Origin of the sequence: Nocardioides sp. W7 (genome assembly GCF_022919075.1) — a bacterium.
In the GTDB taxonomy this organism is placed as follows: Bacteria; Actinomycetota; Actinomycetes; order Propionibacteriales; family Nocardioidaceae; genus Nocardioides.
The window spans coordinates 4,598,840-4,714,182 of the sequence record NZ_CP095078.1 but is presented as its reverse complement, the minus strand read 5'-3'; the positions used below and the strand labels follow the sequence as shown (position 1 = coordinate 4,714,182).

The following is a 115,343-nucleotide window of genomic DNA, read 5'->3' as shown; positions in this document are numbered from 1 at the left end:
CGCCGGCGAGCAGGGTGTCGGCGTCGGGGACCCGTACGACCAGGTCGCCGGCGGTGTGGCCCCGGCCGGGGTGGACCAGCTCGACCAGCCGGTCGCCGAGGTCGAGCGCCACCACCGAGGAGAACGTGTGGTCGGCCGGCACGATCTCGGTCGCCCGGATCTCGTCGCGGTGCGGGTCGTCGGGATCGGCGTCGTACGCCGCCTTGATCCGCTCGCCCGCCGCCACGGTGTTGGCGGCGGCCGTCTCGTGCGCGTGGATCGGTACGACGCCGTACGCCGAGCGCAGCTCCCCGTTGCCGAAGGTGTGGTCGAAGTGCTCGTGGGTGTTCACGACGCCGACGACCCGCCCGGTGCCGAGCCGGCGGATGTCCTCGACCACCTCGCGCGCGGCGAGCGCCGAGGCGTGCGTGTCGACGACGAGCAGCCCGTCGGCGCCGCCGACGAGCGTCACGTTGACGTCGAACCAGTCGTAGCGCGCGACCCAGATCCGGTCCGCGACCTCGGTGAAGGGCACCCGGGCAGGCTAGGCCACTGCGGCCATCGGGGTCCTCAGCAGATCCCGGCGTGCAGCTCGCGGCGCAGCATCTCGCCGAGCTCGGCGGTGGTCCGGGCGGCGCGGGGGAAGGTGACGTCGAGGTGCCGGGCGCCTTCGGCGTCGATCCAGCGCACCTGCACGCCGGACGGCGAGAGGTCGGCGAGGGCGACGCCGAGCAGTCGGCCCATCGGGGTCCCGGTCGTGGTCGACACCGCCCGGCGCAGCTCCTCCTGGTGGCAGCTGTTGGCGTGCTCGACCGAGTGCTGGAGGTAGCCCCGGTTGAGGTGGTGGGCGGGGGAGCGGAAGTGCGCGAGCGGGACCCGGAGCTGCTGGTCGGGCTCCCGCTCGTCACCAGCGGCGGGTGCGGCGTGCCGGGTCAGCAGCGCGAAGTTGAGCTCGAGGACGACCACGTGGCGGGTCTCCGCGCAGCAGGCGCAGTCCTCGACGCCGCGGGTCTCCACCCGGCCCGCCAGGGTGAGGGTCATGGCGCGCTCCTCGGAGCCCGGGTGGCCGAGACCGCTCTCGACCGTGATCAGGGCGCTGCGGTGGTGCGCAGCGGCCACGGCGAGCTCGCTGTCCGGCGGGCAGGAGAACGTCGGGGTTCCGTACACGTCCTGCATCCCGAGTGCGTCGTCACCGAGCACGCTCGGGTGGCCGTCGACGACCAGGCTGACGCTGCCCGGGCAGGCGAGGATGCTGCGCGCCTCGGCCGCGAGCTCGGCCGGATCGAGCAGCGGGCGGGTCGTGGGGTCCGCGGTCATGTCGCCTCCTGAGTGAGTTAGGCAAGGCTAACCTACGCGACGGTCGGACGCCCCGGAAAGCCGCTGTCCGGATCGCGAACCACGCTCGGTCCGCACCGCCTTGTAGAGTTGGCACTCCGGACATTCGAGTGCCAGGTCAGCCAGCGGAGGAGGCGAGATGCAGGAGGAGCGTCGACTCGCGGTGCTGCGCGCGATCGTCGAGGACTACGTCTCCACCGAGGAGCCCGTCGGCTCGAAGGCGCTGGTCGAGCGGCACGGTCTCGGTGTCTCGCCGGCCACCGTGCGCAACGACATGGCCGCGCTCGAGGACGAGGGCTACATCACCCAGCCGCACACCAGCGCGGGGCGGGTGCCGACCGACAAGGGCTACCGGCTCTTCGTCGACCGACTGACCACCGTCAAGCCGATGAGCGCCGCCGAGAAGCGCGCGATCTCGACCTTCCTCGACGGCGCCGTCGACCTCGACGACGTCGTGCAGCGCTCGGTGCGGATGCTCTCCCAGCTGACCCGCCAGGTGGCCGTGGTGCAGTACCCCACGCTCTCCCGCTCGACCGTGCGCCACATCGAGCTGGTCCCGCTCGCCCCGAACCGGCTGCTCGCGGTCCTCATCCTCAGCACCGGCCGCGTCGAGCAGCGCCTCGTCGAGCTCGGCGCCGACCTGGGCGACGCCGAGCTCGCCGAGCTGCGGAACCGGGTCAACCGCGCCGCCACCGGCGAGGTCATCTCCGAGGCGGCGGTCTTGCTGCGTGCGGCGGTCCCGGAGGTCGACGACGGGTCGACGGCGGCCGTGGTGGACGTCCTCGTCGACGCCATGGTCGACCACCGCTCGGACCAGCGGATCGCCGTCGGCGGCGCCGCCAACCTGGCGCGGTACGGCGACTCCTTCGACTCCGCCGTCCGTCCGCTCCTGGAGGCACTCGAGGAGCACGTGGTGCTGCTGAAGCTGCTCGGCGAGGCCAGCACCGGCGGGATGGTGACCGTCCGCATCGGGGCCGAGGGGCCGTACGAACAGTTCGCCTCGACGAGCGTCGTGGCCACCGGCTACGGCCCGCGCGACGAGGCGCTCGCGACGCTCGGCATCGTGGGCCCCACCCGCATGGACTACCCGGGGACGATGTCGGCCGTGCGCGCGGTCGCCCGCTACGTCTCGCGCATCCTTGACGAGAGCTAGCACCAGCTCAGCCCCCGCACTCGCACTCGCCGTACGACAGACGACAAGAAGGAACCATCCGTGAGTCAGGACCTGTACGAGCTTCTCGGTGTCGCCCGCGACGCGGACGCCGACGCCATCAAGAAGGCCTACCGGCGCCTCGCCCGCCAGCTGCACCCGGACGTCAACCCGGACCCGGAGACCCAGGAGAAGTTCAAGGAGGTCACCCGGGCCTACGAGGTGCTCTCCGACCCGCAGAAGCGCGCGTCGTACGACCGTGGCGGCGACCCGTTCGCCGGCGGCGCCGGCGGCTTCGGGCAGGGTGCGGGCTTCTCGTTCACCGACATCATGGACGCCTTCTTCGGCGGCCAGGGCGCGGGTGCGGCGGGCGGCGGACGTGGTCCGCGGGCGCGTACCCGACGCGGCCAGGACGCGCTGATCCGCCTGGAGGTGGAGCTGGCCGAGGCGGCCTTCGGGGTGACCCGGGAGCTGACCGTCGACACCGCCGTCCTCTGCGGCACCTGCCACGGCGAGGGCGCCGCTCCGGGCACGCACGCCGTGCCGTGCGAGACCTGTCGCGGCCAGGGCGAGGTCGCCCACGTCCAGCGCTCCTTCCTCGGCGAGATCCGCACCCTCCGCCCGTGCGCGGCCTGCCGCGGCCTCGGCACCGTCATCCCCGAGCCGTGCCGGGAGTGCTCCGGCGACGGCCGGGTGCGCTCGCGCCGGTCGCTGACGGTCAAGATCCCGGCGGGCGTCGACACCGGCACCCGGGTCCAGCTGTCGGAGCAGGGCGAGGTCGGCCCCGGCGGCGGCCCGGCCGGCGACCTGTACGTCGAGATCCACGTCGCGGCCCACGACGTCTTCACCCGCCAGGGCAACGACCTGCACTGCACCGTGACCGTGCCGATGTCGGCCGCCGCGCTGGGGACCACGCTGGTCCTGCCCACGCTGGAGGCCGACGTCGAGCAGGGTGCCGACTCGGGGGTCGAGACGAGCTTCGACCTCGAGGTGCGCCCCGGCACCCAGTCCGGCACCCAGCAGATGCTCCGGGCCCGGGGCGTCCCCGGCCTGCGCGGCGGGCGCGGCGACCTGATCGTCACCATCGCGGTCGAGACGCCGACCAAGCTCGACCCGCGCCAGGAGGAGCTGCTCCGCGAGCTCGCCGCGATCCGGGGCGAGGAGGAGCCGACCGGCCAGGTCCGGCCCGGCTCGAAGTCCGTCTTCGGGCGGCTCCGCGACGCGTTCAACACGCACTGACGACCCGCACCGAGATGTCGCTCCCGGTCCACCTCGTGCCGTCGCTCGACGGCGTCTGCGTCGGCTCGTCGGTGACGGTCGACGGCGACGAGGCGCACCACGCCGTCGCGGTACGACGGCTGCGGGTCGGCGAGGCCGTCGTACTCACCGACGGGCGCGGCACCTCGGTCGTGGCCGAGGTGGGGGCGACCGGCAAGCGGGTGTTCTCGGTGACCGTGACCTCCGTGGAGACGGCCCCGGCCCCGGCGCCGGCGATCACGGTCGTCCAGGCGCTGCCCAAGGGCGACCGGGGCGAGCTGGCGGTCGAGGTGCTGACCGAGGTCGGGGTCGCGCGCGTGGTCCCGTGGGCGGCGTCGCGAAGCGTGGCCGTCTGGAAGGGCGAGCGGGCCGAGAAGTCCCTCGCTCGCTGGCGCTCGACGGCCCGGGAGGCGGCCAAGCAGGCCCGCCGGTCCTGGTTCCCCGAGGTCGACCCGCTGGCGTCGACCGCCGACGTCGTCGCGCTCGTGGCCTCGGCCTCGCTCGCGGTCGTCCTGCACGAGGCGGCCACCGTGCCGCTGACCTCGCTGGCCGTCCCCGCCGACGGGTCGGTGCTGGTCGTGGTCGGCCCGGAGGGCGGGCTCGCCGACGACGAGGTCGCGGCCCTCGTCGCCGCCGGGGCGACGTCGGTGCGGCTCGGTGCCGAGGTGCTGCGCACCTCCACCGCGGGCGTCGTCGCCGTCGCCGCGCTGCTCGCGCGGACCCCGCGCTGGGGTTGACAAGCCCTAACGCGCCAGCAGCTCCTCGACCCGCGCCGACTCGGACGCCAGGTCGTCGCGCTCGGCCCTCGTCAGCGGGCGGAGGGACTCGACGACCTCGACGCGGCCGTCCACGACCCGCCACAGACCCTCGAGCCAGCCGTCGACGAAGAGCGCGTTCGCGGTGCCGCCGTTGACGCCCATCCAGGCGCTCCGCTTCTCGGGATCGGTGACCCGGTCGCGCCGGGCGTGCGAGAGCCAGACGTTGTCGTAGCAGCCCAGCAGGCGCACCGGCGCCGGCTCGTCCTCGTCGGCGACGACGGCCTCGGGTACGTCGTACAGGGTGCGGCCGTCCTCGTCCTCGTGACGCACCAGGTCCTCCATCGCGGCCAGGACCGGCCCGAGCCGGGTGATGGCCGACCAGGCGGTCACGTCGGCGGCCGTCGCCGGGCCGAAGGCGCGCAGGTAGCGCCGCACGATCTCGGGTAGGTCGGGGTCCGGGGCCGGGCCGCCCAGCCACGCGTCGGCGTACTGGTAGACACGCCGCCCGTCTGCTTCCAACAGCCGCGTGGAGGCACCTGGACCAGCGGCGCGGTCAGCCGTGCGACCTGCCCCAGCGCCGTCGCGGGTCGGTCCACGAAGGTCTCCGCGAGCCGTTGTCCCAGTGCCTTCTGGGTCAGCGGGCCGTCGGCCAGGGCTGACCGCAGGGCCGCGTCGAACGCCTCCCGGTCCACGTCGGTGGCGCCGCGCACGTTCTGGCTGGAGCGCAGCTCCTGCTCCATCCGCGCCTGGGTCCAGGCCCGCAGCGGCCGGGCGTCGGCCGCCGGGAGGAGGTGGATCGTCCCGCGCATCGTGAGCAGGCGCACCAGGCTCCGCTCCTCCAGGCCCCGCGTGACGTCCTCGGGATCGAAGCTCGCCAGGCGGGCGTGCAGGGAGAGGTACGGCGGGAGGTTCTCCGGCGCCTGCAGCCCGACCAGGTGACCCGCCAGCTCCGCGACCGAGGTGTCGGTGCGGGCCAGCAGGTGCTGGCGCCGGAGCAGGGTGCGGTTCAACCGTCGGCGGCTCAGCCTCATGGCGGCACGATAGGACGGATGGGCGGAAAGCGGAGCCTCCGGCGCACCACGCACGCCGGAGGCTCCGAGTCGATGTCGATGTGCAGCTACTCGACGACGATCGCCTTGCTGTCCTGGTGCGGTCCGGCACCCTCGGCGCCGCCGGACGGGTCGTCGGTGAGCGCGACGAAGGTGTACTCACCGGGGGCGAGGCCGGAGACGTCGACCTCGGTCTCCCACGGGTAGAGCTTGTCCATCCAGCCCTCCGCGGTGGCGAAGCCGTCGAGGACGACCTTGTCGCCCTGCCGGATCTCCCACGGCACGGTCGCCTCGAACGAGCTGGCGACCCCGCTGGCGGTGAAGGTGTCGGGGACGGTGGCGCCCTCCTCGGGCGAGGTGACGCTGACCAGACCGAGGACGTCGAGCGGGGGCTCGGCGCTCACCCCACCGGCGGTGTCGACGCCGAAGAGCGTGGCGGGGGAGTCGCCGACGAAGACGGTGACCGGAGCGCGGTCCTGCTGGACGCCCTGCAGCGTGTAGACCAGCTGCTGCACGGCGAGGGTGGCCTCCTCGGAGCTGTCCTGGCCGGTCGTGGTCGTCCACGCGTCGTCGGGGAGCTCGACGCGGAAGCCGCCGTCGGCGTACTCGATGCTCGCGAAGGAGCCCGAGGGGTACGCCGTGCGGTAGTCCGGGTCGAGGGCGTCACCGGCGGCCACCAGGGCGGCCGCCTCCTCGAGCGGGTTGTCGGACGCGACCTTGCGGAACTCCCGGAACAGCCGGGCGCCCTGCGGGGTGTCGCCGACGAAGTAGACCGGCACCGTCACCTCGCCGCTGGGCGGGGCCGACTCGGTCGCCGAGCCGGTCTCCGGGTCGCCGGGGGTCGCCTCGGTGCTGCTGTCGACGGGGTCGGTGGCGACGGGGTCCTCGGAGCCGTCGTCGGAGCCGCAGCCGCTCAGGACGGTGCCCAGGGCAGCGGTGAGCGCGAGGGCGGCGACGCGGGTACGGCGGGGAAGTGCGGTCATGACACCCATCCTGGTCGATCGGTCGTGAACACGTCGGACCTACCCGACGATCAGGGACCGCGTGTCGGTCCAGAGCTCGGGGGGCTGGTTCTCGGGACCGGGTCCCTCGACGGTCGCGACGAACGTGTAGCGACCGGGCTCGAAGCCGGCGACGTCGATGTCCTCGAGCGACCACGCCGAGAGCCGGTCGGCGTGGACGCCCTCGGCCACGACCGGCTGCTCCCAGACCGTCTCGCCGTCCCGCTCCAGCGACAGCACGACGTTGCCCTCCGGTGCGCTGGCGACCCCGCGGGCACTGAACGTGCCGTCGGTGACGCGGCCCTCGGTCGGGTCGCTGATGCTCACCAGGGACAGCTGGTCGAGGCCCGGAGCGGCCGTCAGCCCCGCCGCGGTCGTCTGGATCCCGAGGATCGGTGCGGGCCGGCCGCCCAGGGAGAAGGCCACGGCCGCCGGGCTGGAGGTGCTCCCCTGGAGGGTGCGGACCAGCTGCTGGACGGCCAGTTCGGCCTCCTCGGCGCTCATCCCGGCGGGCCGCTCGGTCCAGGTCGCGTCGGGGAGCGGCACCGCGAATCTGCCGTCGTCGCCGATGTCGACGTGCCACGCCCCCCAGCCGGCCGGCCAGAGGGTGCGGTAGTCGGCATCGAGCGCGTCGCCGCTGCCCACCAGGGCGGCGGCGGCCGAGGCCGGGTCGAACTCCGGGACCCGACGGAACTCGCGGAACAGGCGCGGCCCGGCCGGGCTGTCCCCGACGAAGTAGACCGGCACAGCCAGGGTTCGGACTTCCGGCTCGCCCGGCAGGGCGGACGGTGCGGCCATCAGGTCCTGCGTCGGTCGGGGAGTCGGGCCCTCCGCGTCCCCGGTCAGTACGACGACCGCGGCCACCGTCGCGGCGGTGGCGAGGACGGCGCCGCCGACGGCGTACCGCCACGATCGTCGCGGCGGCCGAGCGGTCCGGGCCCGGATCTCGCCGAGCCGGTCGGCCGGCTCGACGTCGGCGACCGCGTCGTCGAGCAGGTCCCGCAGCTGGTCGGTCATGACTGCTCCTCCTCGAGCGTCGGGTCCCCGTGCAGGGAGTCCTGGAGCATCGTGCGCAGGGCGGCCGCGCCTCGGGACGCGTGGCTCTTCACGGATCCGGGCGAGATGCCGAGGGTGTGCGCGATCTCCGCCTCGCTCAGGTCCAGGTAGTAGCGCAGCGCCAGCACCTCGCGCTGGCGCCGCGGCAGCGCGCGCAGCGCGTCGAGTACGCCGGCCCGGCGGTCCGCGTCGAGGGTTCCCTCGTCCGCGCCCGGAACCTCGGGCGGGTCGGGCGCCCGGGCGAGGTGGCGGGCCACGACGGACCGGTGCCGCAGCGCCGATCGGGACCGGTTGACGACGGACTGGCGCAGGTAGGCGAGCGCCCGGTCCGGCTCGCGCAGCCGTCCCCAGCGGGCGTGGACCGCGACGAACGCGTCCTGCACGACCTCCTCGGCGGTGCCGGTGTCGCGCACGAGCAGCACCGAGAGCCGGACCAGCTGACGCCAGTGCGCGGCGTACAGCTGCTCGAGCGCCTCGTCCGCGGTCCAGGTCGTCCGCTCGGTCACCACCGTCACGCTAGTGGGGACGCGCGAGGATGGGGTCCGGTTGTCACGAGACAGCCACCGACTTCCGTGCGAGCATTCCCGAGGGGGAGGAACACCACGTGCCTGAGACCGACTGCCTGTTCTGCAAGATCGTCGCCGGGGAGATCCCGGGTGACGTCGTGCACGTCACCGAGCGCACGGTCGCCTTCCGCGACCTCAACCCGCAGGCGCCGACGCACGTGCTGGTGGTGCCGCGCGACCACTACGCCAACGCCGCGGAGCTCGCCGCCGGCGACCCGGTCGCGAGCGCCGAGCTGGTGACCGCGGCCGCCGCGGTCGCCGCCGCCGAGGGGTACGACGACTACCGCCTCGTCTACAACACCGGTGCCGGGGTCGGGCAGTCCGTCTTCCACACCCACCTGCACCTCCTGGCCGGACGGTCGATGACCTGGCCGCCGGGATGAGAGCCCTCCGAGCCCTCCGGGCCCTCGCCGCGACGTCGGCGCTCCTGCTGGCCGTCACCGCGTGCAGCGGCGGTGGCGAGCCAAAGCCGCGGGACACCCCCGCACCCCCGGCCGACACCACCGGCGTCGCTGACGAGCCGACGACCGGCGAGTCCGCGACCACCGAGCCCGAGGATGCGCACAGCGCCCACGCCGTGGCGAAACCCGGCAGGCTGAAGCCGCTGCGCGCGGGCGAGCGGCGCCGCACGCTGACCATGCCGGCGGCGTACACGCCCTCGGCGCCGACCGGGGTCGGCACCGACGACTACCGGTGCTTCCTGCTCGACCCGCAGCTCGAGCGCGACTCCTGGCTGACCGGCACCAACGTGCTGCCCGGCAACCCCGACGTCGTGCACCACGTCATCCTGTTCCGCGTGCCGCCCGAGGACGTCGCGAAGGCCGAGGCCAAGGACGCCGAGACCCCCGACGACCAGGGCTGGACCTGCTTCGGCGGCAGCGCGCTGGACGGCGAGTTCGCCCAGCTCGACGACGCCCCGTGGCTCGGCGCCTGGGCGCCGGGCGGCGACGAGGTGATGACCCGGGACGGCTACGGCACCGAGCTGCCGAAGGGCAGCCGGATCATCATGCAGGTCCACTACAACCTGCTGGCCGGCACGGCGCCCGACGTCTCCGCCACCCAGATCCGCACCATGCCCCGCTCTGCGGACCTGACTGCCCTGCACACCTTCCTGATGCCCGCGCCGGTCGAGCTGCCCTGCCGCCCCTCGCACGGCGACGGACCGCTGTGCGACCGCGCGGCCGCGGTGGCCGACGCCAAGAGCCGCTTCGGCCAGGGCCCGGGCTCGACCGCCGACCTCCTGTACTTCCTCTGCGGTGGCCGGCCGATGGCCGGCGAGCGGACCTCGTGCGTACGCCGGGTCCAGCAGCCGGTGACGATCCTCGGCGCCGCGGGCCACATGCACCTGCTCGGTCGCCAGTTGCGCATCGAGACCGAGCCCGGCACCCCCGAGGCGAGGACGATCCTCGACATCCCGCTCTGGGACTTCGACGACCAGGGCTCCCGCCCGATCGACCCGGTCCGCCTGGAGGCCGGGGACACGGTCAGGATCGCCTGCACGCACTCCCAGGAGCTGCGCGACCGGCTGCCGGCGTTCGCGAGCCAACGTGAGGACAAGTACGTCGTGTGGGCCGACGGCACCACCGACGAGATGTGCCTCGGGATGCTGTCGGTCGCGTTCGGCTGAGGAGGACGCGCCGGCGGACCCCTCGATGGTGGTCGAGCGAGCGACCCGGTCGACTCCGAGACCAGGAGGGCGCCGGTCGGCCTGGCTGACGACTAACCCGCGAGCTCGCGCAGCAGGCGCAGCACGTAGAAGACCACCGGCATCCCGAAGACGACGAGCATCGCCCACGCGGTGAACTTGTGCAGGGGCTTGGTGGAGTCGAGCCGGCCGGCGAAGTCGAGCAGCGCACCGTCGGGGACGGTGTGGTTGAGGCCCATCCGCCGGGCGTCCTCGGGGAGGTGCTGGCCGGCGAACCACGCCGGCGGCGTGTCGTCGTCCGGGCCATGGTCCTCGTCGTCCCACGCCTCGCCGACCCGCTCCTCCGGAGGAACCATTCCTCCACCGTACGTGCTGCTGCGGGAACTCGCTCGATGCCGTCGCAGCCCTCCCGTAGCATGGAGGGCGCTCCCCGACCCTTGTAGGAAGGCCGCCCGTCCGGGCATCCATGACTGACAGCTCTCAACAGGGGGACCCCCAGGCCCCCCGCTCCACGACCCGGCACACCGTGGTCGTCCCGAACAGCATCAACATGGTGAGTCTCCTCGGTCCCGGCGACGAGCACCTCGGGATCATCGAGGGCGCCTTCGACGCCGAGATCCACGTGCGCGGCAACCGGATCTCGCTGCAGGGTGAGCCGGGCGAGGTCGCGCTGGCCGACCGCCTCGTCGACGAGCTGGTCGCGATCATCCGCACCGGCCAGGGGGTCACCTCGGAGACCGTCGAGCGGGTCATCACCATGCTCCGGGCCGAGACGACCGAGCGCCCGGCCGACGTGCTGAGCCTCAACATCCTCTCCAACCGGGGCCGCTCGATCCGTCCCAAGACGCTCAACCAGAAGCGGTACGTCGACTCGATCGACCAGCACACGATCACCTTCGGCATCGGCCCGGCCGGCACCGGCAAGACCTACCTGGCCGTGGCGAAGGCCGTCCAGGCGCTGCAGTCCAAGCAGGTCAACCGGATCATCCTGAGCCGCCCGGCCGTTGAGGCGGGGGAGCGGCTGGGCTTCCTGCCCGGCACCCTCACGGAGAAGATCGACCCCTACCTCCGGCCGCTGTACGACGCCCTGCACGACATGCTCGACCCCGAGCTGATCCCCAAGCTGATGGCTGCCGGCACGATCGAGGTCGCCCCGCTGGCCTTCCTGCGCGGCCGCTCGCTGAACGACTCCTTCATCATCCTCGACGAGGCGCAGAACACCACGCCCGAGCAGATGAAGATGTTCCTGACCCGGCTCGGGTTCGGCTCCAAGATCGTCGTCACCGGCGACGTCACCCAGACCGACCTGCCCAGCGGGCAGAAGTCCGGGCTGCGCGTGGTCGAGGGCATCCTCGACGAGGTCGGTGACATCTCGTTCAACCGGCTCACCAGCAGCGACGTCGTCCGGCACCGCCTGGTCGGCAAGATCGTCGCCGCCTACGACGATCACGAGGCCCGCACCGAGCTCGCCCAGGAGCGCCTGCAGCAGGGTGGTCGGCCGTGAGCATCGAGGTGCTGGACGAGTCCGGCCACGACCTCGACGTGCAGCACCTCGCGACGCTGAGCCGCTTCGTGATGGACCGGATGCGGGTGCACCCGCTCGCCGAGCTGTGCATCAAGGCGGTCGACGAGGCCACCATCGCCGAGCTCAACGAGCACTGGATGGAGAAGGAGGGCCCGACCGACGTGCTGGCCTTCCCGATGGACGAGCTGCGCCCCGGCCTGGTCGACGAGGATCCCGAGGAGGGCGTCCTCGGTGACCTGGTGCTCTGCCCCGCCATCGCGGTCACGCAGGGCGCGACGGCCGGACACGGCACCCTCGCCGAGATCGAGCTGCTGACCACCCACGGCATCCTGCACCTGCTCGGCTACGACCACGCCGAGCCCGAGGAGCACGCGGAGATGTTCGGCCTCCAGGACCGGCTGCTCGCCGAGTGGCGCGCCGGTTCGCCGGGAGCCGCGGAGTGACCTCCGGTGATCTCTGGCTGCTGGTCACAGCAGCCGCCCTCGTCGTACTCGCCGGCGCCTTCTCGGCCGCGGAGGCCGCGCTCGCGTCGTTCTCGCACGCCCGGGCCGAGGAGCTCGCCGCGGAGAAGCGGCCGGGCGCGAAGCGGCTGCTCGGGATCCTGGACGACACCGCCCGCTACCTCAACACCGCGCTGCTGCTCCGGCTGCTGTGCGAGATCTCGGCGACCGTCCTGGTCGCCCAGCTGGCCGACGAGGCGCTCGACGGCGAGTTCTGGGTCAGCACCCTGGTCGCCATCGGCGTGATGCTGGTCGTCTCCTTCGTCGTCATCGGGGTCGCGCCGCGCACCCTCGGCCGCCAGCACAGCGAGAGCGTGGCGCTGTTCTCGGCGGGGCCGCTGACCCTGGTGACCCGGGTGCTCGGCCCGCTGCCCCGGCTGCTGATCGTCATCGGCAACGCGCTGACCCCGGGCCGGGGCTTCAGCCAGGGCCCGTTCTCGACCGAGACCGAGCTGCGCGAGCTGGTCGACCTCGCGGAGGCCTCGGCGCTGATCGAGTCCGACGAGCGGCGGATGATCCACTCGGTCTTCGAGCTGGGCGACACGACGGTCCGCGAGGTGATGGTGCCGCGCAACGACGTGGTCTACGTCGAGCGGCACAAGAACCTGCGCCAGACCATGTCGCTGTTCCTGCGCAGCGGCTTCTCGCGGGTCCCCGTGATCGGCGAGAACCTCGACGACATCGTCGGCTTCGCCTACCTCAAGGACATCGTCCGCCGTGACTTCGAGGCCCCCGAGGCCGAGACCACCGAGCGGATCGAGTCGGTGATGCGGCGCGTGCACTGGGTGCCGGAGTCGAAGCCGGTCGACGAGCTGCTGCGCGAGATGCAGGCGCGCCGTCAGCACATCGCGGTCGTCGTCGACGAGTACGGCGGTACCGCGGGCATCATCACCATCGAGGACCTGCTCGAGGAGATCGTCGGCGAGATCACCGACGAGTACGACGAGGAGGAGATCGAGGTCGAGCAGCTGGCCGACGGCGTCGTACGCGTCTCCTCGCGCTACCCCGTCGACGACCTCGACGAGCTGTTCGGCTTCTCCGTCGAGGAGGAGGACGTCGACTCGGTCGGCGGCCTGATGGCCAAGCACCTCGGCCTGGTGCCGATCCCCGGCTCGGCGGTCCAGGCGCACGGCCTGCGATTCGTCGCCGAGGACGCCGCCGGGCGCCGCAACAAGATCGGCACGGTCCTGATCACCCGGGTCGATCCGGAGACCCACGAGACCGAGCAGCCACACCCAGTCGAGAACGAGGACGTCGATGCCTGACCCGCTGTCCGCCGAGGACCGGAAGCTCATCACCCTGGCCCGAGCCACCCGCGCCCGCACCGGCGCCGCCGAGGGGGCCGCCGTCCGCGACGCCGACGGCCGCACCTACGCCGCCGCCACCGTCGCCCTCCCGTCGCTGCAGGTCAGCGCCCTGGGCGTCTGCGTGGCCATGGCCGTCGCGTCCGGCGCGCGGGGACTCGAGGCCGCCGTCGTCCTCACCGAGGCCGGTGCGGTCGCCGATGCCGACCTCGCCGCGCTGCGGGACCTCGCCGGCCCCGGCGTCACCGTCCACCTCGGCGACCCGCGCGGAACGGTGGGCGCGACCAGCTCCACCTGAGGACGAGACCTGAGACGCAGGTGTCGCCGAAGAGGAGTAGCTTGCACGTCGTGAGTCGTGCGAGTGCCCGAGAGGCGCACGAGCGGGCCGTCCAGCGGCTGCGTGCGTCGTACACCGCGATCCCCCCGGGGTCGCCCGTCCGCCTGGCCAAGAAGACCTCGAACCTGTTCCGCGCACGTGCCGCGACCACCGCTCCCGGGCTGGACGTCACCGGCCTGACCGGCGTGCTCGAGGTGGACCCGGTGACGCGGACGGCCGAGGTGCAGGGGATGTGCACCTACGAGGACCTGGTCGACGCGACCCTCCCGCACGGCCTGATCCCGATGGTCGTCCCGCAGCTGCGCACCATCACCCTCGGCGGCGCGGTCACCGGGCTCGGCATCGAGGCGACCAGCTTCCGCAACGGCCTGCCGCACGAGTCGGTCCTCGAGATGGACGTGTTCACCGGCGCCGGCGAGATCGTGACGACCCGGCCCGGGGACGACCTGTTCGACACCTTCCCCAACAGCTACGGCTCGCTCGGCTACGCCACCCGGCTGCGGATCGAGCTCGAGCCGGTGCCGTCGTACGTCGCCCTGCGCCACGTGCGCTTCGACGACGCCGGACTGCTCGCCAAGGCGATCACGACGATCGTCGAGAGCGGCGAGTACGACGGCGTCCGGGTCGACGGGCTCGACGGGGTCGCGTTCGAGCCGGGGGAGTACTACCTCACCCTCGCCAGCTGGGGTCTCGATACGCCCTCGCTCGTCCCTCGCGAGGACTACTCGACCACCGAGACCACCGAGACCACCGGTCATCGCGAGACCAGCGACTACACCGGCCAGCAGATCTTCTACCGCTCGGTCCGGGCGCGCGAGACGGATCTGCTGACGATGTACGACTACCTGTGGCGCTGGGACACCGACTGGTTCTGGTGCTCGGGCGCCTTCGGCGTGCAGCACCCCACGGTGCGCCGGCTCTGGCCCAAGCGCTGGCGCCGATCGGACGCCTACCACCGGCTGATCGGCCTCGACAACCGCTTCGACATCGTCGACCGGCTCGACCGCCGGGCCGGCCGGCCCAAGCGCGAGCGGGTCATCCAGGACGTCGAGGTGCCGGTCGAGCGGCTCCCCGAGTTCCTGGACTGGTTCGACGAGGCGGTCGGGATGCGCCCGGTGTGGCTGTGCCCGCTGCGCCTGCGCGGCGACAAGGAGTGGTCGTCGTACCCCCTCGAGGCGGGCACCACCTACGTCAACGTCGGCTTCTGGGGGACCGTGCACGTCGGCACCCAGGCCCCGCGGGGCCCGACCAACCGCGCCGTCGAGGCGCGCGTGCACGAGCTGGGCGGGCACAAGTCCCTGTACTCCGAGGCGTTCTACGACCCCGAGACCTTCGACCGGCTCTACGACGGCGCCAACCTCGCCGTCGTCAAGCGCCGCTACGACCCCGACGACCGGCTCACGAGCCTCTACGACAAGGCGGTGAAGAAGAGATGACCCTCCTGCAGCGACCCACGATCTCGATCGGGGAGGCGGTCGCCTCCCTGCTGCGCGACGGCATGCCGGTGCGCTTCACGGCGTACGACGGCAGCAGCGCCGGGCCCGAGGACGCCGAGTTCGGTCTGAATCTGGTGTCCGAGCGCGGCCTGCGCTACCTCCTGACGGCCCCGGGGGACCTCGGCATGGCACGTGCCTACGTCGCCGGCGACCTGCACCTGACCGGCGTTCATCCGGGTGACCCGTACGACGCGATGCTGCTGCTCATGAACCACCTGCGCTTCCGCACGCCGACCCCCGCCGAGGCGCTGCACCTGGTGCGCGGGCTCGGCCTCGGCAACCTGCTCCGGCCGCCCCCGCCGCCGCCCGAGGAGCACCTGCCGCGCTGGCGGCGGGCCGTGGAGGGGCTGCGGCACTCGATGACCCGCGACGCCGAGGCCATCCACCACCACTACGACGTCTCCAACGCCTTCTACGAGATGGTGCTCGGCCCGTCGATGGCCTACACCTGCGCGGTCTTCCCCACCGAGGACGCGACGCTGGAGGAGGCCCAGGCGGAGAAGTTCGACCTGGTCTGCCGCAAGCTCGACCTGCAGCCCGGTCAGCGGCTCCTCGACGTCGGCTGCGGCTGGGGCGGCATGGTCATGCACGCAGCGAAGCACTACGGCGTGCAGGTCCTGGGCGTGACCCTCTCCCGCGAGCAGGCGGAGTGGGCCAAGCGGGCCATCGACGAGGCCGGGCTCGGCGACCTGGCCGAGGTGCGGCACCTCGACTACCGCGACGTGCTGGAGGACGACTTCGACGCCGTCAGCTCGATCGGGATGACCGAGCACGTCGGCGTGAAGCACTACCCGGCGTACTTCGAGTTCCTGCGCAGCCGGCTGCGCCCCGGCGGTCGACTGCTCAACCACTGCATCACCCGCCCGCACAACCGGGCCACGGAGACGGGTGCCTTCATCGACCGCTACGCCTTCCCCGACGGGGAGCTCAGCGGGTCCGGCACCATCGTCACCGCGGCCCAGAACGCCGGCCTCGAGGTGATGCACACGGAGAACCTCCGCGCCCACTACGCGCTGACGCTGCGCGAGTGGTGTCGCAACCTGGCGGAGAACTGGGATGCCTGCGTCGCCGAGGTGGGCGAGGGGACGGCCCGGGTGTGGGGCCTCTACATGGCCGGCTCCCGGATCGGCTTCGAGCGCAACGAGATCCAGCTCCACCACGTGCTCGCCACCCGGACCACCGACGACGGGACGAGCGGCTACCCGCTTCGTCCGCGTTTCTGAGGCTTCCGACGCTTATCGGTTCGAGCGGGTGCACCGGTAGCCTCGTCCGGTGAGCACGAGGTCCCAGCAGTACGACGCGCAGGTGCTGCGGCGGGACCGGCTCTCGCCGCACCTGCTGCGACTGGTGCTCGGCGGGCCCGGCCTGGCGGAGTTCGCCTCGACCGGGGTCAGCGACGAATGGGTCGGGCTGGTCGTCCCCGGGCAGTTCCAGAGCCGCTACTACACGGTGCGCGCCTGGGCCGACGGTGAGCTGACCCTCGACGTCGTGGTGCACGACGTCGGCCTGGTCACCGAGTGGGCGCAGCGCGACGGCGCGGTGGTCGGGGAGACCGTCACCGTGACCGAGCCCAAGGGCTCCTTCCTGCCACCCGCGGACGCCGGCTGGCTGATGCTGGTGGGCGACCTCACCGCGCTGCCGGCGATGGCCCGGATCTCCTCCGAGACCGCGCTGCCCACCCGGATCTGGGCCGAGGTGCCCGAGCGCCCCGCGGGCTACCTGCCCGAGGGCGTCGAGGTGACCTGGCTGGCCCAGCCCGGCGACGGGCAGAGTGCGCTCGCCGAGGTGGTCGAGGACCTGGTCTGGCCCGAGGGCCCGGGCTACTTCTGGATGGCCGGCGAGTCCGCGCAGATGCGGGCGATCCGCAAGCACCTGATGCGCGAGCGGCAGCTGCCGTCCACGGCGTACGACGTGATGGGCTACTGGCGGGGCGGTGCGCAGCGCCAGCCCCGCGCGGTCGACCCCGGCCCGATCTGGCGGGCCGGCAAGGCAGCAGGCAAGAGCGATGAGCAGATCTGGGCCGACTACGACGCAGCAAGGGACCACACATGAGCGAGCACAAGAGCGGATTCGCCTCGTTCGTCGGGCGACCCAACGCCGGCAAGTCGACGCTGACCAACGCGCTGGTGGGTCAGAAGGTCGTGATCACCAGCTCCAAGCCGCAGACCACCCGCACCGTCGTACGCGGCATCGTGCACCGTCCGGACGCCCAGCTGATCCTGGTCGACACCCCGGGTCTGCACCGGCCGCGCACCCTGCTCGGCGAGCGGCTCAACGACCTGGTGAAGACCACGCTGGCCGAGGTCGACGTGGTCGCGGTCTGCTTCCCGGCCAACGAGAAGATCGGCCCCGGCGACCGGTTCATCGTCAAGGAGATGGCCAAGGTCAAGCGGACCGTCAAGGTCGCCATCGCCACCAAGACCGATCTGGCGACCCCCGAGCAGATCGGGAGCCACCTGCTCGACATCCAGCGGCTCGCCGGCGAGACCGGCATCGAGTGGGCCGAGATCGTCCCGGTCTCCGCGAAGGCCGGCGACCAGGTCTCGCTGCTGGAGGACCTGCTGGTCGGCCTGCTCCCGGAGGGCCCGCAGCTCTACCCCGACGGCGAGCTCAGCGACGCGCCCGAGGAGGCGATCGTCGCCGAGCTGATCCGCGAGGCCGCGCTCGAGGGAGTGCGCGACGAGCTTCCGCACTCCATCGCCGTCGTGGTCGAGGAGATGGGCCTGCGCGAGGACCGTCCCGAGGACAAGCCGCTGCTCGACATCCACGCCAACCTCTACGTCGAGCGCGATTCCCAGAAGGGCATCATGATCGGCCACAAGGGCGCTCGGCTCCGCGAGGTCGGCACCGCCGCCCGCCAGCAGATCGAGGCCCTGCTCGGCACGCCCGTCTACCTCGACCTGCACATCAAGATCGCCAAGGACTGGCAGCGCGACCCCCGCCAGCTCCGCAAGCTCGGCTTCTGACCCCACGCCGACCCGTCACTTTCTCGCCCATTTCTGCGGTGTGTCGACGCAGGATTGACGGTTCGGTGACCGGACGCCGGCGTACTGCTCAGCGAACCGTCAATCTCGACGCGACACACCGCGAAAAGGCCCGAGAAAGTGACGGGTCGGCCTCTCAGTCGGGAGCCCAGCAGCGGCCGTAGGTCTGGCCGGCCTGCCACTGCTCGGCGGTCGGCCACTCGTAGCCCCACCGGTAGTCGAGTGGGTCGTCGGCGGCGTCGCGGCCGGCGTCCTCGCACGGTGCCTGGCCGGCCTCTCGTACGTCGGCCGCGCCGGGGTACGCCCCCGGGGGCAGGTCGACCACGGAGACCGCGCGCCACGAGTGCTCGGCCGAGCAGGCCACCCGCGCGAAGTCGGGGGCGTCGGGGGCCGCCGTACCGCACATCCCCCAGCGGTCACGGCCCTCGGCCCGGCCCAGGACGTCGGCGAGCGTGCCGGTCACGGGAGCGAGCCGCTCGGCTCCGGCGAGGGCGATCACGTCGCAGCGGTACCAGCCGGCGCCGCTGTCCGACGCCTCCACGGTCGGGGTGAACCAGACGGCGCGGAGCATGCTCAGCCGCCGGTCCTCCTCGGAGCCGCCGAGGAAGTCGCCGAGCGCCGCCGGGCATCTGCGCGCGACCTGCTCGCGGACCCGGACCGAGTCGACGGCGAGCAGGTGACCGTCGACGACGGTGTCCAGCCGGCCCACCGCGAAGGTCTGCGACAGGTGCCGTCCCGCGCAGTCGACCGGCTCGCGGTCGTTGGTGGGGGCGAGCGCCTCGGCGTACCGCAGGCGGTAGCAGGCCCCGTCCGGTGGGAGCGGGGCCTCGGTCGCGGTCGGCAGCACGGCCGGGGTGGGGGACGGGGGCGGCCCGGCCGGGGACTGGCCGTCACCGGCGCAACCGGCCAGCAGTGCCGCGGCCGCCGCCGCGATCAGCAGCGACCTCACTGGGAGGTCTTCGCCCAGCACACCGAGCGCCGGTTGCCCGCGTCCCACTCGGCCTCGCGGAACCAGGTGTAGGCGAAGTCGTACTTGACGGGGTACTTCAGCCAGGCCCCGACCGACTTCGAGCAGAAGTCACGGGTGGTGACCTCGACCAGCCGATCGCCGGGGTACGGCGCCTCCTTGCCGGCCACGGTGATCGTCGTGGCCGCACGCCAGTCGTGCTTCTCCGAGCAGGGGATCCGGGGTGCGCCGGGGACGCTCGGGCCCGCGACGCAGGCCATCCACCGGTCGTCGGGCAGTCCCTCGAGCATTCCGGCCGCGTCGGACGGCAGGTCGAGGTACGACTCGGACTGCTCGCCGCCGCCGACCAGGTCGCAGCGGTACCAGCGCGCGCCCTCGTCCCAGGCCCGCGGCGAGGGCCGGAACCAGGCCCAGCTCACGACGGTCCTCATCACGGTGCTCTCGTCGGCCTCGAGGAAGGTCATGAACGCATCGGAGCAGGCGCGGTAGGCGAACGAGCCCAGCCGCGGGTCGTCGTGCTCGACGTCGTCGAAGGTGGCGGGCAGGTCGCCGACCGCGAAGGTCTGTGCCGTGTGCGGCTCGGCGCAGTCGACGACCGGACTGGCGTTGCTGGACTCGGCGACGTCCTCGGGCTCGAGCACACGGCAGACCTGGTTCTCGGGCGCCTCGACCGCGTCGATCGGGTCCGGCCCCGAGCCGTCGTCGGCGCCACAGCCCGCGAGCATGGCGGCGGACAACACCAGCGCGACGGCCCACAGGTGGAGCGGCCGGGGCCGGGAGTCGCGCAGCACGGGCGCGATGCTACCTGCGCGCCCCAATGTCCCCGGGCCCGCGCTCAGGCCGGGTCCAGGTCGCCGAGATCGGCGTCGACGCGGCCGAGTCGGGCGCTCGGCAGCGCCCGGGTCTCCAGCACCATCCGGGCGACCTCGCGCAGCTTGACGTTGTGGTCGTTGGAGTAGCGCTGCAGGACGGTGAAGGCCGACTCGTACGACACGTCGTAGCGCACCGCGAGGACGCCCTGGGCCATCCCGATGACGTGCCGAGACTCCAGGGCGGCCTCCAGGTTGCTGACCAGGCGCGCCTTGCTGAGCGCTTCGGCGGCGTGGCTGGCGAAGATCAATGCGGTGTCGACGGTGTCCGGGTCGAACGCGCCGGACCGCTCTGCGTAGAGGTTCAGGGCGCCGAGGGTGCGGTTCTCGGCGTGCAGGCGGATCGCGAGCACGGAGTGGATGCCGCGCCGGGTGGCGGCCCGCGACCAGCGCGGCCATCGGCCGTCGCTGCGCAGGTCGTCGGCAAGGCAGCTCCCCGACTCGAAGGCCGCCTCGAGGCAGGGACCCTCGCCGAGGGAGTACTGGGCGGCGTCGACCTCGCTGACGAGGTCGTCGGTCGCCGCGACGGTCTCGCTGCGCCCACCTCGCTGACGCAGGGTGATGCCGCAGTGGTCGGCGGCGGACACGACGTCGACGGCGCGGTGGACGACCCGGGCGAAGGTGACCTCGCCCGGGTCGGCCAGCAGGTCCTCGGCGACCTGGGCGAAGTACGCCGCCCACCGCTTGTCGTCGACCATCTGTCTCAGCCGACCTCGGCGCGGATGTCGTGCAGGATCCTCGAGAGCAACCGGGAGACCTGCATCTGGGTGACGCCGAGGTCCGCGCCGATCTCCTCCTGGGTGCGATCCTCGAAGAAGCGCAGGTAGAGGATCCTGCGGTCCCGCTCGGAGAGCCGTCGGACCACGGGCGCCAGGGCGACCCGCGCGTCCGCGGCGGTCCGGTCGTCGCAGTCGTCGGGGATCAGGGTGCCGAGCGTGGTCGCGGACTCCCGGCCGACGGGGAGGTCGAGCGAGGTGGGCTGGAAGCAGCCGAAAGCCTCGAGCGCCTCGCGGTACTCCTTGACGTCGATGTCGAGGTGGGCCATCAGCTCGTCGTCACTCGGCTCCCGGCCCAGCTCCTGGCCGAGGTCCTCCAGGGCCCGGTTGACCCGCCACTGCAGCTCCTGGACCCGGCGCGGCGGCCGGACCGTCCAGCCCTGGTCGCGGAAGTAGCGCTGGAGCTCTCCGCGGATGGTGGGGACCGCGTAGGTGAGCAGGTCGTTGCGCAGCTGCGGGTCGAAGCGCATCACGGCCTTCGTGAGTCCTTCGTAGGCCACCTGGACGAGGTCGTCCTGGGAGATGCCACGGTTGCGGTAGCGCGAGGCCACCGCTTCGGCGACGCCGCGGTTGATGAGTACGACGTCCTCCAGCAGCCGCCGGCGGGTCTCCTCGTCGGCCTCCGATGCACGCGCCAGGAGCTCGGTGGTGCGCTCGGAGCGTTGTTGCCGGGTCAGTCCCCGATCGCCGTTGCGGCTGGCGGACCGGCCCGCCTCGGAGTGGCGGTGCTCGGTCGAGGCGACGTCGTACGTGACGAGTGGAGGTGTCATGGAGCGATCCCATCCCGAGATGGTGGTCCTCGCCGTCTGCTCCAGCGAGGGGTGTCGCAGGCCGTGCCGTCACCGGGCGGAAACCTGTCTGACCGTCCGCTACCCGGTCACCGGGCGGGGCAAGCCGGAGGTGGGGGAAACCACCCCTTCGGGTGGCCCGTTTCCTTACCGCACCCTGGGGTTACCTCAGGACGACCGCCCCCGAAGCGCGGCGAAAATCCGCTCGGGCAGGATGCGGTACGACGGAGGGAGACGCGTGAGCGCGGACGACGAGCTCGATGCTCAGCTCGACCACCTGCTCGGCGCGGGGACCGACCCGGAGTCGGTGCTCGGCGCCTTCGAGCAGGCGCCGTCGCTCCTGGCCGTCTGTGAGGGGCCGGATCTCGTCATCACGGCACTCAACGAGGCGGCGCGTCAGGTGTACGGCGACCGGGTCGGCGTCGAGGTGGCGACGGCGCTGCGCGGGGCCGCCGCGGAGATCGCGGCCTGGACCGAGCACACCTACCGGACGGCGGAGCCCGTGCACGGCCGGATCTGGCATCGCGCCCCCGTCGAGGACGGTGGCACCGAGGCCTGGCTGAGCTTCTCGCTCGTGCCCAGTCTCGCCCCCGACGGCTCGGTCCGCGGCGTGGTCAGCCAGGCCGTGGACGTCACCGAGCAGGTTCGGACCCGTGCTCGCGCGGAGCGCCGGTCCCAGGAGCTCCAGCACCGCCTCGACCTGGCCCGGGACAACCTGGTCAGCCTGCACGACGCGCTGCTGCCCGAGGGCCTGCCACTGGCGCCGGGTGTCCAGCTCGCCGCTCGCTACCTGCTCGCCGAGGACGGCGCGCGGGCCGGCGGCGACTGGTTCGACGCCATCGCCCTGCCCGACGGCCGGATCGTGCTGGTGGTCGGCGACGTCGTGGGTCACGGAGTCCGGGCGACGGTCGCGATGGGGGAGCTGCGGACCCTCTTCGAGGAGCGGGTCCGCGCGGGTGGCGACCTGGTCGCCGCCCTGGAGCTGCTCGAGGGCCGGACGACCCGGGTGCCGCAGGCGCGGGCCGCCACCGTCTGTGCCGCGTTGCTCGACCCCGCCGCGGGCACCTTGACCTACTGCACCGCCGGTCACCCTCCGCCGCTGGTGGTCTCGGCGGCGGGCGAGGCGACGTACCTCCCCGTCACCGGGTCCGGAGCTCTGGGCTCCGGGCTGCCCTTCGTCCTCGGCGAGCACCGGATCGCGCTCGACGACATCGTGCTGCTCTACAGCGACGGTCTCGTGGAGCGTCCCGGTCGCACGCCGGTGCAGAACACCCTCGACCTCGCCCGGGTGGCGGCGGAGACGGTGCGTCTCGATGCGCGGGCCGGTGATCGGCCGGACGAGCACCCGGTGCAGCGGCTCGCGCGCACCGCGGTGGAGCAGCTCATCGCGGCCGCGGGGTACGACGACGACATCACGCTGCTCGCAGCCGCCCGGGTGCGCCTTCCCGAGCCGCTCGAGATGACCGTGCCGGCGTTCCCCGACACGCTGCGGGCGGTCCGGCAGAACCTGGGCGACTGGCTGGCCGGGCTCGGCGTGGGACAGATCGACGAGCTGGCGCTGCAGCACGCGGTCGGTGAGCTCGTCAGCAACTCCGTCGAGCACGCCTACGAGCCCGAGCGGTCGCGGCAGGAGGCCGTGGTCTCGGTGACCGCCCGCCTGCTGCCCGGCGGTGTCGTGGAGATCGAGGTGGCCGACCGCGGCACCTGGCGCCGGCCGGGCCCGGCCGGGGGTCGCGGCCGGGGCCTGGCCATGGCCAGCGGGTTCTCCGACGACCTGAGCGTCAGCCACGACGAGCACGGCACCCGGGCGGTGCTGCGGCAGCGGCCGAGCACGCCGGTCGACCTCCTGAAGGGCTCGGCGACCGCAGCGTCCGTGCCCAGCGAGCCGATGGAGCTGCACCAGGACGGCGGGGTCGTCCAGGTGCGCGGTGCCCTCGACCACCGGTGCGCCGACGAGCTGCGGCGCCGACTCTCGCACGCCACCCGAGGCGGCACCATCGGCGTGGTCGTCGACCTCGGCGGCGTGACCCACCTCGGCAGCGCGGGCGTCCAGGTCCTCTACGACGAGATGATCCCGCGGCGCAGCAACGGCGCGGGTCTCGTCCTGGTCGCGCCGCCCGGCTCACCCGCCCAGCACGTGCTGGAGCTGGTGCGGCTCCCGTATGCCGCCGAGCACGGCGATCCCCGACCCACCTAGTCGCAATTCACCCCGGCGGGTGAGGTCTTCGGCTGTACGCGCCGGTCCAGGACGGCCTAGGGTCAGCCCTATGGAAGAAAGGCCGTTCTCGGCAACCCCCAGCCCGGGTCTGCTCACCGTCAGCGGGTCCGTGGACGAGTACGCCGTCATCGCGCTGCGCAACGTCCTGCGCGAGCAGAGCGCGGAGTACACCTCGTCGTTGGCGGTCGACCTGACCGATGCGGACTACCTGCCCAGCGTCGCGGTCAGCGTCCTGGTCGCGGCGATGCGCTCCTGCGAGCAGCACGGTGCCGAGCTCACGCTCGTGGCCACCCCCGGGACGATCGCCCAGCGGGTGCTGATGGTCTGCGCGCTGCCCTATCGCGAGACCGTCGAGGCGGAGACCACCCCGCCCGAGACCCCGGTGGTCGCCTGACCCGCACGACTCACTGCAGCAACAGAGCCGCCACGGTGCCCCCGAGCCCGTAGGCGGCTTCGTGCTGTTCCGGGCCGATGTCGCCGAGCACCTCCAAGACCTCGGCCGACTGACGCCAGCCGAGGGCCCCGGTGATCGCGAGCACCGAGCGCACGGCGCCCGTGGTGTCGTAGCGGCCGTGCACCCACAGACCGAACGGCTTGCGGGTGCGAGAAGCGGCGGCGCCCGCGGACCCGTCGTCGGCGAGGGCGCCGCCGGCCTCCAGGAAGACGGTGTCGAAGAAGTGCTTCAACGCACCGCTCATGTAGCCGAAGTTGGCCGTCGTCCCCAGCAGGTAGCCGTCCGCGGCGAGGACGTCCGCGGCGCTCGCCTCCAGAGCCGGCCGGACGACGACGTCCACCCCCACCAGGGCGTCGTCGTGTGCTCCTGCCACGACCGAGTCCGCCAGTGAGCGGACGGTCTCCGTGGGGGAGTGATGGACGATCAGTAACCGGGGCACGAGCCCGAGGCTATGCCCCGGTCACCGGGAGTCAGGCGGGCCGCGTCAGCGGGCGGCGTCGACCATGTCCGGTCGGTCGGCGCTGAGGTCCTCGCGCATCTGACCGAGGATCCGGTTCAGGAGGCGGGACACCTGCATCTGGGTCACGCCCAGCTCCTCGCCGATCTGCTGCTGGGTGCAGTCCTCGGCGAAGCGCAGGTGCAGGATGCGGCGGTCGCGCTCGGACAGCTGGCGCATCACCGGCTGAAGCATCACGCGGGCCTCCAGGGCCTCGCGGTCGGCCTCGTCGTCGAGGGTGAGGAGGTCGCCGACCGTGACGTCGCCCTGCTCGCGCACGGGGTGGTCGAGGGAGGCGGGCTGGAAGCAGCCGCGCGCCTCGAGCGCCTCGAGCACGTCGGCGACGGGGACGTCGAGCTCCGCTGCGATGTCGGCGGCCGGCATCGGCGAGCCGTCGTGGCTGCCGGTGCGGCGCAGGTGGTGGACCTTCGCGTGGATCTCCTGGATCCGGCGCGGCGGCCGCACGGTCCAGCCGTGGTCGCGGAAGTAGCGCTTCAGCTCGCCCGACATCGTCGGCACGGCGTAGCTCAGGAAGTCGCGCTCCTGCGCGACGTCGAACTTGCGGGCGGCGCGCACCAGCGCGCACGCGGCCACCTGCTCGAGGTCCTCGAGGGCGACCCCGCGGTTGCGGAAACGTCGCGCCACCGCGTGCGCGACCTGCAGGTTCAGCACCACCACCTCGTCCAGCAGGTGGGTGCGTTGTTCGGGTGGACACGTCGCCGCCTCGGCCAGGAGGGAAGCGGTCTTCTCGCGCCGGACGTCGTCCGGCGTCTCGCGGTGGAGCGCTCCAGAGGTCATGAAGTCCTCCTGCCCCGCCCTCCGCCCGGTTGAAACTCCAACCAGCGAATCTCACCCCGATAGGTGAACGGCGGCGGGGATGGACACGGCGACCGCGAGCCGCGGCGTCCGGTACGTTCATCGGCCATGAGCGCGGTGCCGACTATCGTCATCGTCGACGACGCGGCCGACGTACGCCGTCTGCTCCGCACCCGGATCAGCCTCAGCCGGCGCCTGGAGGTCCTCGGCGAGGGGGCGAACGGGGTCGAGGCGATCGAGCTCGTCACCCGCCACCGGCCCGCGATGCTGCTCCTGGACGTCTCGATGCCCGGCGTCGACGGGCTTCAGGCCCTCCCGGCGGTGCGGGAGGCCTCTCCCGAGACGGTCGTGGTGATGTACAGCGGGTTCGAGGAACAGGGACTCGCCGAGCGGGCCCGGGAGCTCGGGGCGGCGGCGTACCTGAAGAAGTCCGGGTCGCTCGCCTCCATGGTCGACGACCTGCTCGCCATCCTGGCCGGGCACCAGCCCGCGGCGACGGCTGCCGGGCCGGCCGAAGCGGGCGACCCCGTCCTGGTGGAGCACCTCGAACGGTTCCGCGAGGTGTTCGAGGACGCGGCGATCGGCATGGCGACGCTGACCCTGGCGGGCCGGGTGGTGCGCGCCAACCGCAGCCTGGCGCTCCTGACCGGTCGCTCCCTCGACGAGCTCGTCGGACGCGAGTACGCCGACCTGATGGGGGCTCACGGGCACGCGCTGCTGTCCGTCCTGGAGCAGGTCGTGGACGGCGGTGAGGACGCGGTCCAGGTCGAGCACCCGGTGACCGACCGGCCCGAGGTCTACCTGCGGGCGACGGTCACCCCGGTGCGCGACGCCGCCCGGGCGCCGCTCTACCTGTTCCTCCAGGCCCAGGACGTCAGCATCCAGCGGGTCGCCGCGCATCAGCTGCGCCAGAGCGAGCAGCGGTTCCGACTGCTGGTGGACGCGGTGCAGGACTACGCGATCTTCATGCTGGACCCCGAGGGCCACATCGCGAGCTGGAACGCCGGTGCGCAACGGAGCAAGGGCTACCGCGCCGACGAGATCGTGGGCCGGCACTTCCGGGTCTTCTACCCGCCCGAGCTGCAGGAGTCGAAGCACCCCGAGCACGAGCTGGTGCTGGCGCTGCGCGACAACCACTACGAGGAGGAGGGCTGGCGGGTCCGCAAGGACGGCAGCCGGTTCTGGGCGCACGTCACCATCACGACGGTCCGCGACGAGAGCGGGCGCCACGTCGGCTTCGCCAAGGTCACCCGCGACGTCACGGAACGGCTCCGCGCGGCCGAGGCGCTGGAGGCCGCGAACGTCCAGCTGCAGCGGGCGGCCGACGAGCAGGCGCAGTTCCTCGCCGTCACGGCGCACGAGCTGCGCGGGCCCGTCGGCGTGCTGGCGATGTCGGCCGAGACGCTCCACCGGCACTGGTCGGAGCTGGCCGAGGACGAGCGCGACGAGTTCCTGCTCAGCATGACGGCCAGCGCCGTCCAGCTGAACCGGCTGCTCTCGGACCTGCTGACGACCTCACGCCTGCAGGCGCGCTCCCTCGACCTGCGGCCGGAGCCGATCGCTGTCCATCAGCACCTGTCGGTGCTTGCGGCGACGCTCCAGAAGGCGCATCCTCAGGCGGTGGTGCTCATCGAGGGAGACGAGGACGCCACGATCTTCGCTGACCCCGGAAGGCTGACGCAGGCCATGGACAACCTGCTGACGAACGCGTTGCGCCACGGCCGCTCGCCGGTGCGCGTGCACGCGCGGACCCGTGGTGCGGTCGTCGACCTCGTGGTGCGCGACGGCGGCGACGGTGTCGCGCCCGAGATGCAGCCGCGCTTGTTCGACCGGTTCGCCACCGGCAGCCGCGGCGGCACCGGGCTCGGGCTGCACATCGTGCGCGAGCTCGCCCGCGCCCAGGGCGGCGACGCGTCGTACGACGCCGCCGAGCGCGCCTTCGTCCTGACCCTTCCCGCCGCCTCCCACCAGGCATGAGTGCACCCGTGACGGAGGGCGGCGAGCCCCAGGTCCCGATCCGGGTGCTGCTCGTGGACGATGCCCTGGACGTGCGCCGCCTGGTGCGCACCGCGCTGCGCTTCCGGGGCGGGTTCGAGGTCAGCGGGGAGGCCTCGACCGGCACCGAGGCCGTCGAGCTGGCGACCACCCTGCAGCCCGACGTCGTCGTGCTCGACCTGGGCCTGCCCGACCTGGCCGGCCGCGACGTGCTGGCCCGGGTCCGCGAGGCCGCCCCGGCGACCAAGGTGGTGGTCTTCTCGGGTGCCGACCCCGACGACCGCTCGTGGTACGAGGAGCAGGCCGCCGGCTACGTGCTGAAGAACGAGAACCTCGACTACCTCGTCGACCTGCTCGTCTCGGTGGTGCGCCCGCTGCGGGCCATGGCCGTGGCCGATCTGCCGCAGGAGCTCGGCAGCGTGCGCGAGGCGAGGTCGCTGGTACGCCGCACCCTGGCCGACTGGGACCTCTCCCACCTGGAGGACGAGGCGATCCTGGTGGTGAGCGAGCTGGCCGCGAACGCGCTCAACCACGCGCAGTCGTCGTACCAGGTGCGGGTCTACCACAACCCGAGCACCGTCCGGATCGAGGTGCACGACGGCGGCGACGGCACCCCGGAGCCGCAGCCGACCAGCGACACCCGCGAAGGCGGTCGCGGCCTGCTGCTGGTCTCGGCCATGTCGGTGTCGTGGGGTCTGGAGCAGACCGACGACGGCAAGGTCGTGTGGGCCGAACTCGCCCACGGACTCGGCTCGACGGCGTAGTCTGCCGCCGTGAAGACCAGGCTGAGCTGCCCCTGCGGGACCTCCATCGTCGGCAAGGACGAGGACGAGCTCGTCACGCTGACCCAGGAGCACCTCGGCGCCGAGCATCCCGGCCTCGAGTACGACCGCGACGCGATCCTGTTCATCGCCACCTGATCCGGCGACCGTCACCCGAGCGGGTGAATCCCGTCTGAGGTGAGTTTGCCCGCCGACGACCGGGTAACTTGAGGACCAGAAGAACGGTTCGCCCTCGTCGCCGACTCACGCAGTTCCGGGACGGGGGCGAGTCCGTGTCCGGGGGCGCCGACCGTCACCGGGACGTGAGTCCGCAGACCGCCGGACCTTCGAGGACCTCCCCGTCCGGCCCGAACCGGGACCCGTGCAGGGGGCAGTCCCAGCTCTTCTCGGCGTCGTTCCAGCGCACGATCCCGCCCAGGTGGGTGCAGACGCCGGAGACCCGACGCTCGACGCCGTCGACCCGCGAGGTCGCGGTGGGGGTCCGGAGGGCGTCGTACCGGACGGTGCCCACGCCCTCGGTCGGGGCCGACCCGGCCCCGGGGTGCAGGGCCGGGCGCAGCCAGCCGCCGGCCATCTCGAGCCCGACCTCGCCGTTGATGCGAGCCGCGTCGAGCAGGCCGCGGAGCTCGGTGCCGTGCCAGGGCCGGAACGCCTCGGCCCAGTCCATTCGACCGCCGAGCACGCGGGCGGACAGGGCGAGCGCGGCCGCGACCCCGTTGGTCATGCCCCACTTGGAGTACCCGCCGGCGACGAGCACCTCGTCGCGCCCCGGGAGGAGCGGGCCGGCGAACGGGAGCGCGTGGTGGGGCAGGTAGTCCTGCGCGGACCAGGCGTGGGTCTCCTCGGAGTCCGGGAACCAGCGGGCGGTCCACGCGCGCAGCTCGTCGATCCGGCCCTGCTCGGAGACCGGACCGCCGACCTTGTGGCCGTTGCCCCCGACGAGCAGCAGGGTGCCGTCGCCGTCGGGGGCGTCCCGCAGCGACCGGGACGGAGTGTCGGCGGAGAGGTACATGCCGTCGACGAGCGCGCTCGGCGTACGGAAGGCCAGTCCGTAGGAGCGCGACGGTGACATCCGCGCGAAGAAGCCCCCGCGGTCCAGCACCGGCATGTTCGTGGCCACCACGACTCGGGTCGCGGCGAGCTCGCCGGAGGCCGTGAGCACCCGCACGGGGTCCCGGCCGCTGACGCCGGTCACCCGGGCGCCCTCCACGATCCGGACACCGTGCGCCGCCGCCTGGAGCGAGAGCGCGTCGAGGAGCTCGCACGGGTCGAGCTGGACCTGGTCGTCGAGCCGGACCGCGCCGCGGGTCGGGTAGGGGAGCGGCACCTCGTCCTGCCAGTCGACGGCCAGCCCGGCGGTGCGGGCGGCGTCCAGCTCGGCTCGGATCGCTCGCTCGCCGGAGGCGCCGTTGGCATAGGTGTACGCCGGGCGCCGCTGGTAGTCGACCTCGTGCTCGTCACAGAAGCGGACGACCCAGGCCTGGGCCTCGCGGTTCGCCTCGGCGTACTGGCGCAGCACGGGCTCGGGGTGCCGGCGGGCGATGCGGGAGTACTGGGTCCCCTGCAGCAGGCTCACCTTGGCGGTGCTGCGGCCGGTGGTCCCGACGCCGACGTGGTCGGCCTCCAGCACCGTGACCGACTGCCCGCTGCGCGCGAGGAGCAGCGCGGTGGTCAGGCCGGTGATGCCGGCGCCCACGACGACGGTGTCGACCTCGCCCGAGAGCTCACCCACCTCGCCGGGCGTGCGGGGGTGGCGGTCCTGCCAGAGCGAGACGAGCGTCATGCGGTCCCTCCGTCGTCGGTCTTGCCGTGGTGGCGGCGGATGGCGCGGCCGCGGCGGACGTCCTCGGCCTCCTTGTCGCGGGCCTTGTCGATCTTGCGGGTGTCGCGGGGCGGCAGCTGGATCGTCTCCTCGGCCGCGATGCCGGACTGCAGCTCGCGCCCGCGCTCCAGCTCGGCGTCCAGCTCGGCCCCGAAGAGCAGGGCCAGGTTGGTGATCCACAGCCACAGCAGGAAGGCGATCACACCGCCCAGCGCGCCGTAGGTCTTGTCGTAGGAGGAGAAGTTGGCGACGTAGAAGCCGAAGGCGGCCGAGAGCAGCAGCCAGGTGAGGATCGCCAGCGTGGCCCCCACGCTGACCCAGCGGAACTTCGGCTGCTTGACGTTGGGCGTCGCGTAGTAGAGCAGGGCGACCATCAGCACGACGACCGCGAGCAGCACCGGCCACTTCGCGATCTGCCAGGCGAGTACGGCGGTGGAGCCCAGCCCGACCGCGTCGCCGACGGACTCGGCGACCGGTCCGGTCAGCACCAGGGCGAGCAGCACCGCTGCGGCGAGCAGCACCAGCACGATGGTGAGCAGCAGCATCGCCGGCCGCAGCTTCCAGATCGGCCGGCCCTCGTCGATCTCGTAGACCCGGTTCATCGCGCGGCCGAAGGCGCCGACGTACCCGCTCGCGGACCACAGGGCACCCGCCAGACCGAGGATCAGCGCGAGGCCCGCGCCCTGGGAGGAGCTGATGTCGCGCAGGGTCGGCCCGATGCTGTCGGCCACGCCACCGGCGCCGAGGTCCTCGAGGATGCTCAGCACCTCGTCGACCGCCTTGGTGCCCTGGCCCACGAGACCGAGGAGCGAGGTCAGCGCGATCGCGGCGGGGAACAGGGCGAGCACGGCGTAGTAGGTCAGGGCAGCGGCGAGGTCGGTGCACTGGTCGTCGCTGAACTCGCGGACCGTCTTGCGGACGACGTACAACCAGGATCGCTTGTCGAGGTCGCTGGGGGAGGCCACCTTTCCCTCGTCCGGGTCGCGGTCGGCATCCGGTCGGGCATCCTTGGTCTCGCTCATGCCCGCTCGGTTCCCCCGCCGCGCCGGGATGATGCAGTCCACGCGGATGGCTCACCCTTTCGGTCCGCGTGTGGCGGATGGGACGCGGGTACTTCCCGGTCATGAGTACGACGACGACCGCGCCGCCGCAGCTCGGCGGCAGCCGCCCCGGTTTCGAGGACTGCCGTGGCCCGTGGCTGGAGTCGGCGCAGGCCGAGGACGACGCGTGCTGACCCCGAAGGCCCGTGGCCCGCTGAGTGCCGCGGTCCTGGAGGCGCTCGCCACGGCTCCCGACCGGATCGCCACGCCCTCGCCCGAGTCGGCGGAGGACGCCGCGATCGCGCTCTGGGCGCTCTACGAGCTCCACTACCGGGGCTTCGACGGGGTCGACGACGCGCTGGAGTGGCACCCCGGTCTGCTGGGGGTACGCCGAGAGCTGGAGATCGACCTCGAGGACCGGCTGCGTAGTCGATACGTCCCGCACGCCTGGGAGGGCGACCTGGCGGAGGCGCTGTTCGGCTACGTGGCCGAGCACGACGGTGCCTCGCTCGCGCGACACGTGCAGAGCACGGCCACGGAGGAGCAGGTGCTCGACCTGTTCCGGGTGCGCTCGATCTACCACCTCAAGGAGGCCGACCCCACGTCGTGGGTGATTCCCCGGCTGCCGACGGGGCCGAAGGCCGCGCTGGTCGAGCTGCAGTTCGACGAGTACGGCGGCGGCGACCCCAACCGGCTGCACAGCCACCTGTGGGCCCTGGGCATGGACGCGCTCGGCCTGCGTGCCGACTACGGGGCGTACGTCGACGACGCGCCGCTGGAGATCCTCGAGCAGAACAACGTGATGTCGCTCTTCGGCCTGCACCGCCGGCTGCGCGGCGCCGCGCTCGGGCACCTGGCCGCGTTCGAGATGACCAGCTCGCTGCCGTCGAGGCGGATGGCCCAGGGCCTCGAACGGCTCGGCATGGCGCCCGCGATGATCGAGTACTACACCGAGCACGTCGAGGCCGACGCGGTGCACGAGCAGCTCGCCGCCCGGACGATCTGCGGTGCCCTGGTCGGAGCCGAGCCGGCACTGGCCGACGACGTCTTCCTCGGCGCGTTCTCCTGCCTCGACCTCGAGGACCGCTTCGCCCGCCGGCAGCTGGCCGAATGGGGTGCGGCATGAGCGAAGCGGAGAGCTACGACCACCCGGACGTCATCCTGTGCCCGGGTGGCCCGATGCTGCTGCGGGGCGACCACGTGGTGCAGGACGCCGAGGGCGTTGCGCACCGCACCAGCCGCCCGGTCTCGGCGGTGTGCCGGTGCGGGAAGTCCGCCAGCAAGCCCTGGTGCGACGGCACCCACCAGGTGCTGCCGGCGAAGCTCCGGCCCTCCTGACCCTGCCGTCGGCTACGGCCGGGCGAGTCGGGCGACGACCCCGCCGTCGTGCTCACGCACCTCGGCGAGTCGCAGGTCGTACGACGCGAGGCCGGCACCCACCCGCTGGGCCTGCTCGACGGTGCCCAGCTGGAGGAGGGCCGACCCGCCGTCCACGAGGTGCGCGGATGCGGCGCCCACGCAGAGCCACGCGACGTCGAGCCCGTCGTCGCCGCCGTCGATGGCCAGCAGCGGGTCCTCGGGGAAGCGGTCGGTCTCGGCGCGGCGCACCCACGGGGGATCGGCCAGCACCAGCGCGAACCGGTCCTGCGGCTGCAGCATCTCGTCGATGGCGCCCTCCCGGACCTCCACGAGCTCCGCCACCCCGGCCGCGGTCGCGTTGTGCCGGGTGAAGTCGCAGGCGACCGGGTTCAGGTCGACGCACACCAGCGGGCGGGCCTCCCGCGCGATCGTGAGCAGGCCGATCTGACCCGCACCGCAGCACAGCTCCAGCACCGTTCCCGCGGGGCCGGTGCGCAGCAGCTCGGCGCCCCACTCCGACTGGGCGGCGGTCCATGGCCGCGGCCGCAGCACGCGGTCGTCGTACCTGATCCGGAGGCTTCCGAACTCGACGGTGCCCGCGGTCACGGACGCCGCTCCGCCACGTAGGCGAGCCGCCGCAGCGTCTCGACGTTGCGCCACGCGAGGGGTACGTCGCGCAACGGCTTCGGCACCAGCCGGGCGGGGCCGGCGACGGCGTCCTCCTCGATGACGACCTCGGTCTCGGTGCCGGAGGCCTCCAGGCGCAGGACCACCTCGGCCTCGCCGCCGGGCCAGGCGCGCGCCCGCAGCCTCAGCATCGAGCCGGGGACACACTCCAGGACCTCGGTGTTGTCGTCCACCAGTAGCGGCCAGCTGCCGACGGAGTGGTGCAGCAACGCCCCGACCTCGGGCCAGTGGTCGTCGACCTCGCGCATCCGCGAGGCGCCGACCACCCACAGCGGGTAGAGCCAGCCGTCGGCCAGGACGTCCCAGACCTCGTCGGGAGTGGCGTGCAGGAGACGGGTGTTGCGGCTCATCGGAGGACTCCCAGGGTGTCGGCGGGCTGCTGGTCGACGTAGTCGGTGTCGTCACCCTCGAGGGTGGCGATCAGGATCAGCACGAGGCCGATGGCGACGAAGACGGCGATGGCCCAAGCCGCCATCACCCGGTTGGAGAGCTTCATACCGACCGAGTACCCGCACCGCGGACCGGCACGCCGCCCGTCGGGGTGGCCAGTGAGAGTGGCCAGTGGGAGTGGATCAGTGGGGGTGGATCAGGGGGAGTAGCCCTGGCGGTGCGCCCAGGCGACGGCCTGGGTACGCCGGGCGACTCCGGTCTTGGCGTAGATCTGCCGGATGTAGGTCTTGACCGAGTTGACGCTGACGTACAGCTCGGTGGCGATCTCCAGGTTGCTCAGGCCGCGACAGATCAGGTGCAGCACGTCCGACTCCCGCTGGCTCAGCAGCGGGAACACCTCGACCGTCTCGTGGGGCACGCCGTCGACGGTCTCGCCCCGGTGTGCGGCCTCGACGGCCGCGAGCAGCTCGCGAGTCGTCGACGACTTCGGCACGATGCCGAGGGCGCCGGCCTCGATGACCTCGCTGAGGCCCGGGGCCCGGGTGTTCCAGGTGTAGACGAGGACCCGGGCGGTGCCGAGACCGGCGACCTGCTCGACGTGGTCGCGGGCGCCCCGGTCGCGCAGCAGCGGGTCGCAGAGGACGACGTCGAGGCCGTCGGTCGAGGTCGTGGAGTCGTCCAGGAGGGCCAGCTCGACGCGGTCGCTGTGCGGACCGAGCATGCCGGCGAGGCCGGTGGCGACGAGCTCTGGCTCGTCCAGCACGCCGAGGCGGACCGGGCCGAGCGTGGCCCGCCCGGGGGTGGTCGACGTCATGGCCACGAACCTAATGTGGACGGGCTTCGCGACCGGTCCGAGACGCCTCACCCTTAGGGATGATTCTTCACCGAACCGCCCTGACCTGCTCGTTCGTAGAGCCCGGAGGCGGTACGCCGTGGGGGTGGGCTACCCTGGAGAGGTCATGACGCGACTGCTCCTCCTTCGCTGCCGCAGCGAGGTCTGAACGCCGGACCCCCTCGCTGCGGGTGAGTGCTGCGCGACCGGCTCCCAGCAACCAGGCATCGAGGACCCCATGACCATTCCGAAGCAGCAGAGCGGCCGCATGCCGCACCAGCGGTACCAGCCCTTCCCGCCCATCGACCTGCCCGACCGGACCTGGCCGTCGCAGACGATCACCGAGGCGCCGCGCTGGCTCTCGACCGACCTGCGCGACGGCAACCAGGCCCTCATCGACCCGATGAGCCCGGCGCGCAAGATGAAGATGTTCGAGCTGCTCGTGCGGATGGGCTACAAGGAGATCGAGGTCGGCTTCCCGTCGGCCTCGGAGACCGACTTCTCCTTCGTGCGCCAGCTGATCGAGGGCGAGCACATCCCCGACGACGTCACGATCTCCGTGCTGACCCAGGCCCGTGAGGACCTGATCGAGCGCAGCGTGCAGTCGCTGGTCGGGGTGCCGCGCGCGAACATCCACCTCTACAACGCGGTGGCCCCGCTGTTTCGCCGCGTCGTGTTCCGCGCGAGCAAGGACGAGATCAAGGACATCGCGGTCCGCGGCACCGAGCTGGTCATGAAGCACGTCGAGAACCACCTCGACACCACGGTGATCGGCTACGAGTACAGCCCCGAGATCTTCACCTCCACCGAGCTGCCGTTCTCGCTGGAGGTCTGCGAGGCCGTCTCCGACATCTGGCAGCCCGAGGACGGCCGCGAGATCATCCTCAACCTGCCGGCGACCATCGAGTCCGCGACGCCGAACGTCTACGCCGACCAGATCGAGTGGTTCTCCCGTCAGCTGACCCGGCGCGAGAACACCGTGATCTCGCTGCACCCCCACAACGACCGGGGTACGGCGGTCGCCGCGACCGAGCTCGCGATGATGGCCGGCGCCGACCGCGTCGAGGGCTGCCTGTTCGGCCACGGCGAGCGCACCGGCAACGTCTGCCTGGTCACCCTCGGCATGAATCTGTTCAGCCAGGGCATCGACCCGATGATCAGCTTCAGCGACATCGACGAGATCCGCCGTACCGTCGAGTACTGCACGCAGTTGCCGGTCCACCCGCGCCACCCCTACGCGGGCGACCTGGTCTACACGGCGTTCTCGGGCTCGCACCAGGACGCGATCAAGAAGGGCCTGGAGGACCTCGAGATCCGGGCCGCCGAGCTGGGCATCCCGGTCGGCGAGATCGCCTGGGAGGCGCCGTACCTCCCGATCGACCCGAAGGACGTCGGCCGCACCTACGAGGCCGTGATCCGGGTCAACAGCCAGTCCGGCAAGGGCGGCGTCGCCTACGTGCTGAAGGCCGAGCACAAGCTCGACCTGCCGCGCCGGGCCCAGATCGAGTTCAGCCGGGTCATCCAGCAGCACACCGACGCCGAGGGCGGCGAGGTCACGCCGGAGGACATCTGGGGGATCTTCCGGGCCGAGTACCTCGACCGCGAGGTGCCGCTGAAGCTCAACTCGGTGCACACCTCCTCGGCCGCGGGGGAGAAGGACGCTCTCACCGTCAACGTCTACCTCGACGGGGTGATCCGCACCCTGGAGGGCTCGGGCAACGGCCCGATCGCCGCGTTCGTCAACGCGATCAACGAGCTCCCGAACCAGTTCGACGTGCGGGTCCTCGACTACGCCGAGCACGCCCTCTCCTCGGGCGGCGACGCGCTGGCCGCGGCGTACGTCGAGTGCGCCGTCGGCGACGAGATCCTCTGGGGTGTCGGCGTCGACGCCAACATCGTCACCGCGTCCCTGAAGGCGGTCATCAGCGCCGTCAACCGCCGCGCCTGACCACCTCCTCCCCGCCGAGTCAGCAGAAGTAGTGGGCCGAGTCAGCACCAGTAGTGCTGACTCGGCCCATCTCAGGGGGCGAGGGGGATGCGGACGGTGAAGGTGGTGCCGGCGAGGTGGGCGGACTCGACCGAGATCTGTCCCCGGTGGCCGGAGACGATGGCGGCGACGATCGACAGACCCAGCCCGGTGCCCTGGATGGCGCGCTCCTGAGCGGTGGAGCTGCGGAAGAACTTCTGGAACAGCCCGTCCTGCTCCTCCACGGGGATGCCGATGCCGGTGTCGCAGACCGTGACGACCGCGTCGGTGCCGTCGACGGCCAGGCGGCACCGCACGATGCCGCCGTCGTCGGTGAACTTCACCGCGTTGCTCAGCAGGTTGAGCAGCACCCGCTCGAGCTGTGAGCGGTCGCCGAGCACCGGCACCGCACCGGCGGGCGGCTGGAAGGTGACGCTCAGGTCGCGACCGGCCACCAGCGGCCGGATCGCCTCCTCGACCGGGGCCAGCGTCTCGGCCAGGTCGACCGGCTCGCGCTTCCACTTGAGGTTGTCGGCGCCGAGCCCGGAGAGCAGCAGCAGGTCGTTGCAGATGACGATCAGCCGCTGGCCGTTGCGGGCGATCGTCTCCAGCAGCGGCACCTGGGCCGGGTCGGGGCGCACCAGGGTGCCGTCGGAGAGCATCTCGGTGTAGCCGACGATGCTCGTCACGGGCGTGCGCAGCTCGTGGGAGACGGTCGAGACGAACTCGTCCTTCGCCTCGTCGAGGTAGCGCAGCCGCTCGACCGCGGTCCGCTCCTTCTCCAGCGCGGCGACCAGCATCTCCTGGCCCTGTCGCTGGTCGGTGACGTCGCGGCCCACGCAGAGGAAGCCGACCTGGGAGGCGAACGGGTCCTCGGCGACGCTGAGCGTCATCGACACGGTCTGGTGGTGTCCGGAGCGGGTCACCCAGGTCCAGTCGCGCGGGCGGGTCTCGCCGTCCACGCCGACCTGGGCGATGAGCTGGTCGAAGGCCTCCGCGACCGTTCCGGCGCCCGTGCGGGCGAGGAGTTCGTCGGGGTCGAGGATGCGGGTGAAGGGCTGACCGACGATGTCGTCGGGCCCGTAGCCGAGCATGTGCTGGGCGCCGGAGTTGACGACGGTGACCCGGCCCGCGGTGTCGATCCCGACCAGCGCGGTCGTGAACGAGGCCCGCATCAGGTGGTCGACCATCCCGGTCGACGCGCGCTCGGCCGTGACGTCGATGCCGGTCAGCACGGCGTACGTCGGCGAGCCGGACTCGTCGCGGACGACGTTGTTGCTCCAGACGACCCGGAGGGTCTCGCCGCCCTTGGAGACCAGGTCCCCCTCGCGGGTCGGCGGGACGCCGGAGCGGTCCGGCCAGCTGAACATCGCCTCGAGGTCGCCGGCGTCGGCAGGCTCGAACGCGGTGTCCCGGACCCGCCGGCCGACCAGCTCGGAGGCGGCGTACCCGGTGAGGTCGGTCGTGGCGGCGTTGGCCCGGACGATCCGGCCCTCGCGGTCGGTGACCAGGATGATGCAGGCGGTGGTGTCGAGGGTGGCGCTGGTGAGCTTCTCGGCGGCCTCGAGCCGGTGGCGGGCGTCGTTCTCGGCGCTCACGTCGAGCAGCTGCGCCGACCAGATCCGGGTCGGCGCCTGCTTGGTGAGCAGTGAGACGGCGACCTCGACCCGGCTGCCGGGCCGCGCCGCCACCTCCGCGTGGTCGCGCCAGCCGTGCGGGTTGTCGGGGTGGACCCGGGAGAACGACGTCGGCACCCGACCCTCCACGACCAGCAGCGACTCCAGGGTCCGGCCGACGATGGCGTCCCGCTCACCGCCCAGGATCCGGGCCGCGGTCTCGTTGGTGTCGACGATCACGAGCTCCTCCCCGCGCTGATGCATCAGCACCATGCCGATCAGGGACTCGGTGAAGTTGCGCCGGAACAGCTGCTCGTCCGCGGTGACGCGCCGCAGCAGCTTCAGGCGCTGGTGTACGGCGATCGCCAGCGGCAGCGTGAGCACGGCGGCGCAGACGAGGTAGGCCTGGCGCATGCCGGTGGCGCCGTTGCCGTCCACGAGACCGGCGTCGATGGCGCCACCGAACGGCCCGTAGCCGCGCGCGGTGAGGAAGGTGACGAGACCGCTGAAGAGCAGTACCTCGAATGCCACCGTGCGGATGTCGAAGCGCAGCGCACCCCAGACCAGCAGCGGGAGCGGCAGGAAGACCAGCGGCAGATGCTGGCCGGGGGTGAAGACCGCCACGGTCACGATCGCGACGGCGCTCGCCTGGAACACCAGCTCCCCGAGCCGGCCGCTCGGCCCGGGGCCGGTCAGCGTCAGCGCGGCCGGGAGGGTGACCAGGACCGCTGCGGAGTGGGCGCCGTACGTCAACCCGAACGCCGTCGGCAGCGAGGCGCCCTCCGTCAGGACGGCGACGCCGAGGGTGATCAGCCCGGCTGCGACGGCACCGCCGAGGACTGCGGCGACGAGCAGCCGCAGGAAGTCCTCCTGCGTGGTCAGCCCGGGCCGCGCGTCGCCCCGGCGCGCGGTGAGGAGCACGGCGCTGAGGAGCGCGCCGGCCGTGCAGGCCAGTGCGAAGGCGAGGCTGAGGGCGACGCCCTGACCGTCGAGCAGGTGCGTGCCGCCCGCTGCGGCCGCGATCGCGAGGGCGACGACCGACCAGCGGTGCCGCGGCGCGAGGACCAGGGTCGCGGCGGCGAACCCGGCCACCGGCCAGCGGTAGGTGATCGGTTCGCCGGGATCGGCCACGACGGTCGTCACCCCGGCCACGAGGGTCATGGTCAGCAGGAGGAGGGTGACCGGCCAGCCGACATACCGGTGACCCCCTGGTGGCATGGCGGACATCCTCCCATCGCGGAGCCTCCGCCGTGCAGGCGGACTAGATTGCGGTCCATGTTGGTCTCGGAGCGGATCGGGCAGCTCTTCGTGGAGAGCGAGGCGGGGCGCGACCGCCTCGAGTACACCGAGTACGGCGCGGGCGACGCGTGGGTCGTCCTGCTGCACGGCCAGCTGATGCCGCGTCGGATGCACCAGCCCCTGGCCCGTGCCCTGGCGGCCCAGGGACTGCACGTCGTGACCCTCGACCTGCTGGGCCACGGCCGCTCGGACCGGCCGGCCGACCCGCACGCGTACTCGATGCACGCCTGGGCCGAGCAGGTCCTGGCCCTGCTCGACCACCTGGGCGCGGCCCAGGCCGTGGTCGGCGGCACCTCGCTGGGGGCCAACGTCTCCCTGGAGGTGGCGGTGCTGGCCCCGGAGCGGGTGCGGGGGCTGATCGCCGAGATGCCGGTGCTCAACAACGCCCTCGAGGCGGGGATCGTCGCGTTCGGGTCGCTGCTGCTCGCTGCCCGGTTCCTGCCGTTCACCGTCGACGGCGTCCGGCTGCTGACCCGGCCGGTGCCCCGCGGGATCGTGCCGTTCTGGGCGGGCATCGCGCTCGACACCCTCGACCAGCGGGCCGACTCCGTCGCCGCGGTCGTGCACGGCCTCTTCTTCGGCCGGGTGGCGCCGTCCTCGCGCCAGCGCCGGGCGATCACGGCTCCTGCCCTGGTGGTCGGGCACCCGGCCGATCCGATCCACCCCGCCGCCGATGCGGCGATGCTGGCCGAGGAGCTGCCCAACGCCACCTTCCTGCGGGCGCGCAGCATCCTGGAGTGGCGGCTCCGGCCCGAACGGCTCGACCGGGCCGCCGCGGGCTTCGCGCTCGGCTGCTGGCACACACCGGCCGTGGCGCGTCGTACGACCGGGCGTCCTTCGGGGCGTCGCCGCCGCAGCGACGGCTGAGCGACGCACAATGGGGGCGTGCCTCTCTACCGCGACGAGGCGATCGTGCTGCGCACCCACAAGCTGGGGGAGGCCGACCGCATCATCACCCTGCTGACCCGCCACCGCGGTCGGGTCCGTGCCGTCGCGAAGGGGGTACGCCGGACGACGTCCCGCTTCGGCTCCCGCCTCGAGCCGTTCACGCACGTCGACCTCCAGCTCGCGGAGGGGCGCAACCTCGACACGATCACCCAGGCGGAGACGCTGAGCCTCTTCCACGCCGGGCTCGGACTCGACTACGACCGCTACACCGCCGGCACGGTGATGCTCGAGACCGCCGAGCGGCTGGTCTCGGAGGAGAAGGAGCCGGCGCTGCAGCAGTTTCTGCTCCTCGTCGGCGGGCTGCGGGTGCTGGCCTCGGGGGAGCGTGGCCCGAGCCAGGTGCTCGACTCCTACCTGCTCCGTTCGCTCGCGGTCGCCGGCTACGCCCCGACGTTCCACCACTGCGCCCGGTGCGGCCTGGAGGGCGAGCATCGCTGGTTCAACCACTCGATGGGCGGGGTGCTGTGCGCGACCTGCCGGGTGCCGGGCTCGGCGAGCCCCGCTGGGGAGACGCTGCTGCTGATGGGCGCGCTGCTCGCCGGTGACTGGCCGACGGTGGAGCTCGCCGAGCCACGGCATCTGAAGGAGGCGAGCGGCGTCGTGGCGGCGTACCTCGCCTGGCACCTGGAGCGGAGCCTGCGCTCGCTGGCCTACGTCGAGCGCTGAGGTGGGCCCGGCACCGCGCCACTAGGCTCGCACCGTGAAGCGCCAGGTCCGACCGCCCACCCCGCACCCGTCGGGAGCCACCCCGCCCCCGATCCCCAAGGAGCTGGTGCCCCGGCACGTCGCGGTCGTGATGGACGGCAACGGTCGCTGGGCCAAGGAGCGGGGTCTGCCGCGCACCAAGGGCCACGAGCAGGGCGAGAGCTCACTGTTCGACGTGGTCGAAGGGGCGATCGAGATCGGGGTGAAGGCGGTCTCGGCGTACGCCTTCTCAACCGAGAACTGGAGCCGCTCGCCCGACGAGGTGCGGTTCCTGATGGGCTTCAACCGCGACGTGATCCGGCGGCGCCGCGACGAGATGCACGAGCTCGGCGTCCGGGTCCGCTGGGCCGGACGCGCACCGCGGCTGTGGAAGTCGGTCATCAAGGAGCTGCAGGTCGCCGAGGAGCTCACGAAGGACAACGACGTCTGCACGCTGACGATGTGCGTCAACTACGGCGGTCGGGCCGAGCTCGCCGACACCGCCCGCAGCATCGCCCGCGAGGTGGCCGCCGGCCGGCTGAACCCGGAGAAGATCGACGAGAAGGTCTTCGCGCGCCACCTCTACGTGCCCGAGCAGTCCGATGCCGACCTGGTCTGGCGCACCTCGGGGGAGCAGCGGCTCTCGAACTTCATGCTGTGGCAGGCGGCGTACAGCGAGTTCGTCTACTCCGACGTGCTGTGGCCCGACGTCGACCGCCGGCACCTGTGGGCGGCGATCGACGAGTACGCCCGGCGTGACCGGCGGTACGGCGGGGCGGTTCCCAACCGGGCCTGAGCGAACTCTGCCAGGCTGGGCCCCGAGGGGGTGGCGGGTGTCGGATCGTCGCGGGGTGGCCGCCTTCCTGCGCGATTGGGGCACGGCCGACGCCGACGATCCGCGTGTCCTCCAGGCGGCCTTCACGCTGCTGGTGGCCATCGACCTGACCTTCCGGATGCGGGGCGGCGCCCGCTACGACCTGGTGTCGTGGCCGGTGTTCGCGGCGGTGCTCCTGGTGCTGGTCACCACGGTGACGATGGTCGTGCCCTGGGATCGGGTGCCACGGGAGACGATCGCGGTGCTCGCCGTCCTCGACATCGTCGTGGTGGGCACCTGCCGGCTGAGCCCCGAGGGCAGCGCCTGGCCATCCTGGTCGTGCTGCCCGCCCTCTGGCTCGGCCGCTTCGGCGCGCTGCGCGGCGCGGTGATCTGCGGGCTGGCCGTCGCGCTCTTCCAGGCGCTGCCGGGTCTGCTCTACCTCGGGGCGAGCGGCGCCAACCTGTCCCGCTCGGTGCTCCCGGCCATCGTCGCGGTCGGCGTCACGGTCGCGGGCGCCTCGGCACAGCAGACGATCCAGCACCAGCAGCGGATGTCGAGCGCCATCTTCGACACCGTGGACGTCGGGCTGGTGCTGCTCTCCCGCGCCGGTGCTTACCAGAGCATGAACCGCCGCCACGAGGACTTCATCCGGCTGGCCTACCCCGACGGGCACGGGGGGATCGCGGGCCAGACCGGTGAGGTGTACGCCGAGGACGGCAGCACCCTGCTGGCACGCGAGCTGACACCGACCTTCCGGGCCATGAGCGAGGAGGAGTTCGACGACTGCCGGATCTGGGTCGGTCGCGACCCGCGGACCCGCCGGGCCCTCTCGGTCTCGGCTCGCATCGTGCGCGAAAGCGGGGTGTGCGACTCGGTCGAGGCCGCCAGTCCGGCCGCGGAGGCGGCGGGCGTGACGCTGCACCTGCTGGCCCCCGCCGTCCTGCCGATGTACGCCGATCCCCGCCGGCTGGGCCAGGTGGCCGACAACCTGCTGTCGAACGCCGTGAAGTACAGCCAGCGCGGCGGCCGGGTGGACGTGACGTTGACCGTCGACGGCGACCGCGCGCAGCTGGAGGTCCGCGACACCGGCATCGGGATCTCCTCGGCCGATCGCGACCGGCTCTTCACACGCTTCTTCCGCTCCCGGCTCGCCGAGGAGCGCTCCATCCCGGGCGTGGGTCTGGGGCTGAACATCACCAAGCAGATCGTCGAGGCGCACGGAGGGCGGATCGAGGTGGAGAGCGTGCTGGGCGCCGGCAGTGTCTTCCGGGTCCGGCTCCCGCTGGAGGAGCCGCTCGCGCCTCAGCTGTGATGTCAGGTCAGGCGCAGCTCGGGCAGGTGCCGAAGATCTCCAGGGTGTGGCTGACGTCGACGAAGCCGTGCTCGGATGCGATGGACCGGGTCCACCGCTCGACGGCGGGCCCCTCGACCTCCACGGTCCGTCCGCAGGATCGGCACACCAGGTGGTGGTGGTGCGTGTCGGAGCAGCGGCGGTAGATCGCCTCGCCGTCCTCGGTGCGCAGCATGTCGACCTCACCGGCCTCGGCCAGCCGCTGGAGGGTGCGGTAGACGGTCGCGAGGCCGACGGTCTCGCCCCGCTCACCCAGCAGCTCGTGGATCTCCTGCGCCGAGCGGAAGTCCTCGAAGGACCCCATCGCCTCGACGACCGCGAGCCGCTGCCGGGTCGGTCGCAGGGGCGGGTTCGTCTCAGTGCTCGTCATAGTGCCTCCCGTGGATCGCGTGCCGGTGGCCGTCGTGGACGTAGTCGACGTGGTCGCCGTGCGGGACGGCCACGTGGCCGCAGTCCCGGCCGTGCTCGTGGGCGTGCTCGCCGCAGACCTCGTGGGCCTCCGGCTCGACGGCGGGGAACGGGGTCCGCAGCCGGGCCCGGCGCCGGAAGACCATGCCGACCGGCCAGGTGGCGGCGAAGCACCCCAGCGCGAGCAGCACGATCGTCGGCCCGGGAGCGACCGTCAGGTCGCGACTCTCGGAGAGGTACGCCGACACGAGCAGCCCGCCGACCCCCGATCCGGCGCCGACGACGACCGCGCCGACGATCGTCGCGCGGAAGGACCGGGCCAGCTGCTGGGACGCGGCGACGGGCACGATCATCAGCGCCGAGACCAGCAACAGCCCGACCGTGCGCATCGCGACGGTGACGGTCACCGCGGCCAGCACGGCGACGAGCAGGTTGTAGGCGCGCACGTTCAGCCCGGCGACCCGGGCGAAGTCCTGGTCCTGGGCGACGGTGAACAGCTGGGGGAGCAGGCCGACACCGAGCAGCAGGATCACCAGGGCCAGGGCGAGGGTGAACCAGATGTCGGCCAGCGAGATCGAGGTGATCGAGCCGAACAGGTAGCGCTGCAGGGTCGCGCCGCTCTGGCCGGCCAGCCCGGTGATCATCACGCCGCCCGCCAGACCGCCGTAGAAGAGCAGGGCGAGCGCGAGGTCGCCGCTGGTGTGGCCGCGGTCGCGGATCATCTCGATGGCGATGGCCCCCAGGACCGCGACGACGACGGCGGTCCAGGTCGGCGCGACACCGGTGAGCAGGCCGAGCGCCACCCCGGTCACCGCGACGTGGCCCAGACCGTCGCCGAGCAGGGCCAGGCGTCGCTGGACGAGGTAGGTGCCGATGACCGGGGCGGCGAGGCCGGTGACGAAGGCCGCCAGCAGCGCTCGCTGCATGAAGGGGTAGCTGAGGAGGTCGATCACCAGGTCACGTCCTCGCTGTGCGGATCGGGCGTCCGGTCCAGGGGCGCGACGACACCGGGATGGTGGTCGTGACGGCCCTCGTGGGGGTGGTGGTGGCTGTGGGCGTCGTCGACGGCCAGCGGCGGGCCGTCGTACACGAGACGACCGTCGCGGAGCACCACGGTGCGGTCGACCAGCGGCGCGAGCGGGCCGAGCTCGTGGGTGACGAGCACGATCGTGCTCCCCGAGCGGGAGAGCGCGGCGAGGGCCTCGGCGAGCGCGTGCTGGTTGGGCAGGTCGACGCCGGCGGTCGGCTCGTCGAGGAAGAAGAGGTCGGGCTCGCCGGCCAGCGCCCGGGCGATCAGCACCCGCTGCTGCTGGCCGCCGGAGAGCGTCGCGACGTTGTCGCGGGCCCGGTCGGCCAGGCCGACCAGGTCGAGCGCCGCGGTGACCGCGGCCCGGTCGGCGCGGCTCTGGGGGCGCAGCAGCCGGCGCCGGGTCAGCCGTCCCGAGGCCACCACCTCCGCGACCGAGGCGGGTACACCGCTGGCGGCGCTGGTGCGCTGGGGGACGAACCCGAGGCGGTGCCAGTCGGAGAAGGACTCGAACGGGGTGCCGAAGAGCTGCAGCGAACCCCGCGACAGGGGACGCAGGCCGGTGAGCGCACGCACCAGGGTCGACTTGCCGGAACCGTTCGGGCCGAGCAGCGTGACGAACTCACCGGAGCGGACCGTCAGGTCGATCTGGCGCACCACCGGCCGCCCGGCGATGGCCACGGCGCCGTCGGAGAGCTCGATCACGGGCGGGGTCGCGCCGCTCAACAGCGGTTCGCCTCCTCGAGCTTGGCGAGGTTGTGGCGCATGAGAGAAAGGTAGTCCTCGTCCGCGGTCTCGTCGGTCAGTCCCTCGACGGTGTCCAGCACCTCGGTGCGGACCCCGACGTCGGAGGCGAGCGTCTGGGCGCTCTTCGCGCTGACCAGGCTCTCGGAGAAGACGGTGGTGATGCCGTCGTCCTCGATCAGGTCCTGCAGGTGGACGAGGGTGGCGGGGCTCGGCTCGGCGTCGGGGGAGATGCCCGTGATCGACTCCAGGTGCAGGCCGTACTTCTCGAGGTAGCCGAACGCGTCGTGGTTGGTGACGACCGTCGTGATCGCGCAGTCGCCGAGGCCGGTGGCGTACTCCTGGTCCAGTGCCTCCAGATCGGCGCGCAGGTCGGCGGCGTTGGCCTCGAAGGTCTCGGCCCCGTCGGGGTCGATCTCGGCCAGGCGCTCGGCGATCGCGTCGCCCAGGTCGGCCATCCGCAGCGGGTCCTGCCAGAAGTGCGGGTCGTCCTCGCCGTGGTCGTGACCCTCGTGCTCCTCGTCGGAGTGCTCCTCCGCGGAGTGCTCCTCCGCGGAGTGCTCCTCGTCGGCGTGCTCCTCCGCGGAGTGCTCCTCGTCGGCGTGCTCCTCCGCGGCGTGCTCCTCGTCGGCGTGCTCCTCCGCGGCGTGCTCCTCGTCGGCGTGCTCCTCGTGGCCGTGACCGTCGTCGAACGGGAGCAGGCCGACCACGGAGGCGGCGTCGAGCACCTCGCCCTCGGCGACCTCCTCGGCGGCGTCGTCGATGCTCGGCTGGAGCGAGCCGACGTACACGAGCAGAGCGGCGTCGGCGACGACGGCGGTCTCCCGCAGGTTCAGGGTCAGGTCGTGCGGCTCGCCGCCGGGGGTGGTGAGGTTCGTGACCTCGAAGGCGTCGCCGGCGACCCGGGCGGCGACGTACTCCAGCGGGTAGAGGCCGACCGCCACGGTCCGGGAGTCCACCGCCCCTGCACTGCTGTCGGTCAGCGCGGCACAGCCGGCCAGGGAGAGCACGACGGCGACGGCGAGGCCGGAGGAGAGGAGACTGGCGAATTGCATGAGAACGATTCTCACAAGTATTGAGAATCGTTGTCAAACTGAGTGCCGGCTCGGGGATCGCTAGTTCCGGCGGTGACCACTAGGCTGGCGCGGTGCTGGTCGTGAACAGGTTCCGCGTGCCCGAGAGCGAGGCGGCGTCCTTCCGGGCCGACCTCGAGACCGCCCGGGCGACGCTCGCGGACCGCCCCGGCTACCTGAACGGCACCATCGGGCGCAACCTCGACGAGCCGGCCCTGTGGGTGCTGACCACGACCTGGGAGCACGTGGGCGCCTACCGCCGCGCGCTGTCGTCGTACGACGTGAAGCTGTACGCCGTACCCCTGCTCGGCCGGGCTCTCGACGAGCCGAGCGCCTACGAGCCCGTGGAGCCCGGTACCGACCTCAATGTCCAGGCGTCCCGGTCGCTAGGCTGATCGTTCGTCCCTGAAAGAGGCCGGCAGCCAGCCGACCGACCACCAGCACAGGAGCTGAACCCCGTGGCCAAGCCGCCCGCAACCACCGTCGACCACGTCGTCTCCCTCGCGAAGCGGCGAGGCTTCGTCTTCCCCTGCGGCGAGATCTACGGCGGCACCAAGTCGGCCTGGGACTACGGCCCGCTCGGGGTGGAGCTGAAGGAGAACATCAAGCGCCAGTGGTGGCGCGCGATGGTCCAGGCCCGCGAGGACGTCGTCGGCCTCGACTCCAGCATCATCCTGCCGCGTGCGGTCTGGGAGGCCAGCGGCCACGTCGAGACCTTCAGCGACCCGCTCACCGAGTGCCAGTCCTGCCACAAGCGCTACCGCGCCGACCACCTGCAGGAGGAGTACGCCGAGAAGAAGGGTCTCGACGACCCCGACGCCGTCGACATGGCCACCCTGGCCTGCCCCAACTGCGGCACCCGCGGCGCGTGGACCGAGCCGCGCCAGTTCTCCGGGCTGCTGAAGACCTACCTCGGCGTGATCGAGGACGAGTCCGGCCTGCACTACCTGCGCCCGGAGACCGCGCAGGGCATCTTCGTCAACTTCGCCAACGTCGTGACCAGCTCGCGGCAGAAGCCGCCGTTCGGCATCGCCCAGATCGGCAAGAGCTTCCGCAACGAGATCACCCCCGGCAACTTCATCTTCCGCACGCGTGAGTTCGAGCAGATGGAGATGGAGTTCTTCGTCAAGCCCGGCGAGGACGAGGACTGGCACCAGTACTGGATCGACGAGCGCACCAAGTGGTACGTCGACCTCGGCATCGACCCCGACAACCTGCGGCACTATGAGCACGCCCAGGAGAAGCTGAGCCACTACTCCAAGCGGACCGTCGACATCGAGTACCGCTTCCGGTTCGCGGGCTCGGAGTGGGGCGAGCTGGAGGGCATCGCCAACCGCACCGACTTCGACCTGTCGACGCACGGCAAGCACTCGGGCACCGACCTGTCGTACTTCGACCAGGCCAACAACGAGCGCTACACGCCGTACGTCATCGAGCCGGCCGCCGGCCTCTCGCGCAGCCTGATGACCTTCCTGGTCGACGCCTACACCGAGGACGAGGCGCCGAACACCAAGGGTGGCGTCGACAAGCGGACCGTGCTGCGTCTCGACCCGCGCCTGGCGCCGGTCAAGGTCTCGGTGCTGCCGCTCTCGCGCAACGCCGACCTCTCGCCGAAGGCCAAGGCCCTCGCGACCGAGCTGCGGACGAACTGGAACGTCGACTTCGACGACTCCGGCGCGATCGGGCGTCGCTACCGCCGCCAGGACGAGATCGGTACGCCGTTCTGCGTCACCGTCGACTTCGACACCCTCGAGGACGACGCCGTGACCGTCCGCTCGCGCGACTCGATGGAGCAGGAGCGGATCCCCCTGGCGGGGATCGCCCGGTTCTTCGCGGAGCGGCTCGTCGGCTGCTGAGTCCTGCCATGCACAATGACTGGATGCTGAACCGCGCCACCACCGGCCTCGTCTCCGCGCTCCTGGGCACCGTCCTCGGTGCCGTCCTGCTGACGGGCTGCTCCGGCGACTCCGACAGCGGGTCGGAGAAGGACTCGTCGGACGCCTCGACGTCCGCGTCCGCCTCGGCGAGCTCCCTGCCCGTCCCGGACGGCGTCGAGCTCACCGAGCAGGGCAGCGAGCTGGCGGTGGGCGACACCGCGACGCTGGCCTGGGAGCCGCGCCAGGGCAGCGTCGGCGTGATCGACGTGCGGGTGGACCGGCTGGAGAAGACGTCGTTCACGCGGTCCTTCGCCGGGTGGCGGATCGACGAGGCGACCAAGCAGACCCGGCCGTACTTCGTCCGGGCGACGATCACCAACACCGGCGAGACGGATCTCGGTGGTCGGCGGGTCCCGCTGTACGTCGTCGACGGCGAGAACCGGCTGGTCGACTACTCCGGGTTCGGCAGCTCCTTCACCACGTGCCCGAGCACGGACTTCCCGGAGCCGTTCGCGCCGGGGGCGAGCGCGGAGTTCTGCCTCGTCTACCTGGTGCCGGACCGGGGCGGGCTGACCGCCGTCAGCTTCCGCCCCACCCAGGACGTCAACCCGATCACCTGGACCGGCGAGCTGACCCGCCCGGAGCCGGTGCGCGCCAGCAAGAAGAAGAAGGACGAGAAGCCGGGGTCCTGATTTCGTCGGGGACCGCCCCCGACGGGAGAATGGGCCCGTGCCCCCGCCCACCTCGCTGACCCTCGGGTCGCTGCGCGTCGACACCCCCGTGGTGCTCGCCCCGATGGCGGGCATCACCAACGCGGCCTACCGCCGGCTCTGCGCCGAGCAGGGCGCCGGCCTCTACGTCTGCGAGATGATCACCAGCCGCGGACTGGTGGAGGGCGACCAGCACACCAAGGACATGCTCGTCTTCGACGAGCTGGAGACGGTCCGTTCGGTGCAGCTCTACGGCACCGACCCGGTCTACGTCGGCAAGGCGGCCGAGATCCTCTGTGCCGAGTACGGCGTCGCCCACATCGACCTGAACTTCGGCTGCCCGGTCCCCAAGGTGACCCGCAAGGGTGGCGGCGGCGCGCTGCCGTGGAAGCGCGGGCTGCTCGGCGAGATCCTCGAGCACGCGGTCGCCGCGGCCACGCCGTACGACGTCCCGGTGACGATGAAGACCCGCAAGGGCATCGACGACGACCACCTGACCTACCTCGACGCCGGCCGGATCGCGCAGGAGACCGGCTGTGCCGCCATCGCGCTGCACGGACGGACCGTCTCGCAGGCCTACTCCGGTGCGGCGGACTGGGACGCGATCTCGGCGCTGGTCGCCCACGTCGACATCCCGGTCCTCGGCAACGGCGACGTGTGGGAGGCGGCCGACGCGCTCCGGATGGTCGAGCAGACCGGTGCGGCGGGCGTGGTCGTGGGACGCGGCTGTCTCGGCCGGCCGTGGCTCTTCCGCGACCTGGCCGCCGCGTTCGGGGGGCAGCAGGTGGCGACCCTCCCGACGCTGGGCGAGGTGATCGCGATGATGCGCCGGCACGCCGAGCTGCTCTGCCAGCACATGGGGGAGGAGCGCGGGTGCAAGGAGTTCCGCAAGCACGTGTCGTGGTACCTCAAGGGCTTCGCCGCGGGCGGCGACCTGCGCCGCTCGCTCGGCCTGGTCGAGTCGCTCGCGAGCCTCGACGTACTGCTCGCCGACCTCGACCCGAACGAGCCGTTCCCGCTGTCCGCGCTGGGCACGCCACGCGGTCGCCAGGGCTCGCCGCGCTCGCGGGTCGCCCTGCCTGAGGGCTGGCTCGACGACACCGACGGGACGGGCCAGCACGTGCAGGAGGAAGCCGGGGAGACCACCGGGGGCTGAGTCGCGGGTGACTCGGAACACCCGAGTTTTCCGGGCCGTCTTTGGGATACCTGACCGGGCCTGTGGTTTAGTCGTCAACCGAGCCGGACCCGTCACTCTTCGGATCCGGCCGTCCCCTGTCAGCAACAGCAAAGGATCGACGCTGTGGCAGTACATCGCCACAAGCGGGAGACCAATGCCCGCCGCTTGCCCCGTGCCGCGCTTGTCGCCGGCCCGCTCGCCGTCCTGGCGACCGCCTCCGTGGTGACCCTCGGCGTCTTCGCCAGTGATCCCGCGACCCGAGACCTGATCGCCGCAGACAGTGCCTCGGCCGGGCTCTCCGCCGCCGTACCACCGCGCCAGCAGGTGATCTCCCGCAGCTCCGCCCGGTCGACGATCGAGCCGCTGTCCAAGCAGGAGCGGGTGACCGCCCCGGCTGCCACCCGGCTGGCCGTCCGCAAGGCGGACACCAAGCTGTGGACCAGCGAGGCCCTCAACCTGTGGAACGAGCCCGGCGAGGACGCCCGCCAGGTCGGGGAGCTCGAGCCCGGCGAGAAGGTGCTCGTGACCGGCCGGTCCCTGGACGGTCGGGTCGAGATCGTCGTCGACGGCGCCGCGCGCTGGGTCACCGACGGCTTCCTCTCCGAGGAGAAGCCGTTCGCCCTGGGCGGCGACTGCACGAACGGCACCTCCGTGGCGTCCGGGGTCAGCCCCAACATCGTCAAGGTGCACGAAGCGGTCTGCGCGGCGTTCCCGGACATCTCGACGTACGGCACCTTCCGCGGCGACGGCGAGCACTCCCAGGGCCTCGCGGTCGACATCATGGTCAGCGGTGGACGCGGCTGGCAGGTCGCGGAGTTCGTCCGCGACCACTACAGCGACCTCGGCGTCAGCTACCTCATCTACTCCCAGAAGATCTGGTCGGTCGAGCGGTCCGGCGAGGGGTGGCGCGGCATGTCCGACCGCGGCTCCACCACCGCCAACCACTACGACCACGTGCACGTCACGACGTACTGACCCGGGCCCGTCCGGGCGGTCGGGTCGATGACGTTCGTCGGGACGTCATGCGACCTGGGTGTCCGGTGACCCGTTTGGTAGACGTCTCGGGCCACGGCAGACGCCAGGGCAGGCGGCGGAGTCGCTAGCCGCTCGTGCCGCACTCCTGCAGCGTGCAGGACCAGCCGTCGGAGGTGTGGACGGTGAGGTCGGGCGCGAACTCGTCGCCGATCAGGAGGCCGCGATCGAAGGACTCGCCGGAGCGGACGGTCCGGGGGCCCTCGTCGGTCTCGACGGTGTACGAGCCGTCCGGGTTCCGGGTCACCCGCGGCGGCGCGACGTAGTCGGCGGGCATCGGCCGGGTCAGGTAGAACGCCGTGTAGCCGTCGAGGCGCAGGAGTCCGGCGACCGGGCCGGAGTCGCCGTCGGGTGTCGACCAGGTGATCTCCGCGGGGCTGCCCTTGACGTACCCCAGGACGACGTAGTGGTCGCTGTCGCCGGGGCGGCCGTTGGCATGCCCGGGGTTGGACCAGAACCGAGGGGCCTCGGTGTTGCCGGCCACGGGATGGAGCGCCCAGACCGTGCGGACGATCTTCCCGTCGTCTCGGTAGCCGGCTGACAGCACCTCGATCGTTCGGCCCGCCGGGTCACCGACATCCTCGGTCTGGGCGACGTAGAGGATCTCCTCGGCGCCGCTCGGCAGGGTGTGGACCGGCAGCTCGTCGATCAACCTCCCGGTCTCCACCACCTTCCCGTCCGGTTCCACGCACGACAGGACGCCGCACTCGGGTTCGGCGGTGGTGCCCTGCGCCGGGGCGGACGTGGGAGCGGAGGAGGGGGCCACGTCCTGCGCGTGATCGGTGCCGGTGACCGGGCCTTCGGCGGGACCATCGGCAGGGCCGCCGGTCAGGGCGAGCAACGGCACGGTGACCACCGCGGCAGCACCGAGCGCGAGGCCGCCTCCGAGGACGCGGCGGCGGGCCTGGATCCGCCGGCCCGACCTGATCAGCGCCGGCAGATCCGGCTTGTTGGCAGAGCCCGGGTCGGTCTCGACCATCCTGCGCAGCTCGAGCGTGTCGTGGTCGATCATCGGCTCTCTCCTTCGGTAGCAGTGGTCTGGACGGTGGCAGCCGAACGCGCACGGGCCAGCGCCCGTGACGCAGTGCTCTTCACCGTGCCCGTCGAGATGCCGAGCCGCTCGGCGACCTCGGCTTCGGGAGCGTCGAAGTAGTAGCGCCACACGATGATCGTGCGTTCGCGAGGAGACAGCGGTGCGAGCAGCTCGGTGAGCTCACTTCGTTCCTCGACCGAGTGGTCAGCCAGGACCGGGCGGTCCGGGTCGTGCTCGACCGGCACCGGGCGGCGTCTGCGCAGGCTGTCCAGATACGCGTTGATCACGGCCCGACGCACGTACGAGTAGGCCTCCGCCTGGCGCACGCTGCGCCAGCGCGCGTACGTCGAGGCCAGCGCGGTCTGCACCAGGTCGTCGGCCTCGTGGGCGTCGAAGCAGAGCAGGTACGCCGCCCGACGGAGGCGGGGCCACGCCGACACGACGAACTGCTCGAAGTCCACGTCGATCTCTCGACTCCGCTGCCCTCGCCCCACGGTCACCTCCCCGCCGATCCGTTGTCTCACTGATCCTTACGCAGCAACCTCCACCCAGGTTGAGTGGCGAGGACGGGGAACTGCGATCAGCGGGGCCACGTCGAGTGGGGCCTTCGCAGTTCGGAGACCGATCCTCGTCGGATCCCCCGCCGACGGGCGGCCCGTCCGCGGTCCTGGCTAAGGTCGCCCTCGATGGACGCCCAGGAGCTGTACGACGACGCCGCCCGCGAGCGGCTGGTCGCCGAGCCACCGAAGCGAGTGGACGCGCCGATCCGCACCCCGTTCGAGCGGGACCGGGCCCGCGTCGTACACGCGGCGGCGTCGCGGCGGCTGGCCGCCAAGACCCAGGTGGTCGACCCGCAGGCCGATGACTTCGTCCGCAACCGGCTGACCCACAGCCTGGAGGTGGCCCAGGTCGCCCGGGACCTGTCGCGGGCCCTCGGCAGCCAGCCGGACATCGCCGAGACCGCCGCGCTGGCCCACGACCTCGGGCACCCGCCCTTCGGGCACAACGGCGAGCGCGCGTTGGCGGCGCTGGCCGAGGAGTGCGGCGGGTTCGAGGGCAACGCGCAGACGCTGCGGCTGCTGACCCGGCTGGAGGCGAAGACCTTCCACGCCGACGGGCACTCGGTGGGGCTCAACCTCACGCGCGCCACGCTGGACGCCTGCACGAAGTACCCCTGGACCCGTGCCGAGGCGCCCGCGGAGTCCGGCAAGTTCGGCGTGTACGCCGACGACCTCCCCGTGTTCGCCTGGCTGCGGTCGGCCGCACCGCCGGGCACCCGGCAGTGTCTGGAGGCGCAGGTGATGGACCTCGCCGACGACGTCGCCTACTCCGTCCACGACGTCGAGGACGGCATCGTGGCCGACCGGGTCGACCTCACCCGGCTCGACCCGCCGGCGGTGTGGCAGACGGTGCGGGAGTGGTACCTCCCGGACGCCTCCGACGCCGACCTCGACGACGTACTGGCCGGCCTGCGCACGCAGGGCAGCTGGCCGACGACGCCGTACGACCGGTCGCGGCGCGGCCAGGCCGCGCTGAAGAACCTCACCAGCGACCTGATCGGCCGCTTCTGCGGCGCTGTGCAGCACGCCACCTTCGCCGCCGGAGAGGGCCCGTTCATGCGCTACGCCGCGGACCTGGTGGTCCCCGACCGCACCCGGCTGGAGATCGCGGTGCTCAAGGGGATCGCGGCGCACTACGTCATGCAGGCCGAGGACCGGCTGGCGCTGATGGTGCGGCAGCGCGAGCTGCTGCACGAGCTGGTCGCCGAGCTGCTCCGGCGCGGGCCCGACGCGCTCCAGCGGCCGCTCGCCGACGACTGGCACGCCGCTGCCGACGACTCGGCCCGGCTGCGGGTGGTGATCGACCAGGTCGCCTCGCTGACCGACGCGAGCGCGGTCTCCTGGCACGCGCGCCTCACCGTCCCCGGCGCCTGACGCCGGTCCCGTTTGGTCGCCGAGTCAGCACCAGTAGTGCTGACTCGGCCCACCACTGCTGCTGACTCGGCGGGGTTCCGCCTAGGGTCGATTCCGTGAGCGAACCCCTCGTCTGGCTGCCGTTCGACCCCGAGCTCCTGGGTGACCCGCCGACCGGGTTGCGCTACGAGGTGGTCGACCCGACCGAGAGCGTGCCGGACTCCGTCGGCGAGGTGGGCTTCTACGTCACGCCGTACCAGATGGGTCCCGCCGTCGGGGACGTGCTGCCGCGGATGTCGAGCCTGCGGGTCGTCCAGACGCTGTCCGCCGGAGTCGACAACGTGCGCAGCCGGGTGCCCGCGGACGTGACGCTCTGCAACGGCCGCGGCATCCACGACACCTCGACCGCCGAGCTGACCCTCGCGCTCACCCTGGCGAGCCTGCGCGGCATCCCCGACTTCGTCCGCCAGCAGGGGCGCCGCGAGTGGCGGGGAGGCTGGCGTCCGGCGCTTGCCGACAAGCGCGTTCTGCTCGTCGGGTACGGCGCCATCGGCGAGGCGATCGAGGCCCGCCTCCTGCCGTTCGAGACCGAGGTGGTCCGCGTCGCGCGCACCGCCCGCGACGGCGTACACCCCATCGAGGACCTGCCCGTTCTGCTCCCGGACGCCGACGTCGTGATCCTCATCGTCCCGCTCACCGAGGCCACCCGGGGCCTGGTCGACGCCGGCTTCCTGGGCCGGATGAAGGAAGGTGCGCTGCTGGTCAACGTGGCCCGCGGGGCCGTCGTGGTGACCGACGACCTGGTCGCCGCCCTGCACGCCGGCACGGTGACCGCGGCGATCGACGTCGCCGACACCGAGCCGCTCCCGGCCGACAGCCCGCTGTGGGACGCGCCGGGACTGCTGATCAGCCCGCACGTCGGCGGGGCCAGCAGCGCGATGTGGCCGCGGGCCCACCGGCTGGTGCGCGACCAGCTGCACCGGTTCGCCGCGGGAGAGCCACTCCACAACGTGATGACCGGCGAGTACTGAGCCCCCCGGACCGCCCGTAGGATCACCACGTGCCGGGCCGGATTCGCGAACAGAGCATCGTCGAGGTGCGTGAGAAGGCGCGCATCGACGAGGTCGTGTCCCAGTACGTCACCCTGCGCAACGGTGGTGGCGGCTCCCAGAAGGGCCTCTGCCCCTTCCACGACGAGAAGTCGCCGTCGTTCCACGTCACGCCCAGCCGCGGGTTCTATCACTGCTTCGGCTGCCAAAAAGGCGGCGACGTCATCAACTTCCTGATGGAGCACGACAAGCTCAGCTTCGCCGAGGCGGTCGAGCGGCTCGCCGAGAAGTACGGCGTCCAGCTGCAGCGCGAGGAGGGCGACGACCGTGACGACCGGCCGCGCGGTCCGCAGCGCGCCAAGCTGGTCGAGGCGCACCGGGTCGCCCAGGAGTTCTATGCCGAGCAGCTGGCGACGCCCGACGCGCTGCCGGCCCGGCAGTTCCTGGCGGAGCGGCAGTTCGAGCAGTCCCACGCCGAGTTGTTCGGGGTCGGCTTCTCGCCGCGCGGGGGAGAGGACCTCTTCCGCCACCTGCGCCAGCGCGGCTTCTCGCAGGAGGAGGTCGTGGCGGCGGGGCTGGTCCGAGTGGGACGCTCGCCGTACGACTTCTTCCGCGGCCGGTTGATGTGGCCGATCCGCGACGCCAGCGGCGACACCATCGGCTTCGGCGCGCGACGGATCCTCGACGACGACCGGATCGAGGCCAAGTACCTCAACACCGGCGAGACACCCATCTACAAGAAGGGCCAGGTCCTCTACGGCATCGACCTGGCCCGCAAGGAGATGGCCAAGTCCTCCCAGGCGGTCGTGGTCGAGGGCTACACCGACGTGATGGCCTGCCACCTCGCCGGCGTCGGCACGGCGGTCGCGACCTGCGGCACGGCCTTCGGCGACGACCACTCGCGGGTGCTGCGCCGCTTCCTGCACGACCACGAGGAGTTCCGCGGCGAGGTGATCTTCGCCTTCGACGGTGACGCGGCGGGCCAGAAGGCAGCGTTGCGCACCTTCTCCGGCGACCAGAACTTCGTCTCGCAGACCTACGTCGCGGTCGAGCCGGACGGTCTCGACCCGTGCGAGCTGCGCATCAAGGAGGGCGACGCCGCGGTTCGCGAGCTGGTCGCCCGCCGGGTGCCGCTGTACCGCTTCGTGCTGAGCAACGTGGTCGGCAAGTACGACCTCGACCGTGCCGACGGGCGCATCGACGCGCTGCGCGAGAGTGCCCGGCTGGTGGCCTCGATTCGCGACCAGTCGAAGGTGACCGCCTTCGCCCAGGAGATCTCGAAGATGATCGGTGCCGACGTCGACACGAACGCGGTGCTCTCCGAGGTGCGCCGGGCCGCGAAGCGACCGGCCCAGCAGCCGCGCACCGACGACCGGCGAGCCCCCCAGCAGGCCGCCGAGCAGGCGCCGCCGCCCGCGCCGCGCCGTCAGCTCCCCGACCTGCGCGACCCCCGGTTCTCGTTGGAGCGGGAGACGCTGAAGCTCGTCATCCAGCACCCGATGGCGATCGGCCGCACGACCGGCGACATCGGTGGCAACGACTTCAGGCACCCGACGTACCGCGCCGTCTGGGAGCTGGTCGCGGCCGCCGGCGGCCCGGCCGCCGGCTCGGGCGACCCGGGATGGACGAGCCGTCTCCGAGAGAGCGCGACCGACCCCGAGGTGTCGCTGGCGATCAGCGCTCTGGCCGTCGAGCCGCTGCACACCCACAAGGAGCCCGATGCGGCGTACGTCGCCGAGCACGTCTTCAAGCTGCTCGAGCTGACGGCCGCCCGCCGGATCGCCGAGATCAAGTCCAAGCTGCAGCGCACCAACCCGGTGGAGCACGCCGAGGAGTTCAACAAGATGTTCGGCGAGCTCGCCGCCCTGGAGGCGCACCGTCGCGCGCTCCGCGACCGGCTCGCGGGCTCGACGACGTGAGGCTGCGGCGGACGGCCCCACCGGTGACGGTCGAGCGGGGCGAGCGGCTGCTGGCCTGGACGGAGAGCCCGGACGGCACCGTGGGCGGCACCCGCGACGCGCTCTACCTCCCCGACGGCTCCCGGCTGCCGTGGGAGGAGGTCGAGGCCGCCGACTGGGACCACGACGAGTCCACGCTGACGGTCACCGAGGTCGGCTCCTGGGGCGAGCTGCGCGGTCAGCACCGGCTGCTCATCGAGGAGCCGGGCCGGCTGCTGGAGCTGGTGCGGGAGCGGGTGACCGCCAGCGTCGTACTCCAGCGCCACGTCGCCGTCGACGGTCGCCGGGGCCTGCGGGTGATCGCCCGCCGGGCGCCGCGGGGCGACCGTCCGCTCGTCTGGGTCTTCGAGTACGACGAGGGCGTCGACCCCGACGACCCGGTCGTCCGGGCGCTGGCCGAGGACGCGCTGGCCGCCGCGCGCACCGAGGTCGGGTAGTCGAGAGGCCTCGATTTTCGTCGGACCGTACCCCTTGCTAAGGTTTCCCGCGCTGCTCCGATCCCCTGTAGCTCAATTGGCAGAGCATTCGACTGTTAATCGGAGGGTTGTTGGTTCGAGTCCAACCGGGGGAGCAGAGACAAGGCCCCTGACCTGCGGACGACGCGGGTCAGGGGCCTTCGTCATGCGCGCCGGAAGCACCTGGGGATTCGGTCACCGCCCACCCCGGTGCGAGGCGGTCGCCGTCGGCGCCCCACTACGCTGGGGCGGCCCGCCTCGCCGCCTGCGACCAGCGCCCGCGCGGCCGGGCATGAGCTACCCACGAGAGTTGGTGCCGATCGATGGACGTCATCCCCGACGCGAGCGCTGGATCCGTCCAGAGCCCGGTGGCGCCGTGGGCGACGTCGGCCGACGAGGTCCTGTCGGCGCTGGGCACCGGCGGCGACGGCCTGGAGAGCGAGGAGGTACGCCGACGCCTCGCGGAGGCCGGTCCGAACCGGCTGACGCCGCCGGCACGCACACCCTGGTGGCGGCGCGTGCTGGCGCAGTTCCAGGACGTGCTGATCTACATCCTGCTGGTCTCCGCCGCGCTCAAGGCCCTGTTGGCCGACTGGATCGACTTCACGGTCATCCTTGCCGTGACCGTCATCAACGCCGGCGTGGGACTGGTTCAGGAGGGTCGGGCGGAGCGGGCCCTGAGCGCCATCTCGCAGATGCTGTCCGTGCAGGCCTCCGTACGCCGCGACGCTCGCTGGCTCGACGTCGAGGCCGACGAGCTGGTCCCGGGCGACCTGGTCCGGGTGCGGCCCGGTGACCGGATCCCGGCCGATGTGCGGCTGACCGAGGCGGTCAACCTGCAGGTCGAGGAGTCGGCGCTCACGGGGGAGTCGGTGCCGACCGCCAAGGACGCGTCCCCGGTCGCGGCCGACGCCGGCATCGGCGACCGGAGCAGCATGCTCTTCTCCGGGACGCTGGTCGCCGCGGGCATCGGTCGCGGAGTCGTCGTGGCGACCGGTCCGCAGACGGAGATCGGCCGGATCCAGGCGATGATCGCGGAGACCGAGCGGGTCGAGACGCCGCTCTCCGTCAGTCTGGCCCGCTTCGGGACCCAGCTCGCCGTCGTCATCCTCGCCATGGCCGCGGTGATGGTCGTGATCGGACGGGTGCTGTACGACGACGACGCGCGCCACCTCGTCTCCGCGGCGATCGGCTTCGCGGTCGCAGCGGTCCCCGAGGGGTTGCCGGCGCTGGTGACGATCACCATGGCCCTCGGCGTGCAGCAGATGGCGAGCCGGCGAGCGATCACCCGCCGGCTGCCGTCGGTCGAGACGCTGGGCGCGGTGACCACGATCTGCTCCGACAAGACCGGCACCCTGACCAAGAACGAGATGACCGCCCGGCAGGTGCGGACGGCGGCAGCCTCGCTCCAGGTGTCGGGCGCCGGCTACGCACCCGAGGGCGACGTACTGCTCGACGACACCGCGGTGAGCGTGGCCGACCGGGCCGACCTGCGCGTCCTCGCCGAGGTGATGAGCCTGTGCAACGACGCGCGGATCGTGCACGAGGCCGACGGGTGGCGGCTGGTGGGCGAGCCCACCGACGGATCGTTGCGCGCGCTGGGGCTGAAGGCCGGCTTCTCGCCCGACGCCTGGCGTCGCGTCGCGGTGATCCCGTTCGAGTCCGACACCAAGTACATGGCCGTGCTCGTCGAGTCGACCGAGGGCGCGCGGCACCTGCTGCTCAAGGGTGCGCCCGACCGGGTGCTCGAGCGGTGCGCCACGCAGACCGGCGCCGACGGGACGGCCGGGCCGCTGGACCGACAACTGTGGGAGGACCAGATCGACGCGCTCGGGGCACAGGGTCTCCGCGTGCTGGCCGCCGCCCGCGCCCCCGGTGGCGACGCCGACTCCCTGGCACCCGAGGACGTGCTCGACGGCCTCGAGTTCGTCGGCCTGGTGGGCATCGTCGACCCGCCCCGACCCGAGGCGGTCGCCGCGATCGCCGAGTGCCGCGAGGCAGGCATCGCGGTCAAGATGATCACCGGCGACCACGCCGGCACCGCGCTCGCGATCGCCCGGGAGATGGGTCTCGGCGACCAGGAGGGCACCGAGGTGCTGACCGGCACCGAGCTGGAGGCGATGAGCGACGCCCAGTTGCGCGAGCGGGTGCGGGAGGTCGACGTCTACGCGCGCACCAGCCCGGAGCACAAGGTCCGGATCGTGCGAGCCCTGCAGCACCACGGCGAAGTGGTCTCCATGACCGGCGACGGGGTCAACGACGCGCCCGCGCTCACCCAGGCCGACGTCGGGCTGGCGATGGGCATCAAGGGCACCGAGGCGACGAAGGAGGCGGCGGACATCGTCCTCGCCGACGACAACTTCGCCACCATCAAGACCGCGGTGGAGGAGGGCCACCGGATCTACGACAACATCCGCAAGTCGGTCCTCTTCCTGCTCCCGACGAACGGCGCCCAGTCGCTGGTCATCCTGGTGGCGGTGGTGTGCGGCCTGACCCTGCCCCTCCAGCCGGTGCAGGCCCTCTGGATCAACATGGTCACGGCGGTCACGCTCTCGCTGTCGCTGACCAACGAGGGCGCCGAACCCGGCCTCATGCGGCGCCCGCCCCGAGACTCCCGAGCGGCTCTGCTGACCCGCGCCTTCCTCGGACGGATCCTGCTGGTGTCGGCGCTCATCGGCGGCGTGACCCTGGCGCTCTTCTACTACGAGCTCGAGAACGGGGCGCCCGTCGACGAGGCGCGCACCACCGCCGTCACGATGCTCGCGCTCGCGCAGTTGGCCTACCTGCTCAACTGCCGTTTCCTCGAGCGCTCCAGCCTCAGCCTCGACGTGCTGCGCGGCAACCGGGCCGTGTGGTGGTCGGCCCTGGCGCTGCTCACCCTGCAGGTCCTGTTCGTCTACGCCCCGTTCATGCACACCTGGTTCGGCTCCGCGCCCCTCGGCGTGCGCGAGTGGGTGCTCACCGCCGTCCTCGCCGTGGTCGTCCTGGTCGTCGTGGAGGCGATCAAGGCCGTCGACCGCGTCCTCGCCCGCCGGGCGGCGGCGCTCTCCTAGGCTCGACCCATGCCGGACGACCACGAGCACCACCACGAGCACCACGACGACGGTCACGCCACCGTCCTGGACCTCGACGGCGAGGTGCTCGGCAGCCACCTCCAGGAGGTGCTGGACTGGGCCACCGCCGGCCTCGAGCCGCGCGTGGTGGCCGACCTCGGTGCGGGCACCGGCACGGGCACCCGGCTGCTGGCGCGACGCTTCCCCGAGGCCACCATCGTCGCCGTGGACCGGTCCGAGCAGCACCTCGCGCACCTGCGCACCCAGCTTTCGGCGTCGTACGACGCCGGCCGGCTGCGGACGGTGAGCGCCGACCTCGACGCCGGCTGGCCGGCGGCGGCGGACGGCGCGGAGCTGGTGTGGACGGCCTCCGCGCTGCACCACCTCGCCGATCCGGCCCGGCTGCTGCGCGAGGCGCACGCGGCGCTCGCCCCCGGCGGGGTGCTGGTCGCCGTCGAGATCGCCGAGCTGCCGCGATTCCTGCCGGCGGAGGTCGGGGACGGCCTGGAGGAGCGGCTGCAGGAGGTGCTGGCCGCGGCCGGCTGGAACACCCACCCCGACTGGCGGCCGGTCCTGGAGCTGGCCGGCTTCTCGGTCGAGCACCGGGTCCTCGGAGGGCGGGTGGAACCGCTCCCGGCGTCGGCGGCGGCGTACGCGCAGACCTGGCTGGGACGGGTCCGACACGGTCTCGGCGACGCGCTGGCCGAGGCCGACCGGGACCTGCTCGACCAGCTCCTCGGCGACGGGCCGGATGGGCTGCGGCATCGTGGCGACCTGACGGTCCGGGGCAGCAGGTCCGTCTGGCTCGCCCGGGCCTGACCAGGGAGCGGCCGCTACTCGCCCCAGCCCATCGCGAACACCTCGAAGGACGCTCCGAACGCGACGCCGAGGCGCTGCCCGGTCGCCCGGGAGGTGCCTTCGAGGAACTCGCGGGCATCGAAGTCCGCCCACCCGAGCCCGGCGATGTAGGCGGCGTGCGCCTCCAACGAGGCGACCCCCGCGTCGAAGGTCGTCGTCGTATCGACGCCGTGGGCGGCCTGCGGGGAGCCGAAGGCCCAGACCTCGCGGACCCCGCTCCAGGGCTCGACGTCGGCGCTCAGCTGCTCGGGGAAGATCCAGCGGTTGCCCGCGTCGCGGACCGCGTCGAGCACCGCCCGCCCGACGGCGATGTGGTCGGCCTGGTTGAGGTTGCGGCCGCCCCAGGTGTCGCGGAAGTTGCCGGTCACCACGATGTCGGGGCGGGTACGACGCACCTCGGCCGCGATCGCGCGGCGCAGCGGGACGCCGTACTCGAGGATCCCGTCGGGGAGACCGAGGAACTCCACGTCGCTCACCCCGACGAGGTCGGCCGAGGCGACCTGCTCGGCCTCGCGCACCCGACGGCACTCGTCCGGGTGCATCGCGTCGATGCCGGCCTCGCCGCTCGTCACCATGCAGTAGCCGACGTCCTTGCCCTGTCCGGTCCACCGGGCGACGGCGGCCGCGGCCCCGAACTCCATGTCGTCGGGGTGCGCGACCACGCACAGCGCGCGTCGCCAGTCCTCACGGAGTGGCTCGAGGGGAGGTGGTGGCTCGCTCATGACGGCAGCCTGCCACCGGGCGCAGCTCGCCGCACCCCCCTGTGAGGGGCGGGGGAGCGGCGGATCAACCACGATCGGGTGCCCCCTCGGGGTACCTTGTTCCGCGCCATGGTCGATGCCCTTTCTCCCGTCCCCACCCCGCGGCCTGCGGCGCGCCCGCAGCGTGGCGGTCGGCGGCGAGCGGCGCCCGCCCGCGACGTACGCCGGTCGCGTCGATCGGCGGCGGCGGTCCCGCGGGGCGGCGCGCGACGTGCCCGCGGACCCCGGCGCACGCAGGGGCTCTCGGGCACCCTCGGCGTGACCCTGCTGGGGGCGCTGCTCCCGGGCTCGGGCCTGGTGTGGAGCGGACGGCGGGTGCTGGGCTGGCTCGTCCTGCTGCCCACGGTCGTCGCCCTCGCGGCCGCGGCCTGGTACGTCGGCCGCGACCTGCGGGCCGTCCTCGACTTCGCGACCTCCCCGACCCAGCTGCAGATCGCGGCCGCGGTGATCGTGCTCGGCCTGCTCGGCTGGGCCGGCCTGGTCGTCCTGACCTACCGCCAGGTCCGACCGCTGCGGCGGCCGCGCTGGCACACGGTCGTCGGCCACACCTTCGTGGTGGCGCTCTGCCTGCTGGTCGGCACCCCCTTCGCGTACGCCGCCCGCTCGGCCCTGGTGACCTCCGACCTGGTCGAGAGCGTCTTCGGCGACAACCAGACCGCGACGTCGCCCGAGGACGTCAGCGAGGCGAACCCCTGGGGCGACCGCAAGCGGGTGAACGTCCTGCTCCTCGGGGGCGACGGCGGCGAGGGTCGCACGGGCGTCCGCACGGACACCGTCATCCTGGCCAGCATCTCGGTGAAGACCGGCCGGACGATCATGTTCAGCCTGCCGCGCAACATGATGAACGCCCAGTTCCCGGACGACAGCCCGCTCCACGACCTCTACCCGGACGGCTACTCCGGGTCCGAGGACGACGGCTTCTACATGCTCAACGCGATCTACGGCCAGATCCCGCAGCACCACCCCGGCGTACTGGGCAACAGCAAGAACGAGGGCGCCGACGCGATCAAGCAGGCGGTGGCGGGCAGTCTCGGCATCCGGGTGGACTACTACGTCCTGGCCAACCTGAAGGGGTTCGAGGACGTCGTCGACGCCATGGGCGGCATCACCGTGAACGTCAACGAGCCGGTCGCGATCAACGGCAACACCGACGCCGGCATCCCGCCGACGGGCTACATCCAGCCCGGTCCCGACCGGCACCTCGACGGCTTCCACGCGCTCTGGTTCGCCCGCGGGCGCTGGGGCTCCGACGACTACGAGCGGATGGAGCGACAGCGCTGCACGATCGACGCGATCATCGAAGCCGCCGATCCCGCGACCCTGATCACCCGCTACACCGACCTCGCCACGACCGGCAAGGAGGTGCTCTCCAGCGACATCCCGCTCGACCTGCTGCCCGCCTTCGTCGAGCTCGGGCTGAAGGTCAAGGACGCCAAGGTCAAGTCGGTCGTCTTCAAGAGGTCCGACAAGTTCTTCTCCGGGGACCCGGACTTCGAGTGGATGCACGAGGCGGTGGCCCGAGCCATCGAGCCCAAGCCGGCCAAGCCGAGCGCCCCCACCCAGTCGCCGAGCACGACGCCCGGCGATGCTCCGAGCGGCACCCCGACCGACGAGCCGACCGTCGACCCCGGCGCGGCCGTCGACGCCCGGGACTCGTGTGGCTACCAGCCGGCCGACGGGGTCGAGGCGGCCGCGCAGTAGCGCCCGCCATGCCCTAGGCTCGCCCGCCGAGGGGCGGTAGCTCAGTCGGTTAGAGCAGAGGACTCATAATCCTTGGGTCGTGGGTTCGAGCCCCACCCGCCCCACTTGCGGGACCGGTGAGGTCCGCAGGCTCCTGCCCCGGGCGACTCTGCCGATTCCGGTCCCTGGGGCGACGACTCGACGTACCGTCTCCCGGGTGCGGAGGGTACGAACGTCGCGTCGGAGCGCAGCTCTCCTGACGGCCTGCTTCCTGGGTGCCGCCGTCCTGGGCCCGCCGCCGTCCGCGCTGGCCGAGCAGGGTCCCGGGCCGGTGCGGGTGATGTTGCTGGGGGACTCCGTCACCCAGGGCTCCACCGGTGACTGGACGTGGCGCTACCGCCTCTGGAAGCACCTCACCGCCGGGCGCGCGGCGGTCGACTTCGTCGGCCCCGACACCGAGACCTCGAGCTACAAGGGGGCGGCACCGTCGTACGCCGACCCGGACTTCGACCTCGACCACGCCGGCAGGTGGGGCAGGTGGGCGGCGGAGGGGCGAGAGCTGGTCGGCGGTCTCGTCCAGGACCACCGACCCGACGTGGTGGTGGTGAACCTCGGGGTCAACGACCTCCTCTGGGACGGCTACGTCGACGTCACCGTCTCGCAACTGCAGGAACTGATCGCGAACGCGCAGGCCGCAGACCCCGATCTCGACATCGTGGTCAGCGAGCTCCTCCAGGAATGGCTGCGCACGGGCCCCTTCGACACCGAACCGCGAGCCGCGGAGCTGAACGACCGCCTGCCGGCGCTGGCCGAGGCGATGTCGACGGAGACGTCGCGGGTGGTGGTCGCCGACGCTGCGCACGGGTTCGCCCTCGACGACACCTACGACGGGCTGCACCCGAACGCTGCCGGTGAGGTCAAGATCGCGGCGGCCGTCGCGGACGCGCTCGCCGAGCTCGGCGTCGGCGCAGCGTTCCCGCGACCGCTGCCGTCCGTGCCCGCCGTCCCCACGAGCGCTCCGCGGGTGAGGGTCGCGGCGGAGTCCGGGGGTGCGACGGTGTCGTGGTCGCCGGTGACGGGAGCCTCGGCGTACGAGGTGTCGTACCGACCGGCCGGAGGCAGGCCCTGGCAGCTCGTGGTCGCCGGGGCGAGGCGTGGGCCGGTGCGGCTGACGGGCCTGAGGAACGGGCGGCGGTACGCCGTCCGCGTACAGGCGTGGAAGGGCGCCTCGGCCGGCGCGATCGGCGAGGCCGTGGTCGCGCCGCAGTACCCGCCGCCGGAGGCCGTGAGGAAGCTGCGGGCCCGGCGCTCAGCGCGTTCGCTGAGCGTGTCGTGGCCGGCCGCCGCGGGGGCGACGGGCTATCGCATCGAGTGGCGCCGGCCCGGGAGGGCGGCGCGGGCAAAGACGTCGACGAAGCCGGGGACGGTGCTGCGGCGCCTGGCGCCGCACCGTAAGTACGTGGTGACGGTCGAGCCGCGGGCGGGCGAGGTGCCGGGGCCCCGCACCCGGGCGTCATTCACCACCCGCCGCCGCTGACCACCCGAGACGTGCACGAGAGGAATCGCTGTGCAGAACAGCACCCGGCGATCCGCGCCCGCCCCGGACAGGCCCTGATCAGCGCGGGCGCAGAGGTCAGTTCGAGGGTTCCGGGATGTCCCCACAGTCGATCTTCGGATTGACCCCGGCGTAGTTCAACGGGCCGGCGAGCACGGTCAGCACGGTGTCGCCGGTGCTCTTGCAGCTGACGTCGCGGTCGTCGCCGAAGTAGCCACGCTGGGCCGCGGCGACCGCGCCGATGACCAGCCAGACCAGCAGGATGAGGACGATCAGGCTCTTCACGGGTCCCTCCTCCGACGCCCCGGTCGGCGTCCTGGTCGTCCGTTACCCACTCCGTCGTCGGCGCACCGGTGCCGCAGACGCTGCAGATGTGGGCCCACGACCGGCTACGACGCGCTGCCCCCGCCGTACGACGCCTGGTAGGCCAGCAGCGCCCCGCGAGCGCGCTCGAGACTCTCCTCGAGATCCGGCAGCAGGTCGAGCGCACCCTCGACGGTCTCGGCGTCGCCGATGAACTCCAGCTGCCTGGCGGACTCCCCGGCGAAGGGGGCGCCGAGATTGAGTGCACTCCCCGCGAGCTTGTGCGCGGCCGCGCGCAGCCCGGCGGCGTCGTCGCCGACGATGGCGGCGCGGATCGTGTCGACCGCCGTGTGCGAGTTGGTCATGAAGTTGCCGATGGCGCGGTCCAGGTACGTCGTGTTGCCGGGGTCGAGGTCGCGCAGCATCTCGAGGCGCTCGAGATCGAGGCCGTCGATCGGCGAGGAAGAGGACACGGGGGACTCCGATGATCGTGGGCGGTCAGAGGCTACGGGGGACGTGCTGGGGGACTGCAGGTGGAGCCAGCGGGCCAGCACGTCGCCGAGGGCTGCGGGGTCGACGGGCTTGGTGAGGAAATCATCCATGCCGGCCTCGAGGCAGCGCTCGCGCTCGCCCTCGACGGCGGCCGCGGTCATCGCGATGACCGGCACCCGCGTGCCGTGCTCCACCTCCCGCTCACGCAGAGCGCGGGTCGTGGCGTAGCCGTCCATGCGGGGCATCTGGACGTCCATCAGGATCGCGTCGTACGTCGAGCCGCGGAGGATCTCCAGCGCGGCGATCCCGTCGTCTGCGGTCTGGCCGAGGTAGCCGAGCGACTCCAGCAGGCCCAGCGCGACCATCTGGTTGACCGGGTTGTCCTCGACGACCAGGACGCGTCGCCGCTGCGACCGCTCGCCGGCCACTGCGGTGCTCGTGGTCGGCCGGGCGCCCACGCCGGCGACCTGCTCGAGAAGAGCCTGGCGGAGCACTCCGGCGAGCACCGGCTTGGTCAGGCACGCCGCGATCCCGGCGTCGCGGATGACGGCGGCATCCGCGCTGCCCTGGGAGGAGAGCAGGAGCAGGACGATGTCGGCGAGCCCGGGTACCGCGCGGACGTCGGCGGCGAGCGAGAGCCCGTCGCGCTCCGGCATCGCCAGGTCGAGCAGCACCCCGTCGTACGGGTCACCGGTCTGCAGGCCCTCCCGGAGGGCGGCCAGCGCCTCGGTCGCGGAGGAGACGCTCCGGGGTCGCACCTGCCACCAGCGCAGCTGCTCCTCCAGGACGAGCCGGTTGTGCGGGTTGTCGTCGACCACCAGCACCCGAAGGCCGCTCAGCCAGGTGCGGGCGTACTCGTCCTCGATGTCGGCGAGGGTCCCCGTGGCTGCGTCCAGCAACGCCGTGAAGCTGAAGACGCTGCCACCGTCCGGGTTGGGGGCGTAGGTCAGCTCGCCGCCGAGGGCGTCGACGATCTCGCGGGAGATGGCCAACCCCAGGCCGGTGCCGCCGTACACCCGGGTGGTGGACGCGTCGGCCTGGGTGAAGGGCTCGAACAGCCCGGCGATCTCGGTCTCGCCGATGCCGACGCCGGTGTCGGTGACGTCGACCCGCAGCACCGTGCGGCCCTCGGGGCCGGGCGCGGCGGTCGCTCGCACGAAGACCTCGCCTCGGTCGGTGAACTTCACGGCGTTCGAGACCAGGTTCGTCAGCACCTGCGCGAGCCGGGTGGGGTCGCCGGCGACGACCTCGGGGACGTCGTGGTCGCACGAGCTCGACAGCTCCAGGCCCTTGGACCGGGCGGTCTCCGCGAGCACGCCGATGACCTGGTCCAGGAGCGGGCGCACCTCGAAGTCGAGCACCTCGAGCTCGAGCTTGCCGGCCTCGATCTTCGAGAAGTCCAGGACGTCGTTGATGACGCTGAGCAGGGCGCGGCTGGCGACCTGGACCCCGGAGGCGAGCCGGACCTGCTCGGGAGCGAGGTCGGTGCGCAGGAGCAGGTCGTTCAGGCCGATGACGCCGTTCAGCGGGGTCCGGATCTCGTGGCTCATGGTCGCCAGGAACTCCGACTTCTGGCGCGACGCCTCCATGGCCTGGTCGCGGGCGTCGGCGAGCTCTCGCTGGTTGCGCTCGCGCTCGGCCACGCGACCGAGCTGGACGGCGACCTGCTCGACCATGGACTGGATCATGTCGAAGCGGTAGAGCGGCGGCGCGGAGGTGATCGTGACGACGGCGCAGACGCCGTCGTCGAGGAGCACCGGGACGGCGAGGGTCAGCATCGTCTCCGGATCCCAGACCGAGGCCCGGGAACGGAACGCCTGGTTGGCCAGCACGAGCTCCAGCGCGGACTGCTCCGGCGTCGCGGCGTCCTCGTGGCGCTCATCCTCCGAGAGGGGCAGAGGTACGACGCCCTCGCCGTCCTCCGCGGGGACGAACGCTCGGCCGCGCTCCCAGTCGTCGTGCAGCAGCACCAGGGTGCGGGCGTGCCGGAGCACGTCCCCGAGCGTGGCTGCCTCGTTCGCGGCGCTCGCGACGGCCTGCAGGAGCGTGTTCTGCGCGACCTGGTCCTCGAGGGCGATGGCGGCGAGCCTGACCTCGGTGATGTCCTGGTGGGTGCCCGACAGCCACACCCGACCGTTGGGCTCGCGGTGCACGACCCCGCGGGCCCGGGTCCAGACCCAGTCGCCCTCGTCGCCCCGCACCCGGGCGACGAAGGTGAGCTCCCCGGTGCGGTGGAGCGCCTCGTCGATCGCGTCCTGGACCACCGCCCGGTCGTCCTCGTGGATCGACTCGAAGAGCTTTCGCAGTCCGGCGGGGCCCCCCGACAGAGACACCTGGTAGAGCGAGCTGAGCTCGGCGGACCCGGAGATCTCGTCGCTGGTGATGTCCCACTCCCAGCTGCCGATCCGGGCGATCCGCTGCGCCTCGGACAGCCGGCGCTGGCTCTCCTGCAGCTCGTCCAGGACGGCGCGGCGGGCTCCGTAGTCGATGAACCGGTGCAGGATCGCCACGATCTCGCCGTGCTCGTCGCGCAGCGCGCTCTCGCGGACCAGGGCCCACAGCGTCCGGCTGTCTCGACGGACGAAGCGGACCTCGACCTCGCCCTCGTTGAGGTGTCCGGCCCGCACCTGCATCAGGTGGGCGGCGAACTGCTGTCGTCCCGGCTCGTCGAGGGTGTCGAAGACCGTCAGGTCGGCTGTCTCCTCGGCCGGAACACCGGCCATCTCGGCGATGGCAGCGTTCGCGAAGAGCGTTCGTCCCTCGAGATCGAACACCCAGATACCGTCCGGTGACGTCTCGACGATGTCCCGGTACAGCCCGGCCAGATCCATACATCCCTCCTGGCCCTCACGATAGGGGTCGACAGCGCCCCCGACCGGTGGATTCAGTTGGGCTCTCCGTCGATGAGATAGGTGCCGGTCCGTTCGTCGAAGACGAGCTGGAGGGTCGGGTTGTCCTGGATGGGCGGGCCCTGCGCGAGCTGGTAGCGGTAGCGGTAGGTCACCGTGAGGCTCTCCGGGTCGGCGTCGACGACCTCGATGTCGGTGACGCGCTTCACCCCGCCCCAGAAGTTCTCGTAGCCGGAGAGTCCGCCGCTGGTGTCCTGGAAGGAGCCGGTCAACATCTGGAAACCGGCCTCCGGGTCGGCGGCGGCCGTCTCCAGGTAGCCGGTGATGAACCGGGTCATCGCCTCGGCGCTCGGCTTCTCGGCCTGGGGAGGCGCCGAGGACTCATCGGCTGACGGGGTGGCGGAGGACGAGTCGGGGTCGGGGTCGGGATCGCCGAGACCGAGACCGACGGCGAGGCCGATGACCGTCAGCAGCGCCACGACGGCGACGCCGACGAACACCGCGAGGGCGCCTCGCCGCCGATGCGGTCGGGTGACCTGCACCGGTGCCGGCGTCGGCACGGGTCGGGACAGCACCTGGGTGCCGTGCAGGTCGCGCAGGTCGTGCTCGGCCGTGCCGGTCCGGCGGACGGGTAGCGGGGCGGGCAGCGGACTGCCCGGTCCGCTCTGCAGGAAGTCGCGGACCTGTTCCATCGTCCAGCGCTCGCCGGGATCGCGGGTCATCGTCGCCTCGAGGAGGGGCCCGAGCCAGCCGGGGGCGGGCAGCCGCGGCGGTTCCTCGTGGACGATCCGGTACAGCGCGCCCAGCAGGTTGTCCCCGACCTCGTACGGCGGGCGGCCGGACAGCGCGTGGAAGAGCGTCGCGCCCAGGGACCACACGTCGCTCGCGTCGGTCGCGGTGCGGCCCGAGGCGACCTCGGGAGCGAGGTACGCCGGCGACCCGGTCACCAGGCCGGTCTGCGTCAGCGAGGGGTCGGCCTCGGCACGGGCGATCCCGAAGTCGGAGAGCTTCACCTGGCCGTCGGCGGTGACCAGCATGTTCGACGGCTTCACGTCCCGGTGCACGATGCCCGCCTCGTGTGCCGCGGTCAGCCCGTCGGCCGCCTGGCCGACGATCCGGGAGGCCTGGTCCGGATCGAGCGCCCCGCGGTCACGCACCAGCTCGGCCAGGGTCGAGCCCTCGACGTACTCCATCACCAGCCAGTGGGCCTCTCCCTCCTCGACCAGGTCGAAGACCGCCACGACGTGGGGGTGGCTCAACCGGGCGGCGAGCCGGGCCTCCCGACCCGCACGCTCCAGGTCGGGCGCGGCGGCCCCCGGGGCCAGGCCGATGCGCTTGAGGGCCACCGGACGGCCGAGGACCTCGTCGTGGCCCAGCCACACGGCCCCCATGCCGCCTCGTCCGACCTCGCGGTCGAGCGAGTACCTGCCTGCGATCACGTTCGGTTCCTTCCGTGCCGCCGCCACTCTAGAGCGTGGTCGTGAGCAACCCGGTGGGCACCGGTCAGGACGATGCGGCAGGCTTGGCCCGACGGTACCCACTGCACGGAAGGCGCATCGTGTCCCTCGATCCCACCCTCCTCGACGACCTCGAGTGGCGCGGCCTGATCGCCCACTCGACGGACCTCGACGCGCTGCGCGAGGCCCTCGGCGAGGGCAGCGTCCACTACTACGTGGGGTTCGACCCGACCGCTCCGAGCCTGCACATGGGCAACCTGCTGCAGATCGTGACCGCGATGCGGCTCCAGCGCGCCGGGCACACGCCGTACGTGCTCGTCGGTGGCGCCACGGGCATGATCGGTGACCCGCGCGACTCCGGCGAGCGCACCCTGAACGACGCCGAGACCGTGCGTGACTGGGTCGAGCGGGTCCGCCGCCAGATCGAGCCGTTCCTCTCCTTCGACGGTGCCAACGCAGCGACCATGGTCAACAACCTGGACTGGACGTCGGGGCTGTCGACGATCGACTTCCTCCGCGACATCGGCAAGCACTTCCCGGTCAACCGGATGCTGGCGCGCGACACCGTCAAGCGGCGCCTGGAGTCGGGGATCAGCTACACCGAGTTCAGCTACATCCTGCTGCAGTCGATGGACTACCTGAACCTGTTCCGCGACCACGACGTCCGGCTCCAGTTCGGCGGTTCCGACCAGTGGGGCAACCTGACCGGCGGCGTGGAGCTGATCCGCCGCTCGGAGGGCGAGATCGTGCACGCGTTCGCCACCCCGCTGGTGACCAAGGCCGACGGCACCAAGTACGGCAAGACCGAGGGCGGCGCGCTCTGGCTCGACCCGGAGATGATGTCGCCGTACGCCTTCTTCCAGTTCTGGCTCAACGCCGAGGACGAGAAGGTCGGCGAGCTGCTCCGGATCTTCACCTTCCTCTCGCGCGAGGAGATCGAGGCGCTGGAGGCCGAGCACGCGGAGAAGCCGTTCCTGCGCGCCGGGCAACGGACCCTCGCCCGCGAGGTCACGACGCTGGTGCACGGGGCCGACGAGACCGCGCGGATCGAGGCTGCCTCGGCCGCGCTCTTCGGCGGGGGAGACCTGCGAGCCGCTGGGGCGCGCACGCTCGACGCGGCGCTGTCGACCGCCCGGCCGATGCTGGAGGTCGAGGCCCTCGACGCGAGCATCGTCGACCTGCTGGTCGACGCAGGCCTCGTGAAGACCAGGGGGGAGGCGCGCCGCGCGGTCGCGGAGGGTGGGGCCTACCTCAACAACGAGCGGATCGAGGATCCCGACTACGTCCCCTCGTCCGCCGACCTGATCGAGGAGCGGTTGCTGGTGCTGCGCCGGGGGAAGAAGAGCTTCGCCGGAGTACGCGTCCGATGACCTCTGACGTCCGCTGGCTGGCGGAGCTCGAGGACCGGGCCCGGGCCGTGCTGCCCGCACCGGTGCTCGGGTACGTGCTCCAGGGGGCGGGCGACGGGATCACGGCGTCGGAGGCGACCGAGGCCTGGCGTCGGGTAAGACTCCTGCCGCACGTCATGCGCGACGTCACCGAGCTGGATCTCGGGGTGTCCCTGCTCGGCGAGCGCGTCGACGTCCCGTGGGGGGTGGCGCCCACCACGTGGCAGGGCGCGGTGCACCCCGACGGGGAGCTGGCGATGGCGCGGGCGACCGCGGCCGCCGGCGGCCTGATGGTGGTGTCCAGCAATGCGGGGACGCCCTTCGACCAGCTCGCCGAGACCGGCGTCGACTGGTGGCTGCAGGTCTACCTGCCCGCGGACCGGACGCTGGCCGAGCCGCTGCTGGCCCGCGCGGTGGCCGCGGGAGCACGTGCCGTCGTCCTCACGGTGGACACCCCGGTCGTGCCGGCCCGGCAGCACGACGGCAACGCCGCGTGGGACGGCGCCGACTCCGGCCTGCTCCGGGTCAACTTCGACGACGGGTACGACCACGAGTCCGGCGCTGACAAGGCGACCGACCTCGGTCCCCACGACCTGGACTGGCTGTCCGAGCGCACCGGCCTCCCGGTCGTCGTGAAAGGCGTGCTGCGCCCCGACGATGCCCGGCGGTGTGTGCAGGCGGGAGCCCGCGCGGTGTGGGTGTCGAACCACGGGGGCCGCCAGCTCGACCGGGCCGTCGCCACGGTCGACGCGCTGCCCGCGGTGGTGGCCGAGGTCGGCGGGGCGGCCGAGGTGTACGTCGACGGCGGACTGCGGAGTGGTCTCGACATCGTGACCGCGACCGCCCTCGGCGCTGACGCCGTGTTCCTGGGCCGCTCGCCGCTGCTGGCGCTAGTCGAGGGGGAGCGCGGCGTCGCCCGGCTGCACCGACTGCTGCGCGACCAGGTGACGGAGGCGCTGCGGCTGACCGGCTGCCGGAGTCTCGCCGACACGCGGGGGATCCTGGCGACGGAGCCCCAAAACACCCACTGACCTGCACCAACAGGTATGTGGCCCGAGTCACGGCATCACGATTTGTCTCGGTGGGCACGATCCCCTAATGTTCTCCGAGTCGCCAGGGAGCGGCGGGGAGCAAGGCCGGTCAGGTCGGGCTCCCGGCCCCAGTGTGATCACCCCACCTCCTCAGATTGATCCGGTCGAAGAGCGTGCGCCCCGACAGGGGTCACTCGAAAACCGCGAGAGATCCGTGCGTGGAAAAGGTGAGTGACTGAGATTGACCCGAATTGCTCGGGGAAAACAAAGTCGCTAAAGTAGTGCCAGCCGAAAGGGGCAGCCGAAAGGCCGAACCAGAAGGCGAGCGGATCGAAAAGCCCCGAATTGCTCGGGACCGGAAACGCCGCTAAAGTATGACGAGTCCTGAGGGGCCAGGCCGGAGGCCGAAACCCAGCAGTGTGCGTCTGATTCTTGAGAACTCAACAGTGTGTCATAGTCGACGAATTAGTTTGTTATGCCCCGTCGGCTTCTGATCTGATCTTCCTTTGGGGGGTGATGTGAGGAGTCGATGGTTTCTTTGGTAAGACAATGATTCTGGCAATTATGTCAGTTTCGTCTTGTCAGGCATCTCTTTTCCCATCTCATGCGGCAACGTGTAGGTGGGTGTTGTTTTCAACGGAGAGTTTGATCCTGGCTCAGGACGAACGCTGGCGGCGTGCTTAACACATGCAAGTCGAGCGGTAAGGCCCCTTCGGGGGTACACGAGCGGCGAACGGGTGAGTAACACGTGAGTAATCTGCCCCTCACTTTGGGATAAGCCTCGGAAACGGGGTCTAATACCGAATACGACCACTTCGGGCATCCGATGGTGGTGGAAAGTTTTTCGGTGGGGGATGTGCTCGCGGCCTATCAGCTTGTTGGTGGGGTAATGGCCTACCAAGGCTTCGACGGGTAGCCGGCCTGAGAGGGTGACCGGCCACACTGGGACTGAGACACGGCCCAGACTCCTACGGGAGGCAGCAGTGGGGAATATTGGACAATGGGCGGAAGCCTGATCCAGCAACGCCGCGTGAGGGATGACGGCCTTCGGGTTGTAAACCTCTTTCAGCGGGGACGAAGCGAAAGTGACGGTACCCGCAGAAGAAGCACCGGCCAACTACGTGCCAGCAGCCGCGGTAATACGTAGGGTGCGAGCGTTGTCCGGAATTATTGGGCGTAAAGGGCTCGTAGGCGGTTTGTCACGTCGGGAGTGAAAACACCGGGCTTAACTCGGTGCTTGCTTTCGATACGGGCAGACTAGAGGTATTCAGGGGAGAACGGAATTCCTGGTGTAGCGGTGAAATGCGCAGATATCAGGAGGAACACCGGTGGCGAAGGCGGTTCTCTGGGAATATCCTGACGCTGAGGAGCGAAAGTGTGGGGAGCGAACAGGATTAGATACCCTGGTAGTCCACACCGTAAACGTTGGGCGCTAGGTGTGGGGTCCATTCCACGGATTCCGTGCCGCAGCTAACGCATTAAGCGCCCCGCCTGGGGAGTACGGCCGCAAGGCTAAAACTCAAAGGAATTGACGGGGGCCCGCACAAGCGGCGGAGCATGCGGATTAATTCGATGCAACGCGAAGAACCTTACCTGGGTTTGACATACACCGGAAAGCGCTAGAGATAGTGCCCCTTTTAGTCGGTGTACAGGTGGTGCATGGCTGTCGTCAGCTCGTGTCGTGAGATGTTGGGTTAAGTCCCGCAACGAGCGCAACCCTCGTCCTATGTTGCCAGCAAGCCTTCGGGTGTTGGGGACTCATAGGAGACTGCCGGGGTCAACTCGGAGGAAGGTGGGGATGACGTCAAGTCATCATGCCCCTTATGTCCAGGGCTTCACGCATGCTACAATGGCCGGTACAAAGGGCTGCGATCCCGTGAGGGGGAGCGAATCCCAAAAAGCCGGTCTCAGTTCGGATTGGGGTCTGCAACTCGACCCCATGAAGTCGGAGTCGCTAGTAATCGCAGATCAGCAACGCTGCGGTGAATACGTTCCCGGGCCTTGTACACACCGCCCGTCACGTCACGAAAGTCGGCAACACCCGAAGCCGGTGGCCTAACCCCTTGTGGGAGGGAGCCGTCGAAGGTGGGGCTGGCGATTGGGACGAAGTCGTAACAAGGTAGCCGTACCGGAAGGTGCGGCTGGATCACCTCCTTTCTAAGGAGTCAGTGGCCATGAGTCTGTCCCCAATCACGGGTACAGCGATGGTGCTACTCACTAGTGGAATCGTCGATGAAAGACCGTGCCGGTAGCTTCGGTGCTCCTCAGTACAACCCCCTTTACGAGTGATCGTGGGGGGGGTGTGGAACCTGGAGTCCGAGACACCAGCACGGCCCTGACACACTGTTGAGCTTTGAGGAATCAGGCAACTGAACCTCTTGGCTTCCTTTCTCTGGTCACGCCCGGTTGGGTGTGGGTGGGGGTTGGTGAGCGTGTGTGTTTGTTAATTGGATAGTGGACGCGAGCATCTTGCGGCGGTGTTGATTGCATCGTCGCAGATATGACGACTCTGCCTTGTGTGTTGAGGTGGGGTTGTTTCTGATCTTTGTAGTTCTTGTTGAGTGTTTGTGAGACAAGCTATGAAGGGCACATGGTGGATGCCTTGGCATCAAGAGCCGATGAAGGACGTAGGAGCCTGCGATAAGCCCTGGGGAGTTGGCAACCGAGCTGTGATCCGGGGGTGTCCGAATGGGGGAACCCAGCTGGAGTCATGTCCAGTTACCCGCGCCTGAATATATAGGGTGTGTGGAGGGAACGTGGGGAAGTGAAACATCTCAGTACCCACAGGAAGAGAAAACAAAAGTGATTCCGAGAGTAGTGGCGAGCGAAATCGGATGAGGCTAAACCATGCACGTGTGATACCCGGCAGGGGTTGCGTGTGTGGGGTTGTGGGACCGCTCTGATTCGTCTGCCGACGTTTCGGACAGTAAGAAAACTATCGTGAAGTGGAAGTCGGTTGGAAAGCCGCGCCGTAGAGGGTGATAGCCCCGTATGTGTAAGCGATGGTCTGTCGAGCGGGATCCCAAGTAACACGGAACTCCTGAAATTCCGTGTGAATCTGGCAGGACCACCTGTTAAGCCTAAATACTCCTTGATGACCGATAGCGGACAAGTACCGTGAGGGAAAGGTGAAAAGTACCCCTGGCGGGGAGTGAAATAGTACCTGAAACCATGTGCCTACAATCCGTCGGAGCGATCCCTTGTGGGTTGTGACGGCGTGCCTTTTGAAGAATGAGCCTGCGAGTTAGCGTTGTGTTGCGAGGTTAACCCGTGTGGGGTAGCCGTAGCGAAAGCGAGTCTGAATAGGGCGACGCAGTAGCACGATCTAGACCCGAAGCGAAGTGATCTATCCATGGGCAGGTTGAAGCGCGGGTAAGACCGCGTGGAGGACCGAACCCACTTAGGTTGAAAACTGAGGGGATGACCTGTGGATAGGGGTGAAAGGCCAATCAAACTTCGTGATAGCTGGTTCTCCCCGAAATGCATTTAGGTGCAGCGTCGCGTGTTTCTTGCCGGAGGTAGAGCACTGGATAGCTAATGGGCCCTACAAGGTTACTGACGTTAGCCAAACTCCGAATGCCGGTAAGTGAGAGCGCGGCAGTGAGACTGCGGGGGATAAGCTCCGTAGTCGAGAGGGAAACAGCCCAGACCATCAGCTAAGGCCCCTAAGCGGTGACTAAGTGGAAAAGGATGTGGAGTCGCAGTGACAACCAGGAGGTTGGCTTGGAAGCAGCCACCCTTGAAAGAGTGCGTAATAGCTCACTGGTCAAGTGATTCCGCGCCGACAATGTAGCGGGGCTCAAGTCATCCGCCGAAGCTATGGCATTCACATATTAACTCTAGCCTTCGTGGTTCAGGGGTGTGGATGGGTAGGGGAGCGTCGTGTCGCGAGTGAAGCTGCGGAGTGATCCAGTGGTGGACGCGACACGAGTGAGAATGCAGGCATGAGTAGCGAATCAAGTGTGAGAAACACTTGCGCCGAATGATCAAGGGTTCCAGGGTCAAGCTAATCTGCCCTGGGTAAGTCGGGACCTAAGGCGAGGCCGACAGGCGTAGTCGATGGACAACGGGTTGATATTCCCGTACCGGCAAAGTAGCGCCCATGACGAACCTGGTGATGCTAACCGCCCGAAGCCATGAGTATCGATCCCTTCGGGGTGAGAGCTTGTGGGGGAGCGCGGGACCCGAGCTGGTAGTAGTCAAGCGATGGGGTGACGCAGGAAGGTAGCCCAGCCACAGCGATGGTTGTCTGTGGGTAAGTGCGTAGGGTGTCATCTAGGTAAATCCGGATGGCTGACTTTGATGTCGTACCTGAGACACGATACGGAGCCGTTTGGCGAAGTGGGTGATCCTATGCTGTCGAGAAAAACCTCTAGCGAGCTATGCGCCGCCCGTACCCCAAACCGACTCAGGTGATCAGGTAGAGAATACTAAGGCGATCGAGCGAACCATGGTTAAGGAACTCGGCAAAATGCCCCCGTAACTTCGGGAGAAGGGGGGCCGGATCCGTGAACCGCCTTGCGCGGGGACGCGGTGATGGCCGCAGAGACCAGGCCCAAGCGACTGTTTACTAAAAACACAGGTCCGTGCGAAGTTGTAAGACGATGTATACGGACTGACTCCTGCCCGGTGCTGGAAGGTTAAGAGGACCTGTTAGGTAGCAATACCGAAGCGGAGAATTTAAGCCCCAGTAAACGGCGGTGGTAACTATAACCATCCTAAGGTAGCGAAATTCCTTGTCGGGTAAGTTCCGACCTGCACGAATGGAGTAACGACTTGGGCGCTGTCTCAACCATGGACTCGGCGAAATTGCACTACGAGTAAAGATGCTCGTTACGCGCGGCAGGACGGAAAGACCCCGGGACCTTTACTATAGTTTGGTATTGGTGTTTGGTTCGGCTTGTGTAGGATAGGTGGGAGACTTTGAAGCATCGACGCCAGTTGGTGTGGAGTCAACGTTGAAATACCACTCTGGTCGTACTAGATGTCTAACCTAGGTCCGTAATCCGGATCAGGGACAGTGCCTGATGGGTAGTTTAACTGGGGCGGTTGCCTCCTAAAATGTAACGGAGGCGCTCAAAGGTTCCCTCAGCCTGGTTGGCAATCAGGTGTTGAGTGTAAGTGCACAAGGGAGCTTGACTGTGAGACAGACATGTCGAGCAGGGACGAAAGTCGGAACTAGTGATCCGGCGTCGGCATGTGGAAGCGACGTCGCTCAACGGATAAAAGGTACCCCGGGGATAACAGGCTGATCTTCCCCAAGAGTCCATATCGACGGGATGGTTTGGCACCTCGATGTCGGCTCGTCGCATCCTGGGGCTGGAGTAGGTCCCAAGGGTTGGGCTGTTCGCCCATTAAAGCGGCACGCGAGCTGGGTTTAGAACGTCGTGAGACAGTTCGGTCCCTATCCGCCGCGCGCGCAGGAAACTTGAGAAAGGCTGTCCCTAGTACGAGAGGACCGGGATGGACGAACCTCTGGTGTGCCAGTTGTCCCGCCAGGGGCACGGCTGGTTAGCTACGTTCGGAAGTGATAACCGCTGAATGCATCTAAGCGGGAAGCATGTTTCAAGATGAGGTTTCCCACCCGCTAGACGGGGTAAGGCCCCCAGCAGAACACTGGGTTGATAGGCCGGAGGTGTACAGCAGTAATGCCTAGCCGACCGGTACTAATAGGCCGAGGGCTTGTCTTACAATCACTTTGCTAGACCTACAACGATCCGCGCATGTTCGCGTCCACGAATCCAGTTACCACCAACACCCGTGTTGGTGGACGACTACAACAAGCTTGGCTCCATCTCCCACCACGTGTGGTCGAGATGGTGTCGCTAGAGTTACGGCGGCCATAGCGAGAGGGAAACACCCGGTCCCATCCCGAACCCGGAAGTTAAGCCTTTCAGCGCCGATGGTACTGCAACCGAGAGGCTGTGGGAGAGTAGGACGCCGCCGGACAACCTTTAACAACCAGGGCCGCCCCTTCGGGGGCGCCCTGGTTGTTTCTCCAACGCCCCGCTACGACCGTGAGGTCGAGAGCGGCGGGGTGTGGCACGTCCAAAGTCGGGAACTTCATGTCGAGTCAGCGCCAAGTTGACGAGGCCGGCGCTAGCCGGTAAGTTTCTGCAGGTTGCCCCGGGGCGGCTCGAAAGAGCGAATCCCGGGTGCGTCTGATTCTTGAGAACTCAACAGTGTGTCATAGTCGACGAATTAGTTTGTTATGCCCCGTCGGCTTCTGATCTGATCTTCCTTTGGGGGGTGATGTGAGGAGTCGATGGTTTCTTTGGTAAGACAATGATTCTGGCAATTATGTCAGTTTCGTCTTGTCAGGCATCTCTTTTTCCCATCTCATGCGGCAACGTGTAGGTGGGTGTTGTTTTCAACGGAGAGTTTGATCCTGGCTCAGGACGAACGCTGGCGGCGTGCTTAACACATGCAAGTCGAGCGGTAAGGCCCCTTCGGGGGTACACGAGCGGCGAACGGGTGAGTAACACGTGAGTAATCTGCCCCTCACTTTGGGATAAGCCTCGGAAACGGGGTCTAATACCGAATACGACCACTTCGGGCATCCGATGGTGGTGGAAAGTTTTTCGGTGGGGGATGTGCTCGCGGCCTATCAGCTTGTTGGTGGGGTAATGGCCTACCAAGGCTTCGACGGGTAGCCGGCCTGAGAGGGTGACCGGCCACACTGGGACTGAGACACGGCCCAGACTCCTACGGGAGGCAGCAGTGGGGAATATTGGACAATGGGCGGAAGCCTGATCCAGCAACGCCGCGTGAGGGATGACGGCCTTCGGGTTGTAAACCTCTTTCAGCGGGGACGAAGCGAAAGTGACGGTACCCGCAGAAGAAGCACCGGCCAACTACGTGCCAGCAGCCGCGGTAATACGTAGGGTGCGAGCGTTGTCCGGAATTATTGGGCGTAAAGGGCTCGTAGGCGGTTTGTCACGTCGGGAGTGAAAACACCGGGCTTAACTCGGTGCTTGCTTTCGATACGGGCAGACTAGAGGTATTCAGGGGAGAACGGAATTCCTGGTGTAGCGGTGAAATGCGCAGATATCAGGAGGAACACCGGTGGCGAAGGCGGTTCTCTGGGAATATCCTGACGCTGAGGAGCGAAAGTGTGGGGAGCGAACAGGATTAGATACCCTGGTAGTCCACACCGTAAACGTTGGGCGCTAGGTGTGGGGTCCATTCCACGGATTCCGTGCCGCAGCTAACGCATTAAGCGCCCCGCCTGGGGAGTACGGCCGCAAGGCTAAAACTCAAAGGAATTGACGGGGGCCCGCACAAGCGGCGGAGCATGCGGATTAATTCGATGCAACGCGAAGAACCTTACCTGGGTTTGACATACACCGGAAAGCGCTAGAGATAGTGCCCCTTTTAGTCGGTGTACAGGTGGTGCATGGCTGTCGTCAGCTCGTGTCGTGAGATGTTGGGTTAAGTCCCGCAACGAGCGCAACCCTCGTCCTATGTTGCCAGCAAGCCTTCGGGTGTTGGGGACTCATAGGAGACTGCCGGGGTCAACTCGGAGGAAGGTGGGGATGACGTCAAGTCATCATGCCCCTTATGTCCAGGGCTTCACGCATGCTACAATGGCCGGTACAAAGGGCTGCGATCCCGTGAGGGGGAGCGAATCCCAAAAAGCCGGTCTCAGTTCGGATTGGGGTCTGCAACTCGACCCCATGAAGTCGGAGTCGCTAGTAATCGCAGATCAGCAACGCTGCGGTGAATACGTTCCCGGGCCTTGTACACACCGCCCGTCACGTCACGAAAGTCGGCAACACCCGAAGCCGGTGGCCTAACCCCTTGTGGGAGGGAGCCGTCGAAGGTGGGGCTGGCGATTGGGACGAAGTCGTAACAAGGTAGCCGTACCGGAAGGTGCGGCTGGATCACCTCCTTTCTAAGGAGTCAGTGGCCATGAGTCTGTCCCCAATCACGGGTACAGCGATGGTGCTACTCACTAGTGGAATCGTCGATGAAAGACCGTGCCGGTAGCTTCGGTGCTCCTCAGTACAACCCCCTTTACGAGTGATCGTGGGGGGGTGTGGAACCTGGAGTCCGAGACACCAGCACGGCCCTGACACACTGTTGAGCTTTGAGGAATCAGGCAACTGAACCTCTCTGATCCCCTTCGAGGCAGCGGCCTGGCCGCTCTTTCGTTGGTGGACGCGATCTTTGTGAACTGGATAGTGGACGCGAGCATCTCGCCGCGAATGACACGGGCCTTCGGGTCCGGTTACTTTCGCGGCGTTTTAAGGCTCTCAGTTTCTGAGAGCCGGTCTTTGTAGTTTGTAGTCTTCGCTGAGTGTTTGTGAGACAAGCTATGAAGGGCACATGGTGGATGCCTTGGCATCAAGAGCCGATGAAGGACGTAGGAGCCTGCGATAAGCCCTGGGGAGTTGGCAACCGAGCTGTGATCCGGGGGTGTCCGAATGGGGGAACCCAGCTGGAGTCATGTCCAGTTACCCGCGCCTGAATATATAGGGTGTGTGGAGGGAACGTGGGGAAGTGAAACATCTCAGTACCCACAGGAAGAGAAAACAAAAGTGATTCCGAGAGTAGTGGCGAGCGAAATCGGATGAGGCTAAACCATGCACGTGTGATACCCGGCAGGGGTTGCGTGTGTGGGGTTGTGGGACCGCTCTGATTCGTCTGCCGACGTTTCGGACAGTAAGAAAACTATCGTGAAGTGGAAGTCGGTTGGAAAGCCGCGCCGTAGAGGGTGATAGCCCCGTATGTGTAAGCGATGGTCTGTCGAGCGGGATCCCAAGTAACACGGAACTCCTGAAATTCCGTGTGAATCTGGCAGGACCACCTGTTAAGCCTAAATACTCCTTGATGACCGATAGCGGACAAGTACCGTGAGGGAAAGGTGAAAAGTACCCCTGGCGGGGAGTGAAATAGTACCTGAAACCATGTGCCTACAATCCGTCGGAGCGATCCCTTGTGGGTTGTGACGGCGTGCCTTTTGAAGAATGAGCCTGCGAGTTAGCGTTGTGTTGCGAGGTTAACCCGTGTGGGGTAGCCGTAGCGAAAGCGAGTCTGAATAGGGCGACGCAGTAGCACGATCTAGACCCGAAGCGAAGTGATCTATCCATGGGCAGGTTGAAGCGCGGGTAAGACCGCGTGGAGGACCGAACCCACTTAGGTTGAAAACTGAGGGGATGACCTGTGGATAGGGGTGAAAGGCCAATCAAACTTCGTGATAGCTGGTTCTCCCCGAAATGCATTTAGGTGCAGCGTCGCGTGTTTCTTGCCGGAGGTAGAGCACTGGATAGCTAATGGGCCCTACAAGGTTACTGACGTTAGCCAAACTCCGAATGCCGGTAAGTGAGAGCGCGGCAGTGAGACTGCGGGGGATAAGCTCCGTAGTCGAGAGGGAAACAGCCCAGACCATCAGCTAAGGCCCCTAAGCGGTGACTAAGTGGAAAAGGATGTGGAGTCGCAGTGACAACCAGGAGGTTGGCTTGGAAGCAGCCACCCTTGAAAGAGTGCGTAATAGCTCACTGGTCAAGTGATTCCGCGCCGACAATGTAGCGGGGCTCAAGTCATCCGCCGAAGCTATGGCATTCACATATTAACTCTAGCCTTCGTGGTTCAGGGGTGTGGATGGGTAGGGGAGCGTCGTGTCGCGAGTGAAGCTGCGGAGTGATCCAGTGGTGGACGCGACACGAGTGAGAATGCAGGCATGAGTAGCGAATCAAGTGTGAGAAACACTTGCGCCGAATGATCAAGGGTTCCAGGGTCAAGCTAATCTGCCCTGGGTAAGTCGGGACCTAAGGCGAGGCCGACAGGCGTAGTCGATGGACAACGGGTTGATATTCCCGTACCGGCAAAGTAGCGCCCATGACGAACCTGGTGATGCTAACCGCCCGAAGCCATGAGTATCGATCCCTTCGGGGTGAGAGCTTGTGGGGGAGCGCGGGACCCGAGCTGGTAGTAGTCAAGCGATGGGGTGACGCAGGAAGGTAGCCCAGCCACAGCGATGGTTGTCTGTGGGTAAGTGCGTAGGGTGTCATCTAGGTAAATCCGGATGGCTGACTTTGATGTCGTACCTGAGACACGATACGGAGCCGTTTGGCGAAGTGGGTGATCCTATGCTGTCGAGAAAAACCTCTAGCGAGCTATGCGCCGCCCGTACCCCAAACCGACTCAGGTGATCAGGTAGAGAATACTAAGGCGATCGAGCGAACCATGGTTAAGGAACTCGGCAAAATGCCCCCGTAACTTCGGGAGAAGGGGGGCCGGATCCGTGAACCGCCTTGCGCGGGGACGCGGTGATGGCCGCAGAGACCAGGCCCAAGCGACTGTTTACTAAAAACACAGGTCCGTGCGAAGTTGTAAGACGATGTATACGGACTGACTCCTGCCCGGTGCTGGAAGGTTAAGAGGACCTGTTAGGTAGCAATACCGAAGCGGAGAATTTAAGCCCCAGTAAACGGCGGTGGTAACTATAACCATCCTAAGGTAGCGAAATTCCTTGTCGGGTAAGTTCCGACCTGCACGAATGGAGTAACGACTTGGGCGCTGTCTCAACCATGGACTCGGCGAAATTGCACTACGAGTAAAGATGCTCGTTACGCGCGGCAGGACGGAAAGACCCCGGGACCTTTACTATAGTTTGGTATTGGTGTTTGGTTCGGCTTGTGTAGGATAGGTGGGAGACTTTGAAGCATCGACGCCAGTTGGTGTGGAGTCAACGTTGAAATACCACTCTGGTCGTACTAGATGTCTAACCTAGGTCCGTAATCCGGATCAGGGACAGTGCCTGATGGGTAGTTTAACTGGGGCGGTTGCCTCCTAAAATGTAACGGAGGCGCTCAAAGGTTCCCTCAGCCTGGTTGGCAATCAGGTGTTGAGTGTAAGTGCACAAGGGAGCTTGACTGTGAGACAGACATGTCGAGCAGGGACGAAAGTCGGAACTAGTGATCCGGCGTCGGCATGTGGAAGCGACGTCGCTCAACGGATAAAAGGTACCCCGGGGATAACAGGCTGATCTTCCCCAAGAGTCCATATCGACGGGATGGTTTGGCACCTCGATGTCGGCTCGTCGCATCCTGGGGCTGGAGTAGGTCCCAAGGGTTGGGCTGTTCGCCCATTAAAGCGGCACGCGAGCTGGGTTTAGAACGTCGTGAGACAGTTCGGTCCCTATCCGCCGCGCGCGCAGGAAACTTGAGAAAGGCTGTCCCTAGTACGAGAGGACCGGGATGGACGAACCTCTGGTGTGCCAGTTGTCCCGCCAGGGGCACGGCTGGTTAGCTACGTTCGGAAGTGATAACCGCTGAATGCATCTAAGCGGGAAGCATGTTTCAAGATGAGGTTTCCCACCCGCTAGACGGGGTAAGGCCCCCAGCAGAACACTGGGTTGATAGGCCGGAGGTGTACAGCAGTAATGCCTAGCCGACCGGTACTAATAGGCCGAGGGCTTGTCTTACAATCACTCAGCCAAGACGACAAACTCCCAAGACCGCACGCGTCCACGAATCCAGTTCACATATCGTGAGCACACACAACACATGAATAGTGGCTTGGACAGGATTCCGTGATCATTCCCGGGATTGCTGATCCGCTAGAGTTACGGCGGCCATAGCGAAAGGGAAACACCCGGTCCCATCCCGAACCCGGAAGTTAAGCCTTTCAGCGCCGATGGTACTGCAACCGAGAGGCTGTGGGAGAGTAGGACGCCGCCGGACATACACTCCGTAGGGGCCACCGTCACCGGTGGCCCCTACGTGCATTTCCTCATCATCAGCGACCGCCCGAACGGGCAGGACCAGGAGCAGGACGCCGTGGCCGAGCAGCGCCGCAACCAGCGACCTTCAGGAGACGCGAGCCGCGCGGGAGGCCGGCCGAGCGGCAGCAAGCCCGCCTCGGCCGGTGGCGGCAAGGGTGCCGGAGGCAAGAGCTCCGGAGGGAAGCCACCCGCACGTGGCGCCGGCCAGGGCCGCGCGTCCGAGCGTTCTTCCGAGCGCTCCCAGAAGTGGAGCCCCGAGGGCGAGCGCGGCGCCCGCGGTGACAAGAGTCCCGCTCGCGCCGGCGACAGCCGTCCGGCCCGCGGTGGCGGCGATCGCCCGGGCCGCAAGAGCGACTGGAAGCGCCCGGCGGACAAGCAGGCCGACCGCTCTGAGGAGCAGGCGAAGTACGACGGCCCCGAGCTGCCCGCCGAGATCACCGGACAGGAGCTCGACCGGTCGATCACCTCGCAGTTCAAGGGTCTGCCGGAGAAGCTGGCACTGCGCGTGGCGCGCCATCTCGCGGCGGCCGGCGCCCTGATCGACGTGGATCCGGAGACGGCGTACCAGCACACGCTCGCGGCTCGCGCCCGTGCGCCGAGGCTCGCGGTCGTGCGTGAGGCGGTCGGCGAGACGGCCTACGCCGCCGGCCGCTACGCCGAGGCGCTCGCGGAGCTCCGCGCGGCGAAGCGGATGAACGGCTCGCCGGCGTACCTGCCGATCATGGCCGACTGCCACCGTGCGCTCGGCAACCCCGACCAGGCGCTGAAGCTCGCGAAGAGCCCGTCGGTGCCGAACTTCGAGCCCGAGGCCAAGGCGGAGATGACCATCGTCGAGGCCGGCGCTCGCCGAGACATGGGCCAGTTCGACGCCGCGCTGCGGACCCTCGAGCTCGCGCCCCTGCAGTCCAAGTCCCGGGCGTCCTGGGTCGTGCGGCTGCGCTACGCCTACGCCGACACTCTGGAGGCGGCCGGCCGGGAGACCGACGCTCTCGCGTGGTTCCACCGGACCTACTCGATCGACAGCGACCAGCTGACCGACGCTGCCGAGCGGGCCGAGGCCCTGGAGAAGCGCCAGCCTAAGGAGTGAGCTCAGCGGCCGAGGACGGCGATCGTCGCGGGTGCGCCCGCAGCGCGGTCGCCCCACCGGAGGCCCTCCCGGAAGCCGAGGCGGACCCGGTCGACGGTGACGGTGCCGGCGTACTCACCCCGGACTCGCAGCACGACGGTGTCGTCACCGCCCAACGCGTGGCCGTCCGGCTTGACCAGCTCGTCGCAGAACGCGCGCGGGTCCGAGGTGACGCGAGGGGCACCGCCCAGGCACAGCAGCGGCTCCACCTCCACGGGAGCGTCGGCGGTGACGTGCACGCGGACACCGGAGAGCTCCAGGGTGCGGTCGGGTTCCCCGGACGCCACCGCGAGGTAGATGTCCTGGCCCGCCGGGGCCGAGGTCACGACCGGCTCGTCGCTGGTCGCGAGAGCCGGGGGATTGGTCACGAACCAGAAGACCAGTCCGACGACGAGGGCCACGACGACGGTCCAGGCGGCCAGCGTGGTGCGCGGCCTGCGTCGTACCTCGAGGGTGGGTCCCACAGTCATGTCGTGAGAGTAGCCACTCCGCGAGCTCCTTGACCCCGTGCAGGCGGCGCGGTCTACTGCCGGAAGTCCTGAGGAGGTCTCGATGCTGCGGTTCTCCGGCGCCGGAGTGAGCGACGTGGGACGGGTGCGCCCGCACAACGAGGACGCGGGCTTCGTCGGGCCGTACGTCGCGCTGGTCGCCGACTGCGTCGGCGGTGCGGCTGCCGGAGAGGTGGCCTCCGCGACGGCGGCGTACGCCGTCTCTGCGACGGCGATGAGCCGGTTCCTCGACCCGCCGGAGCTGGTCCTCACCGATGCCGCTGAGGCGGCGCGGGCGGCCGTGCGGCTCGGCGTGCAGTGCGACCTCGACCGACTCGGCATGGCCACGACCCTCACGGTGCTCATCTGCGACGGGAGCCGAGTGGTCCTCGGCCACGTCGGTGACAGCCGGGCCTACCGCTGCCGGGACGGGCAGCTGGAGCAGCTGACGACCGACCACACGTACGTGCAGCACCTGGTGGACGCTGGTCAGCTCTCGCCCGCGGCCGCCAGACGCCATCCGTGGCGCAACGTGGTGCTGCGCTCCGTGGACGGCGACCCGGAGGGGCCGGGGCTCGACCTGACGCCGGTGCCGACCCGGGTGGGGGACCGGCTGCTCCTGTGCAGCGACGGACTCACCGACCTGGTCGACGACGACCGCATCGCCGAGGTGCTGCGGCTCGCCGACCCGCTCTCCGCGGCCGTGCTCACCCAGTCGGCACTCGTCGCAGGCGGGAAGGACAACATCACCTGTGTCGTGCTCGATGTCGTCGCCGGTCCGCTGGTGGTGGGCGATGGGCAGCTGCTGGGATCGCTACGCGACGTGGAGAACATCGTCGACGTCGGATCGGTCCGGCAGCAACGACCGAGCTGGACCGACACCCGCGGGTCTGCTGGTGCTCAGGGGCCCCATAGGTCACAATAGCTGCACAACCACACATGGGTCACAGAACTGACTTCGCTCCAAGACGAGACCGCTGGGGAAGGCGTAGCTCGCGCCGGAGATTGAAGGAGGTCACGGTGACCGCACGTACTGCCACCCGTACCGCGACGAGGGGCGTTTTTTACGTCCACTCGGCGCCGTCCGCGCTGTGCCCGCACATCGAGTGGGCCGTCGGTGGTGTCCTCGGCGTGCCCGTGAGCCTGGACTGGACGCCGCAGCCGGCCCAGTCGGGCAGCCACCGGGCCGAGCTCTCGTGGTCCGCGGCCCCCGGGTCGGCGGCCGCCATCGCCTCGGCGCTGCGTGGCTGGAACCAGCTGCGCTTCGAGGTCACCGAGGAGCCGACGTCGGCGACCGAGGGGGCGCGCTACTCCTTCACCCCCGAGCTCGGGGTCTTCCACGCCGTCACCGGGCTGCACGGCGACATCATGATCCCCGAGGACCGGCTCAAGGCTGCCGTCGTCAAGGCCGCGCTGGGCGACACCACGCTGCTGGTCGAGATCGACAAGCTCCTGGGCAAGCCGTGGGACGACGAGCTGGAGACCTTCCGGCACGCCGGCGAGGGTGCCCCGGTGCGCTGGCTGCACCAGGTCGTCTGAGGACGCCGACGCCCTACCGGCGCCGGAGCTTGAAGACGACCGGCCTGATCCAGCCCTCGGCGTACTCGTCGGGGCCGTTCTGCACGCTTAGCTTGCCGCGGATCACGAAGCGCCCCGGCTTGGTGGTCGCACGGCAGATGGTGAACGTCGCCTGACCGCGCGTGGGGTTCAGGCCGCTGAGGAACACCCCCGACCCGAGCTTCCTGCCCCGGCGGTCCACGAGGAAGGTCTCGAGGCTCCAGTCGCCCCCGGGCGGCTGCACGGCGTAGCGGTAGACGTAGCTGGGGCAGCCCTTGCGAAGCACGCCGTCGCGGGCGCCGAGTCGACCCCACTCGTGATGGTCGTCGGTCGCCGAGGCGGCGACGGTGGAGCCGGTCACCAGGCCGGCAGGGGCCAGCAGCACCGCGGCGATCGATCCGAGCATCGTCTGGCGAAGCATCGTCGTCCTTGTCGGTGGGATGTGACGGGCGTCATTCCCAACGTAACAAGGATGCCGGGGGTTATGCCGCTCCGCTCCCCGGCGACCGAGCGGTCACCGAGGAGCGGAGCGAGGGTGCCTCAGAGGGGGATGTTGCCGTGCGCGCCGCGCCGCACGCCGACGGCCTGGATCTCCTCGTCGATGGCCCGCGCGATCGCCGACCGGGTGGCCGTGGGGGAGACAACCTCGTCGACGACCCCGATCTCGACGGCCTTGTCGACGCCGCCGGCGATCCGCTCGTGCTCGGCCGCGAGCTCGGCCTCGACCTGCGAACGGATGTCGGGAGCCACGTCGGACAGCTTGCGGCGGTGCAGGATCCGTACGGCGGCGACGGCGCCCATGACGGCCACCTCAGCACCGGGCCAGGCGAACACCTTGGTCGCGCCGAGCGAGCGGGAGTTCATCGCGATGTAGGCGCCACCGTAGGTCTTGCGGGTGATCAGCGAGACCCGTGGGACGACGCACTCGCCGAAGGCGTGCAGCAGCTTGGCCCCGCGTCGTACGACGCCGTCCCACTCCTGCCCGACGCCCGGAAGGTAGCCGGGGACGTCGACCAGGACGATGAGCGGCACGCCGAACGCGTCGCACATGCGTACGAAGCGCGACGCCTTCTCGGCGGACAGCGAGTCGAGGCAGCCCCCCAGCCGCAGCGGGTTGTTGGCCACCACCCCGACGGTGCGGCCGCCGAAGCGGCCGAGGGCAGTGACGATGTTGGGCGCCCAGCGGGCGTGGAGCTCCTGCGCAGTGCCCTCGTCGAGGACCGCCTCGACGAGCGGGTGCACGTCGTACGCGCGCTTCTTGGACTCGGGCAGCAGCGCCTCGAGGTCGCGGTCCTCGACGTCGTCGACCCGCAGGCTGCCCTGCGAGCCGAGCAGCGAGGCGACGCCGCGGGCCCGGTCCAGCGCCTCCTGCTCGGAGTCGGTCAGGATGTGCACGACACCGGAGCGGCGACCGTGGGGCTCGGGGCCACCGAGACGCAGCATGTCGACGTCCTCGCCGGTGACCGAGCGCACCACGTCGGGTCCGGTGACGAAGATCCGCCCCTCGGGGCCGAGGATGACGACGTCGGTGAGGGCGGGGCCGTACGCCGCGCCGCCGGCGGCGGGGCCGAGCACGACCGAGACCTGCGGGATCTGTCCGGAGGCCTGGGTCATCACCTGGAAGATCCGGCCGACGGCGTGCAGGGACAGCACGCCCTCGGCGAGCCGGGCGCCGCCGGAGTGCCACAGGCCGATGATCGGCGCACGGTCGGTCATCGCCCGGTGGTAGGCGTCCACGACGACCCGGCAGCCCTGGTCGCCCATCGCGCCGCCCATGACGGTCGCGTCGGAGCAGAAGGCCACCACCCGGGTGCCGTGCACCTCGCCGACCGCGGCGAGCATGCCGGAGTCGTCGTCGGCCGAGATCAGCTCGAGCGTGCCGTCGTCGAAGAGCGCCGTCAGCCGGTGGACGGGGTTGCGCGGGTCCTGCTCGCGGGGGACCTTGGTCGCCTTGCGGTCGGTGTTCGCCTTCTCCGGTGCGACCGTCATCAGATCGAACCGAACGCGACGGCGACGTTCGCGCCGCCGAAGCCGAAGGAGTTGTTGAGCGCCGCGATGTCGCCGGCCGGCAGGTCGCGGACCTTGGTGGCGATGTCGAGCTCGACCTGCGGGTCGAGGTTGTCGAGGTTGATGGTCGGCGGGACCACCCGGTGGTGCAGTGCGAGGACCGTGGCGATCGACTCCAGCGCGCCGGCGCCGCCGAGCAGGTGCCCGGTCATCGACTTGGTGCTGGTGACGACGACCTGGGAGACGTGCTTGCCCAGGGTGGCGTGCAGCATCAGGCCCTCGGCGATGTCGCCCTGCGGGGTCGAGGTCGCGTGGGCGTTGACGTGGACGATCGACTCGGGGCCGATCTCGGACTCCGCCAGCGCCCGCAGGATCGCCCGGGAGCCGCCGCGACCGAGCGGGTCGGGCTGGGCGATGTCGTGGGAGTCGGCGGTGATGCCGGCGCCGAGGACCTCGGCGTAGATCCGGGCGCCACGGGCCTGGGCGTGCTCCAGGGACTCCAGCACCAGGACGCCGGCGCCCTCCCCGAGCACGAAGCCGTCGCGGCCGGTGTCCCAGGGCCGCGAGACCGTGGTCGGGTCGCCGCCGTCGGCACTGCCGGTCTTCGACAGCGCCATCATGTTCGCGAAGGCGGCCATCGGCAGCGGGTGGATCGCCGCCTCGGTGCCGCCGGCCACGACGACGTCGGCGCGGCCGAGCCGGATCTGGTCGATCGCGAGGGCTATGCCCTCGTTGCCGGAGGCGCAGGCCGAGACCGGGGTGTTGACCGCGGCCCGCGCTCCGACGTACAGGCTGATGTTCGCGGCGGGCGCGTTGGGCATCAGCATCGGCACCGCGAGGGGGGAGACCCGCCGCGGGCCCTTCGCCTTCAGGATGTCGTAGTTGTCGAGCAGCGTGTTGACCCCGCCGATGCCGGAGGCCATCGCGACGCCGACCCGGTCGCCGTCGACGTTGCCGTCCTGGACGGAGTTCTCCAGGCCGGCGTCACGCCAGGCCTCCATCGCGGCGACCATGGCGAACTGCGACGACCGGTCCAGGCGACGGGCCTTGACCCGCTCCAGGACCTCGGTCGGCTCGACCGCGACCCGGGCCGCGATCTTGACCGGCATCTCCTCGGCCCAGTCCTCGGTGAGGCGGCGGACGCCGGAGCGGCCGCTGAGCAGACCATCCCAGGTGCTGGCCACATCGCCGCCGAGGGGGCTGGTGGTGCCCAGACCGGTGATCACGACACGGGTACGACTCATCTGCTGATCGACTCCTTCGACTGGTTGAGCGTCAGGCCTGGGCGCGCTCGATGAAGGCCACGGCATCCCCGACGGTCTTGAGGTTCTTGACCTCGTCGTCGGGGATCGAGACGCCGAACTTCTCCTCGGCGGCCACGACGACCTCGACCATGGAGAGCGAGTCGACGTCGAGGTCGTCGACGAAGGACTTGTCGAGCTGGACGTCGTCGGCGTCGATGCCGGCGACCTCGTTGACGATCTCGGCGAGGTCGGCGCGGATCTCTTCGGTGGTGGCCATGTGGCGGTGTTCCTCTCGGTGGTGGGTGGTGCTGCTGGGTGGAGCGTCAGGGGACGACGACGACCTGGGCGGCGTACGCCAGGCCGGCACCGAAGGCGATGAGCAGCGCGGTCTCGCCGGACTTCGCCTCGCCCTCGCGGATCATCCGCTCGAGGGCGAGCGGGATGGAGGCCGCCGAGGTGTTGCCCATGTCGGCGATGTCGCGGGCGATCTTCACGGTCGAGGGGAGCTTCATCGACCGGGCCAGGGCGTCGACGATGCGCATGTTGGCCTGGTGCGGGACGAAGCAGTCGAGCTCGTCGGCGGTGATGCCGGCTCGGTCGAGCGCCTGCTGGCCGATCTTGGCCATGGCGAACGACGCCCAGCGGAAGACCGCGCTGCCCTGCATCGTCAGGTGGGGGATCGCCGGCGTGTCGGAGGCGACCACGTCGCGCCAGTCCTCGCGCTGCCGGATCAGGTCGAACTGCTCACCGTCCGAGCCCCAGACGACCGGGCCGATGCCGGGGGTCTCGCTCGGTCCGACCACCGCGGCGCCCGCGCCGTCGGCGAAGATGAACGCGGTGCCCCGGTCGGTGGTGTCGGTGATGTCGGAGAGCCGCTCGACGCCGATGACGAGCACGTGCCGGGCCGAGCCGGCCCGGACGAGGTCGCTGGCCATGCCGATGCCGTGGCAGAAACCCGCACATGCGGCCGAGATGTCGAACGCGGCCGCCTGGTCGGTGCCGAGCTCGTGGGCGATGGCGGTGGCGATGGCCGGGGTCTGCAGCAGGTGGCTGACGGTGGCCACGATGACGCAGTCGATCTGGCGGGCGTCGATGCCGGCCCGCTCGAGGGCCTGGCGCGACGCCGCGACCGACATCATCTGGACGGTCTCGTCTGGCCCGGCGATCCGGCGGGTCTTGATGCCCGAGCGCTGCTGGATCCACTCGTCGCTGGAGTCGATCGCCTCGACGATCTCGTCGTTGGGGACCACCCGGACGGGGCGGTAGGCGCCGACGCCGAGGATGGCGGAATGGGCCGAGCCCTGGCTGGGGGTGAGGGTGACCATCAGTGGGTGCCGCCTTCCGGGTGGAGACGGACCAGTGGCTGGCCGGGGGAGACCAGGTCGCCGTCCTCGACGAGCCACTCCACGACCTGGCCGCCGTGGGCCGCCGTCACGCTGATCCGGTCGCGGAGGCTCGCGACGTCGCCGATGGCGGCGCCGGCCGGCAGCACGTCCAGCTCGGCGGCCTCGTTGGCGAGGTGGAAGGTGCCCTTGACCGGAGACACGACCACGCGCCAGGTCGGGGTGGTCTCGATCTCGGAGTGCTCTCCGTGCTTGGCGACGAACGCCCGGGCGGCATCGAGCTGGTCGGGGGTCTTCAGGGCGAAGGTCTCGACACCCTTGAGGGCCCGCTTGGCGATGCCGGTCAGGGTGCCCGCCGGGGGCATCTCCAGGATGCCGGTCACGCCGAGGTCCTCCATGGTCTCCAGGCACAGGTCCCAGCGGACCGGGCTGGCGATCTGGCCGACCAGGCGCCGGAGCACCTCCTGGCCGTCGTGGACGACCTGGCCGTCGCGGTTGGAGATCACCCGGGTGCGGGGGTCGTGCACGGAGACCGAGCGGGCGAGGGTGCCGAGGTGGCCGACCGCGGGGGCCATGTGCTCGGTGTGGAAGGCGCCGGCGACGCTGAGCGGAATCAACCGGGCCTTGGCGGGCGGGTCGCCGGCGAGGGCGTCGAGCTGCTCGCGGGTCCCGGCGGCCACGATCTGGCCGGGGCCGTTGTCGTTGGCGGCGGTCAGGCCGTGCTTGGTCAGCGTGGCCAGCACCTCGTCACGGTCGCCACCGAGGACGGCGGTCATGCCGGTCGGCGTGACCGCGGCGGCGCCGGCCATCGCCTTGCCGCGCTCGCGGACCAGGACCATCGCCTGCTCGGCGGTGATCACCCGGGCGCCGGCGGCCGCGGTCAGCTCGCCGACGCTGTGGCCGGCGACCGCGCCGACCATGCCGAAGGCGTCGGTCGGGTGCGGGAACAGCTCCAGGGCCGCGACCAGACCGGTCGCCACCAGCAGCGGCTGGGCGATCTGGGTCTCGCGGATGGTCTCCGCGTCGGCTTCCGTGCCGTAGTGGGCCAGGTCGAGGCCGGCCACGGTGGAGAGCCAGGCGAATCGCGACGCGAAGGTCGAGTCCGCCAGCCAAGGAGTCAGGAAGCCGGGCGTCTGAGCACCCTGCCCGGGAGCGACGATGACGAGCACGTGGACCACTCTGCCGTGCCTGCCGTCGGGGTTCGCCTCCGGCGCGCACGAAAGTCGGACCCCAGTCTTTGTAGGAACCCTACAATTATCCGGCCCGGCCGGACTGGCGGCCGAGCACCAGGGCGATCTCGAGGGTGAACGCGTCGCGCGGCTGCGTCGGGCTGTAGCCGGTGAGCTCCGCGGTCTGCTTGAGCCGGTAGCGGACGGTGTTGGGGTGCACGAACAGGGCGCGGGCGGTCCCCTCGATCGACGATCCCGTTTGGAAGTACGTCGCGAGGGTCTCGATCAACGTCCCGCGGGCCTGCACGAGCGGTAGGTAGACCTCGTCGACCAGATGCCGGCGGGCGTGGCCGTCACCGGCCAGGACGCGCTCGGGGAGGAGCTCCTCGCTCAGCACCGGTCGCGGCGCCTGCGGCCAGCCCGAGGCGGACCGCTGGGCCGACGCGGCGGCCCGGGCCGAGAGATGGGCGGTGCCGAGGTCCGCGGCCATCGGTCCGACCACCACCGGTCCGTCCGCGAACAGCGGGGTCACCGCCTCGGCGGCCGCCCGCGGCTCGGTGACCCCGCCCAGCAGCACCACCAGGCGGTCGCCCTGGACGGCGCAGAGGGCCTCCATGCCGGCGAGGCGGGCGAGGCGTCGTACCTCGTCGAAGAGGTCGGTCTCGGTCCGGCGCGCCGGAGCCGTGCCGAGGACGACGGCCACCTCGCCGCTGGCCGACCAGCCGAGGGCACTGGCCCGGGAGAGCAGCGACTCGTCGTTCTCCGCGCGCAGCACGGCGTCGACGACCAAGGCCTCCAACCGGGCGTCCCAGGCTCCGCGGACCTCCGCCGCGCGTGCGTACACCTCGGCCGCCGCGAAGGCGACCTCGCGGGCGTAGCGCAGCACCGCGGCGTGCGCGTCGGGGGCGCCGTCGGGCTCGAGGAGGGTGTCGATGTTGCTCTCGACCACCTCGATGGAGAGCCGGACCAGGGCGACGGTCTGCTGCAGGTTGATCACACCCGCGAGGGTCCGGGGCGCCGCACCGAAGATCGACGCCGACAGAGCGGTCCCGTCGGTGCCGGGCACCCGGTCGGCGTCGTCGCGGTACCAGTCCACGAAGCCTCGGATACCGGCCTGGACGATGCTCCCCACCCACGACCGGTCCTGGGCGCTGAGGTCGCGGAACCACGCGTGCTCGGCCTCCATCCGGCTCATCGCGGCCGTGCTGAGGGCGCCCGCGGACCGTTGCAACGCATCGGCGTTGCGGGAACGGGGTACGGCGATGCCACGGCGAGCCACGGCCCGAGGCTAGTCGCCTGCCCAACAGGGGTGATTGTCGCCCGGTTTGCCCGCGGTGCGACGACATCCTCTGGTTGAATTCGTCATCTAAACCCAGCGAGGAGAACCTGGTGTCCGACCAGCCGCACGAGGTGCAGTACCTCACCATCCACGGGCACCGGCGTGCGTTCGTGAAGGTCGGCCAGGGACCCGCGCTACTGCTCCTGCACGGCCTCGGCTGCGACCACACGACCTGGGAGCCGGTGATCGACGCGCTCGCGCGCCGTTACACCGTCATCGCACCCGACCTGCTGGGTCACGGCCGCTCCGCCAAGCCCCGCGCCGACTACTCGCTCGGCGGCTACGCCAACGGCATGCGCGACCTGCTCACCATCCTCGGGATCGACCGGGTCACCGTGATCGGGCACAGCTTCGGCGGCGGCGTCGCGATGCAGTTCGCCTACCAGTTCCCCGAGCGCACCGAGCGGATGGTGCTCGTCGCCTCCGGGGGCCTCGGACCCGAGGTCTCGCCGGGCATCCGGGCGATCACCACCCCCGGCTTCCACCAGGTGATGGGCGTGCTCACGCTGCCGGGGATCCGGCACGCCGGCATGATCGGGCTGCGCGCGCTGGCGGCCACCGGCCTGAAGCCGGCCCGCGACCTCGACGAGGTCGCCCACATCTACGACTCCTTCAAGGACCCCGAGGCCCGGCACGCCATCCGGCACGTCGTGCGCGCTGTCGTCGACTGGCGCGGCCAGGTCGTGACCATGGCCGACCGCGCCTACCTCACCGAGGCGATGCCGATGGCCGTGGTCTGGGGCCGTGACGACGCCGTCATCCCGGTCCGGCACGCCAACAACGTGGCCGCACTGGCCCCGAACGCTCGGGTCGAGGTGATCCCGAACGCCGGGCACTTCCCGCACAAGGACCACCCGCAGCGGTTCGTGAAGATCGTGAACGAGTTCATCCGCTCCACCCAGCCCGCGTCGTACTCCCGGGCCCGCTGGCGGCGGCTGCTGAAGGAGGGCGGGGCCGGTCCGGTCAGCCCGCTCGCCGCGGCCCCGGACACCGACACCGCTTGAGAAAGCAGGGCCGAGTCAGCACTACTGGTGCTGACTCGGCCCTCTACTTCTGCTGACTCGGCGTTACGCGTCGCCGCCCTCCTGCTTGACACCGGCGACGGCAGTCGGGTCGTCGATGCGGTACGCCGCGAACGCCTTCTCGACCTGCGAGCGGTCGATCTCACCCTTGTCGGCGAGGGCCTGCAGGGTCTGCACGACCACCGACTGCGCGTCGATGTGGAAGAAGCGCCGGGCCGCGGGGCGGGTGTCGGCGAAGCCGAAGCCGTCCGCGCCGAGGACGCGGTAGTCGGCCGGCACCCAGCGGGCGATCTGCAGCGGGACGGCCCGCATGTAGTCCGACACCGCGACGACCGGGCCCTGGACGCCGGCCAGCTTCTGGCTGACGTACGCCGAGCGCGGCGCCTCGCCCGGGTGCAGAAGGTTCCACTCCTCGGCGGCGACGGCGTCGCGGGACAGCTCGTTCCACGATGTGACCGACCAGGTGTCGGCCTGGACACCCCAGTCCTCGCTGAGGATCCGGGCGGCCTCGCGGACCCACGGGAACCCGACGCCCGAGGCGAGGAGCGTGACCCGCGGACCCTCGCCCTCGGCCTTCGACATCTGGTGCATCCCGCGCAGGATGCCCTCGACGTCGACGTCCTCCGGCTCGGCCGGCTGGTGCACCGGCTCGTTGTAGACGGTCAGGTAGTAGATGACGTTCTCGGCGTTCTCGCCGTACATCCGCTCGAGGCCGTTCTGCATGATGTGGCTGATCTCGAACGCGTGCGCCGGGTCGTAGTGCACGACCGCCGGGTTGGTCGCCGCGAGGAGCGGCGAGTGGCCGTCGGCGTGCTGCAGGCCCTCGCCGGTGAGCGTCGTCCGGCCGGCGGTGGCGCCGATCAGGAAGCCGCGCGCCAGCTGGTCGGCCATCGCCCAGATCGAGTCGCCGGTGCGCTGGAACCCGAACATCGAGTAGAAGATGTAGAACGGGATCATCGGCTCGCCGTGGGTGGAGTACGACGACCCGGCCGCGGTCGCCGAGGCCATCGCGCCGGCCTCGGAGATGCCCTCGTGGAGCATCTGGCCCGAGGTCGACTCCTTGTAGGAGAGCAACATATTGCGGTCGACGGACTCGTACTGCTGGCCGGCCGGGTTGTAGACCTTCGCGCTCGGGAACATCGCGTCCATGCCGAAGGTGCGGTACTCGTCCGGGGCGATCGGCACGATGCGCTTGCCGATCTCCGGGTCGCGCATCCAGTCCTTGAGGAGCCGGACGACGGCCATGGTCGTGGCGATGGAGTTCTTGCCGCCGCCCTTCTTCAGCTCGGCGTAGGTGGCGTCGCCGGGCAGCTGGAGCGGCTTGGCGCGCAGCACCCGCTTCGGCACCGAGCCGCCGAGCTGCTGGCGGCGCTCGAGCATGTACTCGATCTCGGGAGCGTTCGCACCCGGGTGGAAGAACGGCGCGGCGCCGGTCTCCTCGTAGGAGCGCTCGAGGTCGCGGTCGGAGATCGGCAGGTAGAGGCGGTCCCGGAACTTCTTCAGGTCCTCCGGGGTCAGCTTCTTCATCTGGTGGGTGGCGTTCTTGCCCTCCAGCGCGTCGATCGTCCAGCCCTTGACCGTCTTGGCCAGGATCACGGTCGGCTGGCCGACGTGCTTCTTGGCGGCGTCGAAGGCGGCGTACACCTTGCGGTAGTCGTGGCCGCCGCGCGGCAGCTTCTGGATCTGCTGGTCGCTCATGTGCTCGACCATCTTCCGCAGCCGCGGGTCACCGCCGAAGAAGCTCTCGCGGACGTACGCGCCGTCCTCGACCGAGTAGGTCTGGAAGGCGCCGTCGGGGGTGCTGTTCATCTTGTTGACGAGCACCCCGTCGACATCGCGGGCCAGCAGCGGGTCCCACTCGCGGCCCCACACGACCTTGATGACGTTCCAGCCGGCGCCGCGGAAGTTGGCCTCGAGCTCCTGGATGATCTTGCCGTTGCCGGTCACCGGACCGTCCAGCTGCTGCAGGTTGCAGTTGATGACCCAGGTGAGGTTGTCGAGCTCCTCGCGGGCGGCGATCCGGATCGCGCCGAGCGACTCGGGCTCGGCCATCTCGCCGTCGCCGAGGAACGCCCAGACGTGCTGCTGGTCGGTGTCCTTGATGCCCCGGTTGTGCAGGTAGCGGTTGAAGCGCGCCTGGTAGATCGAGTTGATGCCGGTCAGGCCCATCGAGACCGTGGGGAACTCCCAGAAGTCCGACATCAGGCGCGGGTGGGGGTACGACGGGAGGCCGGCGCCCGGCCCGTGCTGGACCTCCTGGCGGAAGCGATAGAGCTGCTCCTCGCTCAGGCGGCCCTCGAGGAACGCGCGGGAGTAGACGCCGGGGGAGGCGTGGCCCTGGATGTAGATCTGGTCGCCGCCGCCGGGGGCGTCTTTGCCCTTGAAGAAGTGGTTGAAGCCGACCTCGTAGAGGCTGGCCGAGGACTGGTAGGTCGCGATGTGGCCGCCGACCTCCAGGCCCTTGCGGTTGGCGCTGGAGACCATGACCGCGGCGTTCCATCGGATGAACGCGCGGATCCGCCGCTCGATCTCCTCGTCGCCGGGGAACCACGGCTCCCGCTCGGGCGGGATCGTGTTGAGGTAGTCGGTGCTCCGCAGCGCGGGGACTCCGACCTGCATCTCACGAGCGCGCTCCAGCAGCCGCAGCATGACGTAGCGCGCGCGTTCGCGCCCGCGTTCGTCCACCAGGGCGTCGAAGGAGTCGAGCCAGTCGTGGGTCTCGTCGGGATCGATGTCAGGCAGCTGGGTCGGCAGTCCCTCGTGGATCACAGCAGGGGTGGTGCCGCCTCGCGTGCCGGAAGGTATGGGTGATTCTTCGGTCACGAAGCCCATCGTGTCACGGCCTGGTTTGCGGCAGAATTTACCCACGAGTAGGCGGCCTCTCCCCACGCCTGCTCGGCGAGGCCGACGGCCCCGGCGGCACGTCGGCCGGGCCCGCCGCTGTGGACAGAGGTTGCGCCATGCCCCGGACTCCGCTGGACTACTCCCACATCTTGGGCAACACAGCTGTGGCAACACCCGGCCGCCGGACACCCGGTGGTCGACCCGATTCGTCTGGAGGATGTCAGTTGAGCGCGACCGCGGGTGGCGGGTCCACCCAGACAGGGGCTTCTGGGGCTCCCGAACGGCTGGGCTTCAAGTCCGGCATGGTGATCCAGGAACTCGGCTGGGACGACGACGCCGACGACGCACTGCGCGTCGCGATCGAGGACGCGATCGACGGCGACATGGTGGACGGTGACTATGGCAACGTCGTGGACGCCGTGCTGCTGTGGTGGCGCAAGGAGGACGGCGATCTCGTCGACGGCCTCGTCGACTCGCTCACGGACCTGGTCGGCGGCGGAGCGATCTGGCTGCTGACGCCGAAGGTCGGGCGGTCGAACTCCGTCGACGCCGCCGACATCGCCGAGGCTGCGCCGATCGCTGGTCTGTCGCAGACCACGACCGCCGCGATCAGCAAGGACTGGGCCGCGACTCGGCTGGTGGCTCCGAAGACGCCGGCCTGAGCCGCGCGACCCGCCGCCTGCCACCGGCACGTCGTACCGCTCGCTTGCGTCCGATAGGAATGTCCTCGTGCTGCAGAAGCTGATCGACCGCGCCGCCACGGCCGGGACCGGGGCCCGGGTGCTGGTCGGGTCCGGGATCATCCGGCCGTACTCCCCGGCCGTGCTCGCCCGGCTGCTCGGCACCGTGCGGACCTGGGGGACCGGGCCGGCCGGCGGCTTCGCCTCGCTGGCGCTCCGCGAGCCCGACCGGGTCGGGATCGTGGACGAGCGCGGCTCGCTCACCTTCGGCGACCTGCACCAGCGCTCCAACGCGCTGGCCCGGGCGCTGCAGCGGCGGGGGGTCGGCGAGGGCGACGGGGTCGCCCTGATGTGCCGCAACCACCGCGGCTTCGTCGAGGCCAGCATCGCGGTCGCCAAGCTCGGAGCCGACGTCCTGTACCTCAACACCGCCTTCGCCGGCCCCCAGCTCGTCGACGTCCTGGACCGGGAGAGGCCGACCGTCGTGATCCACGACGAGGAGTTCACCGGCATGCTCGAGGGCGCCCAGGTCGGCACCCGGGTGCTGGCCTGGATCGACTCGGCCGAGCTGGCCGACGACGTGCTGACCGTCGACGGACTGGTCGACTCCATGGATCGCGACGACCTGGAACCGCCCGGCCGGCACGGCCGGATCATCATCCTGACCTCGGGCACCACAGGCACGCCCAAGGGCGCACCGCGCAACGAGGCCGGCATCGACGCGGCGATCTCGCTGCTGTCCCGGATGCCGCTGCGCTACGGCTGGAAGACCCACATCGCGGCGCCGCTGTTCCACACCTGGGGGTTCGCCCACCTCGCACTGGCGATGCTGCTCGGCTCCACGGTCGTGCTGAAGCGGAGGTTCGATCCCGAGGAGGCGCTCCGGCTGACCGCCGAGGAGGGGTGCGACTCGCTCGTGGTCATCCCGGTGATGCTGCAGCGGATCCTGGGCCTCCCCGAGGAGGTGCTGGGCGGTTACGATCTCCCGCACCTGAAGGTGGTCGCGGCGTCCGGCTCCGCGCTGCCGGGCGACCTCGCCCTGGACTGGATGGACCACTTCGGTGACAACCTTTACAACATCTACGGCTCCACCGAGGTCGCCTATGCCTCGATCGCGACGCCGGTCGACCTGCGCGAGGCGCCCTCGTCGGCCGGGAGGCCCCCGTGGGGGACGGTCGTGAAGGTCCTTGACGAGGACGGCCGCGAGGTCGCGCCGGGCGAGTCCGGTCGGATCTTCGTGGGCAACAGCCTGCTCTTCGAGGGCTACACCGGCGGCGGCCACAAGGACGTCGTGGACGGCCTGATGTCGACCGGGGACGTCGGCCGCTTCGGCGCCGACGACCGGCTCTACGTCGAGGGCCGCGACGACGAGATGATCGTCTCCGGCGGCGAGAACGTCTTCCCCCGAGAGGTCGAGGACTGCCTGTCCCGGCACCAGGACGTTGTCGAGGTGGCGGCGGTCGGGATCGACGACGACGAGTACGGCAAGCGGCTACGCGCGTTCGTCGTACTCCGAGACGGCGCGTCGACCACCGAGGACGACCTGAAGGAGTGGGTGCGGGAGAACCTCGCCCGCTACAAGGTGCCGCGCGAGATCGTGCTGCTCGACGAGCTGCCCCGAAACGCGACCGGCAAGGTGCTCAAGCGCGAGCTCGACACGTCGGACGGTGGAGCGTGACCGGCCTCGAGCTGGGCGGCCCCGCTCCCGACTTCACGCTGCGTGACCAGTTCGGCCAGGACGTCACGCTGTCGTCGTACCGGGGGACGAAGGCGGTCCTGATCCTCTTCTACCCCTACGCCTTCTCCGGGGTCTGCACCGGCGAGATGGCCGGGGTGCGCGACCGGCTGGCGGAGTTCCTGACCTTCGACACCGAGGTGCTGGCGCTCTCGTGCGACCCGATGTTCGCGCTGCGCGCGTTCGCGGACTCCGACGGGCTCAACTTCCCGCTGCTGTCCGACTTCTGGCCGCACGGCGAGGTCGCCCGGGCCTACGACGTCTTCGACGAGCGCAGTGGATCCGCGCGGCGCTCGTCGTACGTCGTCGATCGCGACGGCAACCTGAACTGGTCGGTGCACAACGCGATGCCCGAGGGCCGCGACCTCGACGAGCACCTGCACCAGCTGCGCGCCGCGGTCGGCTGAACTGGTCTGGACCGACGATCGGGGATTCCGGAGTTTTGCCGCAGACCCCGGACGCCGCGTTCTAAGATCGACCTGTCGAACCGCTGGAGACCCGAGACTCCGGCGGTTCGACTCATTTCGGGACATCCTGTTTTCACAGCCGCCGGTCCGCTCGTCTAGGGTGTGCCGCGCCTCGGCTGCTCGTAGCGGCGGGCCGGGGCTCCGGGCGCATAGCTCAGCGGTAGAGCTCCTCGCTTACAACGAGGCGGTCGGGGGTTCGATCCCCTCTGCGCCCACCACCCGGATCTAGGATCTCGCTCATGACCGCGGACCACGCGTTCGTCCACGCGGTGCGGGCCGCCTTGGCCGGGGCGGCCGACCCGGAGCGCGCGGTGGGGCAACAGGCGTACATGAAGTCGGCGATGCCCTACCGCGGCATCACGGCGCCGGCGCTGCGGGCCCTGCTGCGGCCGCTGCTCGCCGAGCACCCGCCGGCCACCCGCGCGGACTGGGAGGCGACGGTCCTCGAGCTGTGGGACCACGCGGAGTTCCGCGAGGAGCGGTACGCCGCCACAGCGCTGGTGCGCCACCCGTCGTCCCGGCCGTGGCGCGACCGGGACGCGGTGCCGCTGGCCCGGCACCTGATCGTCAGCGGCGCCTGGTGGGACCACGTCGACGAGCTGGCCGTGCACCTGGTGGGGGCTGCGCTGCGGACGGACCGCGCGGGGCTGACGCCCGTGCTGCGGGCCTGGGCGAGCGACGAGGAGGCCCAGAGCCCCGCTCACGACGGCGCCGCCGACTTCGGCAGGCTCTGGCTGCGGCGTACGGCGGTGATGTGCCAGGTCGGCGCCAAGGAGGAGGTCGACCGGGAGCTGCTCCGGTTCGCCATCGAGGCCAACCTGGACGACCGGACCTTCTGGCTGCGCAAGGCGATCGGCTGGGCGTTGCGCGACCTCGCCCGCACCGACCCGGAGTGGGTGCGCGCGGAGGTGGCCCGGCTCGGCGACCGGCTCTCCGGGCTGTCCCGCCGCGAGGCGACGAAACACCTGTCGGACCCGTAGGGCAGAATCTCGCGGGTGGTGGCTGAGGGACCAGTGGCGGACAGATCGGTAGCGGAGCGACTCGACGGTCAGCACGTCCTGGTGACGGGCGTGACCGGCTTCGTCGGCGAGGCCCTGCTGCACCTGATGCTGACCGAGGTCCCCGGCGTCCGGGTCTCGCTGCTGGTGCGGCCGAAGGGCTCGACGAGCGGTGCCGCGCGGATCGCCGCCCTGCTCAAGAAGCCGATCTTCGCCTCCGCGGTCGAGGCGGCGGGCGGGATCGAGGCGCTGATGGCCGCGCGGGTCGGGGTCGTCGAGGGCGACCTGGCCGACACCCCCGAGCTCCCTCAGGGGCTCGACGCGGTCGTGCACTGCGCCGGCGACGTCTCCTTCGACCCGCCGGTCGACCAGGGCTTCCGCACCAATGTCGTCGGCACCCGCGAGCTGCTCGCCCGGGTCCGTGATGCGGGCCCCGACCTGCACTACGTCCACATCTCCACCGCGTACGTCGCAGGCCGTCGCCGCGGCAGCATTCCCGAGGGGCCGGTCGATCTCGAGGTCGACCTGGAGGCCGAGCTGGCCTGGGGGCTCAGCCAGCGACGGGCCATCGAGGACCGCTCGCGCAGCGCCGAGGTGCTGACGGCCGAGCGCAAGAAGGCCGAGAAGGCGCACAGCCGGGCCGGTGCGCTGACCGCCGCGGCCGCGACCGAGGCCGCGCGCAAGGAGTGGGTCAAGAAGGAGCTGGTCGCGGCCGGCGCCGAGCGCGCCCGCAGCCTCGGCTGGACCGACAGCTACACGTTCACCAAGGCCCTCGGCGAGCGGGTGGTCGAGGAGCACGCGCTCACCCACCGGGCCTCGATCGTCCGGCCGAGCATCATCGAGTCCGCCCTCCAGCGTCCCCACCCGGGCTGGATCGAGGGTTTCAAGATGGCCGAGCCGCTGATCCTGGCCTACGGCCGCGGCGAGCTGCCGGAGTTCCCGGCGGCGGCCGACACCATCGTCGACATCGTGCCGGTCGACCACGTGGTCGCGGCGATCGTCGCCGTGCTGGCGCACCCGCCTGAGGTCGGCCGGGCGGCGTACTTCCACATCTCCTCGGGAGACCGTCAGCCGCTGACCTTCCACCAGCTCTACGAGAACGTGCGGGCCTACTTCGACGCCCACCCGTTCCAGGCCGGCGACCGCGGCGCGACCCGGCTGCCCGAGTGGCGCTTCCCCGGCGCCCACGCCGTCGAGCGGGTGCTGTCCTCGGGGGAGCGCGCCTACCAGGTCGCCGACTTCCTCGTCTCCCACGCGCCCCGCAGCGACCGCGCCCGCGACCTGGCCCGCCGCCTGGAGCTCCAGCGCCGCCGCCTGGAGTTCCTGCGCCGCTACCTCGACATCTACGCGGAGTACACGCAGGCCGAGCTGCGCTTCCACGACGGCCACACCCTGGCGCTCTACCGGTCGCTGTCGGCCGCCGACCAGGAGACGTTCGCCTTCGACACCGCGGTGGTGGACTGGAAGGTCTACCTCCAGGACATCCACTGCCCGGCCGTGACGGCGCCGATCCGCCGGCTCGACGAGGTCCGGGCCGCCCGCCGCAAGGCGGCCACGCCCGGCCTCAAGCCGCTGGCGAAGGACAAGCCGGCGGTCGCCGCGTTCTTCGACATGGACGGCACCCTGCTCTCCTCCAACGTCATCGAGACCTACCTGTGGGTGCGGCTGCGCGAGCTGTCCGGCTCCGACCGGCTGGCCGAGCTGGGCCGGATCGCCGCGAAGGTGCCGGCGCTGGTGCAGGCCGAGCGGCGCGAGCGGAGCGCCTTCCTGCGCACCGTCTACCGCGACTACGAGGGCGCCCGCCGCGACGTCCTCGACGAGATCGCCGACGAGCACCTCACCGACCACGTGCTGTCGCGGCTCTCGCCCGCCGCCGTACGCCGGATCCGCGAGCACCGCAGCGCCGGCCACCGGACCGTGCTGATCACCGGGGCGATCCGCCCGCTGACCCGGCCGCTCCTGCCGCTCTTCGACCACATCGAGGCCGCGGAGCTGGCCGTCGACGAGCGCGGGGTCTGCACCGGCTACCTGTCCTCCTCGCCGCTGGTGGGCGAGTCGCGGGCGGCGTGGATGGCGTCGTACGCAGCCGAGCACGGCATCGACATGGGTGCCTCGTTCGCCTACGCCGACTCCCACTCCGACCTGCCGCTGCTGGCGGCCGTGGGCAACCCGGTGGCCGTCCGGCCCGATGTCACCCTCTTCCGCCACGCCCGCAAGCACCAGTGGAAGATCGTCGACTGGCAGAGCTCCGGCTCATCGGTGCGGTCCCTCGACCCGGCCGGAGGCCAATGATGAGGTGGACGCGATGATGCTGGCGCTGGAGATGTTCCGCTCGGTGCCGCGCACCGTGGCGGGCAAGGCCGTCGGGAGCCGGCTGCCCGGGATCCTGTCCGGGTACGCCGCGCCGCTGCGCCTGGTCACGATCGATCAGCCGACCGTCGACCGGCCCGGCTGGGCCCGGCTGAAGACCCGGCTCTCGGGCATCTGCGGCTCCGACCTCGGGATGCTGTCGGGGCAGACGTCGCTGTACTTCTCGGCCCTCGTGTCGCTGCCGTTCGTGCCGGGCCACGAGGTGGTCGCCGAGCTGCTCGAGGACTGCGAGGACCTGCCCGCGGGCACCCGCGTCGTCGTCGACCCGGTGCTGACCTGCGCGGCCCGCGGCCTCGAGCCGTGCGAGAGCTGCGCGGTGGGCGCGACCAACCGGTGCTCGCGGATCACCGTCGGCGACGTCTCGCCCGGCCTGCAGACCGGCTTCTGCCACGACACCGGCGGCGGGTGGGGCCAGCAGCTGACGGCCCACCGCAGCCAGCTGCACCCGGTGCCCGAGGGCTACACCGACGAGCAGGCGATCCTCATCGAGCCGATGGCCTGCGCCGTGCACACCGCGCTGCGCGCCGGCGTCGCCGCCGGTGACCGGGTGCTGGTCAGCGGCGCGGGCTCCGTCGGGCTGTTCGCGACGTTCGCGCTGCGCGAGCTCACCGAGGCCGGCGAGATCATCGTGGTCGCCAAGCACGGCCACCAGCGCGAGCTGGCCCTGCAGCTGGGCGCCACCGAGGTGGTCAAGCCCGGCGAGGTGCTGCGCCGCATCCGGCGCTCCACCGGGGCCTTCCAGCTCCAGCCGCAGTTCTCCTCGCCGTACCTCCTCGGCGGCGTCGACGTCGCCATCGACGCGGTCGGGAGCAAGCAGTCGCTGGAGACCGCCCTGCAGGCCACCCGCGCCGGTGGCCGGGTGGTCCTGTCCGGCATGCCCGTGCCGGCCGACCTGTCCGCGGCCTGGTTCCGCGAGCTCGAGATCGTCGGAACCTACGCCTCCGCCCATGCCGACGCCGCGTTCGCGAAGGCCACCGAGCTGGTGGCCCACGACGCCGTCGCCCAGCTGTCCAAGTCCGTCGCCAGCTATCCGTTGCACCGCTGGCGCGAAGCGCTCGACCATGCCCACGCCACCGGCCGGCTCGGCACGGTCAAGGTGGCGTTCGACCCGAGGAGCACCCAATGAGTAGGCCCGGTTTCGTTCTAGAGGTCGACGACCGGACGCCGCCGTTGATCGTCCACGAGGGGCTGGGCTTCCGGCTGGAGAGCTTCCCGCTCGGCACCCGGGTGGTCTACCCGCCGGAGTCGCTCCCGAGCGTCCCCGACGTCGACGAGGCGATCCGCGACTCGCTGCTGCACCCGGTCGACTCCGACCCGCTGCCCGAGCGACTTTTCGCCGGCATGAAGCTGACCATCGCCTTCGACGACCTGTCGCTGCCGCTGCCGTCGATGCGCTCGCCCGACATCCGCGGCCGGATCATCGAGCACGTCCTGACGATGGCCGCGGAGGCCGGGGTCGACGACGTCGAGATCATCGCGGCCAACGCGCTGCACCGGCGGATGACGGCGGCCGAGCTGAAGCACATCGTGGGGGAGCGGGTCTTCCGCTCGTTCTTCCCCCAGGGGAAGCTCTACAACTTCGACGCCGAGGACCGCGACAACCTCACCCATCTCGGCACCACCGAGCAGGGCGAGGACATCGAGATCAGCAAGCGGGGCGCCGAGTCCGACCTGCTCGTCTACGTCAACGTCAACCTGGTCGCGATGGACGGCGGGCACAAGTCGGTCGGCATCGGGCTGGCGTCGTACAAGTCGCTGCGGCACCACCACAACCCGCAGACGATGGTGCACTCGCGCTCGTTCATGGACCACAAGAAGTCGGCCATGCACCACTCGGCCTGGCGGATCGGGCGGGTCATCAAGGACACCGTCAAGGTGTTCCAGATCGAGACGACCCTCGACAACAACGTCTTCAGCAAGCCGTACGACTTCCTGATGAAGCGCGAGTGGGAGTGGTCGGTCCGCGACCAGGCGTCGATGCTGGCGATGAAGCGCGGGCTCTCGGTCGCGCCGCAGAAGGTCCGGCACAAGCTCTTCCACGACCTGCGGGCGCCGTACGGCCTGACCGGCATCAGCGCCGGCGAGGTCGAGGCGGTCCACGAGCAGACCCTGGAGCGCGTGCACCGCCAGCAGCTGGTGGAGGTGCAGGGACAGTCCGACGTGCTGGTGCTGGGGGTTCCCTACCTCGGCCCCTACAACGTCAACAGCTCGATGAACCCGATCCTCGCGACCTGCATGGGGCTCGGCTACTACTTCAACTCCTACCGTCACCAGCCGGTCGTGCGGAAGGGCGGGGCGATCATCCTCTACCACCCGCTCAACGAGGGCTTCAACCAGCTGCACCACCCCTCGTACGTCGACTTCTACGAGGAGGTGCTCGCCGAGACGACCGACCCGGCGGTCATCAGCGCGAAGTACGAGAAGCAGTTCGCCGAGGACGAGTGGTACCGCCACCTCTACCGCACCTCGCACGCCTACCACGGCGTCCACCCCTTCTACATGTGGTACTGGGCGGCGCACGCGATGGACCACGTCGACGAGGTGATCTGGGTCGGTGCCGACCGCAAGGTGGCGTCCCGGCTGGGCTTCCGGGCGGCCACGACCCTGCAGGACGCCCTCGAGATGGCGTCCGGCACCGTCGGCAGCTCGCCGTCGATCACCTACCTGCACAACCCGCCGCACCTGCTGGCCGACGTGCGATGAGCAACTTCCTCAAGGACACCGTCGACGACGTCCGCACCGTGTCGCGCGGTTGGCGCTGGGGACGTCGCTCGATGGTGCCCCGGTCCGCCGAGGAGTACGTCCTGCCCGCGAGGTCGACGGTGTTCCCGTCGGACTGGTCGCGGCGCCGGCCGGCGATGGCGGCCCGCGAGGTGGCGCAGAAGGGTGGCCTGGAGCCGCTGTTCCGCTCCCAGGTCCGCACCCGGGTCGAGGGGCTCGACGTGCTCGACCGGATCGACGGCCCGGTGATCTTCGCGGCCAACCACGCCTCGCACCTGGACACCCCGCTGATCCTGCTGTCGCTGCCCGACGAGTGGCGCCGCCGTACCGCCGTCGCGGCCGCGGCCGACTACTTCTTCGACACCTGGTGGCGCGCGGTCGGGTCCTCGCTGCTGTTCAACACCTTCCCGATCGACCGCCGCGGCGGCGCGATGGCGACCACGCCCGGCGAGGTGCTCGCCGACGGCTGGAGCCTGGTGATCTTCCCCGAGGGCACCCGCTCGCAGGACGGCTGGGTGGGCAAGTTCCGGATGGGCGCCGCCTTCCTGTCCCACGAGTACGGCGTGCCGGTGGTGCCCGTCGCGCACCGCGGCACCTTCGCCGCGATGCCGCGCGGCGCCGGCTGGCCCAACCCCGGCCGGCGGCAGCTGACGATCCGCTTCGGCGAGCCGCTGCGCCCCGCCGAGGGGGAGTCGGTGCGCGAGTTCGCGCCCCGCATCAAGGACGCCGTCGCGCAGCTGCTCGACGAGGACGCCAGCACGTGGTGGGAGTCGAAGCAGCGGGCCGCCTCGGGCGCCACGCCCGACCCGTCCGGGCCGCAGGTCGCCCAGTGGCGGCGGGTCTGGGCGCAGACCGAGTCACCGCAGGTCACCCACGAGCCGAGCGGCCGCCGGCTGGCCGCCTGGCGACGCTGAGCCTTCCGATGACCGCTGCGGGGCTCGCCGGCAAGGCCGTCGTCGTCACCGGCTCGACCCGGGGGATCGGCCGCGCCGTCGCCGAGCTGCTGGTCGCCGAGGGCGCCTCGGTCGTCGTCAACGGTCGCGAGGCCGCGCTCGTCTCCTCGGTCGCGGCCGAGCTGGGCGCGGTCGGCGTGGCGGGATCGCCGGCCGACCCGGGGGTGGCCGAGCGGCTGGTCGAGTCGGCGCTGGCGTCGTACGACCGACTGGACGCGGTGGTCAACGTGGCCGGCACCGCCGAGCCGCCGGGCTCCTCGATCCTCACGATCAGCTCCGCGGAGTTCCGCGAGCTCATCGACGTGCACCTGCACGCGACGTTCGAGACCTGCCGGGTCGCGGCGCGGCACTTCGTCGACGCCGGGGTCGCGGGCAGCATCGTCAACACGACCTCGTTCGCGTTCCAGGGGATGTACGGCGGCACCGGCTACCCGGCCGGCAAGGGCGCGGTCAACAGCCTGACCCTCGCGCTGGCCGCCGAGCTGGGCGAGCACGGCATCCGGGTCAACGCGGTCGCACCCGGGGCGCGGACCCGGCTCTCGACCGGCGACGAGTACGAGCGGCACATCGACGACCTGCACCGGCGCGGGCTGCTCGACGACCTGACCCGGGCCGGGTCGCTCGAGCCCGCGCCGGCGTCGTACGTCGCCCGGCTCTACGCCTACCTGGTCAGCGATCTCGCGGTCGGGGTGACCGGGGAGGTGCTGGCCGGGTCGGGCAACTACCTGGCCCGGTTCGCGGCGCCGTCCTCGACGATGCTCGCGTGGCGAGACCACAGCGCCGAGCCGCCGTGGGAGCTCGCGGAGATCGACGCCTTCGTGCGCCGGTGAGAGCCCTCTCATGAAGGGCTCACCCTCACCTCACGGCCGGTGAGCAGAGTCGTCCTCGTCAACACCAGGGGCCCAGCCCCGACGAGAGGACAGACGATGAAGAAGATCATGACGCTCGGAACGCTCGGGATCGCCGGAGCAGTGACGACGGGGCTGATCGCGTTCACCACCCCGGTCTCGGCGGCCGACGACACGGCGTACCAGCGCAAGGACGACAACCCCGACGTGGTCGTGGCGATCGACGACGAGGACGACGACGACACCTTCGGTCGCAACGACAACACCAACACCCGCACCGGCGTCCAGACGCGCACGCGCACCCGGGGCGGCACGAACACCGGCACCAGCCGGTCGACGCGCGACCACACCAACAGCCGGTTCACGAAGGTCAGCCGCGACCGCGACCTCAGCCGCAGCGACAAGACCCGTGACCAGACGTTCGACGGGCCGGGTGGGAAGAAGCGCGACTGGAGCGCCAACACCACCAACGACCGGTCCCGCAACGACACCCGTCGCTGAGCGACGACGACCGGGAGGTTGGGGACGATGGGCAGCACGGACACCTGGGGGCTCGCCGAGGGCGACGCGATCACGACCGAGCTGACGGCCGTGCGGCTGCTCGGCGGCGGGTCGTCGTACGAGGCGTACCTCGCCTTCGACGAGATCACCTACGCACCCGTCGTGGTGAAGGTGGTCCGCCCCGGGCTCGTCGACGACGAGTCCAGCCTGCGCGGCCTGCGCCGCGAGGTCGAGGCGCTGGCCACGGTCAACCACCCGGTCGTCGTCCGCGGGCTGCGGCACCAGCTCGACGGCCCGCGCCCGCACGTCGTACTGGAGCAGCTCGACGGGCCGCGGCTGTCCTCCCTGGTGCGCCGCTACGGGCCCTTGCAGGAGCAGCAGTACCTGCCGCTGGCGATCGAGGTCGCCAGCGCCCTGCACTACCTGCGCCACCTCGGCTGGGCGCACCTGGACGTCAAGCCGAGCAACGTCATCATGGGCGCGCCGGCGCGGCTGATCGACCTCTCGGTGGCGCGCCGGATCGAGGACGCGGCGGCCCTCACGGTGCCGATCGGGACCGACCTCTACCTCTCGCCGGAGCAGTGCGACCCGCCGACGACGGGCGTGCCCGGCCACGCCAGCGACGTGTGGGGGCTGTGCGCGACGCTGTTCGAGGCGATCGCCGGCTACCGGGCCTTCGACGAGGGCGACCTGGACTCACCCGACGTCCGGGTGCGTTACCCCCAGCTGGTCGACGACCCCTACGAGCTGCCCGACCGGGTCCCCGACGAGGTGGTCAAGGTCCTGTACGCCGGGCTCGAGAAGCGGCCCGCCGACCGACCCCTGCCGCACGAGATCGCCGAGGCCCTCGAGCCCGTCCTCGCCCGCCAGCCCCGGGCCCGCCTCGCCGGCTTCAAGGTCCGCTGACTCGGCGGTGGGGGTCAGGTGTTGAAGCGGTAGCCCATGCCGCGGACCGTCGTGATCGCGGCGGCGCCGAACTTCTTGCGGAGGTAGCCGACGTACACGTCGACGACGTTGGAGCCGGGGTCGAAGGCGAAGCCCCAGACGTGGTCGAGGATCTGCTCGCGGGAGAGCACCTGCCCCGCGTTGAGGATGAAGATCTCCGCCAGCGTGAACTCCCGGGCCGACAGGTCGACCTGGCGGTCGCCGACGGTGGCGCGGCGGGTGCGGACGTCGAGGCGTACGCCGCCCGCCTCCAGCACCTCCTCGCGGGTCCCGGAACCGCCCTCGCCGGACTGCGCCTGGCGCAGCCGCAGCCGGATCCGCGCGATCAGCTCGGCGAAGCGGAACGGCTTGGGCATGTAGTCGTCCGCGCCGCCCTCCAGCGCGGAGACCGTGTCGGTCACCGAGTCGCGCGCCGTCAGCACGATCACCGGCATCCGGGAGCCCTGCGAGCGCAGCTGGTCGAGGACCTCGAACCCGTCCAGGCCGGGCAGGCCGATGTCGAGGACCATCAGGTCGAAGTCGCCGCTCAGCGCGTGGTCGAGCCCGGCCGGGCCGTCGCCGACGACGGTGGCCACGTGCCCCTCCGAGCGCAGGCCCTTCGCGACGAACGAGGCGATCCGGGCCTCGTCCTCGACGATCAGGATGCGGGCCACGTGGTCTCCTCGGGGTTGGTGGGTCGGGCGGGGAGTACGACGACGAACAGCGCTCCGGGCGGGTCGGCGTCCTCGACGGAGACGGTGCCGTCGTGGGCGGCGACGATCGCGGCCACGATCGACAGGCCGAGACCGAAGCCCTCGTCGTCCTCGGACACCGACGAGCGCCCGAAGCGCTCGAAGATCTTGGTGCGGTCGACCACCGGGACCCCCGGGCCGGTGTCGCGGACCCACAGCCGCGCCACGCCTTCGTCGTACGACGACCCGAGCGCGACGGTGTCGCCGACCGCCGTGTGCTTGACCGCGTTGCCGGCGAGCTGGAGCAGCGCCTGGGTGATCCGCTGGGGGTCCGCGTGCAGGACGGCGTCGGCCGCGGCGTCCAGCTGCCAGTCGCGGTCGCCGAGTGCGCGGGCCTTGGCGAAGGTGTCCTCGGTGAGCGAGGCGAGGTCGACGTCGGTGAGGGTGACGAAGTCGGGCCGGTCGCTCTTGGCGAGCAGGATCAGGTCGCCGACCAGGCGCGACATCCGGTCGACCTCGTCGAGCAGCAGCGCCCGGGTCTCGGCGACCTCCTCCGGGTTGCCGCTGTCGAGCAGCTCCAGGTGTCCGCGCAGGACGGTCAGCGGCGTCTTCAGCTCGTGGCCGGCGTCGTCGAGGAACTCCCGCTGCCCGGTGAAGGCGTGGTCCAGCCGGTCGAGCATGCCGTTGACCGTGCGGGTCAGCGCGGTGATGTCGTCGTTGCCGGTGATCGGGATGCGCCGGGACAGGTCGGTCTCGCCGATCTCCTCGGCGGTCTCGCGCAGGACGCGCAGGGGTGCGAGCAGCCGGCCGGACTGCCAGAAGGCCATCGCCGTCACGAGCAGCAGCGACAGGCCGGCGACGATCGTGTAGGTGCGCATCGTGTCGAGCAGCTCGGCCCGGTCCTCGTCGAGGTAGACGACGACGATCAGCGCGCCGCGGCTGGCGCCCTGCGTGACCGGCTGCGAGGTGAGCAGGGCCTCGCCGTCCGGGGTGTCGATCCGCGTCGAGCCGCCGTCCGTGACCAGGGGCTCGGTCGCCGTCCGGAACCCCGGGTCGTACACCAGAGGATCGCGTGGGGACCGGCTGACCGGACCGTCGACCCAGCCGACCAGCAGTTCGTCGTCGTCGGGCACGTTGCGCTCCATGAACAGCCGCAGCATCGCGTCCAGGTCGGTGAACGGCTCGCCCGTCTCGGGGTCGACGCCGTCCTGGTTGAGGCGGGCGAACTCGTCGAGCTCCTGGTTCACGTCGTCGGCGGTCTGCTGCTCCAGCCGCTGGCTCTCCACGGCGTACACCAGCAGTCCGGACCCCGCCAGTGTCAGCGCGACGAGCGCGGCCGCGGTCGCGGTGATGCGCACGCGGACGGAGACGCCCGACCGTCGCGGTCGGGCGTCCCTGGTCGGCGGCGCGGACTCAGTCGTCGTCGGCCCCGTCGTCGTCGCTGCCGCGGTCGTCATCGTCATCGTCGTCACCGCGGTCCTCGGCGTTGCCCGGCCCGGAGTTGTCGTCGACGTCGCCCGGCTCGGGGACGACCACCTCGACGTCGTCGTCATCGTCGTCATCACCGTCGTCGTCCTCGGACGGCGTCCTGGACGGGGTGCGGCTCGGCGTCCCCGCCGGAGGGTCGCTGGGCGGGACGGTGGGGGTGCCGGTCGGGGGGCTCGTGGGTGACGGGCCGGGCTCGGTGATCACGATCGGGTCGCGCGGGGTCGGCTCGTCGGCCGAGGAGGCCGCCAGCGATCCCGCCACGAAGGCGCCGACGGGCAGGACGAGACCGAGGGAGAGGAGGACCTTCCACAGCGTGCTCATGACAGCGACGATCCTGCCTCATCGTGGGTTCGCGGTGAGAGGCTCATGAGAGGACTCTCATGGCGGACAGGAGCCCGGTCGGCCGGAAGGCGCCGCTGAGATCATCGCGTGGGAGCCCGCGATGGAGCCGACACCGACCGCCGGCCGCGCGGGGGAATCGTCGCCACGGCCAGGTTCTACAGATCTTGGGAGAATTTCCAGCAGTCGCTGGACAGGGAATCCGCGGGACCGCTCAATGTCTGAACCGTGACGGCTTCGCGAAGGCAAAATCGCGGTTCGCCACCCGGGATCGAGTCATTCTGCATCGGATCTACCCCTTTCCCACTAAAGTGTATTTGCGCTCGATCAAGCTGTCCCGCCTCGAGGCAGATAACCCCCGATCTGCCCGAGTCGCTGAATTGCGCAGGAGGCCGTATGGCACCGGGGCAGCAGAAGCCCGGTCGGCCCCCCGGCGCGGCCGGACCAGCATCCGTGACCCTGGTCGACGACTCCGTGACGTGGATGCCGGGTGGTCCGTTGTCGGCGTGGGCGCCGACCTTCGGGCCTCGGCGCAGGCAGGTCACCACCGGCGGTCGCCCCGTCCGGGTGGCCGTCACGCGGGCCGAGGTCGCCAGTGGTGACCGGTCCGTCGTCGAATGGCGGCGCTGGCAGAGTCGGTTCGTCCAGGCGCCGGGCCGGACCACCGCCGCCGGGACGGCGATGTGGTGGCGCCTGGCGGTCCACCAGCGCATCTTCGCCCTCTGCGCCGTCCCGCTTCCCGACATCGACACCACGGTCGCCGAGCTCCACCGCATCGTGAGAGCGGCGGACCGCCTGACCGTCTCCTTCGCGCACAGCCCCGGTCTGGCGGTCCCCAGCTGGGTCGTGGTCGACGGCGAGACCCCACTCCTGATCGGGTTGCCCGACTACCCGCTCGTCGGGGTCGGCGACGCGGACGACAGCCTCGTGGCGATGCTCCGTTCGTCGCAGTTCCAGCGCTACGTCCACGACATCCACGGGCGTGGACCGCAGCGCGCCAGGGTCGCCATCGCGCGGCAGTTGGCCGACCTGCCGCTCGGGGTCGAAGGCGGACCTGTCGGCACGATCAATATCAAGGACGACCTCTCGGCCGTCGTCGATCAATAGCGCCGATCGCTTGCGTGATTCGTATCCACGGGTCGGCAATGGGAATTCGTCGATCGAATACCCGTACCTTGTGCACTGTTCTTCTCGTCGTCACAGAAATGCAGCGCGGTGGCGCTATTTCCTGACGGCGACCGTGGCCTTCTTCATGGTCTTCTTCGCCGTGTAGACGGTGGTCGCGGAACTGACCGTGCTCGCGGGCACGCTCACCCGCACCTTGACTCTCTTCGTGGCGGCCTTCTTCGCGGCGGCACCGAGCCTGAGGGTGGCGGTGCCGTTCTTGACGGTGACGATGAACGACTTCCTCACCGCGCCGGTGAGGCGCACCTTCACGTTCCGCACCGTCGGCTTGAGGCTGGTGCCGCTCAGACGCACGCTCACCTGCAGCTTGCGGCCCTTCAGCGCCTTGACCTGCACCTTCGCCTTCGCTGCCTGGGTGACCTTCGACGGGATCTTCGCCGCGACCTTCTCGGTCGCCGTGCTGGTCCGCTGCGCGGACTCGTACCCGTCAGCGGTGCCGCTCACCCGGACACTGATCACCGTGTCGGTGTCCGCAGCCGTCGTCGTGTACGACGCCGCGGTCGCCCCAGCGATCGGTGCACCGTCGCGCAGCCACTCCCATGCGAATGACGCCCCCGGGGACCACGCCGCCACCGAACCGGTCAGCCGGTCGCCGACCTGGGGGCGGGCGTTGTCGATCACCGGAGCCGGCGACGTGGTGAAGACGCCGGTGGAGGTGCCCGTCAGCGGGATCGTGCTGACGCCACCGTCGGCCGAGTTGGCGACCGTGAGCGCCGCGGTCGAGGTCGCGTTCCCGCGGGCGGGCGCGAACGCGACCTGGAGCGTGCAGGCGGCGTCCA

At 70.5% G+C, this 115,343-nt stretch carries 99 protein-coding genes, 3 tRNA genes, 6 rRNA genes and 1 pseudogene (2 of these 109 running past the window's edge); 66 read left to right on the top strand and 43 right to left on the bottom strand.

Annotated elements, in window-relative coordinates:
* Together MUB56_RS22050 and MUB56_RS22045 are read right to left on the bottom strand one after the other, a co-directional pair.
* Positions 1-514, bottom strand: partial view of an MBL fold metallo-hydrolase gene (locus MUB56_RS22050; RefSeq protein ID WP_244929156.1) — the 5' portion only. 335 nt of this gene lie to the left of the window's left edge; the window shows 514 of its 849 coding nt (coding positions 1-514); its start codon is at positions 512-514; the stop codon falls past the left edge of the window.
* A gap of 35 nt (positions 515-549) precedes the next feature.
* Positions 550-1,296: a hypothetical protein gene (locus MUB56_RS22045; protein WP_244929155.1), complete on the bottom strand. Its 747-nt coding sequence runs from the start codon at positions 1,294-1,296 to the stop codon at positions 550-552.
* A gap of 157 nt (positions 1,297-1,453) precedes the next feature.
* Between MUB56_RS22045 and hrcA the strand changes: the two genes are divergently transcribed.
* Genes hrcA through MUB56_RS22030 form a run of 3 tightly spaced genes read left to right on the top strand, consistent with a single transcriptional unit; the run spans position 1,454 to position 4,458 of the window.
* On the top strand, positions 1,454-2,467 hold the full coding sequence (gene hrcA / locus MUB56_RS22040) for a heat-inducible transcriptional repressor HrcA (protein ID WP_244929154.1): 1,014 nt from the start codon (positions 1,454-1,456) through the stop codon (positions 2,465-2,467).
* Positions 2,468-2,527: 60 nt separating this feature from the next.
* Complete coding sequence (gene dnaJ / locus MUB56_RS22035; protein WP_244929153.1) at positions 2,528-3,703, top strand: molecular chaperone DnaJ; 1,176 nt, start codon at positions 2,528-2,530, stop codon at positions 3,701-3,703.
* A gap of 14 nt (positions 3,704-3,717) precedes the next feature.
* Positions 3,718-4,458 (top strand): 16S rRNA (uracil(1498)-N(3))-methyltransferase, encoded by a 741-nt coding sequence (locus MUB56_RS22030; protein WP_244929152.1) that lies wholly within the window; start codon positions 3,718-3,720, stop codon positions 4,456-4,458.
* 6 nt (positions 4,459-4,464) lie between these two features.
* Here MUB56_RS22030 and MUB56_RS22025 read toward each other — a convergent pair.
* The 4 genes and pseudogenes from MUB56_RS22025 to MUB56_RS22010 form a co-directional block, all read right to left on the bottom strand.
* Positions 4,465-5,510, bottom strand: a pseudogene (locus MUB56_RS22025) (winged helix DNA-binding domain-containing protein).
* An 86-nt stretch (positions 5,511-5,596) separates the two neighbouring features.
* Positions 5,597-6,511: a Gmad2 immunoglobulin-like domain-containing protein gene (locus tag MUB56_RS22020; protein WP_244929151.1), complete on the bottom strand. Its 915-nt coding sequence runs from the start codon at positions 6,509-6,511 to the stop codon at positions 5,597-5,599.
* A 39-nt stretch (positions 6,512-6,550) separates the two neighbouring features.
* Positions 6,551-7,546, bottom strand: coding sequence for a Gmad2 immunoglobulin-like domain-containing protein (locus MUB56_RS22015; protein ID WP_244929150.1), 996 nt, complete (start codon positions 7,544-7,546; stop codon positions 6,551-6,553).
* On the bottom strand, positions 7,543-8,091 hold the full coding sequence (locus MUB56_RS22010) for a SigE family RNA polymerase sigma factor (protein WP_244929149.1): 549 nt from the start codon (positions 8,089-8,091) through the stop codon (positions 7,543-7,545). The genes MUB56_RS22015 and MUB56_RS22010 overlap by 4 nt, the downstream gene beginning before the upstream one ends.
* 98 nt (positions 8,092-8,189) lie before the next feature.
* Between MUB56_RS22010 and MUB56_RS22005 the strand changes: the two genes are divergently transcribed.
* Positions 8,190-8,534, top strand: a complete 345-nt coding sequence (locus tag MUB56_RS22005; RefSeq protein ID WP_244929148.1) for an HIT domain-containing protein — start codon at positions 8,190-8,192, stop codon at positions 8,532-8,534.
* Positions 8,531-9,778 carry a hypothetical protein gene (locus MUB56_RS22000; RefSeq protein WP_244929147.1) on the top strand — a complete coding sequence of 416 codons (1,248 nt, stop codon included), beginning with the start codon at positions 8,531-8,533 and terminating at the stop codon, positions 9,776-9,778. Before MUB56_RS22005 ends, MUB56_RS22000 begins: the two co-directional genes overlap by 4 nt.
* A 92-nt stretch (positions 9,779-9,870) precedes the next feature.
* Here the strand turns inward: MUB56_RS22000 and MUB56_RS21995 are convergent, their stop codons facing one another.
* Positions 9,871-10,152, bottom strand: coding sequence for a hypothetical protein (locus MUB56_RS21995; RefSeq protein WP_244929146.1), 282 nt, complete (start codon positions 10,150-10,152; stop codon positions 9,871-9,873).
* Positions 10,153-10,262: 110 nt separating this feature from the next.
* Here MUB56_RS21995 and MUB56_RS21990 point away from each other — a divergent pair, with 110 nt between their 5' ends.
* The 8 genes from MUB56_RS21990 to era are packed head-to-tail and all read left to right on the top strand — an operon-like array spanning position 10,263 to position 17,924.
* Positions 10,263-11,300 (top strand): PhoH family protein, encoded by a 1,038-nt coding sequence (locus MUB56_RS21990; protein WP_244929145.1) that lies wholly within the window; start codon positions 10,263-10,265, stop codon positions 11,298-11,300.
* Positions 11,297-11,764, top strand: a complete 468-nt coding sequence (ybeY, locus tag MUB56_RS21985) for an rRNA maturation RNase YbeY (protein ID WP_244929144.1) — start codon at positions 11,297-11,299, stop codon at positions 11,762-11,764. The genes MUB56_RS21990 and ybeY overlap by 4 nt, the downstream gene beginning before the upstream one ends.
* Positions 11,761-13,086, top strand: coding sequence for a hemolysin family protein (locus MUB56_RS21980; RefSeq protein ID WP_244929143.1), 1,326 nt, complete (start codon positions 11,761-11,763; stop codon positions 13,084-13,086). The genes ybeY and MUB56_RS21980 overlap by 4 nt, the downstream gene beginning before the upstream one ends.
* Positions 13,079-13,423 (top strand): cytidine deaminase, encoded by a 345-nt coding sequence (locus MUB56_RS21975; RefSeq protein ID WP_244929142.1) that lies wholly within the window; start codon positions 13,079-13,081, stop codon positions 13,421-13,423. The genes MUB56_RS21980 and MUB56_RS21975 overlap by 8 nt, the downstream gene beginning before the upstream one ends.
* Before the next feature lie 50 nt (positions 13,424-13,473).
* Positions 13,474-14,898 carry an FAD-binding oxidoreductase gene (locus tag MUB56_RS21970; protein ID WP_244929141.1) on the top strand — a complete coding sequence of 475 codons (1,425 nt, stop codon included), beginning with the start codon at positions 13,474-13,476 and terminating at the stop codon, positions 14,896-14,898.
* On the top strand, positions 14,895-16,181 hold the full coding sequence (locus MUB56_RS21965; protein ID WP_244929140.1) for a cyclopropane-fatty-acyl-phospholipid synthase family protein: 1,287 nt from the start codon (positions 14,895-14,897) through the stop codon (positions 16,179-16,181). The genes MUB56_RS21970 and MUB56_RS21965 overlap by 4 nt, the downstream gene beginning before the upstream one ends.
* Positions 16,182-16,230: 49 nt before the next feature.
* Positions 16,231-17,010 carry a siderophore-interacting protein gene (locus tag MUB56_RS21960; RefSeq protein ID WP_244929139.1) on the top strand — a complete coding sequence of 260 codons (780 nt, stop codon included), beginning with the start codon at positions 16,231-16,233 and terminating at the stop codon, positions 17,008-17,010.
* On the top strand, positions 17,007-17,924 hold the full coding sequence (era, locus tag MUB56_RS21955) for a GTPase Era (protein ID WP_244929138.1): 918 nt from the start codon (positions 17,007-17,009) through the stop codon (positions 17,922-17,924). Before MUB56_RS21960 ends, era begins: the two co-directional genes overlap by 4 nt.
* 154 nt (positions 17,925-18,078) lie before the next feature.
* Here the strand turns inward: era and MUB56_RS21950 are convergent, their stop codons facing one another.
* From MUB56_RS21950 to MUB56_RS21935, 4 genes are read right to left on the bottom strand one after another with little or no spacing between them, the layout of a single operon-like run.
* The gene (locus tag MUB56_RS21950; protein ID WP_244929137.1) at positions 18,079-18,891 is read right to left on the bottom strand and encodes a septum formation family protein; all 813 of its coding nucleotides are present in this window, start codon (positions 18,889-18,891) and stop codon (positions 18,079-18,081) included.
* Entirely contained in the window at positions 18,888-19,700 is an 813-nt protein-coding gene (locus MUB56_RS21945) for a septum formation family protein (RefSeq protein ID WP_244929136.1), read from the bottom strand. Before MUB56_RS21945 ends, MUB56_RS21950 begins: the two co-directional genes overlap by 4 nt.
* Positions 19,701-19,744: 44 nt before the next feature.
* The gene (locus tag MUB56_RS21940; RefSeq protein ID WP_244929135.1) at positions 19,745-20,476 is read right to left on the bottom strand and encodes a GAF and ANTAR domain-containing protein; all 732 of its coding nucleotides are present in this window, start codon (positions 20,474-20,476) and stop codon (positions 19,745-19,747) included.
* Between the two features lie 5 nt (positions 20,477-20,481).
* Complete coding sequence (locus MUB56_RS21935; RefSeq protein ID WP_244929134.1) at positions 20,482-21,324, bottom strand: sigma-70 family RNA polymerase sigma factor; 843 nt, start codon at positions 21,322-21,324, stop codon at positions 20,482-20,484.
* Positions 21,325-21,580: 256 nt separating this feature from the next.
* On the opposite strand from MUB56_RS21935, the gene MUB56_RS21930 reads away from it, so the two are divergent.
* Together MUB56_RS21930 and MUB56_RS21925 are read left to right on the top strand one after the other, a co-directional pair.
* On the top strand, positions 21,581-23,539 hold the full coding sequence (locus MUB56_RS21930) for a SpoIIE family protein phosphatase (RefSeq protein WP_244929133.1): 1,959 nt from the start codon (positions 21,581-21,583) through the stop codon (positions 23,537-23,539).
* Between the two features lie 70 nt (positions 23,540-23,609).
* The gene (locus MUB56_RS21925) at positions 23,610-23,954 is read left to right on the top strand and encodes an STAS domain-containing protein (protein WP_244929132.1); all 345 of its coding nucleotides are present in this window, start codon (positions 23,610-23,612) and stop codon (positions 23,952-23,954) included.
* Positions 23,955-23,964: 10 nt separating this feature from the next.
* Here MUB56_RS21925 and MUB56_RS21920 read toward each other — a convergent pair whose 3' ends face one another.
* Together MUB56_RS21920 and MUB56_RS21915 are read right to left on the bottom strand one after the other, a co-directional pair.
* Positions 23,965-24,453, bottom strand: a complete 489-nt coding sequence (locus MUB56_RS21920) for a flavodoxin family protein (protein WP_244929131.1) — start codon at positions 24,451-24,453, stop codon at positions 23,965-23,967.
* Between the two features lie 45 nt (positions 24,454-24,498).
* On the bottom strand, positions 24,499-25,308 hold the full coding sequence (locus MUB56_RS21915) for a sigma-70 family RNA polymerase sigma factor (protein ID WP_244929130.1): 810 nt from the start codon (positions 25,306-25,308) through the stop codon (positions 24,499-24,501).
* A 126-nt stretch (positions 25,309-25,434) separates the two neighbouring features.
* Here MUB56_RS21915 and MUB56_RS21910 point away from each other — a divergent pair, with 126 nt between their 5' ends.
* From MUB56_RS21910 to MUB56_RS21900, 3 genes are read left to right on the top strand one after another with little or no spacing between them, the layout of a single operon-like run.
* On the top strand, positions 25,435-27,303 hold the full coding sequence (locus MUB56_RS21910; RefSeq protein WP_244929129.1) for a PAS domain S-box protein: 1,869 nt from the start codon (positions 25,435-25,437) through the stop codon (positions 27,301-27,303).
* A complete protein-coding gene (locus MUB56_RS21905) occupies positions 27,300-28,085 on the top strand; it encodes a response regulator (RefSeq protein ID WP_244929128.1) in 786 nt (261 codons plus the stop codon). Before MUB56_RS21910 ends, MUB56_RS21905 begins: the two co-directional genes overlap by 4 nt.
* A gap of 9 nt (positions 28,086-28,094) precedes the next feature.
* Positions 28,095-28,241 carry a DUF1059 domain-containing protein gene (locus tag MUB56_RS21900; RefSeq protein ID WP_244929127.1) on the top strand — a complete coding sequence of 49 codons (147 nt, stop codon included), beginning with the start codon at positions 28,095-28,097 and terminating at the stop codon, positions 28,239-28,241.
* A gap of 154 nt (positions 28,242-28,395) precedes the next feature.
* On the opposite strand, the gene MUB56_RS21895 is transcribed toward MUB56_RS21900, so the two are convergent.
* Both MUB56_RS21895 and MUB56_RS21890 read right to left on the bottom strand, forming a co-directional pair.
* Positions 28,396-29,886: an FAD-dependent oxidoreductase gene (locus MUB56_RS21895; RefSeq protein ID WP_244929126.1), complete on the bottom strand. Its 1,491-nt coding sequence runs from the start codon at positions 29,884-29,886 to the stop codon at positions 28,396-28,398.
* Positions 29,883-30,947 (bottom strand): YihY/virulence factor BrkB family protein, encoded by a 1,065-nt coding sequence (locus MUB56_RS21890; protein WP_244929125.1) that lies wholly within the window; start codon positions 30,945-30,947, stop codon positions 29,883-29,885. The genes MUB56_RS21895 and MUB56_RS21890 overlap by 4 nt, the downstream gene beginning before the upstream one ends.
* A 205-nt stretch (positions 30,948-31,152) precedes the next feature.
* Here MUB56_RS21890 and MUB56_RS21885 point away from each other — a divergent pair, with 205 nt between their 5' ends.
* The gene (locus tag MUB56_RS21885; protein ID WP_244929124.1) at positions 31,153-32,091 is read left to right on the top strand and encodes an iron-containing redox enzyme family protein; all 939 of its coding nucleotides are present in this window, start codon (positions 31,153-31,155) and stop codon (positions 32,089-32,091) included.
* Complete coding sequence (locus tag MUB56_RS21880) at positions 32,088-32,303, top strand: CDGSH iron-sulfur domain-containing protein (protein ID WP_244929123.1); 216 nt, start codon at positions 32,088-32,090, stop codon at positions 32,301-32,303. Before MUB56_RS21885 ends, MUB56_RS21880 begins: the two co-directional genes overlap by 4 nt.
* A gap of 12 nt (positions 32,304-32,315) precedes the next feature.
* Here MUB56_RS21880 and MUB56_RS21875 read toward each other — a convergent pair whose 3' ends face one another.
* The 4 genes from MUB56_RS21875 to MUB56_RS21860 form a co-directional block, all read right to left on the bottom strand.
* Positions 32,316-32,930, bottom strand: coding sequence for an RsmD family RNA methyltransferase (locus tag MUB56_RS21875; RefSeq protein ID WP_244929122.1), 615 nt, complete (start codon positions 32,928-32,930; stop codon positions 32,316-32,318).
* A complete protein-coding gene (locus MUB56_RS21870) occupies positions 32,927-33,361 on the bottom strand; it encodes an SRPBCC family protein (RefSeq protein WP_244929121.1) in 435 nt (144 codons plus the stop codon). The genes MUB56_RS21875 and MUB56_RS21870 overlap by 4 nt, the downstream gene beginning before the upstream one ends.
* Entirely contained in the window at positions 33,358-33,507 is a 150-nt protein-coding gene (locus MUB56_RS21865) for a hypothetical protein (protein WP_244929120.1), read from the bottom strand. The genes MUB56_RS21870 and MUB56_RS21865 overlap by 4 nt, the downstream gene beginning before the upstream one ends.
* A 90-nt stretch (positions 33,508-33,597) precedes the next feature.
* The gene (locus MUB56_RS21860) at positions 33,598-34,215 is read right to left on the bottom strand and encodes a response regulator transcription factor (RefSeq protein WP_244929119.1); all 618 of its coding nucleotides are present in this window, start codon (positions 34,213-34,215) and stop codon (positions 33,598-33,600) included.
* A gap of 256 nt (positions 34,216-34,471) precedes the next feature.
* On the opposite strand from MUB56_RS21860, the gene leuA reads away from it, so the two are divergent.
* Positions 34,472-36,181: a 2-isopropylmalate synthase gene (gene leuA, locus MUB56_RS21855; protein WP_244929118.1), complete on the top strand. Its 1,710-nt coding sequence runs from the start codon at positions 34,472-34,474 to the stop codon at positions 36,179-36,181.
* Positions 36,182-36,252: 71 nt separating this feature from the next.
* On the opposite strand, the gene MUB56_RS21850 is transcribed toward leuA, so the two are convergent.
* A complete protein-coding gene (locus MUB56_RS21850; protein WP_244929117.1) occupies positions 36,253-39,033 on the bottom strand; it encodes a PAS domain S-box protein in 2,781 nt (926 codons plus the stop codon).
* A gap of 57 nt (positions 39,034-39,090) precedes the next feature.
* Between MUB56_RS21850 and MUB56_RS21845 the strand changes: the two genes are divergently transcribed.
* The 5 genes from MUB56_RS21845 to MUB56_RS21825 are packed head-to-tail and all read left to right on the top strand — an operon-like array spanning position 39,091 to position 42,874.
* Entirely contained in the window at positions 39,091-39,981 is an 891-nt protein-coding gene (locus tag MUB56_RS21845) for an alpha/beta hydrolase (RefSeq protein ID WP_244929116.1), read from the top strand.
* 18 nt (positions 39,982-39,999) lie between these two features.
* Positions 40,000-40,728: a DNA repair protein RecO gene (gene recO, locus MUB56_RS21840; RefSeq protein ID WP_244929115.1), complete on the top strand. Its 729-nt coding sequence runs from the start codon at positions 40,000-40,002 to the stop codon at positions 40,726-40,728.
* Positions 40,729-40,762: 34 nt separating this feature from the next.
* The gene (locus MUB56_RS21835) at positions 40,763-41,542 is read left to right on the top strand and encodes an isoprenyl transferase (protein WP_244929114.1); all 780 of its coding nucleotides are present in this window, start codon (positions 40,763-40,765) and stop codon (positions 41,540-41,542) included.
* A gap of 55 nt (positions 41,543-41,597) precedes the next feature.
* Positions 41,598-41,951: a hypothetical protein gene (locus MUB56_RS21830; RefSeq protein WP_244929113.1), complete on the top strand. Its 354-nt coding sequence runs from the start codon at positions 41,598-41,600 to the stop codon at positions 41,949-41,951.
* Complete coding sequence (locus MUB56_RS21825) at positions 41,900-42,874, top strand: ATP-binding protein (protein WP_244929112.1); 975 nt, start codon at positions 41,900-41,902, stop codon at positions 42,872-42,874. Before MUB56_RS21830 ends, MUB56_RS21825 begins: the two co-directional genes overlap by 52 nt.
* A 7-nt stretch (positions 42,875-42,881) precedes the next feature.
* Here MUB56_RS21825 and MUB56_RS21820 read toward each other — a convergent pair whose 3' ends face one another.
* Genes MUB56_RS21820 through MUB56_RS21805 form a run of 4 tightly spaced genes read right to left on the bottom strand, consistent with a single transcriptional unit; the run spans position 42,882 to position 46,147 of the window.
* Entirely contained in the window at positions 42,882-43,283 is a 402-nt protein-coding gene (locus MUB56_RS21820; RefSeq protein ID WP_244929111.1) for a Fur family transcriptional regulator, read from the bottom strand.
* On the bottom strand, positions 43,270-44,274 hold the full coding sequence (locus MUB56_RS21815; RefSeq protein WP_348536700.1) for a metal ABC transporter permease: 1,005 nt from the start codon (positions 44,272-44,274) through the stop codon (positions 43,270-43,272). Before MUB56_RS21815 ends, MUB56_RS21820 begins: the two co-directional genes overlap by 14 nt.
* Positions 44,271-45,074 (bottom strand): ABC transporter ATP-binding protein, encoded by an 804-nt coding sequence (locus MUB56_RS21810; protein ID WP_244929110.1) that lies wholly within the window; start codon positions 45,072-45,074, stop codon positions 44,271-44,273. The genes MUB56_RS21815 and MUB56_RS21810 overlap by 4 nt, the downstream gene beginning before the upstream one ends.
* Positions 45,071-46,147 carry a metal ABC transporter substrate-binding protein gene (locus MUB56_RS21805; RefSeq protein WP_244929109.1) on the bottom strand — a complete coding sequence of 359 codons (1,077 nt, stop codon included), beginning with the start codon at positions 46,145-46,147 and terminating at the stop codon, positions 45,071-45,073. Before MUB56_RS21805 ends, MUB56_RS21810 begins: the two co-directional genes overlap by 4 nt.
* A gap of 92 nt (positions 46,148-46,239) precedes the next feature.
* On the opposite strand from MUB56_RS21805, the gene MUB56_RS21800 reads away from it, so the two are divergent.
* The 5 genes from MUB56_RS21800 (at position 46,240) to MUB56_RS21780 (ending at position 50,904) form a co-directional block, all read left to right on the top strand.
* Complete coding sequence (locus MUB56_RS21800) at positions 46,240-46,560, top strand: antibiotic biosynthesis monooxygenase family protein (RefSeq protein ID WP_244929108.1); 321 nt, start codon at positions 46,240-46,242, stop codon at positions 46,558-46,560.
* 63 nt (positions 46,561-46,623) lie between these two features.
* Positions 46,624-48,021: a glycine--tRNA ligase gene (locus MUB56_RS21795; RefSeq protein WP_244929107.1), complete on the top strand. Its 1,398-nt coding sequence runs from the start codon at positions 46,624-46,626 to the stop codon at positions 48,019-48,021.
* A gap of 23 nt (positions 48,022-48,044) precedes the next feature.
* A complete protein-coding gene (locus tag MUB56_RS21790; RefSeq protein WP_244929106.1) occupies positions 48,045-48,734 on the top strand; it encodes a hypothetical protein in 690 nt (229 codons plus the stop codon).
* Positions 48,735-48,771: 37 nt separating this feature from the next.
* Positions 48,772-49,908 carry a tRNA dihydrouridine synthase DusB gene (dusB, locus tag MUB56_RS21785; RefSeq protein ID WP_280637323.1) on the top strand — a complete coding sequence of 379 codons (1,137 nt, stop codon included), beginning with the start codon at positions 48,772-48,774 and terminating at the stop codon, positions 49,906-49,908.
* Between the two features lie 144 nt (positions 49,909-50,052).
* Complete coding sequence (locus MUB56_RS21780) at positions 50,053-50,904, top strand: hypothetical protein (protein ID WP_244929105.1); 852 nt, start codon at positions 50,053-50,055, stop codon at positions 50,902-50,904.
* A gap of 124 nt (positions 50,905-51,028) precedes the next feature.
* Here the strand turns inward: MUB56_RS21780 and MUB56_RS21775 are convergent, their stop codons facing one another.
* Positions 51,029-51,973: a hypothetical protein gene (locus MUB56_RS21775; protein ID WP_244929104.1), complete on the bottom strand. Its 945-nt coding sequence runs from the start codon at positions 51,971-51,973 to the stop codon at positions 51,029-51,031.
* Positions 51,970-52,455, bottom strand: coding sequence for a SigE family RNA polymerase sigma factor (locus MUB56_RS21770; RefSeq protein WP_244929103.1), 486 nt, complete (start codon positions 52,453-52,455; stop codon positions 51,970-51,972). Before MUB56_RS21770 ends, MUB56_RS21775 begins: the two co-directional genes overlap by 4 nt.
* A gap of 225 nt (positions 52,456-52,680) precedes the next feature.
* On the opposite strand from MUB56_RS21770, the gene MUB56_RS21765 reads away from it, so the two are divergent.
* The 7 genes from MUB56_RS21765 to MUB56_RS21735 all read left to right on the top strand — a co-directional run bounded on the left by MUB56_RS21765 (position 52,681) and on the right by MUB56_RS21735 (position 61,241).
* On the top strand, positions 52,681-53,928 hold the full coding sequence (locus tag MUB56_RS21765) for a deoxyguanosinetriphosphate triphosphohydrolase (RefSeq protein WP_244929102.1): 1,248 nt from the start codon (positions 52,681-52,683) through the stop codon (positions 53,926-53,928).
* Between the two features lie 95 nt (positions 53,929-54,023).
* The gene (locus MUB56_RS21760; RefSeq protein WP_244929101.1) at positions 54,024-54,938 is read left to right on the top strand and encodes a 2-hydroxyacid dehydrogenase; all 915 of its coding nucleotides are present in this window, start codon (positions 54,024-54,026) and stop codon (positions 54,936-54,938) included.
* Positions 54,939-54,967: 29 nt separating this feature from the next.
* Positions 54,968-56,875 carry a DNA primase gene (gene dnaG / locus MUB56_RS21755; RefSeq protein WP_244929100.1) on the top strand — a complete coding sequence of 636 codons (1,908 nt, stop codon included), beginning with the start codon at positions 54,968-54,970 and terminating at the stop codon, positions 56,873-56,875.
* A gap of 23 nt (positions 56,876-56,898) precedes the next feature.
* Positions 56,899-57,351, top strand: coding sequence for a hypothetical protein (locus tag MUB56_RS21750; protein WP_244929099.1), 453 nt, complete (start codon positions 56,899-56,901; stop codon positions 57,349-57,351).
* Between the two features lie 61 nt (positions 57,352-57,412).
* Positions 57,413-57,485, top strand: a tRNA-Asn gene (locus MUB56_RS21745).
* A gap of 207 nt (positions 57,486-57,692) precedes the next feature.
* On the top strand, positions 57,693-60,422 hold the full coding sequence (locus tag MUB56_RS21740) for an HAD-IC family P-type ATPase (RefSeq protein ID WP_244929098.1): 2,730 nt from the start codon (positions 57,693-57,695) through the stop codon (positions 60,420-60,422).
* Positions 60,423-60,431: 9 nt separating this feature from the next.
* Entirely contained in the window at positions 60,432-61,241 is an 810-nt protein-coding gene (locus MUB56_RS21735; RefSeq protein WP_244929097.1) for a class I SAM-dependent methyltransferase, read from the top strand.
* A 14-nt stretch (positions 61,242-61,255) separates the two neighbouring features.
* On the opposite strand, the gene MUB56_RS21730 is transcribed toward MUB56_RS21735, so the two are convergent.
* Complete coding sequence (locus MUB56_RS21730; protein ID WP_244929096.1) at positions 61,256-62,002, bottom strand: PIG-L deacetylase family protein; 747 nt, start codon at positions 62,000-62,002, stop codon at positions 61,256-61,258.
* Positions 62,003-62,299: 297 nt separating this feature from the next.
* Between MUB56_RS21730 and MUB56_RS21725 the strand changes: the two genes are divergently transcribed.
* The 3 genes from MUB56_RS21725 to MUB56_RS21715 all read left to right on the top strand — a co-directional run bounded on the left by MUB56_RS21725 (position 62,300) and on the right by MUB56_RS21715 (position 65,258).
* A complete protein-coding gene (locus MUB56_RS21725) occupies positions 62,300-63,742 on the top strand; it encodes an LCP family protein (RefSeq protein WP_244929095.1) in 1,443 nt (480 codons plus the stop codon).
* Positions 63,743-63,772: 30 nt separating this feature from the next.
* Positions 63,773-63,846: transfer RNA gene (locus tag MUB56_RS21720), tRNA-Ile, on the top strand.
* Between the two features lie 92 nt (positions 63,847-63,938).
* Complete coding sequence (locus MUB56_RS21715; protein WP_244929094.1) at positions 63,939-65,258, top strand: GDSL-type esterase/lipase family protein; 1,320 nt, start codon at positions 63,939-63,941, stop codon at positions 65,256-65,258.
* A 96-nt stretch (positions 65,259-65,354) separates the two neighbouring features.
* Here MUB56_RS21715 and MUB56_RS21710 read toward each other — a convergent pair whose 3' ends face one another.
* From MUB56_RS21710 to MUB56_RS21700, 3 genes are all read right to left on the bottom strand, one after another.
* Positions 65,355-65,561: a hypothetical protein gene (locus tag MUB56_RS21710; protein WP_244929093.1), complete on the bottom strand. Its 207-nt coding sequence runs from the start codon at positions 65,559-65,561 to the stop codon at positions 65,355-65,357.
* A gap of 104 nt (positions 65,562-65,665) precedes the next feature.
* Complete coding sequence (locus tag MUB56_RS21705; protein ID WP_244929092.1) at positions 65,666-68,902, bottom strand: response regulator; 3,237 nt, start codon at positions 68,900-68,902, stop codon at positions 65,666-65,668.
* Positions 68,903-68,955: 53 nt separating this feature from the next.
* The gene (locus MUB56_RS21700) at positions 68,956-70,359 is read right to left on the bottom strand and encodes a serine/threonine-protein kinase (protein ID WP_244929091.1); all 1,404 of its coding nucleotides are present in this window, start codon (positions 70,357-70,359) and stop codon (positions 68,956-68,958) included.
* Between the two features lie 119 nt (positions 70,360-70,478).
* Between MUB56_RS21700 and tyrS the strand changes: the two genes are divergently transcribed.
* The 9 genes from tyrS to MUB56_RS21655 all read left to right on the top strand — a co-directional run bounded on the left by tyrS (position 70,479) and on the right by MUB56_RS21655 (position 85,611).
* A complete protein-coding gene (gene tyrS / locus MUB56_RS21695) occupies positions 70,479-71,747 on the top strand; it encodes a tyrosine--tRNA ligase (RefSeq protein ID WP_244929090.1) in 1,269 nt (422 codons plus the stop codon).
* Positions 71,744-72,796 (top strand): alpha-hydroxy acid oxidase, encoded by a 1,053-nt coding sequence (locus MUB56_RS21690; protein WP_244929089.1) that lies wholly within the window; start codon positions 71,744-71,746, stop codon positions 72,794-72,796. Before tyrS ends, MUB56_RS21690 begins: the two co-directional genes overlap by 4 nt.
* A gap of 633 nt (positions 72,797-73,429) precedes the next feature.
* A 16S ribosomal RNA gene (locus MUB56_RS21685) occupies positions 73,430-74,953 on the top strand.
* 413 nt (positions 74,954-75,366) lie between these two features.
* Positions 75,367-78,486: ribosomal RNA gene (locus tag MUB56_RS21680) — 23S ribosomal RNA — on the top strand.
* Between the two features lie 142 nt (positions 78,487-78,628).
* Positions 78,629-78,745, top strand: a 5S ribosomal RNA gene (rrf, locus tag MUB56_RS21675).
* Positions 78,746-79,166: 421 nt separating this feature from the next.
* Positions 79,167-80,690 (top strand): 16S ribosomal RNA (locus MUB56_RS21670).
* 414 nt (positions 80,691-81,104) lie between these two features.
* Positions 81,105-84,224 (top strand): 23S ribosomal RNA (locus MUB56_RS21665).
* 142 nt (positions 84,225-84,366) lie between these two features.
* Positions 84,367-84,483: ribosomal RNA gene (rrf, locus tag MUB56_RS21660) — 5S ribosomal RNA — on the top strand.
* Together the 16S, 23S and 5S rRNA genes form the textbook arrangement of a ribosomal RNA operon.
* Positions 84,484-84,522: 39 nt before the next feature.
* On the top strand, positions 84,523-85,611 hold the full coding sequence (locus tag MUB56_RS21655; protein WP_244929088.1) for a tetratricopeptide repeat protein: 1,089 nt from the start codon (positions 84,523-84,525) through the stop codon (positions 85,609-85,611).
* Positions 85,612-85,613: 2 nt separating this feature from the next.
* Here MUB56_RS21655 and MUB56_RS21650 read toward each other — a convergent pair whose 3' ends face one another.
* Positions 85,614-86,120: a hypothetical protein gene (locus MUB56_RS21650; RefSeq protein WP_244929087.1), complete on the bottom strand. Its 507-nt coding sequence runs from the start codon at positions 86,118-86,120 to the stop codon at positions 85,614-85,616.
* Between the two features lie 82 nt (positions 86,121-86,202).
* On the opposite strand from MUB56_RS21650, the gene MUB56_RS21645 reads away from it, so the two are divergent.
* Together MUB56_RS21645 and MUB56_RS21640 are read left to right on the top strand one after the other, a co-directional pair.
* Positions 86,203-87,063, top strand: coding sequence for a protein phosphatase 2C domain-containing protein (locus tag MUB56_RS21645; RefSeq protein WP_244929086.1), 861 nt, complete (start codon positions 86,203-86,205; stop codon positions 87,061-87,063).
* 95 nt (positions 87,064-87,158) lie between these two features.
* On the top strand, positions 87,159-87,677 hold the full coding sequence (locus tag MUB56_RS21640; protein WP_244929085.1) for a DUF3145 domain-containing protein: 519 nt from the start codon (positions 87,159-87,161) through the stop codon (positions 87,675-87,677).
* Between the two features lie 13 nt (positions 87,678-87,690).
* Here MUB56_RS21640 and MUB56_RS21635 read toward each other — a convergent pair whose 3' ends face one another.
* The 7 genes from MUB56_RS21635 to MUB56_RS21605 form a co-directional block, all read right to left on the bottom strand.
* A complete protein-coding gene (locus tag MUB56_RS21635) occupies positions 87,691-88,116 on the bottom strand; it encodes a hypothetical protein (protein WP_244929084.1) in 426 nt (141 codons plus the stop codon).
* 119 nt (positions 88,117-88,235) lie between these two features.
* Entirely contained in the window at positions 88,236-89,684 is a 1,449-nt protein-coding gene (locus MUB56_RS21630) for a carboxyl transferase domain-containing protein (RefSeq protein ID WP_244929083.1), read from the bottom strand.
* Positions 89,684-90,946, bottom strand: coding sequence for a beta-ketoacyl-[acyl-carrier-protein] synthase II (locus MUB56_RS21625; protein WP_244929082.1), 1,263 nt, complete (start codon positions 90,944-90,946; stop codon positions 89,684-89,686). Before MUB56_RS21625 ends, MUB56_RS21630 begins: the two co-directional genes overlap by 1 nt.
* A 31-nt stretch (positions 90,947-90,977) precedes the next feature.
* Positions 90,978-91,223 carry an acyl carrier protein gene (locus tag MUB56_RS21620; protein ID WP_028645031.1) on the bottom strand — a complete coding sequence of 82 codons (246 nt, stop codon included), beginning with the start codon at positions 91,221-91,223 and terminating at the stop codon, positions 90,978-90,980.
* Between the two features lie 46 nt (positions 91,224-91,269).
* Positions 91,270-92,271 carry a beta-ketoacyl-ACP synthase III gene (locus tag MUB56_RS21615; RefSeq protein ID WP_244929081.1) on the bottom strand — a complete coding sequence of 334 codons (1,002 nt, stop codon included), beginning with the start codon at positions 92,269-92,271 and terminating at the stop codon, positions 91,270-91,272.
* Positions 92,271-93,458: an acyltransferase domain-containing protein gene (locus MUB56_RS21610; RefSeq protein ID WP_244929080.1), complete on the bottom strand. Its 1,188-nt coding sequence runs from the start codon at positions 93,456-93,458 to the stop codon at positions 92,271-92,273. Before MUB56_RS21610 ends, MUB56_RS21615 begins: the two co-directional genes overlap by 1 nt.
* A gap of 85 nt (positions 93,459-93,543) precedes the next feature.
* Positions 93,544-94,737, bottom strand: a complete 1,194-nt coding sequence (locus MUB56_RS21605) for a helix-turn-helix domain-containing protein (protein WP_244929079.1) — start codon at positions 94,735-94,737, stop codon at positions 93,544-93,546.
* A 110-nt stretch (positions 94,738-94,847) separates the two neighbouring features.
* Between MUB56_RS21605 and MUB56_RS21600 the strand changes: the two genes are divergently transcribed.
* On the top strand, positions 94,848-95,801 hold the full coding sequence (locus tag MUB56_RS21600; protein ID WP_244929078.1) for an alpha/beta fold hydrolase: 954 nt from the start codon (positions 94,848-94,850) through the stop codon (positions 95,799-95,801).
* 63 nt (positions 95,802-95,864) lie between these two features.
* Here the strand turns inward: MUB56_RS21600 and aceE are convergent, their stop codons facing one another.
* Positions 95,865-98,651, bottom strand: a complete 2,787-nt coding sequence (gene aceE / locus MUB56_RS21595; protein ID WP_244929077.1) for a pyruvate dehydrogenase (acetyl-transferring), homodimeric type — start codon at positions 98,649-98,651, stop codon at positions 95,865-95,867.
* 236 nt (positions 98,652-98,887) lie between these two features.
* Here aceE and MUB56_RS21590 point away from each other — a divergent pair, with 236 nt between their 5' ends.
* The 12 genes from MUB56_RS21590 to MUB56_RS21535 all read left to right on the top strand — a co-directional run bounded on the left by MUB56_RS21590 (position 98,888) and on the right by MUB56_RS21535 (position 110,842).
* The gene (locus MUB56_RS21590; RefSeq protein WP_244929076.1) at positions 98,888-99,325 is read left to right on the top strand and encodes a DUF3052 domain-containing protein; all 438 of its coding nucleotides are present in this window, start codon (positions 98,888-98,890) and stop codon (positions 99,323-99,325) included.
* 67 nt (positions 99,326-99,392) lie between these two features.
* Positions 99,393-101,021 (top strand): AMP-binding protein, encoded by a 1,629-nt coding sequence (locus MUB56_RS21585; protein ID WP_244929075.1) that lies wholly within the window; start codon positions 99,393-99,395, stop codon positions 101,019-101,021.
* A complete protein-coding gene (locus MUB56_RS21580) occupies positions 101,018-101,485 on the top strand; it encodes a peroxiredoxin (RefSeq protein ID WP_244929074.1) in 468 nt (155 codons plus the stop codon). Before MUB56_RS21585 ends, MUB56_RS21580 begins: the two co-directional genes overlap by 4 nt.
* A gap of 203 nt (positions 101,486-101,688) precedes the next feature.
* A tRNA-Val gene (locus MUB56_RS21575) sits at positions 101,689-101,763 on the top strand.
* Between the two features lie 21 nt (positions 101,764-101,784).
* Complete coding sequence (locus MUB56_RS21570; RefSeq protein WP_244929073.1) at positions 101,785-102,525, top strand: DNA alkylation repair protein; 741 nt, start codon at positions 101,785-101,787, stop codon at positions 102,523-102,525.
* An 81-nt stretch (positions 102,526-102,606) separates the two neighbouring features.
* A complete protein-coding gene (locus MUB56_RS21565; protein WP_244929072.1) occupies positions 102,607-104,835 on the top strand; it encodes an HAD-IB family hydrolase in 2,229 nt (742 codons plus the stop codon).
* 13 nt (positions 104,836-104,848) lie between these two features.
* Complete coding sequence (locus MUB56_RS21560; RefSeq protein ID WP_244929071.1) at positions 104,849-106,039, top strand: zinc-binding dehydrogenase; 1,191 nt, start codon at positions 104,849-104,851, stop codon at positions 106,037-106,039.
* Positions 106,036-107,616 carry a lactate racemase domain-containing protein gene (locus tag MUB56_RS21555; RefSeq protein WP_244929070.1) on the top strand — a complete coding sequence of 527 codons (1,581 nt, stop codon included), beginning with the start codon at positions 106,036-106,038 and terminating at the stop codon, positions 107,614-107,616. The genes MUB56_RS21560 and MUB56_RS21555 overlap by 4 nt, the downstream gene beginning before the upstream one ends.
* The gene (locus tag MUB56_RS21550) at positions 107,613-108,548 is read left to right on the top strand and encodes a lysophospholipid acyltransferase family protein (RefSeq protein WP_244929069.1); all 936 of its coding nucleotides are present in this window, start codon (positions 107,613-107,615) and stop codon (positions 108,546-108,548) included. Before MUB56_RS21555 ends, MUB56_RS21550 begins: the two co-directional genes overlap by 4 nt.
* A gap of 8 nt (positions 108,549-108,556) precedes the next feature.
* Complete coding sequence (locus tag MUB56_RS21545) at positions 108,557-109,417, top strand: SDR family oxidoreductase (RefSeq protein ID WP_244929068.1); 861 nt, start codon at positions 108,557-108,559, stop codon at positions 109,415-109,417.
* Between the two features lie 96 nt (positions 109,418-109,513).
* Entirely contained in the window at positions 109,514-109,936 is a 423-nt protein-coding gene (locus tag MUB56_RS21540) for a hypothetical protein (protein WP_244929067.1), read from the top strand.
* Between the two features lie 27 nt (positions 109,937-109,963).
* Positions 109,964-110,842 carry a serine/threonine-protein kinase gene (locus MUB56_RS21535; RefSeq protein WP_244929066.1) on the top strand — a complete coding sequence of 293 codons (879 nt, stop codon included), beginning with the start codon at positions 109,964-109,966 and terminating at the stop codon, positions 110,840-110,842.
* 14 nt (positions 110,843-110,856) lie between these two features.
* On the opposite strand, the gene MUB56_RS21530 is transcribed toward MUB56_RS21535, so the two are convergent.
* From MUB56_RS21530 to MUB56_RS21520, 3 genes are read right to left on the bottom strand one after another with little or no spacing between them, the layout of a single operon-like run.
* The gene (locus MUB56_RS21530) at positions 110,857-111,534 is read right to left on the bottom strand and encodes a response regulator transcription factor (protein ID WP_244929065.1); all 678 of its coding nucleotides are present in this window, start codon (positions 111,532-111,534) and stop codon (positions 110,857-110,859) included.
* Positions 111,519-112,910, bottom strand: a complete 1,392-nt coding sequence (locus tag MUB56_RS21525) for an ATP-binding protein (protein ID WP_244929064.1) — start codon at positions 112,908-112,910, stop codon at positions 111,519-111,521. The genes MUB56_RS21530 and MUB56_RS21525 overlap by 16 nt, the downstream gene beginning before the upstream one ends.
* A gap of 55 nt (positions 112,911-112,965) precedes the next feature.
* Positions 112,966-113,361 (bottom strand): hypothetical protein, encoded by a 396-nt coding sequence (locus MUB56_RS21520; protein WP_244929063.1) that lies wholly within the window; start codon positions 113,359-113,361, stop codon positions 112,966-112,968.
* Between the two features lie 414 nt (positions 113,362-113,775).
* Here MUB56_RS21520 and MUB56_RS21515 point away from each other — a divergent pair, with 414 nt between their 5' ends.
* Positions 113,776-114,486, top strand: coding sequence for a hypothetical protein (locus MUB56_RS21515; RefSeq protein ID WP_244929062.1), 711 nt, complete (start codon positions 113,776-113,778; stop codon positions 114,484-114,486).
* Positions 114,487-114,600: 114 nt separating this feature from the next.
* Here the strand turns inward: MUB56_RS21515 and MUB56_RS21510 are convergent, their stop codons facing one another.
* Positions 114,601-115,343: the 3' end of a hypothetical protein gene (locus MUB56_RS21510; RefSeq protein WP_244929061.1), read on the bottom strand. 1,993 nt of this gene lie beyond the right edge of the window; 743 of the gene's 2,736 nt are visible here — the last part of the coding sequence; its start codon lies off the right edge, out of view; the stop codon is at positions 114,601-114,603.

Bases quoted from the DNA above. Each gene is read 5' to 3' on its own strand.
- MUB56_RS22045 (WP_244929155.1), bottom strand. From the start codon at position 1,296: ATGACCGCGGACCCCACGACCCGCCCGCTGCTCGATCCGGCCGAGCTC.
- hrcA (WP_244929154.1), top strand. From the start codon at position 1,454: ATGCAGGAGGAGCGTCGACTCGCGGTGCTGCGCGCGATCGTCGAGGAC.
- MUB56_RS22030 (WP_244929152.1), top strand. From the start codon at position 3,718: ATGTCGCTCCCGGTCCACCTCGTGCCGTCGCTCGACGGCGTCTGCGTC.
- MUB56_RS22020 (WP_244929151.1), bottom strand. From the start codon at position 6,511: ATGACCGCACTTCCCCGCCGTACCCGCGTCGCCGCCCTCGCGCTCACC.
- MUB56_RS22015 (WP_244929150.1), bottom strand. From the start codon at position 7,546: ATGACCGACCAGCTGCGGGACCTGCTCGACGACGCGGTCGCCGACGTC.
- MUB56_RS22000 (WP_244929147.1), top strand. From the start codon at position 8,531: ATGAGAGCCCTCCGAGCCCTCCGGGCCCTCGCCGCGACGTCGGCGCTC.
- MUB56_RS21995 (WP_244929146.1), bottom strand. From the start codon at position 10,152: ATGGTTCCTCCGGAGGAGCGGGTCGGCGAGGCGTGGGACGACGAGGAC.
- MUB56_RS21990 (WP_244929145.1), top strand. From the start codon at position 10,263: ATGACTGACAGCTCTCAACAGGGGGACCCCCAGGCCCCCCGCTCCACG.
- MUB56_RS21975 (WP_244929142.1), top strand. From the start codon at position 13,079: ATGCCTGACCCGCTGTCCGCCGAGGACCGGAAGCTCATCACCCTGGCC.
- MUB56_RS21965 (WP_244929140.1), top strand. From the start codon at position 14,895: ATGACCCTCCTGCAGCGACCCACGATCTCGATCGGGGAGGCGGTCGCC.
- era (WP_244929138.1), top strand. From the start codon at position 17,007: ATGAGCGAGCACAAGAGCGGATTCGCCTCGTTCGTCGGGCGACCCAAC.
- MUB56_RS21940 (WP_244929135.1), bottom strand. From the start codon at position 20,476: ATGGTCGACGACAAGCGGTGGGCGGCGTACTTCGCCCAGGTCGCCGAG.
- MUB56_RS21935 (WP_244929134.1), bottom strand. From the start codon at position 21,324: ATGACACCTCCACTCGTCACGTACGACGTCGCCTCGACCGAGCACCGC.
- MUB56_RS21925 (WP_244929132.1), top strand. From the start codon at position 23,610: ATGGAAGAAAGGCCGTTCTCGGCAACCCCCAGCCCGGGTCTGCTCACC.
- MUB56_RS21915 (WP_244929130.1), bottom strand. From the start codon at position 25,308: ATGACCTCTGGAGCGCTCCACCGCGAGACGCCGGACGACGTCCGGCGC.
- MUB56_RS21910 (WP_244929129.1), top strand. From the start codon at position 25,435: ATGAGCGCGGTGCCGACTATCGTCATCGTCGACGACGCGGCCGACGTA.
- MUB56_RS21905 (WP_244929128.1), top strand. From the start codon at position 27,300: ATGAGTGCACCCGTGACGGAGGGCGGCGAGCCCCAGGTCCCGATCCGG.
- MUB56_RS21895 (WP_244929126.1), bottom strand. From the start codon at position 29,886: ATGACGCTCGTCTCGCTCTGGCAGGACCGCCACCCCCGCACGCCCGGC.
- MUB56_RS21890 (WP_244929125.1), bottom strand. From the start codon at position 30,947: ATGAGCGAGACCAAGGATGCCCGACCGGATGCCGACCGCGACCCGGAC.
- MUB56_RS21880 (WP_244929123.1), top strand. From the start codon at position 32,088: ATGAGCGAAGCGGAGAGCTACGACCACCCGGACGTCATCCTGTGCCCG.
- MUB56_RS21870 (WP_244929121.1), bottom strand. From the start codon at position 33,361: ATGAGCCGCAACACCCGTCTCCTGCACGCCACTCCCGACGAGGTCTGG.
- MUB56_RS21865 (WP_244929120.1), bottom strand. From the start codon at position 33,507: ATGAAGCTCTCCAACCGGGTGATGGCGGCTTGGGCCATCGCCGTCTTC.
- MUB56_RS21860 (WP_244929119.1), bottom strand. From the start codon at position 34,215: ATGACGTCGACCACCCCCGGGCGGGCCACGCTCGGCCCGGTCCGCCTC.
- leuA (WP_244929118.1), top strand. From the start codon at position 34,472: ATGACCATTCCGAAGCAGCAGAGCGGCCGCATGCCGCACCAGCGGTAC.
- MUB56_RS21850 (WP_244929117.1), bottom strand. From the start codon at position 39,033: ATGCCACCAGGGGGTCACCGGTATGTCGGCTGGCCGGTCACCCTCCTC.
- MUB56_RS21845 (WP_244929116.1), top strand. From the start codon at position 39,091: ATGTTGGTCTCGGAGCGGATCGGGCAGCTCTTCGTGGAGAGCGAGGCG.
- MUB56_RS21820 (WP_244929111.1), bottom strand. From the start codon at position 43,283: ATGACGAGCACTGAGACGAACCCGCCCCTGCGACCGACCCGGCAGCGG.
- MUB56_RS21805 (WP_244929109.1), bottom strand. From the start codon at position 46,147: ATGCAATTCGCCAGTCTCCTCTCCTCCGGCCTCGCCGTCGCCGTCGTG.
- MUB56_RS21790 (WP_244929106.1), top strand. From the start codon at position 48,045: ATGCTGAACCGCGCCACCACCGGCCTCGTCTCCGCGCTCCTGGGCACC.
- MUB56_RS21775 (WP_244929104.1), bottom strand. From the start codon at position 51,973: ATGATCGACCACGACACGCTCGAGCTGCGCAGGATGGTCGAGACCGAC.
- MUB56_RS21765 (WP_244929102.1), top strand. From the start codon at position 52,681: ATGGACGCCCAGGAGCTGTACGACGACGCCGCCCGCGAGCGGCTGGTC.
- MUB56_RS21740 (WP_244929098.1), top strand. From the start codon at position 57,693: ATGGACGTCATCCCCGACGCGAGCGCTGGATCCGTCCAGAGCCCGGTG.
- MUB56_RS21735 (WP_244929097.1), top strand. From the start codon at position 60,432: ATGCCGGACGACCACGAGCACCACCACGAGCACCACGACGACGGTCAC.
- MUB56_RS21730 (WP_244929096.1), bottom strand. From the start codon at position 62,002: ATGAGCGAGCCACCACCTCCCCTCGAGCCACTCCGTGAGGACTGGCGA.
- MUB56_RS21705 (WP_244929092.1), bottom strand. From the start codon at position 68,902: ATGGATCTGGCCGGGCTGTACCGGGACATCGTCGAGACGTCACCGGAC.
- MUB56_RS21690 (WP_244929089.1), top strand. From the start codon at position 71,744: ATGACCTCTGACGTCCGCTGGCTGGCGGAGCTCGAGGACCGGGCCCGG.
- MUB56_RS21650 (WP_244929087.1), bottom strand. From the start codon at position 86,120: ATGACTGTGGGACCCACCCTCGAGGTACGACGCAGGCCGCGCACCACG.
- MUB56_RS21645 (WP_244929086.1), top strand. From the start codon at position 86,203: ATGCTGCGGTTCTCCGGCGCCGGAGTGAGCGACGTGGGACGGGTGCGC.
- MUB56_RS21635 (WP_244929084.1), bottom strand. From the start codon at position 88,116: ATGCTTCGCCAGACGATGCTCGGATCGATCGCCGCGGTGCTGCTGGCC.
- MUB56_RS21630 (WP_244929083.1), bottom strand. From the start codon at position 89,684: ATGACGGTCGCACCGGAGAAGGCGAACACCGACCGCAAGGCGACCAAG.
- MUB56_RS21625 (WP_244929082.1), bottom strand. From the start codon at position 90,946: ATGAGTCGTACCCGTGTCGTGATCACCGGTCTGGGCACCACCAGCCCC.
- MUB56_RS21620 (WP_028645031.1), bottom strand. From the start codon at position 91,223: ATGGCCACCACCGAAGAGATCCGCGCCGACCTCGCCGAGATCGTCAAC.
- MUB56_RS21615 (WP_244929081.1), bottom strand. From the start codon at position 92,271: ATGGTCACCCTCACCCCCAGCCAGGGCTCGGCCCATTCCGCCATCCTC.
- aceE (WP_244929077.1), bottom strand. From the start codon at position 98,651: ATGGGCTTCGTGACCGAAGAATCACCCATACCTTCCGGCACGCGAGGC.
- MUB56_RS21570 (WP_244929073.1), top strand. From the start codon at position 101,785: ATGACCGCGGACCACGCGTTCGTCCACGCGGTGCGGGCCGCCTTGGCC.
- MUB56_RS21560 (WP_244929071.1), top strand. From the start codon at position 104,849: ATGATGCTGGCGCTGGAGATGTTCCGCTCGGTGCCGCGCACCGTGGCG.
- MUB56_RS21555 (WP_244929070.1), top strand. From the start codon at position 106,036: ATGAGTAGGCCCGGTTTCGTTCTAGAGGTCGACGACCGGACGCCGCCG.
- MUB56_RS21550 (WP_244929069.1), top strand. From the start codon at position 107,613: ATGAGCAACTTCCTCAAGGACACCGTCGACGACGTCCGCACCGTGTCG.
- MUB56_RS21545 (WP_244929068.1), top strand. From the start codon at position 108,557: ATGACCGCTGCGGGGCTCGCCGGCAAGGCCGTCGTCGTCACCGGCTCG.
- MUB56_RS21540 (WP_244929067.1), top strand. From the start codon at position 109,514: ATGAAGAAGATCATGACGCTCGGAACGCTCGGGATCGCCGGAGCAGTG.
- MUB56_RS21535 (WP_244929066.1), top strand. From the start codon at position 109,964: ATGGGCAGCACGGACACCTGGGGGCTCGCCGAGGGCGACGCGATCACG.
- MUB56_RS21520 (WP_244929063.1), bottom strand. From the start codon at position 113,361: ATGAGCACGCTGTGGAAGGTCCTCCTCTCCCTCGGTCTCGTCCTGCCC.
- MUB56_RS21515 (WP_244929062.1), top strand. From the start codon at position 113,776: ATGGCACCGGGGCAGCAGAAGCCCGGTCGGCCCCCCGGCGCGGCCGGA.